At 60.9% G+C, this 83,667-nt stretch carries 83 protein-coding genes, 6 tRNA genes and 1 pseudogene (1 of these 90 running past the window's edge); 20 read left to right on the forward strand and 70 right to left on the reverse strand.

The window, feature by feature from the left end; translation table 11 throughout:
* Positions 1–914, reverse strand: partial view of an electron transfer flavoprotein subunit alpha/FixB family protein gene (locus tag CAF77_RS19655; RefSeq protein ID WP_011335403.1) — the 5' portion only. Its footprint begins 16 nt before the window's first position; 914 of the gene's 930 nt are visible here — the first part of the coding sequence; its start codon is at positions 912–914; its stop codon lies beyond the left edge, outside the window.
* A 2-nt stretch (positions 915–916) separates the two neighbouring features.
* Positions 917–1,666: an electron transfer flavoprotein subunit beta/FixA family protein gene (locus CAF77_RS19660; RefSeq protein ID WP_007950859.1), complete on the reverse strand. Its 750-nt coding sequence runs from the start codon at positions 1,664–1,666 to the stop codon at positions 917–919.
* 525 nt (positions 1,667–2,191) lie between these two features.
* Between CAF77_RS19660 and CAF77_RS19665 the strand changes: the two genes are divergently transcribed.
* The gene (locus tag CAF77_RS19665; protein WP_085655153.1) at positions 2,192–3,856 is read left to right on the forward strand and encodes an electron transfer flavoprotein-ubiquinone oxidoreductase; all 1,665 of its coding nucleotides are present in this window, start codon (positions 2,192–2,194) and stop codon (positions 3,854–3,856) included.
* Positions 3,857–4,049: 193 nt separating this feature from the next.
* Here the strand turns inward: CAF77_RS19665 and CAF77_RS19670 are convergent, their stop codons facing one another.
* Positions 4,050–4,940, reverse strand: coding sequence for an AraC family transcriptional regulator (locus tag CAF77_RS19670; RefSeq protein ID WP_064383443.1), 891 nt, complete (start codon positions 4,938–4,940; stop codon positions 4,050–4,052).
* A 191-nt stretch (positions 4,941–5,131) separates the two neighbouring features.
* On the opposite strand from CAF77_RS19670, the gene CAF77_RS19675 reads away from it, so the two are divergent.
* A complete protein-coding gene (locus tag CAF77_RS19675) occupies positions 5,132–6,184 on the forward strand; it encodes an NAD(P)-dependent alcohol dehydrogenase (RefSeq protein WP_011335405.1) in 1,053 nt (350 codons plus the stop codon).
* Between the two features lie 4 nt (positions 6,185–6,188).
* Here the strand turns inward: CAF77_RS19675 and CAF77_RS19680 are convergent, their stop codons facing one another.
* The 9 genes from CAF77_RS19680 to CAF77_RS19720 form a co-directional block, all read right to left on the reverse strand.
* Entirely contained in the window at positions 6,189–6,992 is an 804-nt protein-coding gene (locus tag CAF77_RS19680; protein WP_085655154.1) for an IclR family transcriptional regulator, read from the reverse strand.
* Between the two features lie 60 nt (positions 6,993–7,052).
* Complete coding sequence (locus tag CAF77_RS19685; RefSeq protein WP_064383447.1) at positions 7,053–8,363, reverse strand: MFS transporter; 1,311 nt, start codon at positions 8,361–8,363, stop codon at positions 7,053–7,055.
* 175 nt (positions 8,364–8,538) lie between these two features.
* Entirely contained in the window at positions 8,539–9,687 is a 1,149-nt protein-coding gene (gene dgoD / locus CAF77_RS19690; RefSeq protein WP_007950849.1) for a galactonate dehydratase, read from the reverse strand.
* A 47-nt stretch (positions 9,688–9,734) separates the two neighbouring features.
* Complete coding sequence (locus CAF77_RS19695) at positions 9,735–10,355, reverse strand: 2-dehydro-3-deoxy-6-phosphogalactonate aldolase (protein ID WP_085655155.1); 621 nt, start codon at positions 10,353–10,355, stop codon at positions 9,735–9,737.
* A 19-nt stretch (positions 10,356–10,374) separates the two neighbouring features.
* Positions 10,375–11,364 carry a 2-dehydro-3-deoxygalactonokinase gene (locus CAF77_RS19700; RefSeq protein WP_085655156.1) on the reverse strand — a complete coding sequence of 330 codons (990 nt, stop codon included), beginning with the start codon at positions 11,362–11,364 and terminating at the stop codon, positions 10,375–10,377.
* Positions 11,365–11,533: 169 nt separating this feature from the next.
* The gene (locus CAF77_RS29100; RefSeq protein ID WP_139831612.1) at positions 11,534–12,028 is read right to left on the reverse strand and encodes a hypothetical protein; all 495 of its coding nucleotides are present in this window, start codon (positions 12,026–12,028) and stop codon (positions 11,534–11,536) included.
* On the reverse strand, positions 12,021–12,761 hold the full coding sequence (locus tag CAF77_RS19705; protein ID WP_085655157.1) for an alpha/beta fold hydrolase: 741 nt from the start codon (positions 12,759–12,761) through the stop codon (positions 12,021–12,023). The genes CAF77_RS29100 and CAF77_RS19705 overlap by 8 nt, the downstream gene beginning before the upstream one ends.
* 77 nt (positions 12,762–12,838) lie before the next feature.
* Positions 12,839–13,285 (reverse strand): hypothetical protein, encoded by a 447-nt coding sequence (locus CAF77_RS19715; RefSeq protein ID WP_256576166.1) that lies wholly within the window; start codon positions 13,283–13,285, stop codon positions 12,839–12,841.
* A 159-nt stretch (positions 13,286–13,444) separates the two neighbouring features.
* On the reverse strand, positions 13,445–13,924 hold the full coding sequence (locus tag CAF77_RS19720) for a GNAT family N-acetyltransferase (RefSeq protein WP_041475599.1): 480 nt from the start codon (positions 13,922–13,924) through the stop codon (positions 13,445–13,447).
* Positions 13,925–14,034: 110 nt separating this feature from the next.
* Here CAF77_RS19720 and CAF77_RS19725 point away from each other — a divergent pair, with 110 nt between their 5' ends.
* The 4 genes from CAF77_RS19725 to CAF77_RS19740 all read left to right on the forward strand — a co-directional run bounded on the left by CAF77_RS19725 (position 14,035) and on the right by CAF77_RS19740 (position 15,906).
* Complete coding sequence (locus CAF77_RS19725) at positions 14,035–14,703, forward strand: HD domain-containing protein (protein ID WP_085655159.1); 669 nt, start codon at positions 14,035–14,037, stop codon at positions 14,701–14,703.
* A gap of 82 nt (positions 14,704–14,785) precedes the next feature.
* Entirely contained in the window at positions 14,786–15,130 is a 345-nt protein-coding gene (locus CAF77_RS19730) for a hypothetical protein (protein ID WP_011335415.1), read from the forward strand.
* 52 nt (positions 15,131–15,182) lie between these two features.
* Positions 15,183–15,437, forward strand: coding sequence for a hypothetical protein (locus CAF77_RS19735; RefSeq protein ID WP_011335416.1), 255 nt, complete (start codon positions 15,183–15,185; stop codon positions 15,435–15,437).
* An 88-nt stretch (positions 15,438–15,525) separates the two neighbouring features.
* Positions 15,526–15,906 (forward strand): Rho termination factor N-terminal domain-containing protein, encoded by a 381-nt coding sequence (locus tag CAF77_RS19740; protein WP_064383457.1) that lies wholly within the window; start codon positions 15,526–15,528, stop codon positions 15,904–15,906.
* A gap of 129 nt (positions 15,907–16,035) precedes the next feature.
* Here the strand turns inward: CAF77_RS19740 and CAF77_RS19745 are convergent, their stop codons facing one another.
* The 27 genes from CAF77_RS19745 to CAF77_RS19875 all read right to left on the reverse strand — a co-directional run bounded on the left by CAF77_RS19745 (position 16,036) and on the right by CAF77_RS19875 (position 40,931).
* Positions 16,036–16,965 carry a PfkB family carbohydrate kinase gene (locus CAF77_RS19745; protein ID WP_085655160.1) on the reverse strand — a complete coding sequence of 310 codons (930 nt, stop codon included), beginning with the start codon at positions 16,963–16,965 and terminating at the stop codon, positions 16,036–16,038.
* Positions 16,958–18,424: a cytosine permease gene (locus CAF77_RS19750; protein ID WP_085655161.1), complete on the reverse strand. Its 1,467-nt coding sequence runs from the start codon at positions 18,422–18,424 to the stop codon at positions 16,958–16,960. Before CAF77_RS19750 ends, CAF77_RS19745 begins: the two co-directional genes overlap by 8 nt.
* Before the next feature lie 422 nt (positions 18,425–18,846).
* Positions 18,847–19,845, reverse strand: a complete 999-nt coding sequence (locus CAF77_RS19755; protein ID WP_085655162.1) for an ADP-ribosylglycohydrolase family protein — start codon at positions 19,843–19,845, stop codon at positions 18,847–18,849.
* Positions 19,842–20,555 (reverse strand): GntR family transcriptional regulator, encoded by a 714-nt coding sequence (locus tag CAF77_RS19760; protein ID WP_064384156.1) that lies wholly within the window; start codon positions 20,553–20,555, stop codon positions 19,842–19,844. The genes CAF77_RS19755 and CAF77_RS19760 overlap by 4 nt, the downstream gene beginning before the upstream one ends.
* Positions 20,556–20,822: 267 nt before the next feature.
* Positions 20,823–21,791, reverse strand: a complete 969-nt coding sequence (gene araH / locus CAF77_RS19765; RefSeq protein ID WP_011335422.1) for an L-arabinose ABC transporter permease AraH — start codon at positions 21,789–21,791, stop codon at positions 20,823–20,825.
* A 12-nt stretch (positions 21,792–21,803) separates the two neighbouring features.
* On the reverse strand, positions 21,804–23,348 hold the full coding sequence (araG, locus tag CAF77_RS19770; RefSeq protein WP_064383464.1) for an L-arabinose ABC transporter ATP-binding protein AraG: 1,545 nt from the start codon (positions 23,346–23,348) through the stop codon (positions 21,804–21,806).
* 56 nt (positions 23,349–23,404) lie between these two features.
* A complete protein-coding gene (locus CAF77_RS19775; RefSeq protein WP_064383467.1) occupies positions 23,405–24,409 on the reverse strand; it encodes a substrate-binding domain-containing protein in 1,005 nt (334 codons plus the stop codon).
* Between the two features lie 144 nt (positions 24,410–24,553).
* Positions 24,554–25,372: an SDR family oxidoreductase gene (locus CAF77_RS19780; protein WP_011335425.1), complete on the reverse strand. Its 819-nt coding sequence runs from the start codon at positions 25,370–25,372 to the stop codon at positions 24,554–24,556.
* Between the two features lie 270 nt (positions 25,373–25,642).
* A complete protein-coding gene (locus CAF77_RS19785; protein WP_064383469.1) occupies positions 25,643–26,518 on the reverse strand; it encodes an SMP-30/gluconolactonase/LRE family protein in 876 nt (291 codons plus the stop codon).
* A gap of 25 nt (positions 26,519–26,543) precedes the next feature.
* Entirely contained in the window at positions 26,544–27,260 is a 717-nt protein-coding gene (locus CAF77_RS19790) for a FadR/GntR family transcriptional regulator (protein WP_064383471.1), read from the reverse strand.
* A gap of 103 nt (positions 27,261–27,363) precedes the next feature.
* A complete protein-coding gene (locus CAF77_RS19795; RefSeq protein WP_064383474.1) occupies positions 27,364–27,924 on the reverse strand; it encodes a DUF1285 domain-containing protein in 561 nt (186 codons plus the stop codon).
* A 15-nt stretch (positions 27,925–27,939) separates the two neighbouring features.
* Positions 27,940–28,545 carry a DUF4823 domain-containing protein gene (locus tag CAF77_RS19800; RefSeq protein WP_007950810.1) on the reverse strand — a complete coding sequence of 202 codons (606 nt, stop codon included), beginning with the start codon at positions 28,543–28,545 and terminating at the stop codon, positions 27,940–27,942.
* A 122-nt stretch (positions 28,546–28,667) separates the two neighbouring features.
* On the reverse strand, positions 28,668–29,636 hold the full coding sequence (locus tag CAF77_RS19805) for a GTP 3',8-cyclase MoaA (RefSeq protein ID WP_064383475.1): 969 nt from the start codon (positions 29,634–29,636) through the stop codon (positions 28,668–28,670).
* 138 nt (positions 29,637–29,774) lie between these two features.
* On the reverse strand, positions 29,775–30,413 hold the full coding sequence (locus tag CAF77_RS19810) for a TetR/AcrR family transcriptional regulator (protein ID WP_007950805.1): 639 nt from the start codon (positions 30,411–30,413) through the stop codon (positions 29,775–29,777).
* Positions 30,414–30,754: 341 nt separating this feature from the next.
* Positions 30,755–31,540 carry a TatD family hydrolase gene (locus CAF77_RS19815; protein ID WP_064383477.1) on the reverse strand — a complete coding sequence of 262 codons (786 nt, stop codon included), beginning with the start codon at positions 31,538–31,540 and terminating at the stop codon, positions 30,755–30,757.
* A 15-nt stretch (positions 31,541–31,555) separates the two neighbouring features.
* Positions 31,556–31,912 carry a PilZ domain-containing protein gene (locus CAF77_RS19820; protein ID WP_007908272.1) on the reverse strand — a complete coding sequence of 119 codons (357 nt, stop codon included), beginning with the start codon at positions 31,910–31,912 and terminating at the stop codon, positions 31,556–31,558.
* A gap of 42 nt (positions 31,913–31,954) precedes the next feature.
* On the reverse strand, positions 31,955–32,938 hold the full coding sequence (locus tag CAF77_RS19825; RefSeq protein ID WP_064383479.1) for a DNA polymerase III subunit delta': 984 nt from the start codon (positions 32,936–32,938) through the stop codon (positions 31,955–31,957).
* Positions 32,931–33,563, reverse strand: a complete 633-nt coding sequence (tmk, locus tag CAF77_RS19830; RefSeq protein ID WP_064383482.1) for a dTMP kinase — start codon at positions 33,561–33,563, stop codon at positions 32,931–32,933. The genes CAF77_RS19825 and tmk overlap by 8 nt, the downstream gene beginning before the upstream one ends.
* 19 nt (positions 33,564–33,582) lie before the next feature.
* On the reverse strand, positions 33,583–34,764 hold the full coding sequence (gene mltG / locus CAF77_RS19835; RefSeq protein ID WP_085655163.1) for an endolytic transglycosylase MltG: 1,182 nt from the start codon (positions 34,762–34,764) through the stop codon (positions 33,583–33,585).
* A gap of 3 nt (positions 34,765–34,767) precedes the next feature.
* A complete protein-coding gene (pabC, locus tag CAF77_RS19840; RefSeq protein ID WP_085655164.1) occupies positions 34,768–35,583 on the reverse strand; it encodes an aminodeoxychorismate lyase in 816 nt (271 codons plus the stop codon).
* Entirely contained in the window at positions 35,583–36,827 is a 1,245-nt protein-coding gene (fabF, locus tag CAF77_RS19845) for a beta-ketoacyl-ACP synthase II (RefSeq protein ID WP_085655165.1), read from the reverse strand. Before fabF ends, pabC begins: the two co-directional genes overlap by 1 nt.
* Positions 36,828–36,935: 108 nt before the next feature.
* Positions 36,936–37,172 (reverse strand): acyl carrier protein, encoded by a 237-nt coding sequence (gene acpP / locus CAF77_RS19850; protein WP_085655166.1) that lies wholly within the window; start codon positions 37,170–37,172, stop codon positions 36,936–36,938.
* 196 nt (positions 37,173–37,368) lie between these two features.
* On the reverse strand, positions 37,369–38,112 hold the full coding sequence (gene fabG / locus CAF77_RS19855; protein ID WP_007950790.1) for a 3-oxoacyl-ACP reductase FabG: 744 nt from the start codon (positions 38,110–38,112) through the stop codon (positions 37,369–37,371).
* A 16-nt stretch (positions 38,113–38,128) separates the two neighbouring features.
* Positions 38,129–39,067: an ACP S-malonyltransferase gene (fabD, locus tag CAF77_RS19860; RefSeq protein WP_007950787.1), complete on the reverse strand. Its 939-nt coding sequence runs from the start codon at positions 39,065–39,067 to the stop codon at positions 38,129–38,131.
* A gap of 125 nt (positions 39,068–39,192) precedes the next feature.
* Positions 39,193–40,203, reverse strand: a complete 1,011-nt coding sequence (plsX, locus tag CAF77_RS19865; RefSeq protein ID WP_074688106.1) for a phosphate acyltransferase PlsX — start codon at positions 40,201–40,203, stop codon at positions 39,193–39,195.
* Positions 40,204–40,207: 4 nt separating this feature from the next.
* Complete coding sequence (gene rpmF, locus CAF77_RS19870) at positions 40,208–40,390, reverse strand: 50S ribosomal protein L32 (RefSeq protein ID WP_003179396.1); 183 nt, start codon at positions 40,388–40,390, stop codon at positions 40,208–40,210.
* A gap of 13 nt (positions 40,391–40,403) precedes the next feature.
* On the reverse strand, positions 40,404–40,931 hold the full coding sequence (locus CAF77_RS19875) for a YceD family protein (RefSeq protein WP_003204262.1): 528 nt from the start codon (positions 40,929–40,931) through the stop codon (positions 40,404–40,406).
* A 106-nt stretch (positions 40,932–41,037) separates the two neighbouring features.
* Between CAF77_RS19875 and CAF77_RS19880 the strand changes: the two genes are divergently transcribed.
* On the forward strand, positions 41,038–41,616 hold the full coding sequence (locus tag CAF77_RS19880; protein ID WP_085655167.1) for a nucleoside triphosphate pyrophosphatase: 579 nt from the start codon (positions 41,038–41,040) through the stop codon (positions 41,614–41,616).
* Positions 41,617–41,662: 46 nt separating this feature from the next.
* On the opposite strand, the gene sppA is transcribed toward CAF77_RS19880, so the two are convergent.
* The 3 genes from sppA to rluC are packed head-to-tail and all read right to left on the reverse strand — an operon-like array spanning position 41,663 to position 44,288.
* On the reverse strand, positions 41,663–42,652 hold the full coding sequence (sppA, locus tag CAF77_RS19885) for a signal peptide peptidase SppA (protein WP_085655168.1): 990 nt from the start codon (positions 42,650–42,652) through the stop codon (positions 41,663–41,665).
* 24 nt (positions 42,653–42,676) lie between these two features.
* On the reverse strand, positions 42,677–43,339 hold the full coding sequence (locus CAF77_RS19890) for an HAD-IA family hydrolase (protein WP_064383488.1): 663 nt from the start codon (positions 43,337–43,339) through the stop codon (positions 42,677–42,679).
* Complete coding sequence (gene rluC / locus CAF77_RS19895) at positions 43,326–44,288, reverse strand: 23S rRNA pseudouridine(955/2504/2580) synthase RluC (RefSeq protein WP_011335441.1); 963 nt, start codon at positions 44,286–44,288, stop codon at positions 43,326–43,328. Before rluC ends, CAF77_RS19890 begins: the two co-directional genes overlap by 14 nt.
* Positions 44,289–44,987: 699 nt before the next feature.
* Between rluC and rne the strand changes: the two genes are divergently transcribed.
* Positions 44,988–48,215 carry a ribonuclease E gene (gene rne / locus CAF77_RS19900; protein WP_085655169.1) on the forward strand — a complete coding sequence of 1,076 codons (3,228 nt, stop codon included), beginning with the start codon at positions 44,988–44,990 and terminating at the stop codon, positions 48,213–48,215.
* Positions 48,216–48,397: 182 nt separating this feature from the next.
* On the opposite strand, the gene CAF77_RS19905 is transcribed toward rne, so the two are convergent.
* From CAF77_RS19905 to CAF77_RS19960, 12 genes are all read right to left on the reverse strand, one after another.
* A complete protein-coding gene (locus CAF77_RS19905; RefSeq protein WP_064383494.1) occupies positions 48,398–48,994 on the reverse strand; it encodes a nucleotidyltransferase family protein in 597 nt (198 codons plus the stop codon).
* Positions 48,991–49,971 carry an XdhC family protein gene (locus CAF77_RS19910; protein ID WP_064383496.1) on the reverse strand — a complete coding sequence of 327 codons (981 nt, stop codon included), beginning with the start codon at positions 49,969–49,971 and terminating at the stop codon, positions 48,991–48,993. The genes CAF77_RS19905 and CAF77_RS19910 overlap by 4 nt, the downstream gene beginning before the upstream one ends.
* Entirely contained in the window at positions 49,971–52,292 is a 2,322-nt protein-coding gene (locus CAF77_RS19915; RefSeq protein ID WP_085655170.1) for a xanthine dehydrogenase family protein molybdopterin-binding subunit, read from the reverse strand. The genes CAF77_RS19910 and CAF77_RS19915 overlap by 1 nt, the downstream gene beginning before the upstream one ends.
* Entirely contained in the window at positions 52,289–52,759 is a 471-nt protein-coding gene (locus CAF77_RS19920) for a (2Fe-2S)-binding protein (protein WP_039770687.1), read from the reverse strand. The genes CAF77_RS19915 and CAF77_RS19920 overlap by 4 nt, the downstream gene beginning before the upstream one ends.
* Positions 52,760–53,006: 247 nt before the next feature.
* Positions 53,007–54,026 carry a UDP-N-acetylmuramate dehydrogenase gene (gene murB / locus CAF77_RS19925; protein ID WP_085655171.1) on the reverse strand — a complete coding sequence of 340 codons (1,020 nt, stop codon included), beginning with the start codon at positions 54,024–54,026 and terminating at the stop codon, positions 53,007–53,009.
* Positions 54,023–54,487: a low molecular weight protein-tyrosine-phosphatase gene (locus CAF77_RS19930; RefSeq protein ID WP_007950772.1), complete on the reverse strand. Its 465-nt coding sequence runs from the start codon at positions 54,485–54,487 to the stop codon at positions 54,023–54,025. Before CAF77_RS19930 ends, murB begins: the two co-directional genes overlap by 4 nt.
* Positions 54,487–55,251: a 3-deoxy-manno-octulosonate cytidylyltransferase gene (gene kdsB / locus CAF77_RS19935; protein ID WP_085655172.1), complete on the reverse strand. Its 765-nt coding sequence runs from the start codon at positions 55,249–55,251 to the stop codon at positions 54,487–54,489. Before kdsB ends, CAF77_RS19930 begins: the two co-directional genes overlap by 1 nt.
* A complete protein-coding gene (locus tag CAF77_RS19940; protein ID WP_003179363.1) occupies positions 55,248–55,433 on the reverse strand; it encodes a Trm112 family protein in 186 nt (61 codons plus the stop codon). The genes kdsB and CAF77_RS19940 overlap by 4 nt, the downstream gene beginning before the upstream one ends.
* A gap of 24 nt (positions 55,434–55,457) precedes the next feature.
* Entirely contained in the window at positions 55,458–56,468 is a 1,011-nt protein-coding gene (lpxK, locus tag CAF77_RS19945; RefSeq protein WP_064383502.1) for a tetraacyldisaccharide 4'-kinase, read from the reverse strand.
* The gene (locus CAF77_RS19950; RefSeq protein ID WP_064383505.1) at positions 56,468–56,896 is read right to left on the reverse strand and encodes a biopolymer transporter ExbD; all 429 of its coding nucleotides are present in this window, start codon (positions 56,894–56,896) and stop codon (positions 56,468–56,470) included. The genes lpxK and CAF77_RS19950 overlap by 1 nt, the downstream gene beginning before the upstream one ends.
* Complete coding sequence (locus tag CAF77_RS19955) at positions 56,893–57,528, reverse strand: MotA/TolQ/ExbB proton channel family protein (protein ID WP_170928977.1); 636 nt, start codon at positions 57,526–57,528, stop codon at positions 56,893–56,895. The genes CAF77_RS19950 and CAF77_RS19955 overlap by 4 nt, the downstream gene beginning before the upstream one ends.
* 78 nt (positions 57,529–57,606) lie before the next feature.
* Entirely contained in the window at positions 57,607–59,850 is a 2,244-nt protein-coding gene (locus CAF77_RS19960; RefSeq protein WP_085655174.1) for a DNA internalization-related competence protein ComEC/Rec2, read from the reverse strand.
* 136 nt (positions 59,851–59,986) lie between these two features.
* On the opposite strand from CAF77_RS19960, the gene CAF77_RS19965 reads away from it, so the two are divergent.
* Positions 59,987–60,505, forward strand: a complete 519-nt coding sequence (locus CAF77_RS19965) for a DUF2062 domain-containing protein (RefSeq protein ID WP_007950764.1) — start codon at positions 59,987–59,989, stop codon at positions 60,503–60,505.
* Positions 60,506–60,559: 54 nt separating this feature from the next.
* Here CAF77_RS19965 and CAF77_RS19970 read toward each other — a convergent pair whose 3' ends face one another.
* From CAF77_RS19970 to CAF77_RS19985, 4 genes are all read right to left on the reverse strand, one after another.
* Positions 60,560–61,339, reverse strand: a complete 780-nt coding sequence (locus CAF77_RS19970; RefSeq protein ID WP_011335453.1) for an ABC transporter permease — start codon at positions 61,337–61,339, stop codon at positions 60,560–60,562.
* Entirely contained in the window at positions 61,336–62,268 is a 933-nt protein-coding gene (locus CAF77_RS19975; RefSeq protein WP_011335454.1) for an ABC transporter ATP-binding protein, read from the reverse strand. The genes CAF77_RS19970 and CAF77_RS19975 overlap by 4 nt, the downstream gene beginning before the upstream one ends.
* 133 nt (positions 62,269–62,401) lie before the next feature.
* On the reverse strand, positions 62,402–63,025 hold the full coding sequence (locus CAF77_RS19980) for a glutathione S-transferase family protein (RefSeq protein WP_085655175.1): 624 nt from the start codon (positions 63,023–63,025) through the stop codon (positions 62,402–62,404).
* Between the two features lie 43 nt (positions 63,026–63,068).
* On the reverse strand, positions 63,069–63,728 hold the full coding sequence (locus CAF77_RS19985; protein ID WP_041475400.1) for a transglutaminase family protein: 660 nt from the start codon (positions 63,726–63,728) through the stop codon (positions 63,069–63,071).
* A 248-nt stretch (positions 63,729–63,976) separates the two neighbouring features.
* Here CAF77_RS19985 and CAF77_RS19990 point away from each other — a divergent pair, with 248 nt between their 5' ends.
* Both CAF77_RS19990 and CAF77_RS19995 read left to right on the forward strand, forming a co-directional pair.
* On the forward strand, positions 63,977–66,424 hold the full coding sequence (locus CAF77_RS19990; RefSeq protein ID WP_085655176.1) for an acyl-CoA dehydrogenase: 2,448 nt from the start codon (positions 63,977–63,979) through the stop codon (positions 66,422–66,424).
* Between the two features lie 74 nt (positions 66,425–66,498).
* Positions 66,499–66,906, forward strand: a complete 408-nt coding sequence (locus CAF77_RS19995; protein WP_007950758.1) for a PA2817 family protein — start codon at positions 66,499–66,501, stop codon at positions 66,904–66,906.
* 56 nt (positions 66,907–66,962) lie between these two features.
* Here the strand turns inward: CAF77_RS19995 and CAF77_RS20000 are convergent, their stop codons facing one another.
* Positions 66,963–67,958 carry a LysR family transcriptional regulator gene (locus tag CAF77_RS20000; RefSeq protein ID WP_011335458.1) on the reverse strand — a complete coding sequence of 332 codons (996 nt, stop codon included), beginning with the start codon at positions 67,956–67,958 and terminating at the stop codon, positions 66,963–66,965.
* Between the two features lie 90 nt (positions 67,959–68,048).
* Here CAF77_RS20000 and CAF77_RS20005 point away from each other — a divergent pair, with 90 nt between their 5' ends.
* From CAF77_RS20005 to CAF77_RS20020, 4 genes are all read left to right on the forward strand, one after another.
* A complete protein-coding gene (locus tag CAF77_RS20005; RefSeq protein WP_085607355.1) occupies positions 68,049–68,675 on the forward strand; it encodes a hypothetical protein in 627 nt (208 codons plus the stop codon).
* 90 nt (positions 68,676–68,765) lie between these two features.
* Positions 68,766–69,536 (forward strand): 2OG-Fe(II) oxygenase, encoded by a 771-nt coding sequence (locus tag CAF77_RS20010; protein ID WP_085655177.1) that lies wholly within the window; start codon positions 68,766–68,768, stop codon positions 69,534–69,536.
* 1 nt (position 69,537) lies between these two features.
* Positions 69,538–70,176, forward strand: coding sequence for a LysE family translocator (locus CAF77_RS20015; protein ID WP_064383517.1), 639 nt, complete (start codon positions 69,538–69,540; stop codon positions 70,174–70,176).
* Between the two features lie 196 nt (positions 70,177–70,372).
* Positions 70,373–72,112 carry a dipeptidase gene (locus CAF77_RS20020; RefSeq protein ID WP_085655178.1) on the forward strand — a complete coding sequence of 580 codons (1,740 nt, stop codon included), beginning with the start codon at positions 70,373–70,375 and terminating at the stop codon, positions 72,110–72,112.
* Between the two features lie 125 nt (positions 72,113–72,237).
* Here CAF77_RS20020 and CAF77_RS20025 read toward each other — a convergent pair.
* From CAF77_RS20025 to CAF77_RS20050, 6 genes are all read right to left on the reverse strand, one after another.
* Positions 72,238–72,313: transfer RNA gene (locus CAF77_RS20025), tRNA-Gly, on the reverse strand.
* A 2-nt stretch (positions 72,314–72,315) separates the two neighbouring features.
* Positions 72,316–72,391, reverse strand: a tRNA-Glu gene (locus tag CAF77_RS20030).
* 58 nt (positions 72,392–72,449) lie between these two features.
* Positions 72,450–72,525 (reverse strand) — tRNA-Gly (locus CAF77_RS20035).
* Between the two features lie 3 nt (positions 72,526–72,528).
* A tRNA-Glu gene (locus CAF77_RS20040) sits at positions 72,529–72,604 on the reverse strand.
* A gap of 104 nt (positions 72,605–72,708) precedes the next feature.
* Positions 72,709–72,784, reverse strand: a tRNA-Gly gene (locus CAF77_RS20045).
* A gap of 2 nt (positions 72,785–72,786) precedes the next feature.
* A tRNA-Glu gene (locus CAF77_RS20050) sits at positions 72,787–72,862 on the reverse strand.
* A 388-nt stretch (positions 72,863–73,250) separates the two neighbouring features.
* On the opposite strand from CAF77_RS20050, the gene CAF77_RS20055 reads away from it, so the two are divergent.
* Positions 73,251–74,009, forward strand: coding sequence for a hypothetical protein (locus tag CAF77_RS20055; RefSeq protein WP_011335462.1), 759 nt, complete (start codon positions 73,251–73,253; stop codon positions 74,007–74,009).
* Positions 74,010–74,638: 629 nt separating this feature from the next.
* Here CAF77_RS20055 and CAF77_RS29760 read toward each other — a convergent pair.
* The 4 genes and pseudogenes from CAF77_RS29760 to CAF77_RS20070 form a co-directional block, all read right to left on the reverse strand.
* Entirely contained in the window at positions 74,639–75,520 is an 882-nt protein-coding gene (locus CAF77_RS29760) for a methyl-accepting chemotaxis protein (protein WP_371857911.1), read from the reverse strand.
* A pseudogene (locus tag CAF77_RS29765) lies at positions 75,500–76,603 on the reverse strand (HAMP domain-containing protein); the annotation flags it as partial. The pseudogene CAF77_RS29765 and the gene CAF77_RS29760, both read right to left, overlap by 21 nt.
* A gap of 108 nt (positions 76,604–76,711) precedes the next feature.
* Positions 76,712–78,112: a PLP-dependent aminotransferase family protein gene (locus CAF77_RS20065; protein ID WP_064383523.1), complete on the reverse strand. Its 1,401-nt coding sequence runs from the start codon at positions 78,110–78,112 to the stop codon at positions 76,712–76,714.
* A gap of 195 nt (positions 78,113–78,307) precedes the next feature.
* A complete protein-coding gene (locus CAF77_RS20070; protein ID WP_064383524.1) occupies positions 78,308–79,069 on the reverse strand; it encodes an SDR family oxidoreductase in 762 nt (253 codons plus the stop codon).
* Positions 79,070–79,297: 228 nt separating this feature from the next.
* Here CAF77_RS20070 and CAF77_RS20075 point away from each other — a divergent pair, with 228 nt between their 5' ends.
* On the forward strand, positions 79,298–80,302 hold the full coding sequence (locus tag CAF77_RS20075) for an NADP-dependent oxidoreductase (RefSeq protein ID WP_085655179.1): 1,005 nt from the start codon (positions 79,298–79,300) through the stop codon (positions 80,300–80,302).
* Positions 80,303–80,354: 52 nt separating this feature from the next.
* Here CAF77_RS20075 and pyrF read toward each other — a convergent pair whose 3' ends face one another.
* On the reverse strand, positions 80,355–81,053 hold the full coding sequence (pyrF, locus tag CAF77_RS20080; protein ID WP_007960372.1) for an orotidine-5'-phosphate decarboxylase: 699 nt from the start codon (positions 81,051–81,053) through the stop codon (positions 80,355–80,357).
* A gap of 283 nt (positions 81,054–81,336) precedes the next feature.
* Between pyrF and CAF77_RS20085 the strand changes: the two genes are divergently transcribed.
* The 3 genes from CAF77_RS20085 to xopAW form a co-directional block, all read left to right on the forward strand.
* Positions 81,337–82,098, forward strand: coding sequence for a response regulator (locus CAF77_RS20085; protein WP_371915542.1), 762 nt, complete (start codon positions 81,337–81,339; stop codon positions 82,096–82,098).
* On the forward strand, positions 82,098–83,147 hold the full coding sequence (locus tag CAF77_RS20090) for a cell wall metabolism sensor histidine kinase WalK (protein WP_085655180.1): 1,050 nt from the start codon (positions 82,098–82,100) through the stop codon (positions 83,145–83,147). Before CAF77_RS20085 ends, CAF77_RS20090 begins: the two co-directional genes overlap by 1 nt.
* Before the next feature lie 110 nt (positions 83,148–83,257).
* On the forward strand, positions 83,258–83,667 hold a 410-nt coding region (gene xopAW / locus CAF77_RS20095), incomplete at its 3' end, for a XopAW family type III secretion system calcium-binding effector (protein WP_139831951.1).

An 83,667-nucleotide genomic window follows, 5' to 3' on the forward strand; every position in this document is an offset into this window, starting at 1 on the left:
AGCTCAGGTACGGCTTCGAACAAGTCCGCCACCAGGCCGTAATCGGCCACCTGGAAGATCGGTGCTTCTTCGTCCTTGTTGATCGCAACGATCACTTTGGAGTCTTTCATACCGGCCAGATGCTGGATTGCGCCGGAGATACCAACGGCGATGTACAGCTGTGGCGCAACGATCTTGCCGGTCTGACCGACCTGCATGTCGTTCGGTACGAAACCTGCGTCGACCGCGGCGCGGGATGCACCAACAGCCGCGCCCAGCTTGTCGGCCAGCGCGTAGAGGTGTTTGAAGTTGTCGCCGTTCTGCATGCCGCGGCCGCCGGAAACGACGATCTTGGCAGCGGTCAGCTCAGGACGATCGGACTTGGCCAGCTCTTCGCTGACGAAGCTGGAAGTGCCTGCGTTGTGAGCAGCGGCAACCGCTTCAACAGCAGCCGAACCGCCTTCAGCGGCAACCGGGTCGAAACCGGTGGCACGCACGGTGATCACTTTGATCGCTGCGGTCGATTGCACGGTAGCGATGGCGTTACCGGCGTAGATCGGACGCTTGAAGGTGTCAGCGCTTTCTACCGAGATGATTTCGGAGATCTGGTCAACGTCCAGCTGAGCGGCAACGCGCGGCAGGATGTTTTTGCCATTGGAAGTGGCGGCAGCCAGGATGTGGCTGTAGCCAGCGCCCAGCTCTGCAACCAGAGGAGCAACGTTTTCCGGCAGCTGATGCGCGTAGGCAGCATTGTCAGCGTTCAGGACTTTGCTCACGCCAGCGATTTTCGCAGCGGCTTCAGCCACGGCGCCAGCGCCCTGGCCGGCAACCAGAACGTGGATGTCGCCGCCGATTTTGGCAGCGGCAGCCACGGTGTTCAGGGTGGCCGGAGCCAGCACCTTGTTGTCGTGTTCGGCGATTACCAAGATAGTCATGATCAGATTACCTTCGCTTCGTTTTTCAGTTTCTCGACCAGTTCAGCCACCGACTTGACCTTGATGCCCGCGCTGCGTGCAGCCGGCGCTTCGACTTTCAGGGTCTTGTTGGTGGAGGCGGTGGAAACGCCCAAAGCGTCCGGAGTCAGCGTCTCGAGAGGCTTCTTCTTGGCTTTCATGATGTTTGGCAGGGACGCGTAGCGCGGCTCGTTCAAACGCAGGTCGGTGGTGACGATCGCTGGCAGTTTCAGGGAAACGGTCTGCGCGCCGCCGTCGATTTCGCGGGTCACGGCAACGCTGTCGCCGGAGACTTCGACTTTCGACGCGAAAGTGCCCTGACCGTAGCCGCTCAGTGCAGCGAGCATCTGGCCGGTCTGGTTGTTGTCGCTGTCGATGGCCTGTTTGCCCAGGATCACCAGCTGAGGCTGTTCCTTGTCGACGACGGCCTTGAGCAGCTTGGCCACGGCCAGGGAAGTCAGGTCTTCAGCGGATTCGACGAGGATGGCGCGATCGGCACCCAGAGCCAGTGCGGTACGCAGCTGTTCCTGAGCGGTGGACGGGCCGATGGAGACGACGACGATTTCAGTCGCAACGCCTTTTTCTTTCAGGCGTACGGCTTCTTCCACTGCGATTTCGCAGAACGGGTTCATCGACATCTTGACGTTGGCGAGGTCTACGCCGGAATTGTCCGCCTTGACGCGAACCTTGACGTTGTAATCCACAACGCGTTTGACAGCTACAAGAACCTTCATGGATTCCTCGTTACTCTCCGGTGAAAAGAAAGTCGCCTAGGCGAACCTGGCGGTTGATGCTCATCGGGCACAAGGGCACCTCTAAAAACGCCGGCTGAACGGGATGACCGTTCGTCAGTCGTGACCGACGAGTCATGCCGCTTCGCGGTGTGTAAACTGCGCGCCGAACCTGCGCTGCGCATCACCGGTTACCGCCTACGCCCTGTCTTTAGAGGTGCTCTTGAAACCACCATTCAGCCTACGGCGAGCGCAAAACCGCCCGTATCTTGACCGGAACGCCCATTCTGGTCAATACGCCAAAATGCCCTGTCATAAGCCGCGCTTCTTTGATTTCTCTGGGCTGGAGCCGATTCAAACAAACGTTTGTATTGGACGCTAGGAGTGGTGTAGATATAATGCGCCGCCTAGAGAGAAAGGTGGTTTGCCCATTATTACCCTTGACGTTAACGTAAAGGCAATAACGGATACGACACCGAACCTCCAAATTAGAAAAAAAACTGTTGAGCCTTGAGTAGGAGATAGCCTGTGGAACGCGAATACATGGAATTCGACGTGGTCATCGTCGGTGCCGGCCCCGCTGGCCTGTCCGCCGCCTGCCGTCTGAAGCAGAAGGCCGCCGAAGCCGGTAAGGAAATCAGCGTCTGCGTGGTCGAAAAAGGCTCCGAAGTCGGCGCACACATCCTGTCCGGTGCCGTATTCGAACCACGGGCCCTGAACGAACTGTTCCCGGACTGGAAAGAACTCGGCGCCCCGCTGAACACGCCAGTCACCCGCGATGACATCTTCGTGCTGAAAAACGCCGAAAGCGCGCAGAAAATTCCTGACTTCTTTGTGCCCAAGACCATGCACAACGAAGGCAACTACATTATCTCCCTCGGCAACCTGTGCCGCTGGCTCGCTCAGCAGGCCGAAAACCTGGGCGTGGAAATCTACCCGGGCTTCGCCGCTCAGGAAGCGCTGATCGATGAAAACGGCGTGGTGCGCGGGATCATCACCGGCGACCTCGGCGTCGACCGCGAAGGTCATCCGAAAGAAGGCCTGTACACCCCGGGCATGGAACTGCGTGGCAAGTACACGCTGTTCGCCGAAGGCTGCCGTGGCCACATCGGCAAGCAACTGATCAAGCGCTATAACCTGGACAGCGATGCCGACGCCCAGCACTACGGCATCGGGCTGAAGGAAATCTGGGAAATCGACCCGGCCAAACACCAGCCAGGCCTGGTGGTCCACACCGCCGGTTGGCCGATGGACATCATGGGCACCGAGAACACCGGCGGCTCCTTCCTCTATCACCTGGAAAACAACCAGGTGGTAGTCGGTCTGATCGTCGATCTGTCCTACAGCAACACCTACCTGTCGCCGTTCGACGAATTCCAGCGCCTCAAGCATCACCCGGTGCTCAAGCAGTACCTGGAAGGCGGCAAGCGCATCAGCTACGGCGCACGTGCGATCTGCAAAGGTGGCCTGAACTCGCTGCCGAAAATGGTGTTCAAGGGCGGCGCGCTGATCGGTTGCGACCTCGGCACCCTGAACTTCGCCAAGATCAAGGGCAGCCACACTGCGATGAAGTCCGGCATGCTCGCCGCTGAATCCGTGGCCGACGCGCTGTTCGCTGAAAAGGACGGCACGGAAGAGCTGACCACCTACATCGACGCCTTCAAGAAGAGCTGGCTCTACGAAGAACTGTTCGCCAGCCGCAACTTCGGCCCGGCGATCCACAAGTTCGGCGCCATCGTCGGCGGCGGTTTCAACTGGCTGGACCAGAACATCTTCGGCGGCAAACTGCCGTTCACCCTGCACGACACCAAGCCGGACTACGCCTGCCTCAAGCTCGCGGCCGACTGCAAGAAGATCGACTACCCGAAACCCGACGGCAAGATCAGCTTCGACAAGCTGAGCTCGGTGTTCATCTCTGGTACCAACCATGAAGAAGAACAGCCGTGCCACCTGAAACTGACCGATCCGACCATCCCGCTGAGCAAGAACCTGCCGCTGTACGACGAGCCGGCACAGCGCTACTGCCCGGCCGGCGTGTATGAAGTGATCACCAAGGAAGACGGCGAGAAGCGCTTCCAGATCAACGCCCAGAACTGCGTGCACTGCAAGACCTGTGACATCAAGGACCCTTCGCAGAACATCACCTGGGTGACGCCGGAAGGCGCCGGCGGCCCGACCTATCCAAATATGTAAACGGAACATATAAGTCGAACCGCTGAACATCAAGGCTCCCTGTATGGGGGCCTTTTTGTTGCCCGCGATTCAGTGCATCACATCAATACCGGTGGGAGCTGGCTTGCCAGCGATGGGGCCGTGTCAGACAACATTGCTGCAGGCTGAAGCACCGCGATCGCTGGCAAGCCAGCTCCCACAGGATTGAGGCAGATCAGGCAGCGCGCTCCTCCCCGGGGCTACGCTCGAAATAGCGTTTGTATTCGCGACTGAACTGCGACGTGCTCTGATACCCCACCCGATGCGCCACCTGCGCCACGCCTAACCCCTCGGCGATCAACAACGTCTGCGCCTTCAACAAACGTAAACGCTTCAGATACTGCACCGGCGACAGCAACGTGCTGCGTTTGAAATGCTCATGAAAGGTCGAAACACTCATGTTCGCGCAACTGGCCAACGTCTCGACGTTCAACGGTTCGGTGTAATGCGCATGCAGATGACTGATCGAAGCCGCCACCCGGGCGAACTGCCCCTGCTGCTCGACCAGCGCCCGCAGCACATCGGCCTGGGGACCGCGCAACGCGACGAACAACAATTCACGCACCCGCGCTGGCCCGAGAATCTGGCATTCCAGCGGATCGTGCAGACAACGCAGCAAGCGTTCGACACAACCACGCATGTCATCGTCGAGCACCACCGACGTCATCGACTCCGGTGTCTGCGCCGGAATATGCCGCCCCGGCGCCAGCCCCATGGCCAGCACCAGTTCACCGAGCAGCACCCGGTCGATCGCCACCGATACGCCGAGCAGCGGTGCGTCCGGCAACGCGTAGGTCTCGCACTCAAAGGGCACCGGCAAGGCCTGAATCAGGTAATGCCCGGCGCCGTATTCCATGGTGCGCGGCCCCAGATACGCCAGTTTGCTGCCCTGGGCGATGATCATCAGGCTCGGCTCATAAATGTGCGGGCCACGGGCGACGTCGCAACTGGCGCGCAACACTTGCACGCCCGGCAGCCCGGTCTGGCTGTAACCATCGCGCAGCGCCAGCGGTTCGATCAGCGAAACCAGGGTGGCGTTGGCATCAAGGTGACGGGTCAATTGCATCGGGTGGCTCTTCAGAAAAAATCACGGAAAAAGGGATAAAAGCATCATCGCAGATCCTTTTGCCAATGCGGCCGTTCAACCCCGCATGCCGGAGGATTAGGCATGACACCCGGAGGAATCGCCATGGCCGGACGACCGGACGGCGCCCAGAATGCGCCGCCTCACCTGTCACTGCTTTTGCGAGGTTTCACATGTACACCGCCATCGGCTACGCCGCTCAAACGGCCACCACTCCCCTCGCCCCGATGAAGTTCGAACGCCGCAGCCCACGGGCCGACGACGTCGCCATCGAAATCCTGTACTGCGGCGTCTGCCACTCCGACATCCACCAGGCGCGCAACGAATGGGGCATCGCCGTTTACCCGTTGATGCCCGGCCACGAGATCGTCGGAAAAGTCACCGCCGTCGGTGCGAATGTCACTAAACACAAGGTCGGCGACCTGGTCGGCGTCGGTTGCATGGTCGACTCCTGCCGCACCTGCGAAGCCTGCCAGTCGAACCTCGAGCAATACTGCCTCGAAGGCCCGACCATGACCTATGCCACACCCGACCGGGTCGATGGCAGCAACACCATGGGCGGTTATTCGGACAGCATTGTGGTCAGCGAACACTTCGTGGTGCGCATTCCCGAGAAGCTGGATCTGGCAGCCGCCGCGCCGATTCTCTGCGCCGGCATCACCACCTACTCGCCGCTCAAGCATTACGGCGTTAAGGCCGGCGACAAGGTCGGGATTCTCGGCATGGGCGGCCTCGGCCACATGGGCATCAAGTTCGCCAAGGCCATGGGCGCCGAAGTGACGCTGTTCACCCGTTCGGCAAGCAAAGCCGAGGAAGGTCGTCGTCAGGGCGCCGATCACGTCATCGTCTCCACCGACGAAGAGCAGATGAAAGCCGCTGCCGGCCGTTTCGACTTCCTGCTGGACACCATTCCGGTGCAGCACGATCTGAACCCGTACCTCGACACCCTGCGCTTCGATGGCGTGCACATTCTGGTGGGCCTGATCGAACCGATCGATCCGCCGGTCCACGCCGCGAAACTGGTGCTGGGTCGTCGCGTATTGGCCGGTTCATTGATCGGTGGCGTTGCCGAAACCCAGGAAGTGCTGGATTTCTGCGCCGAACACAACATCAGCTGCGACATCGAAATGCTCGACATCCGCCAGATCAACGAAGCCTACGCCCGCATGATCGCCGGCGATGTGAAGTACCGCTTCGTGATCGATATGGCGACTCTGAAGCTCTGATTCCTCAGACCTTCAAGCCAAGCTCCGCCGAGAGCCGGGCCGTGACCCCTTTGATCAGGGGAATCAGCTCGGCCATTTTTTCCAGCGGCATGTACGGCACGGTGCTGGCGATGCTGATGGCCGCGACGATGCGCTTGCTCGCGTCGCGGATCGGCGCCGCCACGCAGCGGATCGACGGCTCGTTGTCTTCCAGATCGAACGCATAGCCACCGGCCACGTACTCGGTCATCCGCTGCTCCAGCTGCTCCCACGACTGCTGGGGATGCTGCGGCCAGAACTGACTTTTCCCACCCGCCGGCAGGCTGATGTCGTACAGGCGCTGCCAGTCCTGCGGCGCGTCATCCAGCATCAGCGCCTTGCCGATCCCGGTCCGCGCCAGCGGCATGCGATGGCCGACCCGCGAGCGCATTTCCGGGCCGTTGCGCCCCGGATTCTTCAGCAAATAAAGCACCTCGTCGCCTTCACGAATGCCCAGGTGAACGGTGTCGCCGGTCAGCGCCGACAACTCGTCCAGATACGGCCCGGCCAGGGTCACCAGCGGCAATTCTTCGCGCGCCTGGAAACCGAGTTCGATCAGCTTCGGCCCCAGCAGATAACCGACTTGCGGCACGACGCGCAGGTAGCGCTCGTCCACCAGACAACTGGCCAGACGATGAGTGGTGCTGCGCGTGGTGCCGATCAGGCGGGCAATCTCTTTGAGATCGCGGGCGCCACTGGCGACGGCGTGCACCACACCCAACCCGCGAAGCAGGGTCTGGGTGCCGGTCGGCGCGGCGTCCTTGGCGGTTTTCGGGGCGTCTTCCTGCATATCCAGCCTTTAGCGTTGAGCGAGGGAACGGGCGGCATTATGGTCGCCCGACATAGCCGACTACAACTCGATGCGCTCGACCTTGCCCACCAACAGCACGTAGGACAAAGCACCGATCAATGCCAGAACCGCGATGTAGGTGATCGCCGGGGCGAACGAATCGCCGCTAGCCAGGAAGCCGATGACAATCGGCGTGGCAATCGCCGACAGGTTGCCGATGAAGTTGAATACCCCACCGGTCAAGCCCAGCAACCGCGCCGGCGCCAGTGTCGAGACCAGCGACCAGGTGATCGACGCCAGCCCGTTGCCGAAAAATGCCAGCGCCAGGAAGGCAATCACCAACGGCGTCGATTCGACGAAGTTGGCGCCGATGATCGAGGTGGAAATCAGCAGCCCGCCAATGATCGGCAGCTTGCGCGCAAACCCGACGGTGCAGCCACGGCGAATCAGGAAGTCGGAAAAGAACCCGGAGCACAGCACGCCGATGAACGCGGCGAGAAACGGCAGCGACGCCAGCAGACCGGACTTGATGAAGTCCATGCCGCGATATTTCACCAGGTAGGTCGGAAACCAGGTCAGGAAAAACCACAACGTCGAGTTCAGGCAGAACTGGCCGAGGTAGATCCCCCACAACTTGCGTTTGCTCAGGACAATGCCGAGATCGGTCCAGCTGAATTTCGCCTTCACCTTGGCGGTTTCGGCGGCGATGTCCACCAACCCGCCGCCCTCCCGGATCAGGTCGATTTCGCCTTGGTTGGCGCCTTTGAAATCACGCGGTTCGCGATACACCGCGTACCAGATCGCCGCCCAGACAATGCCCACCGCGCCGGTCACGACAAACACCATGTGCCAGCCAAACTCATGTTGCAGCCACGCCAGCACCGGGGTCAGAAACGCCAGCCCGACAAACTGCCCGGAGGTATAGAAGCCGATGGCCGTGGCCCGCTCACGCTCGGGGAACCAGGTCGTCACCACGCGGCTGTTGATCGGATACGCCGGCGCTTCCAGCGCACCGACCGCCATGCGCAGCACGAACAGCGCGATGAAACTGGCAGCGAACCCGAGCATCACCGTGGCCAGCGACCACAACAGCAGCGCGACGCTGTAAAGGATGCGCGGTGGCACCCGATCCACCAGCCAGCCGCCGGGGATCTGCATGGCGGCGTAGGTCCAGCCGAACGCCGAGAAGATCAGCCCGACGTGCACCGGGTCGATGCCCAGATCCGTCGTCAGTGCCGGGGCGGCAATCGACAGGTTGCTGCGGTCGAGGTAGTTGATGACCACGGTGATGAACAGCAACACCATGATGAAAAATCGCTTGCGGCTGGGCGCGACTAACGTCGCTTGCCCGATAAGGGTTTGCGGTTGCATGGGGAGCGCCTCTTCTTATGTTTATTGAGGTCGGATTTAGCAGGCGAGATCGTTCCCACGCTCCGCGTGGGAATGCAGCCCGGGACGCTCTGCGTCCCAAGAGCGGACGCAGAGCGTCCATTGAGGCATTCCCACGCGGAGCGTGGGAACGATCGCTTAGAAGGGAATCAGCGACTCACCACTCGGCAAAACTGCCATCGGCATGCCGCCAGATCGGGTTGCGCCAGCGGTGGCCGACCGCCGCGCGTTCGATCACGTATTCCTCGTTGATCTCGATTCCCAGGCCCGGGCCGTTGGGGATTTTCACGAAGCCCTTGTCGTAGTCGAACACCCGTGGATCCTTCACATAATCGAGCAGGTCATTGCTCTCGTTGTAATGGATGCCCAGGCTCTGCTCCTGGATAAACGCGTTGTAACAAGCGGCGTCCAGTTGCAGACACGCCGCCAGTGCAATCGGCCCCAGCGGGCAATGCAGTGCCAGCGCCACGTCGTAGGCTTCGGCCATGTTGGCGATCTTGCGGGTCTCGGTGATGCCGCCGGCGTGGGAGGCATCCGGCTGGATGATGTCGACGTAGCCTTCGCTCAACACCCGTTTAAAGTCCCAGCGCGAAAACAGCCGCTCGCCGAGGGCAATCGGCGTGCTGGTCAGCGGTGCCAGTTCTTTCAGCGCTTCGTAGTTTTCGCTGAGCACCGGCTCTTCGATGAACATCAATTTGTAAGGATCGAGCTCCTTCATCAGCACCTTGGCCATCGGCTTGTGCACCCGGCCATGGAAGTCGACGCCGATGCCGACGTTCGGCCCCACCGCATCGCGCACGGCGGCAACGTTGGCCAGTGCCAGATCGACTTTTTCGAAGGTGTCGAGAAATTGCAGCTCCTCGGTGCCGTTCATTTTCACCGCCGTAAAACCCCGGCCCACCGCCTCTTTAGCGGCTCGCGCGGTGTCCGCCGGACGGTCACCGCCGATCCACGAATACACGCGGATCTTGTCCCGCACCTGACCGCCGAGCAGATCGCTGACCGACACACCGAGGGCCTTGCCCTTGATGTCCCACAGCGCCTGATCGATACCGGCCAGTGCGCTCATGTGGATCGCGCCGCCTCGATAGAAGCCACCGCGATACAGCACGGTCCAGATGTCTTCGATATTGCGTGGGTCTTTGCCGATCAGGTAATCGGACAATTCCTCGACCGCTGCAGCAACCGTGTGGGCGCGACCCTCGACCACGGGCTCGCCCCAACCGGTCACGCCCTCGTCGGTTTCGACCTTGAGGAAGCACCAGCGCGGCGGGACGATGAAGGTGGTGAGTTTGGTGATTTTCATCTGCTTGTCTCTCTTGTTAGATGCAGCGCACGCAGCGCTGAAAAGTCTTAGCGAAGGGCTTTCCAGGCCGCCACGTAGGCCTTGGCATTGGCCGCCACTTGCTCAGTCGTCATGCCCGGTTTGAACAGCCCGGAACCGAGGCCGAAACCTTTGACGCCAGCGTCGATGAACGCCTGCATGTTGTCCGGCGTGATGCCACCGACCGGCGCCAGAACCGTCCCGGCCGGCAACACCGCCAGCCAGGCTTTCACCACCGCAGGGCCCATCTGTTCGGCCGGGAACAGCTTGAGAATGTCCGCGCCCTCCTCAAGCGCCGCGAAGGCTTCGGTCGGCGTCGCCACACCCGGCGACAGGTACAGCCCCGCCGCTTTCGCCGCCCGCAGCACCTTGGCATCGCTGTGGGGCATGACGATGACCTGGCCGCCGGCCTCCTTCACCAATTCCACTTGTTCCGGGGTCAGCACCGTGCCGGCACCGATCAGGCAATCGGCGGGCAGGGTCTTACGCAGGATGCGAATGCTTTCGTACGGCGAGGGGGAATTGAGCGGTACTTCGATGACGCGAAATCCGGCCGCATACAGGACTTCTCCGACAGCGGCGGCTTCCTGCGGATGCAGGCCGCGCAGGATCGCGATCAGTCCGTTTTGCGCCAGTGCTTGCTTGAGCATGTCAGGCCTCCAGTCAGGGTTAACGGGATGAGGAATCAATCAGTCCGGCGGCGAGCGCCAATTGCCACAGTCCTCGCTCGGTGGCTTGCTCGGCCAGCGTCACCCGGGCGAAACCGCAGGCATCGAGAGCACGGCTGTAGCGGGCGCACAACTGCGCATTGCCGATGAGGATGATCGAAGGAAGTTCTGCGCTATTGCGCCGACGCCGTTGCACGTTGGCCAGCGCCGTCAGCTCGTGGCCGATCAGCAGGCCGGACAGATAGTCAGGCTGTGCGGTGGCGCTGAGTTCGCCGGTCAGGCCCAGGCTGCGGGCGCTGAACAGGGTCGACAGCACGCCGATTTCGCCTTCTGCCGACAACGCCACCTGCACGCCGCGATCAAATGCCTCGGCGTCGAACGTCGCGCTGTGCTGTTGGGTACGGCCGAGAATGCTGTGTTCGCTGAGCACGGCGAACACTTCGCCGGTCATGAAGGTGTCGAAGCGGGTGATGCAGCCGTCGGCCACTTCCACCCATTTCGAATGACTGCCGGGCAGGCCGATCAGCAGATCATTGCCCGCCTCGACCGGCAGATTCTGCAGGACGCCGAGGACTTGGGTTTCTTCGCCGCGCATCACGTTCGGCAGCGTTGAACGCTGAATCACACCCGGCACGATGTGCACATCGACACCGCGAAGGCTGCGAACGGTTTGCAGGGATTTTCCGAGATCGGCGACGTTAGCCGGCGTATCGCGGTAAGACGCCTCGCGCCAGCCCTGGGCGCTGCCGACCATGCCACAGGCAATCACCCGCAATTCGGGTTGTGCGTCGAGCCAGTCGCCGCACGCCTCGTCGAACGCCAGTTCAAAACCGTCGGCGCATTCACGACCGTTGATGACCCGCGGCGTCTTCGGCAACTGCATGATCCCGAACGACAGCGACCGCTGCGCCAGCACCTGCCCGCCCGCCGCGATTTTGTAAGCACGTAGTGAGGTCGTCCCCCAATCGAGCGCGATCAATTGCGCCAGCATCGCTTCACCTGTTTTGTTATTGGCAGTGAGTGAGCTGGACTATAGACCTCTCAGGCGAGAAATCTCAATATGTAATTTTGCATCCCATATTTTGGGATTTGCCTTTCTTAAAAGCCCGGACAGCGAATTGAGCAACGAGCACCGCCTGTCCGGACGGATCGCATCCCGTTTAAAACTTATCGATCTCTCTTAACAGATCTGCCGTTGGAACTTTCATGTCCTCCGACAAATATATTTTATAGGAGTAGGAATTAATTCTGACCTTACAGACAATAGACTCTCGGCCCACTAATAAAGACCTCAATGCCTCACCTTCAATGATTTTTTCACTGGTATCGTTTTTTCTTTTGAAAAATAAAACATCCGCCCTGAAAACCGGCCCGGCACTTGAAATTTCAGGCTCGACAAAACCCTCTCCATATCTACCCGCAGAGTGAGGTGCCGAAAAATCAAAATCGTCCTCAAAAGAACACAGCAGCGTCTGGCTTATTTTTGATTTGAAAAGATTGACAACATCAACATCAGACGAAAAACGCACCTGATAAATATTCCTATCCAAATAACGTTCAACACCAACGTATTGTAAATGAGCAGTGGGCTTACCATGATTCATCGCACAGGAAGTGCAAAGCAAGAAAGCCATACATAAAATTATATTACGCACATTTCCGTCCTTTGAAATGAGTAACAACAACCTGCATCAAAGCGTCTCTGGCCGAGATGCCACTTTGCAGGACTGATGTGTAGATAACCCAGGCATCGGCGTGATTCACATTCACTCGCCCGTTCATATTGGGCCCACTTTTCATATCCCATTGCTCTCCAAAATCGGCTACGAGATCGGAAAAATTCCAGTCTTTGGCATCGGCTCTGACGTTAACCCAATATTCCGCCTTCGGCTTCGGCTCCTGACGGTAGATGTTAGAAACCCCCCACACGATTTTTCCTTCGCCAACCGGATCGAGTGTAACCAGACACGGAATTCGATACCCCTTATCAGTCAATACAGCTGACAGGTGCGCACCATTCCATCCGCCCAAGCTATGCCCAATGACATATACAGGCGTGGTCACATCAGCAATCTTCTTCAGCACATTCTTTTTCAGATCATCTTCACTAATAAAATAGTTATAACCAATATGGTGGATATCATAATTATCAGAACAAATACCCTCAGCCTCCATATCCCTGACGAACACCTTCATGACGTCAGCAACGTTATTATTGGGGCCTGTGCTGTAATAACTTTCTTTATCACCCGCACCACCCACAAAAAACAGAACAATCTTTTTGGGAGTGATCGTGGCCTGCTTGACTGTTCCGTCCGTTTTGCAGGTCAGGTCGTGGGTCACGACCAGTCTTTTACAGCCTTTCAGAGCAGGATTTTCAGTAGTCATATCTGCCTACTCCACGAACAGCTTGATCGACTCAGGCAAATGCGAACTCACGGTATGGGTAAACCCCGCGTCATTGGTTACGCCGTGCTCCACGCTCCCATCAGCGCGTTGAATCGCGTAAGGGTGATTTGGCATGGGGTTGGTGACGCGTAGCGCTCGGCCGTCCAGCGGCCAGTTTCCGAGTAGACGTACCAGCCCATCGGCGACAGCACGCCTTGGTGGAACATCGATTGCCCGGCCGGCGCGACAAATCCGCAGCACACGTGCAGGCTCAGCCAGCCTTGATGAACATCGATGAATCCGTTCGGATCAAACGTTCGCAGCGGTATCACCCGGTAGTCATCGTAGCCCGCGCTACGCGCCATCAGCTCGGCATCGAGCCGCGAGACAAACGCACGGATAGCTTTGCAGCCCATGCGGTTGACGGTGCAGAGGATGTCTACCGGTTGGTGGTTCGGGTTGTCGCTGGAGCCGAGGGTTTTGACCAGACCGTAGAGGCGGATCGACGCCCGAAGTCCGCTCATCGCCGGTCACTCGTTGACGCAGCGAAGGCTCCACGGGCATGGAGAAAGAGTGCCAGAGGCATTGCAGGTGTCGTCCGTGAGCGCGCAAAAATGGCGCACAGGATGCCGGACTAGAGCGGTTTGGACAATCGAATCAACAGTCAGATTGCCACTATTTGTTCAGCCCTCGGCAAACTCGCGCAACACCTTGCCATCCATGCGATACCTCACCCACTCTTCCTGCGGCTGGGCGCCGAGGGATTTATAGAATTCGATGGCCGGGGTGTTCCAGTCCAGCACGCTCCATTCGAAGCGGCCGCAGTCGTTGGCGCAGGCGATTTTTGCGAGGTGGCGCAGCAGGGTTTTTCCGGCGCCGCCGCCCCGTTGTTCCGGGGTGATGTAGAGGTCTTCGAGGTACAGGCAGTTGCTGCCCAGCCAGGTTGAATAGCTGAAGAAGAACACCGCAAAACCGATCGGCAAGCCGTCGCGCAGGCAAATCAGGCCATGTGCCGTGGCGCCTTCGCTGAACAGGCTGCGTTCAATGTCCGCGACGCTGGCGATGACTTCGTGACGGGCCTTTTCGAAGTCTGCAAGTTCAGTGATGAACGCGAGGATTTGCGGTGCATCGCTGGGGGTCGCCGGGCGGATTTCGATCGTCATGGACGGGCCTTGTCGGAAAAAGGAAAACGCCATACTAAGGCGCCGCGCGGCGCTCGTCACATGGCAATCCACGGATTAGGCTAGCGCGGCCGACGATCACAAGGACTCCCATGAACAATCTCGCTTTCTCGCCTCTCACGGAACTCGCCGCCCAACTGCTGCCCCACGCGCTGGAACCGTCGGAGGACGGCGCCCACGATCTGTCGCACCTGCAACGGGTCTGGCACAACGCGCGCACCTTGCAGATCGAAGAAGGTGGCGACCTTGAAGTACTGCTCGCGGCCGTGCTGCTGCACGATTGCGTGGCGGTGGAAAAGAACTCGCCACTGCGCTCACAGGCATCGCGTCTGGCAGCGGAAAAAGCTTCAAAGGTGCTGACAAAACTGAACTGGCCCGAGGCCAAAATAGACGCCGTCACCCACGCCATCGAAGCCCACAGCTTTTCCGCCAACATCACCCCGCTAACCCTCGAAGCGCGGCTGATGCAGGACGCCGACCGTCTCGATTCCCTGGGCATGCTCGGCGTCGCCCGCACCTTCTACACCGCCGGACGGATGGGCAGCGCGCTGTATGACCCGCACGATCCCGAAGCCCGGGACAGGGACTACGACGACAAGCGATTCTGCCTCGATCATTTCCAGACCAAACTGCTGCACCTCGCCGACGGGTTCCAGACCACTGCAGGCCAACGTCTGGCACAGCTCCGCCATCAACGCCTGAAAGGCTTCATGGAGCAGTTCAAGGACGAGATCGGCCTCGAAAGCGCTCAGCCCGTCTGAACCGTTCGTCGCTCATCAGGCACCAATCTTTCACGAGGGCAGACCAACGTGAGGTAAGGATTTCAATCACTGGAGACCCCCTATGATCCCGTCAAGGTTGACTGCGCTCGTATTCGCAACCCTCCTCAGTCCTGCGGTATTCGCCGCCTCGACCACCGCCGCCGGCACCGGGCCGACCGATCCGGTCACCCAGCCCAGAGCACCCGCCATCAACAGTGCCCCCGGTATGAATACCGACGGTTCGGGTGTACCGCTGATCAATCAGCCGCCCGCCACAGGAACCGATCCTCGTACCCAGGGCAGCGATCCTGGTCGTCAGGGCGGCATGAACACCCCCGACGCTCCGGCCGCCCCCGACAACGCCGGTCCCGGCGTCGGCTCGAAAACCACCACGGGTGGTTCGGGCTCTGAAGGCGCAGGACAGTGATCCATGCTTCATCCACGCAACGTGTCTTATCCACTTCCCTGAAGAGGTAACCATGAACGTCGATAAAAACCTGGAAAAAGAAGTCCTCACCCGCCTGCTGCATGCCCACCCAAGCGGCCTCGGTAAAGAGGTGCTGGACAATTATCGCGGCGAGAAAGTCGTGGCCAGTGCCCTCGCCGCCCTGCAGGAGCGTGGACTGATTCACCACGGACACATCACTTGCAATGAAGCGGGAGAGCATTCGCTGAATCTGCCGATCAAGCTCAGCGCTGCGGGTGTGGAAGCGGCGCGTAAGCTCGATACCTGACGCTTCCGGTCACTGGCGCAAGCAGTGTTCGAATGCATTGCCTGCGCCGGTTCATACCGAGATTCATCCAACCACCAGGAGACTCGCCATGCCTCGTGGAAGCAAAGCCAAATACACTGAAGAACAGAAGCGCAAAGCCGAACACATCGAAGACAGCTATCAGAACAAAGGGATGTCCAAGGACGAAGCTGAAGCCCGCGCCTGGGCGACAGTGAACAAACAGTCCGGCGGCGGCGAGAAGGCCGGAGGTTCCGGGCGCCGGAAACCGGCCAGCGCCAAAGCTTCAGATCGCAAGGAGTCGGCGCGGCGCGCGACAGTAAGCCGTGAGGGACATTCGCGCGATAGCAAGGCTTCACGCGAAGTGCAGACGGTCGATAGCCTGCGCAAGGAGGCCCGGGAGCGGAAAATCCCCGGGCGTTCGTCGATGCGAAAAGATGAGTTGATTGCGGCGTTGCGCAGAGCCGGCTAGGTCCAGACTGGATGTAACGGCTGAAGGCCTTATCGCTGGCAAGCCAGCTCCCACGGAAATCAAAGGGCTGGCAAAAACTGCGCCCCTACTGAAACCTGTGGGAGCTGGCTTGCCAGCGATTGCGATCATTCAGTCAGTGCATTTTTTGCTGATCAGCACATCAACCTCGGCAGTGCCAGGAGCGGTCGCCGGGCCCCAGCGGGTGACCGCCAACGCAGCCGCAGCGTTGGCGCGCCTTGCGGCTTCGTGAGCGGCCAGTCCTTGTGCCAGCCCGGCGACGAATACGCCGGCATGCGCATCGCCCGCGCCGTTGCTGTCCACTGCCTGCACCTTGAAACCCGGCACATGCTGACGCTCGCCGCACTGATGAATCCAGCAACCCTGCGGACCGTCACGCACGACCATCAGCACCTCCTGTGGCAGGTGCACGGCCAGGCGGTCCAGCGCGGTTTCGATATCCGCCGTGCCAGTGAAACGCAGCGCCTCGACGCTGTTGCTGGTCCACACATCGATGCGTGGCAGCAATGCCTGCATCATCGGTGAGTCCGGCGATTCCACCAGCGGGCCCGGATCGAACACCACGTTGATCGTTTTCGGCAGCGCCAGCGTCCAGTCCAGCAATGCCTGGGCCTTGCCGCTGTGCAGCAGGCTGTAGCCGCTGACGTAGACGTAGTCCCCCGCCTCGGCGGTGACGCTGTTCAGCTCCGCCTCCGTCACTTCACCTTCAGCGCCGATGTAGGAAATGAAACTGCGCTCGGCGGACGCATCGGTCAGCGCCACGCAGATGCCGGTGTCACGCTCTGCAGGCTGGTCGATGCCGATGCGGATGCCTTCGGCGTTCATCGCCTGCCGCGCCAGATCGCCGAACCGACCGTTGCCGTGGCGGCCGAGATAGACCACCGGCAAGCCATTGCGCGCGGCGGCAGCCATCACATTGAAGCCGCCGCCGGCTTCGAAACTGGCGGACTGCGCCAGCACGTCACCGCCAATTTGCGGCAGCGCATCCACGGCCATGACCAGGTCAATGATGACCTGGCCGGTGTGCAACATCTTAGGCATGAGCATTCTCGGATTGCGCAGCGCGGCGATCTCTCGCCCCGCCGAGTACGAAGTAAATGCCGCCGGCGACCACGAACGTCACGATCCAGCCGAGGCCGTTGTGGCCCAGCCAGGAGTCGGACAGGAAGCCCTTGAACCAGACATTTTCAGCCGTGGTGCCGATGGTGGTGAAACTGAAGCCCAGCACGATCGCAATCGCCCACGCGCCGAACGCGCGCCACTCGATGCCGCCGCTGTACCAGTAGGCGCTGCTCGGGCTGACGTCGAGCAGATCTTTGGGGCTGTAGTAGTGACGGTGAATCAGGTCGATCACAAAGATCCCGACCCACGCCGTGATCGGCACCGCCAGCAGGGAAATGAAGGTAATGAACGGGCCGTAAAAACTGTCGGCGATCAGCATGAAGTAGATCGAACCGGCGAAGATCGCCACGATGTCGACCACCACCGCGTACACGCGCTTGACCCTCAAGCCGAGGGTCAGCGTGGTCAAACCGGCGGAGTACACCGACAGGTTGTTCGACAGCAGCAGGCCACCGAATGCGGTGATCAAGTACGGCACGGCCATCCAGGTCGGCAGCATGTCGCGGATCGCCACGATCGGATCAGTCGCCGACGCCAGGTCATTGTTGCCCACCGACAGCAAGCCGCCGAGGGTGATCAGCAGCACCAGCGGAATCCCCGCGCCGAACGCCGCCGAGGCGACCAGGCGCACGGCTTTGACGCTGCGATGCTGATAGCGCGACATGTCGGCGCCGGCGTTGGCCCAGCCGATCCCGGTGCCGGCCGCCATGGTGCCGATACCGATGATCATCGCGCTCATCGGCGCCGGCGTGGCGTTGAACACCGCGCTCCAGTCGATGGTCGCGCAGAGGAAGCCGCCGACCAGAATGTTCAGTGCGCCGAACACATAGGTCGCCCACTTCTGGATCACCAGCAAGGTGGCGTGGCCGAGGCCGGACACCGACAGGGTCAGCAGCACGAAAATCGCGATGAAAATCAGGGTCAGCACTGGCGCGCTTTTGGCTTCCACCGGCGAACCGAACAGAATCGAACACAACGACAGCAGCACGAACGCGGCGGTGGTGGTGTTGACGGTTTCCCAGCCCAGGCGCGACATCAGCGACACCAGCGTCGGGCCGATATTGCCGCGTACACCGAAGATTGCCCGCGACAAAGTCAGGCTTGGCGCACGACCGCGACGGCCGGCAATCGAGATGATCCCCACCACCGCGAACGAACCAGCAGCGCCGAGGATCGCGACGATGATCGCCTGCCAGATCGCCAGGCCGCGAAACGCAACCAGCGTGGCGCCCAGCGGCAGGCCGAGGATGGAAATGTTGGCCGCGAACCAGACCCAGAACAGTTGCAGCGGATGACCGTTGCACTCACCTTCCGGCACCGGTTCGATGCCCCGGGTTTCCAGTTGCCCGGCGCTTTGCCCGGCGGTCGATGAACTCATGAAAAATGCTCCTGTTTGCCTTTATTGTGGTTGTGGCAATGACGCAGAACGACAAGACATCCCGCCCCTTCCTGGGCCTGTCTGCGCGATCCATTGCGGGTGAATATTCCGGATTTGTGGTGCGCCCATCGCTGGCAAGCCAGCTCCCACAGGTTGGAAGTGAACCTTGAGGTTTGCACCGTCCCTGTGGAAGCTCCCTCAGGTTCAAAGCGAACCTTGAGGTTTGCACGGTCCCTGTGGAAGCTCCCTCAGGTTCAAAGCGAACCTTGAGGTTTGCACGGTCCCTGTGGAAGCTCCCTCAGGTTTAAAGCGAACCTTGAGGTTTGCACGGTCCCTGTGGAAGCTCCCTCAGGTTTAAAGCGAACCTTGAGGTTTGCACGGTCCCTGTGGGAGCTGGCTTGCCAGCGATGGCGTCAGTTCAATCAGCGCAAGGCCAAAAGCCCTGTCACCAACGGTTCCAGCTCCAGACCATTGACGGCCTTCACCGTCTCGATCATCGGCGCCGGCCAGCTCTGCAGGCCCAGGCAGGCCCCGAGCATGGCGCCGAGAATCGCGGCGATGGTGTCGGTGTCGCCACCCAGGCTCGCGGCCATACACAGCGCATCGAACGGCGTCATTTCACCGACCGCGACCTGCTGCGCGAGGGCGAACGACACTACGACCGATTCCTGCGACGCCACCGAGGTGCCGATCACGTCGTAAAGCAGATCCGCGAGCAACACCGGGTCGCTTTCGACACTGATGCTGCGCGCCCAACTGATCCGTGAAGCGATGCGCCCACCGGCCACCCAGTGCCCGTGTGTTTCCGCTTGCTGGGCGATCTGCTGGCCGAGGTTCAGCGCCTCGCCCAGATCCAGACCATTGATCCCGGCCGAGACCACCGCCGCCACCGCCGCCGCGCTGGAAATCCCCAGCGTGGTGTTGTGAGTGACCTGACACGCCTGCACCACCGCCGCGATAAAGCGCTCGGGGTCGGCGACATCCGCCGCGATGCCCACCGGGGTGATGCGCATCGCAGCGCCGTTGGTGGTGCCGTAGCGCCCGGCCTCCTCCGGCGAATGGCCGGCGAGGATCATTTCAATCGCACGCTTGGTCGACGGGCCGAGCAAGTCCTGCGAGCCCTTGGCCTGCATCTCGGCTTCCCATTCGATCAGCCGTTGCGCGAGCACCGCCGGTTCGATCCAACCCTTGCCTTCAACCAGCAACTCGCCGACCAGAATCGCCTGTTCGGTGTCATCGGTGATCGAGCCCTTGGGCATGTTCGCGGCAATCGGCTGCAAGGGGCCGGCGTCTTGCAGATCGGTGATCTGGCCGAAGCGCTGCTTGATGGTTTCGCGGTTCAGGGATTGGGTCGGCATGCCCAGCGCGTCGCCCAGGGCCAGGCCGTAAAACGCGCCCAAGGCACGGTCGAGGGCGGTCATTTCGATTCTCCAAATTGCAGGTGCAGACGAAAATGCACCGGGTCGAGCAGGCTTTCGACCTGCTCCATAAAGCGGTTTTGCCGGTCGTAGGTGGTGCGCAATGCCTTGAGGAACACCGTGCCCTCCGGACGGCCGAGCAGTTCGGCATCCACGGCGTTGAGCGGTTCGGCACCGATCCACTGATCGCCGCGCTCGCCGATGTAGCCGTAAGCGGCCAGGGTGATGGTCAGGGAGTTATCGATCAAGCCCACTCGCGGCAGGCTTTCCAGGCCTCCGCTGGCGGGCATCAGAGAGCGTTCAAGGGACACCGCCGTGCCATCGTTGGAACGGCGGCGACGTTCGAGAAGAATGAATTGATCGGAGCCGAAACGCGGCAATAGATCCTCGCGGGTCACGGCTTCCAGGCGCAGCACATCGGTATTGATCAGCGCCCCGCTGTCGGCCAGGGCCTGGGCCCAGCCGCTGCGCTGGTCGAGCGCCACGCCGTCAAACGTGACGATGGAACCGACCCCGCTTTGCGTAGCGATGTAATTGCGCCGCTTCAGTTCAGCCAGGGCTTCGCGCAACGTGCCTCGGCTGACGTTGAATTCCTGAGCCAACTGATGCTCGCCGGGCAACAGAAAGCCGTCCTCCATGAGGCCGCTTTCGATGCGTCGGACGAGCTCGTCGACCACCCGTTGTTTCTTGTCAAATCGTACCTGTCTAATCATGTACAAAGTGATAACCGAAACGGGTTGAGACGGGCAAGGGAAATTTTGGGTTGGTGACAGAAGGCGAGGAAAATCAAAAGCACCCTCACCCTAACCCTCTCCCGGAGGGAGAGGGGACTGACCGAGCTGTATTACGCTCTACATCAACCTGAAAAACCCAGTCGATTATGGATTCAGCAAAACACTTTCAGGTCGATGTATCTCTGAAGCATCCCCCAATTAGTCCCCTCTCCCTCCGGGAGGGTTAGGATGAGGGAGCTCTTGATCTTAGCGTTGCTTGAGACGGTCGATAACCACAGCCAACAGCAGAATCGACCCACGAATCACATACTGATAAAACGTGTCGATATTCTTCAGGTTCATCGCATTCTCGATAATCGCCAGAATCAAGACCCCGGCAATCACATGCCGGATCATCCCGATCCCGCCACTCAGCGACACCCCGCCCAGCACGCAGGCCGAAATCACCGTCAGCTCAAAACCCTGGCCAATCATCGGCTGACCCGAAGTCATCCGCGACGCCAGAATCACCCCCGCCAGTGCCCCAATCACCCCATGCACCGCGAAGATGATGATCTTCGTGCGATCGACATTCACCCCCGCCAGCAACGCCGCCTCCTGGTTTCCGCCGATGGCCATGGTGTTGCGCCCGTAGGTCGTGTAGTTCAGCAGCCAACCGAAAAACAGGAAGCAGACGATAGTGATCAGGATCGGCACCGGCACACCGAACAACTGACCGTTGCCGAACACGAAGAACGATTCCTGCGATACGCCCACCGCTTTGCCGTTGGCAAAGATGTAAGCCAGGCCACGGACGATCTGCATGGTCGCCAGCGTCGTGATCAACGCGTTGACCCGCAACTTGGCGATCACGATGCCGTTGATCAAACCGACGATCAGGCCCATCACCAGCGCAGCGCTGACACCAAGAAACACGCTGTTGGTGTCGCGCATCACCACCGCCGCCACCACCCCGGCGCAGGCGATTACCGAGCCTACCGACAAGTCGAAATGCCCCGACGCCAGGCAATACAACATGGTGCACGCGGCGATCCCGGTAGTGGAGATCGCCAGACCCAGGCCACGCATGTTCAGCGGCGAAAGGAAGTTGTCGATCAGCAGGGTGCAGGCGACAAAAATGCCCACCGCCGCCAGCAGCATCACCCAGTCGTCGAGGAAGCGCCGCATATCCAGAGGTTTGCGCTCGGTCGGCAGGGTTTCGTTTTGGGTTGTCATCATAGTCACCTCTCAGTTCGCCACGCCGTCAGCGCGGTGGCGCGGCAAAGCCAGTTGCAGCAGGTTGGATTCGTTAGCCTGGTCGCGGCTGACTTCGCCACGCAAGGCGCCCTCGCACAGCACCAGAATGCGGTCGGAAATGCCCATCACTTCCATCAGATCGCTGGACACCACGATCACCGAAATACCGTCGGCCGCCAGGTTATGGATGATCTGGTAGATCTCGGCCTTGGCGCCGATGTCGATGCCCCGGGTCGGTTCGTCGAGCAGCAGGACTTTCATCGGCATCGACAGCCAGCGGCCGAGAATGGCTTTCTGCTGATTGCCGCCGGACAGGAACTTGATCTGTTGCCCGGCGTGGGGCGTTTTCACTTTCAGGGCCTTGATCTGTTTCTCGGCGTTGCCCTTTTCCCAGATCCCGCGCAGCAGGCAACCGAGCCCGGAATGCGCACCGCGCGCACTGATGTTGATGTTCTCGGCGACACTGGCAAGCGGAATGATGCCTTCCTTCTTGCGATCCTCCGGGCACAGCAGAATCCCGGCGGCAATCGCATCGCGGGGCGAACGCAGCTTCAGTTCATGGCCGCGCAATTCCAGGCGTCCGGCGGTGTTGCGCTCCAGACCGCTGAGCAGCCGGAACAGCTCCGTGCGCCCTGCCCCGACCAGCCCGAACAGGCCCAGAATTTCGCCCTTGTGCGCATCGAAACTGATCGGCTCGCGCAGGCCCGGGCCGAGCAAGCCATCGACTCTCAGCGCCACGGCACCGCGCGGGCGACCGCGATAATCGTAAATGTCCTGAATGTCGCGCCCGACCATGCAGGTCACCAGTTGATCGTGGGTCAACTGGCTCATGTCGTCGAAGGTGCGCACGTAGCGACCGTCCTTGAACACCGTCACCGCGTCGCAGATGCGGAACACTTCTTCCATGCGATGGGAGACGTAGAGCACGACTTTGCCCTCGTCGCGCAGTCGGCCGATGATCGCCATCAAGCGGTCGATTTCCCGCGCCGAGAGGCTGCTGGTCGGTTCGTCAAAGGCAATCACATGCGCGCCACGGGACAACGCCTTGGCGATTTCCACCAGTTGCCGCTGGCCGAGGGACAAGCGTCCGACCTTGGTCTGCGGGTCGATTTCATCGGCCAGGCCTTTAAGGCAAGCCAAGGCTTGCTGGCGCAGCGCACCACGATTGATCAAGCCGAAACTGGCCGGCAGATGACCGAGAAACAGGTTCTCGGCCACAGTCATTTCCGGCACCAGATGCAGCTCCTGGTGAATCACCGCCACGCCGCTGCCGATGCTGTCGGCAGTGGACTTGAACGCCATCATCCGCTCGCCGATCTGCAGCTCGCCGCTGCTCGGGATGTAGGCACCGCCGAGGATCTTCAGCAGGGTCGATTTGCCGGCGCCGTTCTCGCCCATCAAGGCGTGAACCTGTCCGGGGTGAGCGACGAAACTGATGCCGTCCAGCGCCTTCACGCCCGGGAAGGTCTTGCCGATCCCGTTGAAACGCAGGCTGCCGCTGGCGCTGTGTTCTTGTGTCTGTACTTGCGCGTGCATTTAAGCCACCTCATCACACCGTTCAAGCGGCCCGGCTGGCCGGGCCGCCGCTGCCGTCAGTTCCACAGGCCGATCTTCTCCAGCTCCTGCTTGAAGTTGTCGCGGGTGATCAGGGTGACGTCGTCCATTGCGGTGTACTTCGGCGGTTCCTTGCCGGTGGTGACCCACTCGTACATCATCTCGGCGGTCTTGTAGCCTTCAATGTGCGGGCTCGGCAGCATCGAACCGTAGAAGCCGCTGTTGGGCTTTTTCAGCTCGCCGATGGCGTCGGTGCCGTTGATGCCGATGCCGATCACGTTGGCCGCGGCAAAACCGGCGGCTTCAGTGGCGCGCACGCCGCCCAGCACAGTGTTGTCGTTCATGCCGCCGATGATCAGGTTCTTCGCCGCACTCGGCAGCTTGACCAGCGCCGAGTTGGTGGCGTCCATGCTGCCCGGTACGTCGAGGGTTTTCAGAGCGGCGGTCAGAATGTGCTCTTTCGGCATGCCGGCATCTTCGAGGGCCTTCATCGAGCCGTCGGTGCGCTTCTTGCCGGTGTCGAGTTCGTTGTAGGTGTTGACCACCGCGTAGGTGTCTTTCCAGTCCCAGTTACGCTTTTTCGCCTCGGCGGCCATAGCGGCGCCCTGCTTCTGGCCGACTTCGAACGCGGCCATGCCGAGGTACGGCACGTCTTCCATGAACTTGCCATTGGCGTCGACGAAGCGGTCGTCGACGGCAATCACTTTCAGGTCATTGAGTTTGGCCTTGGCCATGATCGCCGGGCCGAGCGACACGTCCGGCGGGCAGATGACGAAGCCCTTGGCGCCGTTGGCCGCAAGGCTGTCGATAGCGGATAGGGTTTTCTCGCCGTCCGGCACGGCGATCTTGATCAGCTCGAAGCCTTTGTCCTTGGCAGCTTTCTCGGCGAAGGCCCATTCAGTCTGGAACCACGGCTCTTCGGCCTGCTTGACCAGAAACCCGATCTTCACCGGATCGGCGGCCAGCAGGGCACTGCTCAGGCTGAACGCAGTGACCGCCAGCGCGGTACTGCACAGGGTACGAATCCCGAAACGACGTTTCATAAGCAGACTCCTTGTTATTTTTCTTGAGCGTTATTTGAAAAACGTTAAAGCGGTCGAAGCGTTTCCTGCTAATCATGACGACAATAGTCATATCGTATGATGATTGGATTTCAGGCGTACCTTTCCACCTGAAACCCGCTTTTGTCAGTCGTGGTACATGACCGAGCGACCACCATCGATAGTGATGCACGAGGCGTTGATGAACGGCGCTTCATCACTGGCCAGGAATACAGCAGTCATTGCCACTTCGATCGGTTGGCCGATGCGTTTCGGTGGGTGCAGATCGAAGGCGCGCTGACGTTCGGCGTGCGGGTCGGCGAAGCCGTTCCAGTAATCGACGTTGAGCTGAGTTTCGATGTAGCCCGGGGCGATGGCGTTGACGCGAATGCCTTTCGGCGCGTACTCGATGCCCAGCGCGCGGGTCAGCCCGAGCAGGCCATGCTTGGCCACCGGGTACGGGAAGCAGCCGGGAATGATGTTCGTCGAATGGGTCGAGGCGATGTTGATGATGCTGCCGATACCCTGTTCGATCATCTGCGGCAGCACGGCCTTGCAGCCATACCAGGCGCCGTCGAGGTCGATGGCGAAGCAGCGTTTCCAGTCTTCTTCGGTCATTTCCAGCGGATCGCGGAACACGTTGACACCGGCGCAGTTGACCAGCACATCGATGCGACCGTGCAGCTCGATGGCCAGTTTGGCCATGGCGTGCAGATCCTGCTGACGCGAGACGTCGGCCTTGATCGCCTGCACATCGGCGCCCTGCTCGCGCCAGTGGGCGGCGACTTTCTCGACCTTTTCGGCCTGGATATCGCTGATCACCAGTTTGGCCTGTTGCGAGGCGAAGGTCGCGACGATTGCTTCGCCGATGCCTTGGGCAGCGCCGGTCAGCAGCACGACCTTGTTTTTCAGGCGCTCGCCTTTCGGTGGCTCGGGCACCGGTGGCAGGGACAGAGGTTCAGCCATGAATCAGGACTCCTGTTCGAAAGCATAAAAAAACCGGGCATCTGACGATGTCCGGTCTGGAAGGCTTGTGGAACAAAACAGGCGCGCGCACGCCGCAGTACCGAAACGGCCCGAAGCGCTGACTCCGCTGTGGAGTGCGATGAAAATTCGCTGCATCACTTCACCTGTTTTGTTCTTTTTAAGTGTGAGTGCGTGTTACTGCTGGAGCCGACTATAAACCCGACCGCCAAATAATCTCAATATATAATTTTGCATCCCATATTTTGGGATTTAACCAGCGAATCGCGTACAGAGCTTTCCGGCGACGTCCACTCGCAAAGACAGAAGGGCGCCGTCCAGCGGGTGATTCAGCGGACTTTTAGCGCTGGTGATGTACAGGGTTTTCAGGTCGGCACCGCCGAACACGCAACTGGTCGGGCGGCTGATCGGCAGCTCGATCCTGCGGTCGATCTGGCCATCCGGTGTAAGGCGCAGCAGGCAGCTGCCGTCCCAGCGGGCGTTCCACACGTAGCCTTCGGCGTCCATCGCCGAACCGTCCGGGCCACCGTGCTGATCGGCGCTGTACCAAGGCTGGGCAGTGTCGAGGTTGCCGTCGGTGTGAATGAAATAGCGGTACAAGGTGCTGTCGAGGCTGTCGCCGAACAGCAGCGTGGTGCCGTCGTCGCTCCAGAGCAGCGTGTTGGGAATGCCCAGCCCCCGTAACAAGGGTGTGACCCTTTTATCCGGATCAATCCGGAACAGCCCGCCGGAACGACGGATAATCGGCAGATCCTCGCCCCGCTCGCCAATGTTGTTTTGCATGGTGCCGAGCCACAAACGGCCTTGGCCATCACAACGTGCTTCGTTGGCGCGATTGCCCGGTTGCGGATCGGCGACGCAGAACAGCGTCAGTCGCGGCTCGAGTCCGGGGGAATCGAGATCGAGCCGGTAGACGCCGCTGCTCAGGGTCACAAGTGCGTCGCCGCTGGCGCAGGGAATGAACGCCGAGACGTGCTCCGGCATCTGCCAGATCTGCACGTTCTGCCCGATCAGCCGCAGCGCCTGCCTGCCGGCAATGTCGACCCAGTACAGTGCCTGGGTCGGTGCGTCCCAGAACGGGCTCTCGCCCAGTTGCGCCCGATGCTCTGTCACCGCAGTCCACGTCATGCAACCTCCTGTCTTGTTGTTTTTGTCAGCTGGCTTTCTTGTCGGCCATCACCTGCGGGTAGAACCGCTTGATGGCCAGGTCGGCATTGTCGATCAGGGTCATGCAGGCCCACACCCCGCGCGCGGCATCCCGTGCGGCGATGGCGTCGGCCATGTCTTTGTGAATAGGCAAGGTGCGGCGCAATTCGTCGGGGTCGGCTGCGGACACTTCGAAGGACACGGCAAGCAGCGCGCCGAGGGCCGGCACCATTTGCTCGATGAATTGATTGTGGCTGGCGGCGAGAATGCATTCGTGGAAGAACTGGTCGGCGCGGTTGTAATCGATGCCGCTGTCGACCGCCCGTTCCAGCGCGTTGTAGGCCTGCCGCACGGCTTGCACCTGTTCGACGGTCGCCCGCTCGCAGGCCCAGCGCACCGCCATCGGTTCGATGGTGCGGCGCAGGTCGAGCAGGTCATCGACGAAGTTTTCCGGCAGGCCGCTGCGCGACAGCCAGCCCACGACTTGCGGATCGAACAGGTTCCAGCGCTTGATCGGCAGCACTCGCGTACCGACTTTCGGCCCGACTTCGAGCATGCCTTTGGCGACCAGAGTCTTGATGGCTTCGCGGATCACGGTGCGACTGACCCCGAGCTGCTCGCCCAGATCGGCCTCGACCTTGATTGCCTGCCCCGGTTTCACCTGGCCGGCAGCAATCCAGGCGCCCAGCCAGTCAACCGTTGATGCGTGAAAACTGCTCGACATGGACACCCCGAAGCCGTTCGCTGTGGGTGCCTACGCTAATCATCATACGATTGAGAGTCAACGACAAAAAACCGCAGCCTGCTTTCACAGACTGCGGTTTGTCTTAAGGTTCGAGGCCGATGCGGAAGAACTCGCCGCCACTCCAGACGCCCAGCCAACGCTGCCCATCGATTTCATGGCTGACTGCCAGCTCCACCAATTGGTAGAACACGTTGCGGTGGATCAGCGCTTCGAGGTTGGTGCGCACATGCACGTAAGGGGCAGGTTCTTGCGTTGTCGGATCGATCTCGACGCGGATCGGATGTTCCGCGCCGGCCTCGGTGATTTCATCGACATTGGTGGTAAAGCGCAGCACTTGCGCCTCACCCTCGCCTTCCACCTCGACGGCAATCGCCACAAATGGCGCGTCATCGACCTTGATTCCGACTTTCTCCACTGGAGTAATCAGAAAGTAATCATCGCCGTCGCGGCGGATGATGGTGGAGAACAGCTTGACCATCGGCTTGCGCCCGATCGGCGTGCCCAGGTAGTACCAGGTGCCGTCGCGGGCGATGCGCATGTCGATATCGCCGCAGAAATCCGGGTTCCACAAGTGCACCGGCGGCAAGCCTTTGGTTTTGGGGATTTGCCCCAGCAGGTCATTGGCTTTTTGCGGGCCACTCATGGCGTACTCCTTGAATTACTGGTCCCCGACGCCCAGCAGGCTGCGCGCGTACTGCGCAAGCGGTGGGCCGATCAGGTCTTCGGGCTTGTTGTCGTGGAACGTCAGTAAACCGCCACGACTCTTGATCCGTGCAGTATCAATCAAATACTGGGTGCTGGTCTCGATCAACATGATCTGAATCACGCCGCCGTCGATACCGAGGCGATCCACGGCTTCCTGATCCAGCCACTCATCGGAGTTGCCGATGCGGTCGTCAGCCTTGGCGAAACGGGTGTACAGCAGGTAGTGGGCGCCGGCGTCGCGGGCTTCGCCCATTGCCTGGTCGAGGCCTTCCGGCGCGCGGGCGCGGCGGACCATCGGGAAGTATTCGACGAAGCCTTTGAAGGCCTCTTCGGCGACGACGTTGGGACGCGGGTAAGAACCACCCGGCGGCGCGAACGAGCCTTGTGCGATGTAGATAAACGAATCCGGCTGAATGCGGAAATTGTTTACGCGACGGCTGTCGCTGTGATCCAGCAGCCCAGCGTCGCTCATCTGGTAGCGAGTCCCTTCGGCCATGTCACTGACAGTCATACAGCCGCCCAGCGCCAAAACGGCCAGCAGCAAAACCAGGCTACGCATCCTAATCCTCCAGAAGCCGGTGACGGAAAACCGGCGAATGGCCGTAGGATGCAGCTTTTGCGCCAGTCCTTGGAAATGTGCAGGTATCCGCTTTGAAATAAGACTTTGTGGCTAAACCGGGCTCAGCCGCCGATGATCTTCATGACGGTCGCGCCGCCGGAGAACGCGACTTCCTGCTTGTCGCCCAGCGCCTTGACCAGCAGCCGTTGCAACGCCGGCAGCGCCTCGTGACGTGGTTTGTCGAGCAGGTCACCGACGTAGTGGCGGTTGCTCGACGACAGGCAGCCATGCAGCCATCCGGTGGACGACAGGCGCAGGCGCGAGCAGGTTCGGCAGAACGGCACACTTTCGTTGGCGATCACGCCGAAGTTGCCCAGACCGGGAATCGCATAGCGAACCGCCGTGGCGTCCACTGGCGCGTCGGTTTGCGCGTACTCGTAATGTTCACCGATCAGGCTCAGCAGCTGTTGCAGGCTGACGAACTGTTGCAGGAAGGCGTTGGAATCGGTGGCCAGGTGGCCCATGCGCATCAGCTCGATGAAGCGCAGCTCAAAGCCGCGCTCGAGGCAGTAATCGAGCAGCGGCATCACTTGGTCGAGGTTTTGCCCGCGCAACGGCACCATGTTGACCTTGATCTTCATCCCCGCCGCTGCCGCCTGATCCATGCCATCCAGCACGGTGGCCAGATCGCCGCCACGGGCAATGCTGCGGAACGCGCCGGCGTCCAGGGTATCGAGGGAAACGTTGAGGCGTCGCAGGCCGGCATCGACCAGCAGCGGAAGTTTTTTCGCCAGAAGTTGACCGTTGGTGGTCAGGCTGATGTCTTCCAGGCCCATCCTGCCGACGGCGCTCATGAACGATTCGAGTTTGGGGCTGACCAGCGGCTCGCCACCAGTGATGCGCAGGCGCTCGATGCCGGCGGCTTCGATCAGATAAGCCACGCCACGTGCCATGGCCTCGGCCGACAGTTCATCCTGCGCAGCCACCAACCGCTTGCCGTTGGGCACGCAGTAGGTACAGGCGTAATTGCAGGCTGAAGTCAGACTGATCCGCAAATTGCGAAAACGCCTGCCTTGACGGTCAACGATCATGAAGCACTCCGGCGATGGAAAATCGAGCGGCTAAAACTTGACTCACAATTCAAGTTTTAGCAAGCCCTATGCCTGAGTATATTCCTGCGGTACTGCGCCATGTAGCGAAAAACACGGCGCATAAGGCAACTGAATGATTCAGCTGCTTGGCGTTTCAGGATCGCGCTTGCGCTTGTTGCCCATGCGCACGCCGATGTCCATCAGGAACTGGAAGAAACCTTCCTGATCCTCCAGCACGTTGCTCCAGAACGGCGAGTGATACAGCGCCACCGCGCCATGCACCAGCGCCCAGGATGCGCAGTAGTGGAAGTATGGCGGCACGTCTTCGAGCTTGCCTTCGCTGATGCGGCCCTTGATGAGCAGCGTCAGGCGTTCGAAGTTCGAGGCACGGATCTTGTGCAGCTCCTCGACCATCTCAGGCACCTGATTACCCTTGACCACCTTCTCTTCCAGGCGATCGAACAGGCGATAGCGCTGCGGGTCGCGCATGCGGAATTCAAAGTAGGCACGGGACAGCGCTTCCTTGTCCTTGTCGACATCGGCCGAATGCAACAGCTCGTTCAAGTCGCGCTCGTAATCGAGCATCAGGCGCAGATAGATTTCGGCCTTGGACTTGAAGTGCTTGTAGATCGTGCCTTTGCCGATACCCACGGCATCAGCAATCATCTCGACGGTGACACTGTCTTCACCTTGTTCGAGGAACAGCTTGAGCGCGGTATCGAGAATTTCTTGCTCGCGGCGACGAAACTCACGGACCTTACGAGGTTCTTTGTGCATAAGAAAAGGTCTGTAGGGGTCAAAATTCGAAGCCGCGTATTATGCCTAACTTGCGCAAAAATGCACGGATCATCCGACCATATCTGTGTTTCTTGTTCATTTCACGAACGTTTCGGGGGGAATGAGAACATAACCGAAGCGAACGTATTCCAAATTTGTTTAAAAACCCCGGCCGGCCAACTGGACTCGGCGCCAGACTGATCAATACTTGAACTGTCGGGCGACATCTCCCCCAAGTGTCGCGCCGGTAAAGGTACCAAGGGACCGCGTGCCTTTGTTTTACTCCTAATGGTCTTAACCCGGATTCACCCCCCAGAACCCGGGTTTTTTTTGCCTGCGATTCAGGCTTTTACATTCGCCAGCGGGAACAGTCGCTTGAAGTTCTCGGTGGTCTGCTCGGCAAAGCGCTCGTAGTTCTCGCCGCGCAGCATCGCCAGAAACTCTGCCACTTCCCGCACGTATTGCGGCAGGTTCGGTTTGCCGCGATACGGGATCGGCGCCAGGTAAGGCGAATCGGTTTCCACCAGCAGGCGATCGGCCGGAACCTTGCTCGCCACATCGCGCAGCGCATCGGCATTGCGGAAGGTGACAATGCCCGACAGGGAAATGTAATAACCCATGTCCAGCGCTGCCTTGGCCATGTCCCAGTCTTCGGTGAAGCAATGCAGCACGCCGGCCTGGGGCAACGCGGCTTCGCGCAACAGCTCGAGCGTGTCGGCACGGGCGCCACGGGTGTGGATGATCACCGGTTTGCCGGTCTGCTGCGCGGCTTGCAGGTGCAGACGGAACGATTCCTGCTGCAGCTCTGCCGCTTCCGGCTCGTAGTGGTAGTCCAGACCGGTTTCGCCGATCGCCACCACTTTCGGGTGATTGAGCTCGTGCAGCAGCCAGTCCAGCGCCGGCGCCGCGCCCGGCTGCACATCCAGCGGATGCACGCCGACCGAACAATCGACGTCGTCGTAACGCTCGGCCAGGGCTTTGACATCGGCCGCGTTGTCGGCGCTGACGCCGATGCACAGGAAGTGCCCGACTCCGCGCTGACGGGCCGCATCCAGCGCGGCATCCAGGGAACCGTCGTGAACGGCGAGGTCGAGGCGATCAAGGTGACAATGGGAATCTACGAGCATAAAAAGGACTGCAACTTACATCGTATGAGTGGGACGGTCGGATTTCAGCGCTCCGGCCAGATGAGTTTCGATGCGACTGCGCGCGGTGTTGTCGCCATCATTGAATTGCACGCCGACTCCGGCTGCGCGATTGCCCTGGGCGCCTTTGGGGGTGATCCAGGCCACTTTGCCGGCCACCGGAATCTTCTCTGCCTCGTCCATCAGATTCAGCAGCATGAACACCTCGTCGCCCAACCTGTAGCTCTTGTTGGTCGGGATGAACAGGCCGCCGTTCTTGATGAACGGCATGTAGGCGGCGTAAAGGACCGACTTGTCCTTGATGGTCAGGGACAAAATGCCGTTGCGCGGCCCCGGACTGACAGGTTCATTCATGTTGACCTCCACTGCTGATCTTCAGAGTCTAGGTACACATTCTTATCTTTGACCAGGCAAGCTCGCCCATTGCACCAGCAATGCTTCCAGCAGTAACGCCGGATTGAGGTTGGCCTTGCTCAGGACTTTCTGGCGCTGGGCGAGAATCCAGTCCTGAATATCGAGCACTTTAGCCTGGGCACTTTTCTGCGCCAGATACTGCACGACCTTGCGCATGTCGGTCAGGCCGAGGCCTGCTTCATCCTGAGTCAATTGGTAGCGCAGGATCAGGCTCGACCAGTCGCAGAACCAGTCGAACAGACGCAGCATCGGAATGCTTTTCCACTCCTCGGCCAGTTGCGTCGGCGATTGCTGCTGCTTGAGCAGCTTCTTCACGCCTTCCACCACCTGCGCGCGCTGCTCGCGCACGCCCTGCCCCTGCAACGTGACAGCGGCCAACGGCGAGCCGGCGGCCAGGGTCAACAGTTCGACACGTTCGTCTTCGGAACATTCCGGCAGTGCCTGAGCCAGCCATTGCAGGCTCATGGATTCGCTAGGCAGCGGACAGGCCTGCTGCACGCAGCGGCTCTTGATGGTCGGCAACAACCGGCTCGGCTGGTGGCTGACCAGCAACAGCACGGTATCGCCGGACGGCTCTTCCAGGCTCTTGAGCAAAGCGTTGGCGGCGTTGATGTTCATCGACTCCACCGGCTCGATCAGCACCACCTTGCGACCGCCCAGTTGCGCGGTCTGCACCACGAAACTGACCAGATCGCGCACCTGGTCGACCTTGATCGCCTTGTCCGCTTCTTCGGGCTCGAGGATGTAATTGTCCGGGTGGCTGCCGGCCTTGAGCAGCAAGCAGGATTTGCACTCGCCGCAGGCTTCAGGCGTTGGACGCTGGCACAGCAGGCTGGCCATCAGCCGCTCGGCCAGCGCGCGCTTGCCGATCCCGGCCGGCCCGTGCAGCAGATACGCGTGAGCGTGCTGAGCGCGACCGGCCAGTTGCTGCCAGAGGCTGTCCTGCCACGGATAGGCCTCAGCCACGGCTCAGCTCCAGCAAGTTCGGAATCAGGGTATCCAGCGATTGTTGAACCTTGGCCAACGGCTGACCGGCGTCGATCCGCACGTAACGCGCCGGATCAGCTTCGGCTCGCTTGAGGAATGCACTGCGCACGGCCTCGAAAAACGCCCGCCCTTCCAGCTCGAAACGATCCAGACGACCCCGAGCGCTGGCGCGAGCCAGGCCGATTTCCACCGGCAGATCGAAAATCAGCGTCAGGTCGGGACGCAGGTCGCCCTGCACGAAAGTCTCCAGCGCCGCGATGCGCTCCAGCGACAAGCCGCGACCACCGCCCTGATAGGCATAAGTCGAATCGGTGAAACGGTCACACAGCACCACCGCACCACGGGCCAGCGCCGGGCGAATGACTTCAGCCAGATGCTGGGCACGGGCGGCGAACACCAGCAGCAGCTCGGTGTCCGGGTTCATCACTTCGTCGACCGGGGCCAGCAACACCTCACGAATGCGCTCGGCCAGCGGCGTACCGCCGGGCTCGCGGGTCAGCACCACTTCGATACCGGCGGCGCGCAGGCGCTCGGCGAGGTATTCGCGGTTGGTGCTTTTGCCGGCGCCTTCCGGGCCTTCCAGGGTAATAAACAAGCCAGTCACAGGCAGTCCTTAATCAAAGTCATTGCGTGTTTTGGGGACCGGAGGCTTCCGGTTCCTGCGTCGGCGCAGGCGCTTGAGCAGGCGGCTGCGGCGACGATTCCGGTGCGGTATCGGGTGAGGCGGCAGGAATCGCCTCCCCGGCTGCCGGAGCGGCCTCGGGCGCGTTCGTCGGCGCCGGGCTCGAGCGATAATCCGCGCGGCGCTTGAGCTGGTACTCGCGCACCGCGTTGTTGTGCGCGTCCAGATCATCGGAGAACACGTGGCTGCCATCGCCCCGGGCAACGAAGTAGAGGCTGGTGCCATCCACCGGATTGAGTGCGGCGTGAATGGCTTCACGTCCGACCATGGCGATCGGCGTCGGCGGCAGCCCCGGAATCATGTACGTGTTGTAAGGCGTGGCTTCCTTGAGATGGGCGCGGGTCAGTTTGCCGGTGTAGCGGTCGCCCAGGCCGTAGATCACCGTCGGATCGGTCTGCAACTGCATGCCCAGCGCCATACGCCGCACGAAGACGCCGGCAATCTGCCCACGCTCCTGAGGCACGCCGGTTTCCTTTTCTACCAACGACGCCATGATCAGGGCCTGATAGGGCTCGGTGTAAGGCACGTCGGCGGAGCGTTTTTCCCACTCCTTGGCCAGCACTTCGTCGAGGCGGTCGAAGGCCTTTTTCAGCAGTTCGGTATCGGTCACACCGCGCACGAAGCGGTAGGTGTCAGGGAAGAAGCGGCCTTCAGGGAACAGGCCCTTGTGACCGATTCTGGCCATGACCTCGCTGTCACTCAGACCATTGAGGGTCTGCTCGATCTTTTCATCCTTGGCCAGCGCTGCGCGCACTTGATGGAAATTCCAGCCCTCGACCAGGGTCAGGCTGTACTGAACCACATCGCCGCGCTTCCAGAGGTCAATCAGGCCGTTGACGGTCATGCCCGGCTGCATGCGGTATTCACCACTGTGAATCGGCGTACCGGCCAGATTGAAACGCCAATAGACCCGCAGCCAGAACGCGTCCTTGATGACGCCATCGGCTTCAAGTCCAAGAAAAGTACGGGTCGGGGTGGATCCCTTGGGCACATCCAGCAGTTCTTCCTGCGTGATGTTCAGGGGCTGCTCCAGTGCCGAATGAATCTTCCAGGCGCTGGCGCCCAACAGCAGCCCTGCCAGAACCAGTCCGGTTTCCAGCAGCAGCAAAAGTTTACGTCTCACGAATCAGGCATCCAGTAGCGCGCGGGCAATGGTTTGCAGTTTACGGGTGAGCGGGCCAACCGGCCAGCTCAGAGCAGCACAGGCGCGTACCGGCCAGACGCCATACACGCTGTTGCAGACAAAGACTTCATCAGCCCATTGCAGCTGTTCGAGGGGGATGTCGGTGATTTGCACGGGGATGCCCAGGGACTCGGCCTGAAACAATATTTCTGCGCGCATCACGCCGGCCACGCCGCAGCGTTTCAGGTCCGCCGTGATCAGCGCACCGTCACGCACCAGGAACAGATTGCTGAACACACCTTCGATTACCCGACCGGCCCGGTCGAGCATCAATCCTTCGGCATGCTCACTGTCCTGCCATTCGGCGCGGGCAATGACCTGCTCCAGTCGATTGAGGTGTTTGAGCCCGGCAAGCAACGGCTGAATCGACAAACGCGTGCTGCACGGGAAAAGGCGAATGCCCTGCTCGGCGTGGGCAGCCGGGTAAGCGGCGGGAGGATTGCCTTGCAGAATGCGCCGACCCTGCGCCGAAGGATCCGGCGCATAACCGCGCAATCCGTCGCCACGGGTGAGGATGAGTTTGAGCACGCCCTCGCCCATCGCGGCAGCATAGGATTGCAGCTCATGGCGAATCAGCTCGACGTCCGTCGCAATGGCCAGACGCATACAGCCGTCGGCCAGACGCGTCAGATGCCGATCCAGCAGCAACGGCTGGCCACCTCGCACGGCGATGGTTTCGAACAGACCGTCGCCGTAAGCCAGGCCGCGATCTTTCAGCGACAGAGCGTCAGCCGGCAGACCGTCGACCCAGCAGTCCATCAGCCGGCGAACCGACGGAACGCCAACGTACCGTTGGTGCCGCCAAATCCGAACGAGTTGGACAGCACGACATCGATGTCCATGTTGCGCGCGGTATGCGGCACGAAATCGAGGTCGCAGCCTTCGTCCGGCTCATCAAGGTTGATGGTCGGCGGCGCCACCTGGCTGTTGATCGCCAGCACGCTGAAGATCGCCTCGACCGCGCCTGCGGCACCGAGCAGGTGACCGGTCATGGACTTGGTGGAGCTGACTGCCAGCTTGTAAGCGTGATTACCGAACACCGACTTGATCGCGTTGGCTTCGGCGAGGTCGCCGGCCGGGGTCGACGTGCCGTGGGCGTTGATGTATTGCACTTGATCGACGTTGATCTTCGCATCGCGCAGCGCGTTGGTGATGCAGCGTGCAGCACCGGCGCCGTCAGCGGGTGGCGAAGTCATGTGGAAGGCGTCGCCACTGGTGCCGAAGCCGATCAGCTCGGCGTAGATGGTCGCGCCACGGGCCTTGGCGTGCTCGAGCTCTTCAAGCACCAGGGCGCCGGCGCCGTCGGACAGCACGAAGCCGTCACGGCCCTTGTCCCAAGGGCGGCTGGCGCGAGTCGGCTCGTCGTTGCGGGTCGACAGCGCACGGGAAGCGCCGAAGCCGCCCATGCCCAGACCGCACGCGGCCATCTCGGCACCGCCGGCAATCATCACGTCGGCTTCGTCGTACATGATGTTGCGCGCCGCCATGCCGATGCAGTGCGTACCGGTGGTACACGCTGTGGCGATGGCGTAGTTAGGACCCTGTGCACCCAGATGGATGGACAGGAAACCGGAAATCATATTGATGATCGAGCCAGGCACAAAGAACGGAGAAATCCGGCGCGGGCCGGTCTCGTGCAGGGTGCGGCTGGTTTCTTCGATGTTGGTCAGACCGCCGATACCCGAACCCATGGCTACGCCGATGCGTTCACGGTTGGCATCGGTGACTTCCAGACCGGCATTGCGTACGGCTTGAAAGCCGGCCGCCAGACCATACTGAATGAACAGGTCGAGCTTGCGCGCTTCCTTGACCGACAGGTATTCCTCGACATTGAAGCCCTTTACCGAGCCGCCAAAGCGGGTGGAATAGGCAGAAAGGTCGGTGTGTTCGATCAGACCAATGCCACTGCGGCCAGCCAGAATGCCCTGCCAACTGCTCGGCACATCCGTGCCCAGTGGCGACAACATACCCATACCGGTGACTACGACGCGTCTACGCGACACAGCACTCTCCTTTTTCATATGACGACTTTGCATCAGGCCTAAAGAAAAAACCGCACGCCATGATGGCAGTGCGGTTTTTCCATGACAGCAAGCAACGATTACAAACTATTACGCCTGGTGGCTAGTAACGTATTTGATTGCAGCTTCTACAGTAGTGATCTTCTCAGCTTCTTCGTCAGGGATTTCGGTCTCGAATTCCTCTTCCAGAGCCATCACCAGCTCAACGGTGTCAAGGGAGTCGGCACCCAGGTCTTCTACGAAGGAAGCAGTGTTTACCACTTCTTCTTCTTTAACACCCAGTTGCTCGGCAACGATTTTCTTGACGCGCTCTTCGATGGTGCTCATACCTTGTTTTCACTCCTAATGGACAAATTCAGGCAGCTGGCCGGTGGGTAAGTGTATAGAAAGACTTTTCAGCTTTTCAACTGAAAGCTTCACTCCTCAAACCCTGCGGCCCTCTGCCTATAAATAGATTGCAGCTTTATAACGGATTTTAGACAGCTCGTATGACATTTTTTTGAAGCAATCCGTCACATTTGAATTACATGTACATCCCGCCGTTAACCGGGATTGTAGCCCCGGTCACGTATGCCGCACCGTCGGACGCAAGAAAAGCGACCACAGACGCGATCTCTTGAGCTTGTCCCAGACGGCCCAGCGGAATCTGCGTCTGCAAGGCTTCACGCTGTGCTTCAGGCAGCTCGCGAGTCATATCGGTGTCGATGAACCCTGGGGTTACCGAGTTGACCGTAATCGAACGCGAACCGACTTCACGCGCCATGGCACGGCTGAAACCTTCCAGACCGGCCTTGGCGGCTGCATAGTTTACTTGGCCAGCGTTGCCCATGGCACCCACCACCGAGCCAATACTGATAATTCGGCCCCAACGCGCCTTGGTCATGCCGCGCAGAACGCCCTTGGACAGGCGATACAGACTGTTCAGGTTGGTATCGATCACGTCGTACCACTCGTCGTCTTTCATGCGCATCATCAGATTATCGCGGGTGATGCCGGCATTGTTGACCAGAATCGCTACCGGAGCACCGAATTGCTCCTGAATGCTTGCCAGCACCTTCGTAACCGATTCGTCGCTGGTGACGTTCAATTCGAAACCTGCGCCCTGAATGCCGTTTTCCTTCAGGGTCGCAGCAATGCGCTCGGCGCCCGAAGCGGAAGTCGCGGTGCCAACAACGATGGCGCCCTGACGACCCAGTTCCAGTGCGATAGCCTGGCCGATGCCACGGCTCGCGCCGGTGACCAGTGCAACTTTACCTTGCAGACTCATGCAAGCTTCTCCTGATTCAGACAGCCGCTGCACGGGCAGCAGCGAAAGCGTCTGGGGTATTGAGGTTGGAAGTCGAAACGCCTTCGGCGCAACGTTTGTTCAGACCAGCCAGCACTTTGCCAGGACCGCACTCGACCAGGTTGGTCGCGCCTTTGGCGGCCAGGGTCTGTACGGACTCTACCCAGCGAACCGGCTTGTAGAGTTGCTCCAGCAGATCACGCTTGAGGGTTTCCAGATCCGCCGGCACCTGGGCGCTGACGTTCTGTACCACAGGGATCTGCGGCGCCTGCCAGTCGATGGCAGCAATGGACTCGGCGAAGCGCTCGGCGGCCGGACGCATCAGCTCGCAGTGCGACGGCACGCTGACCGGCAGCGGCATGGCACGCTTGGCGCCACGAGCCTTGCAGCCTTCAATGGCGCGCTCAACGGCCGCCTTGGCACCGGCGATCACCACTTGGCCCGGGGAGTTGAAGTTCACCGCACTGACCACTTCACCCTGCGCGGCTTCAGCACAAGCTGCCAGCACGTCAGCATCTTCCAGACCGAGGATGGCAGCCATGCCGCCCTGCCCGGCCGGAACGGCTTCCTGCATCAACTGGCCACGGCGCTCGACGAGTTTTACCGCGTCAGCCAGGCTCAGGCTGCCCGCAGCGACCAGCGCGCTGTATTCACCCAGGCTGTGGCCGGCAACAAAGGCCGGACGCGCGCCGCCTTCCGCCAGCCACAAACGCCACAGGGCGATCGAAGCGGTCAGAATGGCCGGTTGGGTTTTGTCGGTTTGATTGAGCAGCTCTTCCGGGCCCTGCTGGGTCAGCGCCCAAAGGTCATAGCCCAGAGCATCGGATGCTTCTTTGAAAGTTTCGAGGATCAGTGGATGTTGCGCGCCCAGCTCGGCCAGCATGCCGAGGGACTGCGAACCCTGTCCTGGAAAGACGAATGCGAGGGAAGCAGACATGTAACAAGCCCCTAATGATCTTGTCGTCGGAAAAATGGCATCCCGCTAGAGGGACGCAAGAAACTGACAGTTGGATGGCCCTTTGAACCGGGCGGTCACATTTAAGCATTGTCCGACGAAAACGCCTAAGACAACAAATCCTCCAGACGGCCGTGCAGGCGCTCGGGAAGATTCTCCTGTATCTCGATCAGCGCTCGCTGAATGGCACTCTGAAACCCCTGAACCCCGGCCGAACCGTGACTTTTCACGACAATGCCCTGCAAGCCGAGGAAGCTTGCGCCGTTATGTCGCGCCGGCGCCAGATCTGCCTGCAGACGCTTCATCAATGGCAGCGCCAGTGCACCGACAGCGCGGGAGGCGAGGTTTTTCTTGAACAGGGCCTCGATGCGGGCAGCGATCATGGTCGCCAGGCCTTCGCTGGACTTGAGCAGGATATTGCCGACGAAACCGTCGCAAACCACCACATCGGCCTCACCGCGATACAAGCCATCGCCTTCGATAAAGCCGATGTAATTAATGCCCCGCGCAGCCTGCAATAACGTCGCAGCCAGCTTGACCTGCTGATTACCCTTGATGTCTTCAGTGCCGATATTCAGCAGCGCAACGCGCGGACGGGCAATGCCCAGCGTCTGAGCCGCCACGGATCCCATCACAGCAAACTGCAACAGATGCTCGGCACTGCAATCGACGTTGGCGCCCAGATCCAGCAACTGGCAATAGCCTTTCTGAGTAGGAATCGCAGCGACCATGGCCGGACGATCAATCCCCGGCAGGGTCTTGAGCACAAATCGCGACAGAGCCATCAAGGCACCGGTGTTGCCGGCACTGACACAAGCCTGGACCTTTCCATCACGCAGCAACTCAAGGGCAACACGCATCGACGAGTCCGGCTTGCCACGCAGGGCCTGGGCAGGTTTTTCGTCCATGGTGATGACTTCGGACGCCGGAACAATCGTCAGACGTGCGCGATCGGCAGCCGACTGGCCGGTGATCAATTCTTCAAGAAGGGAGGGTTGACCGACGAGGGTCAGGTGCAGCGAGGGTGTAGCAGAAAGGCAAGCGAGGCTGGCCTGAACAATGCTGCGGGGACCGAAGTCCCCGCCCATTGCGTCAATCGCGATGACTTGAGCGGACAAGTGATTACTCGTCAGCGCCCTTGTCGATCACTTTACGGCCACGGTATACGCCTTCTGGCGATACGTGGTGACGCAGGTGAACTTCACCAGTGGTTTTTTCTACAGACAGGGTGCTAGCCTCAAGAGCGTCGTGCGAACGGCGCATGTCACGGGCAGAGCGGGATTTTTTGTTCTGCTGAACAGCCATAATTGATTAACTCCTAAACGTTTGGGTCACGCTTTAACTGCGCCAATACACTGAACGGGTTGGACCGCGTTACCTCGTCCTCGCTCGGTTCGGGCTCATCTGCTCCCGCCGGCTGCTGGCATTCTTCCGGATGATGAGCAGGCACAATGGGCAAGGCGAGCAGAAGCTCCTCCTCGATCAGTGACTGCAGATCCAATGGATCTTCGCCCAGTTCCAGCACGTCATAACCTTTCGGCAACGACTGGGTATTCGCACCCTCCTTCACTACAGCGTAACTGCATTCGCTGTGGATCGGCAGGGTGACCAGCTCAAGACAACGCTGGCAAACCATTTTGACTTCGGTGTCGATAAAGCTGTGGATCACCACAGATTTACGTTCATCTCGTTCAAAAACGAATTTGGCCTGCACCGTACCGACATCGTCGGAAAGCGGGTCGCAGAGTCTCTTCAAATCGGCCAGCAGCAGTTCACCTTGAAGGGTGGTGCCACGGTCAGCCAATTTGCGCGGGTCAACGTGAGGTGGAATCGGGTCATTCAACATAGGCGCAGCATTATAGGGATGCACCCACCCATGTCAAAGGAAATTGTGCCCTGTCCGTCACTTGCGCGGCTCCGCTAGAATCTGTCGCCTGCCTCTGGAGATGCGAATGCTGCCTTTATTACTCGCTTCAAGCTCGACCTATCGTCGGGAATTGCTCAGCCGCCTGCGCCTGCCGTTCGTCTGCAGCTCGCCGGATATCGATGAAAGCCATCGCCCGAATGAGTCGGCAATCGAGCTGGTCAAGCGCCTCGCCGAACAAAAGGCCCGAGCCCTGGCCGACAGCCACCCCGCTCATCTGATCATCGGTTCCGATCAGGTTGCGGTACTCGGCGAGCGCATCATCGGCAAGCCACACACCTTCGAAAACGCCCGCGAACAACTGATGGCCGCCAGCGGCTCCAGCGTAACCTTCCTCACTGGACTGGCCCTGCTCAACAGCCAGACCGGCCACTGCCAGGTCGACTGCGTGCCCTTCACCGTGCACATGCGCGTACTGGATCAGGCCCGCGTCGAACGCTACCTGCACGCCGAGCAGCCCTACGACTGCGCCGGCAGCTTCAAGGCCGAAGGACTGGGCGTGAGCCTGTTTCAATCAACCGAAGGCCCGGACGCCACCAGCCTGATCGGCTTGCCGCTGATTCGTCTGATCGACATGCTGCTGGCGGAAGGCGTACAGATTCCCTGACCCACAAAAAACCGGCCCTCAGGCCGGTTTTTCTTGCAGCATTCGATCAGCGTAACGACGGGCCGTTGAAACCCATCCACATTGCCAGTTTTTCGGCAACGCTTGCTCCAAGCTTTTTCGAGAAACGGTCGAACGGCGATTCCTGAACGGTGAAGTCCACCAGCTCTTTTTCGCCAATCACATCACGCGCCACCGAACTCGCATTGCCCAAGCCATCGATCAAGCCCAGCGGTAACGCTTGCTCACCCGACCAGACCAGCCCGGAGAACAGCTCCGGATGCTCCTTGTCCTTCAGTCGATCGCCACGCCCCTGCTTGACGCTGTTGATGAACTGCTTGTGCGTGGTATCCAGGACACTTTGCCAGAACGCCGTCTCTTCCGGCTTCTGCGGCTGGAACGGATCGAGGAAAGCCTTGTGCTCGCCGGAAGTGTAAGTGCGGCGCTCGACACCAAGCTTCTCCATGGTGCCGACAAAGCCGTAACCGGCTGCCGTCACACCAATGGAACCCACCAGACTGGCCTTGTCGGCATAGATCTGATCCGCTGCACTGGCAATGTAATAGGCACCGGAAGCGCCCAGATCGGAAATCACCGCGTACAGCTTGGTGTCGGGATGCAGACCGCGCAGGCGCTTGATCTCGTCATACACATAGCCCGACTGCACCGGACTGCCGCCCGGACTATTGATGCGCAGGATTACGCCCTTGACCTTCTTGTCGTCGAACGCCGCGCGCAGACTACCTACGATATTGTCGGCACTGGCAGGTTCTTTATCAGCGATCATGCCGGTAACGTCGATCAATGCGGTGTAGTTGCCACTGCGGGTGGCGCTTTTTTCCATATCCATCAACGGCGTAAACAGAATCAACGCAACAAACAGATAAATAAAGGTCAACAGCTTGAAGAAGATGCCCCAGCGGCGCGAACGACGCTGTTCCTGCACGCCGGCCAGCAGAGTCTTTTCCAGCAGCTTCCAGCTTTTCGCATCACCGTCGTCGGCAGTTGCCTTGTCCGGTGCTTTCCATTCGTCGGTCATGCCATCCACCCCAGCAAAAACGTATTAAGCCTGCTGCCCCAGCCAGGCGTGCAATTCGGAAAAATGGTCGATCGACAGTCGCGGCGCGAACTGTTGCAGCGATTCGATCGATTGCGCGCCATAGCTGACCGCCACCGAATCCATCCCCGCATTGCGCGCCATCAACAGATCGAAGGACGAGTCACCGACCATCAGCGCCTGCTCGGCACGCACACCGCAGTGAGCGAGGATCTGCTCCAGCATCAGAGGGTGCGGCTTGCTTGCAGTTTCATCGGCAGCACGGGTGATATCGAAATAATCTTCCCAGCCATTGGCCTTGAGCACCCGATCCAGCCCGCGACGATTCTTGCCGGTCGCGACAGCCAAGTGATAGCCCTGCTCGCGAAAGGACGCCATCGACTCGACTACGCCTTCGAACAACGGCGAAGGTACGGCTTCTGCAGCGATGTAGTGATCGGCGTAATACTCGCGGAACAAGGTCATTTCGGCATCACTGATTTCGGGATACAGCGTGCGGATCGCCTCGGGCAAGCCCAGACCGATAATGCCTTTGACGGCAAAATCATCACGCAACTCGAAACCTGAACGCCCGGACGCCGAGTGCATCGCCTCGACAATCCGATGAATGGAATCGGCCAGCGTGCCGTCCCAATCAAAAATCAGCAGCTTGTAATCAGATGGGCGCACTCAATCGCTCCACAGTCTTGGCCCACATTTCATCGACCGGCGCCTGCAACTTGAGCTCACCGCCGTCGGGCAGCGGCACGGTCAGCATGTAGGCGTGCAGGAACAGGCGCTTGCCGCCCAGATCACGGATTTCCTTACTGAAATTGTCATCGCCGTATTTGGTGTCACCGGCAATGCAGTGTCCGGCGTGCAACGTGTGGACGCGGATCTGGTGCGTGCGACCGGTAATCGGCTTGGCCTCGATCAAAGTGGCAAAATCGCCAAAGCGACGCAGGACCTTGAACACGGTCACAGACTCCTTGCCCTCCTCCTCGTCGACCTCGACCATACGCTCACCGGAGCGCAGATTGCTCTTGCCGAGCGCCGCACGGACTTGCTTGATCGAGGTCGCCCAATTGCCGCGAACCAGGGCCATGTAGCGCTTGTCGACACCGTCACCGCGCAACGCGGCATGCAAGTGACGCAGCATGCTGCGCTTCTTGGCGATCATCAGCAGACCGGAGGTATCACGATCGAGGCGGTGGACCAGCTCGAGCTCCTTGGCATCGGGGCGCAACTGACGAAAGGCTTCGATAACACCGTAATTCAGGCCGCTGCCACCGTGAACCGCAATCCCGGCGGGCTTGTTGATCACAATCAGAGCCTTGTCTTCGTAGACAATCGAGGCCTCCAGACGCTGCAACAGGCCTTGGGCCAAAGGCACCGGTTCGTCACGCTCAGGCACGCGAACCGGCGGCACGCGCACGATATCGCCAGCCTGCAGCTTGTATTCGGGCTTGATCCGACCCTTGTTCACTCGCACTTCGCCTTTGCGCAAAATGCGGTAAATCAAAGTCTTGGGCACGCCTTTGAGCCGGGCGAGGAGGAAATTGTCGATTCGTTGGCCGGCATATTCCGGCGAGACCTCAAGCAGTTGAACGCCTGGAGTCGAGGGGGCAGTAGTCGTCATGGCGCGGATAATAACAATTTTTTATGGAATTGAAGCACTTAATCATTGCTGCTATAGTCGCGAACGCCGCCAAAAGCGGCCTGGACAGCGGAACCACGGTCAAAAACCGGCCCTGACCAACGCAATTCACCAGGACGCGAGGCCGTCCTACGGGGCTTTTGCTACGTAACGGTGGAGTTTGCAGCTGTAACAAGCGCAGGTGACATGAGGCCTGAATCACGCCGCAAAGCAGAGTTTTCACTCGCCACGCGAGCCATATTCACGGCCAGTTCACAAAGTGCAGTCAGCCGCGGATGACCCCGAGCGAAGGCTCCGGAAACACCGCCTGAATTAGCCATGATGCGTGACCTCCCCTTTCGGAGCTCACGGTAAATGCCAACCCGCTGCGGATTCTGCGCGCGGCAGCACCCGAATTATCAGGGATACGTGTAGGGTGGAGATGCACAACCGCTGGACTGTGTAACAACAGGCTTTATCAAGACGCTTCATCTCGTCCACAGCCACCGGTTGATTCCTCCTCCTGACTGAGTGCTTAAGTAGCCACAGCAAGCAGGACGCGTACGTCGCGATAACGGCCCAATTGGCCGGACATCGCTGGACACGGGAATGGCCAACCACTCCCGACGCACCTGACACCGACCGTGAGAAGTCGTGTGTGCCGAACGCCGTTTCCGGCAGCCCGGAAACCGACGGTACTACATGAAAAGAATGCTGATTAACGCAACTCAACCCGAAGAGTTGCGTGTTGCACTGGTAGATGGCCAGCGCCTCTACGACCTGGACATCGAATCCGGTGCACGCGAGCAGAAAAAGGCCAACATCTATAAAGGCCGCATCACTCGCATCGAACCAAGCCTTGAGGCTGCCTTTGTCGATTTCGGCTCCGAGCGCCACGGCTTCCTGCCCCTCAAAGAAATCTCCCGCGAATACTTCAAGAAAGCCCCTGAAGGCCGCGTCAATATCAAGGACGTCCTGAGCGAAGGCCAGGAAGTCATCGTTCAGGTCGAAAAAGAAGAACGTGGCAACAAGGGCGCAGCCCTGACCACCTTCATCAGCCTGGCCGGTCGTTACCTCGTACTGATGCCGAACAACCCGCGTGCCGGCGGCATCTCCCGTCGCATCGAAGGCGAAGAACGCAACGAACTGCGTGAAGCGCTGAACGGTCTGGTTGCTCCAGCCGACATGGGCCTGATCGTGCGCACTGCAGGCCTTGGCCGCAGCAGCGAAGAAATGCAGTGGGACCTCGATTACCTGCTGCAACTGTGGACAGCCATCAAAGAAGCTTCGCTGGATCGTTCCGCGCCATTCCTGATCTACCAGGAAAGCAACGTGATCATCCGCGCCATCCGCGATTACCTGCGCCAGGACATCGGCGAAGTGCTGATCGACAGCGTTGAAGCCCAGGACGAAGCCCTGACCTTCATCCGTCAGGTGATGCCGCAGTACGCCAGCAAGATCAAGCTGTATGAAGACAGCGTTCCGCTGTTCAACCGTTTCCAGATCGAAAGCCAGATCGAGACCGCTTTCCAGCGCGTCGTCGAACTGCCGTCCGGCGGCTCCATCGTCATCGATCCGACCGAAGCCCTGGTGTCCATCGACATCAACTCGGCGCGCGCCACCAAAGGCAGCGACATCGAAGAAACCGCCCTGCAGACCAACCTTGAAGCCGCCGAAGAAATCGCCCGTCAGTTGCGCCTGCGCGACATCGGCGGCCTGATCGTCATCGACTTCATCGACATGACCCCTGCCAAGAACCAGCGTGCCGTGGAAGAGAAAGTCCGCGAATGCCTGGAAGCCGACCGCGCCCGCGTGCAGATCGGTCGCATCTCGCGCTTCGGCCTGCTGGAAATGTCCCGTCAGCGCCTGCGTCCTTCGCTGGGCGAAAGCAGCGGCATTGTCTGCCCGCGTTGCAGCGGCACCGGCATCATCCGTGACGTCGAATCGCTGTCCCTGGCGATCCTGCGCCTGATCGAAGAAGAAGCCCTGAAAGACCGCACCGCCGAAGTTCGCGCTCAAGTGCCGATCCCGGTGGCCGCGTTCCTGCTCAACGAAAAACGCAACTCGATCACCAAGATCGAACTGCGCACCCGCGCCCGCATTGTCATCCTGCCGAACGATCACCTCGAAACCCCGCATTTCGAAGTTCAGCGTCTGCGTGATGACAGCCCGGAAGCCGCGACCAACCAGTCCAGCTACGAAATCGCTGCCGCCGCTGCCGATGTCGAAGACGTTCAGCCAGCCGCCGCGACCCGCACCCTGGTTCGCCAGGAAGCCGCGGTCAAGACCGCTCCGGCTCGCGCCAACGCTCCGGTTCCGACCGAAGTCGCCGCACCGGCCGCGGCACCTGCTCCGGTTGCCGCGCCAGAGCCAAGCCTGTTCAAAGGCCTGGTGAAGTCGCTGGTCAGCCTGTTCGCCACCAAGGAAGAGCCAGTTGCTCCGGTGGTGGTTGAAAAACCTGCCACCGAGCGTCCGGCCCGCAACGAAGAGCGTCGCAACGGTCGTCAGCAGAGCCGTAACCGTAACGGTCGCCGCGATGAAGAACGCAAACCGCGCGAAGAACGTGCACCGCGTGAAGAGCGCGCCCCACGCGAGCCGCGTGAAGAGCGTCAACCGCGCGAGCCACGTGAAGTCCGCGAGCCACGCGAATCCCGTGACGAAGCGCCGGTAGCCCGCGAAGAACGCGCACCACGCGCCCCTCGTGAAGAACGTGCACCACGTGCTCCGCGTGAAGATCGCAAGCCGCGTGGCGAGCGTGAAGAACGCGTACGTGAACTGCGCGAGCCGCTGGATGCCGCTCCGGCCGTTGCTGCTGCCGCCACCGCTGAAGAGCGTCCGGCCCGTCAGCCGCGTGAAGAACGTGCACCACGTCCTCCGCGCGAAGAGCGTCAACCGCGTGCCGAACAGGCCGCTGCCGCTGTCGCCGAAGAAGAAACCCACACCAACGAAGAGCAACTGCCGGAAGACGGTTCGGAGAACGCCGAAGGCGATCGTCCACGCCGCCGCTCCCGTGGTCAGCGTCGTCGCAGCAACCGTCGCGAGCGTCAGCGTGATGCCAACGGCAACGTGATCGAAGGTTCGGAAGAGTCCGCAGAGAACACTGAAGCCGCACAACCGAGCACAGCCGATCTGGCCGCCGGCCTGGCCGTCACCGCAGCGGTTGCCAGCACCGTGATCAGCGCTCCAGCCGAAGCTCAGGCTCACGAGCAAGCTGAACGCGCCACTGCTGCCACGCTGGAAAGTGCTCCAGTTGAAGCGCCGGTTGTTGAAGCGACCACGCCAGTCCAAGCGAAGGCTGCTCCGGAAGTCGAAGTGGCTCCGGTTCGCGAAGCTCAGCCTCAGGTTGAAGTCGCTGCCGAACCTGCCGCGACCTTCGAAGCTCCCGTGATTGCTGAAGAGTCGGCTGTCGAAACCGTAACCGAAACCGTACGTGAAGTTCGCGAAGAACAAACCGCGTTCAACTGGGTAGCCGAGCCGGCTGTCGCTGAAACACCAGCGCCTGCTGTTGAAGCGCCTGTTGTTGAAGAAGCCAAGGCTGCCGAGCCAGTGGTGGTTGCCGAACCGGCACCGGTCGTTGAAGCCCCTGTGGTTGAAGCGCCAGTTGTCGCCGAAGCACCTGCCCCGGTAGTTGAAGCGGCTCCAGTCGTCGCCCCGGTCAGCGCCCTGACCCCAAGCGGCCGCGCACCGAACGATCCGCGTGAAGTGCGTCGTCGCAAGCGTGAAGAAGAGCGTCTGCAGAAGGAAGCCGAGCTGGCTGCCGCCGCCGCTGCTGCTCCAACTGCCGAAGTGGTCGAGGCTGCTCCTGCCCCGGTCGCTGAGGAAGTTGCCGTTGAAGCTGTGATTGCCGAGGCACCACGCTCCGTTCAGGAAGCGGTCGAGCAACACGAAGAGGCCCAGGAAAAAGAACACGAGCCTAAACCCCTCGTCTGATTCCAAAAGCCACTAAAAAGCCCCGCCTGGTAATCCAGGCGGGGCTTTTTTATGCCTCAAAATTCACACAACTCAATTGTGGGTGCGAGCTTGCTCGCGATAGCGGTCTGTCTATACCTGTTCCACTACCTGACACTCCGCCATCGCGGGCAAGCCCGCTCCCACAGGAATCTGTGCGTACTTCAAACTTGAGGGAAAACCAGCGCTTGTGGCACATCGATATCCCACAGAACGCCGGGATCATCTACCACCACTTCCACCACACGCCCCTGCTTGAACAATGGCCTGGCGCCCCGGTCACCGGACAAAGCCATCAGCCCCGCTCCGAACGAACGACCAAACCCGACCGGATGCCCATAATCACCGTTCAACGTCGGTACGCTGACCGCATCCTCGGCAATCGCCGCCACAACCCGCTCAATGCTCGACGGCAGGATGAACGGCATGTCGCCCAGCACAATCAGCCAGCCATCGGCATCCGGGCAAGCCGCCACACCCGCCGCGATGCTGTCGCCCATTCCGGTGGACTCGATCGAGACAATGTCACACCCATAAGCCTGCGCCATACGCATCGCCTGCGGCCGCGCCTCAGTCGTCACCAGCACTCGCTTGTCGAGACTCGCCGGCAGATTCACCAGCACCTGCTCGACCACCGAACGCACCGCGCCATCGCGCCCGGTGCAATCGGCCAGCAGCTTGTCCTTGTCAACGCCTGCCACCTCGCGAAAGCGCCTGCCCTCGCCCGCCGCCAGCACAATCACTCCGATGGATCGGCTCATACGCTCTCCACTGTTTTCTTCTGCTTGAGCTCGACACCATTCTTGATCGCGACGATTTCCGCCAACAGCGACAAGGCGATTTCCGCCGGGGAATGGCTGCCAATATGCAAACCGATCGGCCCGTGCAAACGGGCGATGGCCGCTTCCGACAAGCCTAGCTCAGCCAGGTTTTCCCGACGCTTGCGGCTGTTGACCCGTGAGCCGAGTGCGCCGACGTAGAACGCCTTGGAGTCGAGCGCCGTGAGCAGCGCCATGTCGTCCAGCCGTGGATCGTGAGTCAGCGCGACAATCGCCGTGCGTTCATCGGTCTGGATGTTCAGCACCGCTTCATCCGGCATACCGGGCACAAACCGCCCATGCTGCTCTTCCCAGCCATAGACGAATTCGGTGCGCGGATCACAGATCAGCACTTCGAAATCCAGCAGCCGCGCCATCTCGGCCACATACCGTGACAACTGTCCGGCGCCGATCAACAGCAGGCGCCAGCGTGGGCCATAGATGGCGCGCAGGGTCTGGCCGTCGAAGCTCAAGGTGTCAGTCTTGCCGGCCGGTCGCAGCACCACCTCGCCAGTGCCGATGTTCAGCTCGCGAGCGACGATTTCGTGGGCTTCGCAGCGATCCAGCAACTCGGCGACCCACGCCGGATCGCCGACTCGCTCCTCGGTCAGGCGCAGAGTGCCGCCGCACGGCAGGCCGAAACGCGCCGCCTCTTCCTGCGTCACGCCGTAGGTGATCAACTGCACCGGCGGCCCGTCGGCGGGAATCCGTCCGTCGTGCAGCCGGGCGATCAGATCGTCCTCGACGCAACCGCCGGACACCGAGCCGATCACCACGCCATCTTCGCGCAACGCGAGCATTGCGCCGGGCGCCCGGGGCGCGGTGCCCCAGGTCTGCACGACACTGAACAACATCACTCGCTGCCCGGCGCGACGCCATTCGAGCACACTGCGCAGGACATTCAGATCGGCGCTGTCCATCACGCTTGCGCCTTCTGCCAGCCCTGCAACTGGTAACGCACCGGCAGGTTACGGATGCGCTGACCGGTGGCGGCGAAGATCGCGTTGCACAGCGCCGGAGCGATCGGAGGCACGCCGGGCTCACCGACACCACCCAGCGGCACTTCACCCGGCGGGGTCACCAGATGCACCGCGACTTCCTTCGGCGCCAGCGACATGCGTGCCACTTCATACATATGGAAGTTGTCCTGTTGCACCTTGCCGTCCTTGAAGCTGATTTCGCCCCACACGGCATTACCCAGGCCCATCACACAGGCGCCCTCGAACTGCGAACGGATCCGCTCCGGGTTGATCTGCGGGCCGCAATCCACGGCGATATCGGCCTTGTACACGATCAATGTGCCGTCGTCCTTGACCTCGACTTCGATCACCGCCGCCACGTAGGTGACGAAGCTGTAATGCACCGCCAATCCGAGACCACGGCCTTTAGGCAGTTGACGCCCCCAACCCGCCGCCTTGGCCGCGGTTTCGAGCACGGTGCGCATGCGCCCGGTGTCGATCGGATAACGCTCGGGAGATTCGCCGTAGTTCCATTCTTCACTGAGCGTACGCGGGTCGATCTGCCGATCCGGGCCGAGCAACTTGATCTGATACTTGAGCGGATCTTCCTTGGCCTTGTGCGCCAGTTCGTCGACAAAGCTCTGAATCGCAAAACCATGGGGAATGTTCGACACCGAGCGATACCAGCCCACCCGCGTGTGCACCGTGGCCTCAGGGTTTTCCAGGCGCACGTTGGGAATCGCGTAGGCCATGTTGGTGAAGCCCATGCCCAGCTCGAACGCGGCTTCGTGGTTCATGCCCGGCGCAAACAGCGCGGTGATGCTCGGCGCCACCGTGCGGTGCAACCAGGCAGACGGCAAGCCGTCCTTGCCGACGCCGGCCTTGAGGTATTCGGCGGATACGGTGTGGAAATACGAGTTGTGGATGTCGTCTTCCCGGGTCCATTGCACGCGCACTGCCTTGCCAGGGAATTCCTTGGCGAGCACGGCCGCTTCAACGACGAAGTCCGGTTTGGACTTGCGGCCGAAACCACCGCCCAACAGCGTGACATTGAAGGTGACGTTATCGAACGGCAGCCCCAGGCGTTCGGCGATCCGCTCGCGGGTGACCTGCGGCGCCTGGCTCGGTGCCCAGGCCTCGCAGGTGCCATCCTTGTAACGGGCGATGGCGACCATCGGCTCCATCGGCGCCTGTGCCAGATGCGGCAAGTAATAAGAGGCTTCCAGCGTGCTGGCGGCACCGGCGATGGCTTTGTCGATGTCGCCGGTGTTGCGCACCACTTTGCCCGGTTTCAGCGAAGCAGCTTCGATCTCCTTGCGATAGGCGACCGAGTCATAAGTGGCGTTCGGGCCATCGTCCCACTCGATCTTCAGCGCTTCGCGGCCCTTCAACGCCGCCCAGGTGTTGCTGGCCACCACGGCCACGCCACCCAACGGCTGGAATTCCGAAGGCAATGGCCGGGGTTCGATCTGGATGACTTTGAGGACGCCCGGCACTTTCAGCGCGGCGCTGTCGTCCACCGACTTGACCTTGCCACCGTACACCGCCGGACGCGCAATCACCGCAAACAACATGCCGTCGAAATGCACGTCGGCGCCGTAAACCGCGCGACCATTGACGATGTCGGCACCGTCGATGGCCTTGGTGCCTTCCTTGCCGATGTAACGGAATTCCGACGACTGCTTGAGCCGCAGGCTGTCACGGGGCGGCACCGTCAGCGCACTGGCCGCAGCGGCCAGCTCACCGTAACCCAGCTCGCGCCCGGAAGGTGTGTGAATGACTTTATGCAGTTGCGCGCGACATTCGCCGACCGGCACCTTCCACTGGGCGGCGGCCGCTTGTTCCAGCATGGTCCGGGCGGCGGCGCCGCAACGGCGCATCGGTTCGTACCAGTGACGCATGCTGCGCGAGCCGTCAGTGTCCTGGTTGCCGAAGCGCACTTCATCACCCGGCGCCTGCTGAACCTTGACGTGCGCCCAGTCGGCTTCCAGCTCATCGGCAACCACCATGGTCAGGCTGGTGCGCACGCCCTGGCCCATTTCCGAACGGTTACAGACCACGGTCACCGTACCGTCGGCGGCAATGCTGACGTAGACCTTCGGATCGTCGATCCAGCCGTTCGGCATGCCGTCGGCGCCAAACTTCTTGGGCTTGTCTTCGGCCAGCGCATCCTGCCAGCCCCAGCTCGCCGCCAGCACCAACGCCCCGGTGGCACCGACGCCCTTGAGGAAGCCCCGACGACTCAGGTTGCTCAGGGCGAAATCGTTCGGTAGACGGCTCATGCCTTGGCCTCCTTCAGATGAGTGGATGCCTGACGGATCGCGGTCTTGATCCGGTTGTAGGTGCCGCAGCGGCAGATGTTGCCGACCATCGCCTCTTCGATCTGCTCGTCGCTCGGGTTCGGGTTGGTCTTGAGCAACGCGGTGGCGGACATGATCTGCCCGCCCTGGCAGTAACCACATTGGGCCACGGCGGTGTCGAGCCAGGCTTGCTGAACGATCTGACCGACCGGGTCGGCATGCAGGTTGTCGATGGTGGTCACGTTCTGCCCGACCACCGAACCGATCGGGGTGATGCAACTGCGCGCCGGCGCGCCGTCGATATGAATGGTGCATGCACCGCACAGGCCCATGCCGCAGCCGAACTTGGTGCCGTTGTAGCCAGCGACGTCACGGATCGCCCACAACAGTGGCATGTCCTCGGTGACATCGAGTGGATGATCTTGACCATTGAGTTTCAGGGTAATCATGGGCACGCCCGCATATTCTTGGAGGTTATGGGGTCGAGCCATCTGCCACCGCAGGGACGGTAGTGGTTCGCGCAGATCGGCTCAGGCTAATCAGGCTCTCTTGTGCCGACGGGAACGTCTGCACCGGGCCTTTGGTGGAGCAAATGGTTGGTATCGTTAGCTGGCTACGTTAACCCGCGATTAACAAAAAAGCCCTGCACTTTTTTAAATAGTGCAGGGCTTTGGGTCCAGACTTGAAAGCGTAGCCTCAATAGCGATTGGGCTCCATTTCCAGCTCGACATTGAAACGTTCTGCAATGTCTTTCTGGATGCGCTGGGCCAGATCGAGCAATTGCAGCCCGGTCGCCGCGCCGTAGTTGACCAGCACCAGCGCCTGCAATTTATGCACGCCGGCATCGGCCTCGCGGAAACCTTTCCAGCCCGCTCGCTCGATCAACCAGCCCGCCGCCAGTTTCATCTGCCCGTCCGGTTGCGCGTAGGCCACCAGATCCGGGTGTTGCGCCTTGATCTGTGCGACCACGGCCGCCGACACCAGCGGGTTCTTGAAGAAGCTGCCGGCATTGCCGAGTACCGCCGGGTCCGGCAGTTTTTCACTGCGGATGCTGCAAATGGCGCGGCTGACATCCGTCGGCGTCGGCTGCTCGATGCCCTGCTCGGTCAGACGCTGACGCACCGGGCCGTATTCCAGGTGCAGATGCGCGACTCGATTCAATGCGAAACGCACTCGCAGGATCAACCAACGACCCGGCTGCTGTTTGAACACGCTGTCGCGGTAGGCGAACCGGCATTCCTCCAAGCTGAAGTCACGTAGCTCGCCGGTCTGGCGATCCAGCGCCGTCAGGCCGGCGAACACATCCTTGATCTCGACACCGTAGGCACCGATGTTCTGCATCGGCGCGGCGCCGACAGTGCCGGGGATCAGGCTGAGATTCTCCAGCCCGGAAAAACCCTGCGCCAGCGTGTGCTGCACAAACGGATGCCAAGGCTCGCCAGCTTCAGCTTCGATCAACACGCGGTTGCCGTCGTCGCTGATGACGCGGATGCCTCGACTGGCCATGCGCAGCACCAGCGCCGGGATGTCCGCCGTGAGCAACAGGTTGCTGCCGCCGCCAATCACCAGCAACGGCACGTCGTGAGCAGCCGCGTAAGCCAGGGCTTCGCGCACATCGGCGTCACTGTGGGCTTCGGCAAACAGCTGCGCGCGAACGTCGACGCCGAAGGTGTTGAAGGGTTTCAGGGAAACCTGCGGCTGTATCTGCAAACTCATAACCGCCCCTTCACTTCGATCAACAGCTGATCGCAGGCACGCTCGATCAGATCCAGCACCTGCTCGAAACCCTGATCGCCGTCGTAATACGGATCCGGCACCTCGTCGACCACGCCTGCATAGCGGCGCAGAAACAGGTCCAGCTCGGCCTTGCCGGTGGACGGCTGCAAGGCCTTGAGGTTGCGCAGGTTGCTGTTGTCCATGGCAAGGATCAGGTCGTAACTGGCGAAATCGGCGCGGCTGACCTGCTGCGCGCGCTGCGCCGACAGGTCATAACCACGCAACTTGGCCGCAGCCTGACTGCGCTTGTCCGGCGGATTGCCGACGTGCCAGTCACCGGTGCCGGCGGAGGCCACTTCGACCTGATCCGCCAGCCCTGCTTCGCGCAACTTGTGGCGCAACACGCCTTCGGCTGTGGGCGAACGGCAGATATTGCCCAGGCACACGAACAGAACGCGCATCAGGCCTCCAGCAGGCGACGGACGCGCTCGAGGTCTTCGGCGGTGTCGACCCCGGTCGGCGGCGCGATCAACGCGTCACCCACATGAATCCGCACGCCGTGCCACAGCGCACGCAGCTGTTCGAGGGATTCGGTGTTTTCCAGCCAGCACGGGCCCCAGCTCACAAAGTCCTGAAGGAAACCGGCGCGGTAGGCATAAATGCCGATGTGACGACGGTATGGCACGCCTTCCGGCAGCACGTCGCGGCTCTCGGCGAAGGCATCGCGGGCCCAAGGCAGGGTCGCGCGACTGAAGGTCAGCGCCAGACCGTTGAGGTCGCTGACAACCTTGACCACGTTCGGGTTGAACAGGGTTTCCACGTCTTCGATCGGCTCGGCCAGAGTGGCCATGCGCGCTTCGGTGTGGGCCGCAAGATTCGCGGCGACCTGATCGATCACGCTCGGCGGGATCAACGGTTCGTCACCCTGCACGTTGACCACGATGGCATCCGGCTCCAGACCCAGCTTCGCAGCCACTTCGGCCAGACGATCAGTGCCGGAGTTGTGATCTTCACGGGTCAGCACCACTTCGGCGCCAAAGGCCTTGCAGGCCTCGACGATGCGCGCATCGTCGGTCGCCACAACCACACGGCTGGCGCTGCTTTTGCTGGCCTGTTCCCAGACGTGCTGGATCATCGGCTTGCCGGCGATGTCCAGCAGCGGTTTGCCCGGCAGACGGGTCGAGGCATAACGTGACGGGATGACAACGGTGAAGGCGGTGGTCATTTATCCAGACGCTCGTCGGTGGTCAGGGTGCGGGCTTCGCTTTCCAGCATCACCGGGATGCCGTCGCGGATCGGGTACGCCAGACCGGCGCCCTTGCTGATCAGTTCGGTCTTGTCGGCGCTGAGCTTGAGCGGGCCTTTGCAGACCGGGCAGGCGAGGATGTCGAGCAATTTGGTGTCCATGAACATTCCCTGGATAAAAACGGATTAAGGCAAAAGACGATCCGGCAACAGGCGCATCAACTGTGTGTCGAACCAGGCCACAAAGGCCGGCGACGGCACGGCATCGACCGCCAGGTACCACCAGTCGACGGCGGCGAAGGCACGGCACTTCACCGCGTCCTTCTCAGTCATCACCACCGGCAATGACGGCGTGAAACTCAAGGCCTGCACGCTGTATTCGGCGTGGTCGGCGAAGGCGTGGGGCACAGGCCGCCAGTCTAGCGCTTCGAGGGTATTGAAGAAACGTTGCGGGTTGCCGATCCCGGCGACCGCGTGCACGGCCTGACCGGGCGGAAAATGATCGAGCGGCTTGCGTTCACCGCTGTGCAGATTGACCAGCGTCGAAGGTTGCAGACGGAAAGCAAAACCGCCGTCGCGATCCTCAAGGGCGCCGTTGAACAGCACACCGTCAACGCTTTGCAGGCGCTCGGCCGGTTCGCGCAGGGGGCCGGCGGGCAGACAGCGCCGGTTGCCAAGCCCTCGGGCGGCGTCGATCAGCACCAGTTCCAGATCCCGCGCGAGGCGGTAATGCTGCATGCCGTCATCGGACAGGATCAGGTCCAGCGGCTCGCTGTCCAGCAAGGCCCTGACAGCGGCGCTGCGATCGGGATCGATCATCAACGGTACGCCGGTGCGCTGCACGATCAGCAAAGGTTCGTCGCCGGCGATGTCGGCAGTCTGATCGGCCTGGACTCGCCATGGCAGTTGCGCCGGTTTGGCGCCGTAACCACGACTGACCACACCGACCCGCAGCCCGTGGCGTCGGCAGTGCTCGATCAGCCACAGGATCATCGGGGTCTTGCCGGTGCCGCCGACAGTGATATTGCCAACCACGACCACCGGCACCGGCGACTGGTAGATCTCACCTTGGCCATCGAGAAAACGCTGACGCTTGCCGGCCACGACGCGGCGGTACAGCCACTCCAGCGGCCGCAACAGCGTCAGGGCCGGGTGCCCCTGATACCAAGCGGCGAGCAGACGATCGGACATGGCCATCAGGATTTGGGCGCCGCCTCGACCGTGGTCATGCGCAGATGGCTGAAACCGAGCTTGCCGGCCGCGTCCATGGCGGTGATCACGGATTGATGCTGAGCCTTGCCGTCAGCACTGATCGACAACGGCATGTTGGTGTCGCCGTTGGATTCTTTCTGCATGGCTTCCATCAGGGTGGCCAGATCGTTTTTCGGCAGAATCCTGTTGTTCACCGAGAACACGCCTTCGGCGCTGATGGCCACGTCCAGTTGCTTGACCTGCTGATCCTCGGCCGGCGAGCCGCTGACCGCTTCCGGCAGATCGACGCGCAACTGGGTTTCGCGGGTGAAGGTCGTAGTCACGACGAAAAACAGCAACAGGATGAACACCACGTCGATCAGCGACGCGAGGTTGATGTCGATCGTTTCCCGGGGCTTGCGACGGAATTTCACGCTTTGCCCCCGGCCAGATCGACGTCACGGTCGCCCTGCACCACTTCCACCAGTTTGATCGCTTCCTGTTCCATGCCCACCACCAGTTCATCGATGCGGCGTTGCAGGAAACGGTGGAAGAACACTGCCGGAATACCGACCATCAGGCCCGCAGCAGTGGTGATCAGCGCCTTGGAAATACCGCCGGCCAGCACCGCTGCATTGGTGCTCATGCCGGAACCGGTGAAGGCGCTGAAAATGTCGATCATGCCCAGCACCGTACCCAGCAGACCCAACAGCGGCGACATGGCGGCAATGGTGCCCAGCGCGCTGACGTAGCGTTCGAGCTCGTGAATGACCCGGGCGGCGGCCTCTTCGATGCACTCTTTCATGATCTCGCGACCATGCTTGGAGTTGGCCAGACCCGCGGCGAGGATTTCCCCCAGCGGCGAGTTGGCGCGCAATTCCTTGAGTTTTTCCTTGTTGAGCTGCTTGTCCTTGATCCAGACCCAGACCTGACCCAGCAAATGCTCAGGGGTGACGCGACTGGCGCGCAGGGTCCACAGGCGCTCGGCGACGATCGCCATGGCGGCGATGGAACTCAGAATGATCGGCAACATCATCCAGCCGCCGGATTTGACCAATTCCCACACAGTGACAGCCCCCTCGAAAAAGTGCGCCACTTTACCATACCGGTTCGCGATAAAGACTCGTCGCCCCGACGACCGTGCTCAACGGTACTCCGCCCCCGGCAACGGCGGGGCGCGCCAGAAGCGGCGTTGTTGACGCATCGACCGGGCCGACTGAAACCGCCCCAGTTGCAGATGAATGGCACCCTGCTCGGCGCTGTCATGGATATGTATGCCCTGTTTGCGATAGCGGGCGATGACCGTCGGGTGCGGGTGGCCGAACGAATTGCCCTGCCCCCGGGAAATCAGCACGGCATGAGGCTGCAAAACCTTGAGCAAGGCCATCGATGAGGAACTGCGGCTGCCATGGTGCGGGGCTTGCAGCCACTGAGTGGGAACTGCCAGCACGCTGTTGAGCAGGTCCCGTTCAGCGACGCTGTCGATGTCGCCGGTCAGCAGCAACCGTTCGCCATTGGCTTCGATCTGCAACACGCAGGAACGCTGGTTGCTGTCATGGGCGTCAGCCCATTGCCATAGATGAAAGGCCACGCCGTCCCACTGCCATTGCCGCCCGGTTTCACAGGCCTCGGCGTTGAGCGCTTCGGGCAGACCCGGCGGGTCGCCGCTGATGACGAAGCTGACCGGCAGGCCTTTCGCCACGGCCAGTGCTCCCCCCGCGTGATCGGCATCGGCATGGCTGAGCAGCATCAGGTCGAGGTGGTTTACGCCCAGTTTGTGCAAGGCCGGCAGCACCACCCGCTCGCCTGCATCAAAGTCACCGAAGCGCGGGCCGCTGTCGTACAGCAAAGTGTGATGCCGGGTACGGACCACTATCGCCAGGCCCTGGCCGACGTCCAGTTGCCAGACATCGGCCACGCCTTCGGCCAGTCGTTCCCGGGGCGCAAATGCCAGCACCAGCAGCAACGGCCAGCCCAAGGGACGCAGGGGAACGCCTCGGGGCAGCAATAACAGCAGTGCACCGATGCAGCCCAGCGCCAGACCCCATCCCGGCATCGACGCCGCAACCCACGCCGGCCACCGTCCGGCAATCAGGGCAAGTGATCGGAACAACCCGTCGATCAGTCCGCCCGCCAGCCACAGCAGCCCTTCCCCGACATAAGGGATCGGCAGCAGCAATGTGCCCAGCAACGCCGGCGGCAACACCGCAAAACTGACCCACGGCACCGCCAGCAGATTGGCCAGTGGCCCGCTGAGACTGATCGGCAGACTCAGCGCCAGCAGCACCGGGCACAAGCCGATCGCGATCAACCACTGCGCGCGCGTCCAGGTTTGCCACCAGCGCCACGGCCCCAGACGGCCGCCGAAGGTGAAGATCAGCACGGCGACCGCGATAAAGGATAGCCACAACCCCGGACGCAAGCTGGCCAGCGGGTCCATCAACAACACGCCGTTGAAGGCCAGCAGCAACGGCCACCAGGCACCGAGATGGCGAAATCGCAATCGCCACAGCAGCACCAGCGCAACCATCACGCAGGCCCGTCGCACCGGCACATCGAACCCGGCCAGCAGGCCGTAACCCAGCGCCGCCGCGAATGCCAGACCGCACGCCCAGGGCAGCCAGGGCCAACGCAGCGGCCAAATCCCGACCCGTGCCATCCCGGCGACCAACACATACAGCAACGCCGCCAACAGCCCGATGTGCTGACCGGAAATCACCAGCAGGTGCACGGTGCCGGTGTCCTGCAAGATCTGCCAGTCCTCGCGACTGAGCCCAGAACCATCGCCGAGCACCAGCGCAGCCAAGGCTCCGTTGCGTCCCTGGGCATCCACTGCAAGCAGGCGCTGCCGGATGCTGTCACGCCAGGCCCACTGCGCCGGCGCCAGACGCTGGCCATCTTTCACCGTCCCGGTGGCGCCGATGCGCTGCGCCAGCAGCCAGGCTTCGTAATCGAACGCATCCGGATTGAGCAGGCCGCCGGGACGCTTGAGCTTGACCGCCAGTCGCCAGCGTTCGCCACTTTTGACCTCAGGCCCGGCGTACCAGGCCAGACGCATCAGCGACGGCAGTTTCTCGTGACGCGAACGCGCATCGGCCAGTTCGAAGCGCACGACACCTTCGGCATTCTGCGGCAAGCCGACGACCCGCCCCTCCACCCAGCGCGTTTCGCCATCCAGCCGGGAAGGTAGTCGATCATCCATCGCCAGCTGCGCGCTGAAGCTCGCCCATGTAAATCCAAGCAGTAAAAACGCCAGTGGATAGCTGCGAAACGGCAGCAGCATCAGCGCCACCCACGGCAACACCAGCAATAACCCGACCGGCGGCAAGGCCGGTAAAAAAACCGGGGCCAGCAGACCGACCGCCAGCGCCATCATCCCTGTGCGCATAAGCCCGTCCTTGAGAGTCCCACCTTCAGGCATAGCGGTTGCCGGGCACGGGCGTCGTTATCAATTGTCACAAAGTCTGAATAGGCGGTTCATGGAATCCAGACATACTTGCCGCCTTAACCGACCGAGAAGCCTTATGCCCCGGCGCTTATTCAAACGTTACATGCCCGACCCGACGAGCATCAGGGAACACAAATCCTTACGCTTTCTCGGCACGTTGCTGCATGACCCGAACCTCTGGCACCTCAACCGACATTCGGTGGCCCGCGCCATGGCCGTTGGCCTGTTCGCCGCGTTCCTGCCGATTCCCGCACAAATGCTGGTGGCCGCCGTCCTCGCGATCATGGTGCGCGGCAACATGCCGATTGCCGTCAGTCTGGTCTGGCTGACCAATCCGATCACCATGCCGGCGGTGTTCTTCTGCACTTATCAGGCCGGGGCCTGGCTGATGGATGTGCCCGCCCGCACGCTCCCCGACGAATTGACCTGGGAATGGATCAGCGGCGAGCTTTCGACCCTGTGGCAACCGTTCTTGCTGGGTTCGGTGGTGGTCGGGCTGGCACTGGGCGCCCTCGCCTACTGTCTGGTGATGATGTACTGGCGCTGGTGGGTGGCCCGGCAATGGGCGCGGCGCAAGAAAAGACGTCAGGCGTGAATGCAAAACGGCCTCCACTTTGGGAGGCCGTTTTTCATTGCAGCATTGAAGAAATCAGGTGCGCATTCCGCGCCCGCTCACCAGCAGCCGCGCACAACCGAAATACAGCACCACGGTTGCCACCAGCATGAAGGTGATCGCAATACCGATACGGATATCCGACACACCAAGGATGCCGTAACGGAAGGCGTTGACCATGTGCAGCACCGGGTTGGCCAGCGACACGGTCTGCCAGAACGGCGGCAGCAAGGTGATCGAATAGAACACGCCACCGAGGTAGGTCAGCGGGGTCAGCACGAAGGTCGGGATGATCGAGATGTCATCGAAGTTGCGCGCAAATACCGCGTTGATGAAGCCGAGCAGCGAGAAGATCGTCGCCGTCAGCACCACCACCAGCACCGTCACACCGAGATGGTGTACCTGCAAATGGGTGAAGAACAACGACAGAATCGTCACGATCACACCCACCATCAGGCCTCGCAAGACGCCACCGATCGTGTAACCGATCAGGATCGTGTGCGGCGACACCGGCGACACCATCAGTTCTTCGATGGAGCGCTGGAACTTGCTGCCGAAGAAGCTCGACACCACGTTGCCGTAGGAGTTGGTGATCACCGACATCATGATCAGACCCGGCACGATGTACTCCATGTAGGTGAAGCCACCCATGTCACCGATCTGCCGGCCGATCAGGTTACCGAAGATCACGAAATACAGAACCATGGTGATCGCCGGCGGCAGCAGGGTCTGCGGCCAGATCCGGGTGAAGCGTCTGACTTCGCGGTAAACGATGGTGTTAAGGGCAACGAGGTTGGGGCGCAGCTCGGAACTCATACCGCCACCTTCGACAGATTTTTCTCCACCAGGGACACGAACAGCTCCTCGAGGCGATTGGTTTTATTGCGCAGGCTCAGCACTTCGATGTTCTGCAGGGCCAGTTGGCCGAACAGCGCGGTGATGCCCACGGACTTGTCGACCTGGACTTCCAGGGTATGGCCATCCAGCAGACGCGCCGGGTAGCCCGCCAGTTGCGGCGCGGCGCTCAGGTCGTTCTTCAGGTCCAGCAGGAAGGTCTCCACATGCAACTGGCCGAGCAGCTGACGCATGCTGGTGTTCTCGACGATGGTGCCGTGGTCGATGATGCCGATGTTGCGGCACAGCTGCTCAGCCTCCTCCAGGTAGTGGGTGGTGAGGATGATGGTGATGCCTTTCTGGTTCAGTTCGGTGAGGAACGTCCACATCGAGCGACGCAGTTCGATGTCGACGCCGGCAGTCGGCTCGTCGAGGATCAGCAGACGCGGTTCATGCACCAGTGCCCGCGCGATCATCAAGCGACGCTTCATGCCGCCGGACAGCGAACGCGACGGCACATCGCGCTTGTCCCACAGGCCGAGCTGAGTCAGGTATTGCTCGGCGCGCTCCTTGGCGATCCTTGCCGGAATGCCGTAGTAGCCGGCCTGGGTCACGACGATGTCGAAAGTCTTTTCGAACTGGTTGAAGTTGAACTCCTGGGGCACCACGCCGATGGAGCGCTTGAGCGCCGCCGGGTTCTTGTCCAGGTCGTGGCCGAAGATGTTCACGGTGCCGCTGGTCTTGTTGACCAGGGTCGAGAGAATGCCGATGGTCGTGGATTTGCCGGCGCCGTTGGGGCCGAGCAATGCGAAGAAGTCACCTTCGGCGACGTCCAGATCGATACCACTCAAGGCCTGGAACCCGTTGCCGTAGGTTTTGGTTAGCTGCCGGATGGACAGAGCGGAACTCATATCGGATTTACGCACCCAGTAAGGAAAAAAGGACTGATAAAAAGCCGGCGGCGAGGAAGACAACCGCAGCGCTCGAGCGCAATGGTGCTTGCCGTCGCCGCACAAGTACAGTCAAGTGTGTCGATAGTAGGTATTAAGTCAACGCGGTCATGACGGCTTTCTGATACGCCGGACGCTGCTTCAACCGCGCGTACCAGGCTTCGAGATTGGGCTGTGGCGCGCGTTCGATCGGCATCTCGAACCAGGCATAAATGAAACTGCCGAGCGGGATATCGCCCATGCCGATTTCACTCCCGGACAGATACGGCTGGTGCTTCAGCGCCTGATCGGCCATCGCCAGCAAGCTGTCGCACTCCTTGATCGCCGCATGGATTGCCGGCCAGTCCTGCTTGTCTGCCGGGGTACGCAAAACGCCCCAGAACACCGTGCGAAACGGTCCGGCAAAACTGGAAGTCGTCCAGTCCATCCACTTGTCGGCGGTGGCGCGGGTCTGCGGATCCGCCGGGTACCACGAGCTATCGGCCGCATGTTTTGCCAGCAGGTAACGCACGATGGCATTCGATTCCCACAACACGAAACCGTCGTCCTGAATCACCGGCACCCGCCCGTTCGGGTTCATCGCCCGATACTCCGGCGTGTCGACCACACCAAACGCGCCACCGGCATCGATGGCCTCGTAGGCCAGCCCGAGCTCTTCGGCCGCCCACAACGGTTTTCTGACATTCGACGAATTCTTGCGACCCCAGATCTTCAGCATGTCCGCCTCTTTTCCAGTAAATGGACAGGCAGCATACGCCGGATCAGAAGCGGCCGACATCACCACGCATGTCACTGGACAGGGGCGTCTGCTGATCGTTGAACAGGTGCGGATAACATTTCTGCAGATGTTCGAAGAAAAAAGATTCCGGTACATCAGCGAACTGGCCGTGATCGACGAGGTACTCCATCAGCAGCGCGCCATCGCTGTTGTACGGGTGGAAAACGCTGTCGTTCATGCCGTCGAATTCCAGCGGTGCAACGTTGAACATTTCGCAGAGCTTCTGGTTGAACGCGGGGGTGGCTTTGACCCAGCGATCATTGAGAAACAGCTCGGTATAACCATGCATGGCGAACACTTCGCTTCTCAGCAGTTCAAGCAGACGCGGCGTCGACAGATGATTTTTCACATCCGCCAGGCCGATGCGCGCGGGGATCCCGCAATGGCGCGCGCAACCGGCGAGCAACGTGGCCTTGGGCACGCAATAACTCTCACCCGCCGCCAGCGCGTAGCTGCCGCGCAAGGTCTGCGGGTCGCGGCTGAAGGTGTACATGTTGTAACGCACCGCCTCGCGCACTGCGTAATAAAGACTGATCGCCTGCGCGAGCGGATCGCGACTGGCACCACGGTGCTGCTCGGCGAACTCCACCACCGAGGGGTGGTCACTATCGATGAAGCGGCCGGGGCTCAGATACTCGTGCATGACGACATTCTCCTGGTTGAGCCCCGAGTCTAGCGAGAGGTTCAGCACAGAGATAACGACGTTTCGGCCAAACATGCACGCAAAGACGCGGAAGCTGCGAACGATTTCCCACGCGTGTTGCCCACCGAACCTACAAAAGACATCCGGGGTTTCCCACGATTTCAATCACCTTGCTCTGACCGCCCCGTTTTGCAGATGCCGTCTAAGCTCTGGAGGGTCGGTTCGCCCTGGTTCACGGAGGATTAAATATGCTGTTGTTGTGGATACTGGTTCTGATCGTCGGCGTGGCGTATCTGGCCCACCGGCGCATCGCCCCGCTGCCGGCACTGGGTATCGTCGCCGCTTACCTGTTGGCGATGGGGATTTTCAGCCAAGCGCCAGGCTGGTTGCTGCTGATTTTCTGGGTCGTGCTGGCCCTGGTCGCCGCCCCGCTGCTGTTGCCTGACCTGCGCCGCAAACACTTTACCGCGCCGCTGTTCAGCTGGTTCCAGAAAACCCTGCCCCCGATGTCGCAGACCGAACGCGACGCGATCGACGCCGGCACGGTGTGGTGGGACGGCGAACTGTTCAGCGGCCGTCCGGACTGGGACAAACTGCTGTCTTATCCAAAAGTGCAACTGACTGACGAGGAACAAGCGTTCATCGACGGCCCGACCGAAGAGCTCTGCGCGATGGTCACCGACTGGCAGATCGGCCAGTCGATGGATCTGCCGGCCGAAGCCTGGACCCACATCAAGGAACACGGTTTCTTCGCCCTGATCATTCCCAAGGAGTTCGGTGGCAAGGGTTTCTCCGCCTACGCCCACTCCCAGGTGGCGATGAAACTGGCGACCCGCAGTGGCGACCTCGCTTCCACCGTGATGGTGCCCAACTCCCTCGGCCCGGCCGAACTGTTGCTGCATTACGGCACCGACGAACAACGCAATCATTACCTGCCACGGCTGGCCCGGGGCGACGACATTCCGTGCTTTGCGCTGACCGGCCCGCTCGCTGGTTCCGACGCCGGCGCCATGCCCGACACCGGGATCATCTGCAAGGGTGAATGGGAAGGCCAGGAAACCCTCGGCCTGCGCCTGAACTGGGAAAAACGCTACATCACCCTCGGCCCGGTCGCGACCCTGCTTGGCCTCGCCTTCAAGGCCTATGACCCGGATCACCTGCTCGGTGACAAGGAAGACCTGGGCATCAGCCTGGCGCTGATCCCGACCGACACCCCCGGCGTGGAAATCGGCCGCCGCCACTTGCCGCTGGGCGCGGCGTTCATGAACGGCCCGAACTCCGGCAAGGACGTGTTCATCCCGCTGGACTACCTCATCGGCGGCCAGGACATGCTCGGCAAAGGCTGGATGATGCTGATGAACTGCCTGTCGGTCGGGCGTTCGATCTCGCTGCCGGCAGTGGGCACTGGCGCGGCCAAGTTCACCAGCCTGGTGACCGGGCAGTACGCGCAGATCCGCGAGCAGTTCAACGTGCCGCTGTCTGCCTTCGAAGGCATTCAGGAAGCCATGGCGCGGATCGGCGGCAACGCCTGGATGATGGACGCCGCACGGATGCTGACTGCCAATGCAGTGGATCTGGGCGAGAAGCCGTCGGTACTGTCGGCGATCCTCAAGTATCACCTCACCGAACGCGGTCGCGAGTGCATCAGCCACGCCATGGATGTGCACGGTGGCAAGGCGATCATCATGGGCCCGAACAACTACCTGGGTCGCAGCTGGAACGGCGCACCGATCTTCATCACGGTGGAGGGCGCGAACATTCTCTCGCGCAACCTGATGATCTTCGGCCAGGGCGCGATCCGCTGCCATCCGTTCGTGCTCAAGGAAATGGCCCTCGCCGGGCGTGAAGACAAGGATCAGGCACTCAAGGAGTTCGATGGCCTGCTGCTCAAGCACATCGGATTTGCCGTGAGCAACGCCGCCAGCACGCTGGTGCTGAACCTCGGTTTCGGCCATTTCGAACATGCGCCGGGAGACAAGCTCAGCCAGGGTTATTTCCGTGCCCTCAACCGTCAGGCTGCCGCGTTTGCCATGCTCGCCGACCTGAGCATGATGCTGCTGGGCGGCGAACTGAAGCGGCGCGAGCGTCTGTCGGCCCGATTGGGCGATGTGCTGAGCAACCTGTATCTGGCGTCGGCGGCGCTCAAGCGTTATCACGATCTCGACTCCCCGGCGTACATGGAACCGCTGTTCCGATGGGCGATGGAAGAAAGCCTCGGCCAGTCGGAAAAAGCGCTGGACGAACTGCTGACCAACTTCCCGAACCGAGTCTTCGGCTGCTTGTTGCGCGTGATCGTGTTCCCGTTCGGCCGCCGTCACAAAGGGCCTTCGGACAAACTCGGTGCCGAAGTGGCTGCGGTCATCGGCCGGGCCAAGGGCGATCCAGCGCTGGAAGAACTGCTTGCCGGCTGCTATCGCCCGCAATCGGCCGACGATGCGGTCGGTGCGCTGCAACATGCCTGTGATCAGTTGAGTGCAGCACAACCGCTGCACAAGAAACTGCACTCGTCGCTCAAGAGCGGTCAGGTCAAACCGGTTGCCGGCGAGCACGCCATCGATGCGGCACTGGAGGCCGGGGTGTTGCAGGCTGTGGAAGCCCAGACCCTGCGCGATGCCGAAGCGGCGCGGCGCAAGGTGATCGATGTCGATGATTTCGACAAGGAGCAACTGAAACCGGCGGAAGGCAAAATCCGCTGATCCCTTCAATCAGTGAAAAACGGGCGCAGGGGCTTTATACTCCCGCGCCCGTTTTGCTCTTGAGGACTTATCTCGTGTCCAACGTCGTTGCCGATCATCTGGTTTTGCTCGACCATCTGCGCAGTATCCTGGTCGCCGTAGGTGAGGCCGATCAGGTTCCCGAAGAAAGCCATGCCCTGTTCCTGGAGCGTTTCGACGAACTGCTGGCGTCACTGCCGATCGAGCCGATCGAAAGCCAATACCTGGGCCAGGACATCCTGACTCAAGTGATTACCCGTTACCCGCAAATTGCCCACCTGATCCCGCGGGATCTGCTGTGGTTCTTCGCCGGCGACTGCCTGCATTACCTGTCCGACGAAGAAATCGACATGTATCAGGCGCTGGAAGAACGCCGCTACGAAGCCGAACAGAACGACGAGCCGTTCGACTGGAACCAGGAAAAACAGCTGCTGGCGATGTCCGCCCAGGACAGCAAGCACTGATTTTCGCCCGATAAAAAAGGCCCGCACGGTGATCCATGCGGGCCTTTTTTTTCGGGTCAGAGCAACCCTTCACTCTCGGGCAACTCGTACTCGGCCAACGGTTTTGCACCGCCAGACTTTCCCGGTTTGCTCAGGGTCGGCTCTTTCTCCAGGCACTCCACCAGATAATCAATGAACACCCGCAGCTTCGGCGGCAGATAGCGCGTCGGCGAGTGCAGCAACCACAATCCGCCGTGGTACGAGGCCAGGAATGTCCATTCCGGCAGCACCTGCACGATCAGCCCCTGCTCCAGCGCATAACGCGCGGTGAAATACGGCAGGCTGCCAATGCCGATGTGCTGCAACACTGCGCCCAGACGGACGCCGGTGTGATTGGCGGCATACCGGCCGCGCACGCCGACGGTAACGGCTTTCGTGCCTTTCTTGAATTTCCAGCGCGCATCACTCGGGGTTTCGCCCAGGTAAATGCAACTGTGGTTGAGCAAGTCGTGGGGATGAGTCGGCGTCCCGTGCTCAGCCAGATACTGCGGCGTCGCGCAGAGCAAATGGTCGATGGTCAGCAGTTGTCGTCCCACCAGTCCGGCCGGTGGCCGATCCGTGATGCGAATGGCCAGGTCGACATGGTCGTCGATCAGATCGACCTGACGGTCTTCCAGCAACAACTCCACATCGACCTTCGGGTAGCGCCGCAGAAACTCCGGCATGTGCGGATGAATCACGAAGCGCCCCACCGCTTTCGGCACGCTGACCCGAACCAGCCCCTCGGCTTCGTGGGTGAACTGGCCGCTGATCTCCATCACCGACTTCGCCGCGCTGACCATTTCCTGACAGCGTTTGAACACCTCTTCCCCGCCATCGCTCAAGCGCAGTTTGCGCGTGGTGCGTTGCAGCAGCCGCGTGGCCAGCGCCTTCTCCAGCCGGGAAATGCTGCGGCTGACTGCCGACGGCGATGAGCCCAATTGGCGAGCGGCTTCGGAGAAGCTGCCGGTCTCGACGACCTTGACGAAAATCGCCATTTCACCGAGCAGCGGCAGTGGAAGATTTATGCTCACAGCGCAACAGTCCTTTGATGTTTGAACGGATTATCACGTTATTGCACGATTCATATAATTAAAAAAGAAACTTTAATAAGGGCATGGAATATGACGCTTCGCCTCTTTTTCCATAGTGATGACCTCAAGGCCAATGTGGAAGTCCTCGACTGCACGCCCCACGAGAACGAATTCGCCGTTGTGTTGCGCGCCACGCTTTTTCATCCCCAGGGCGGTGGCCAACCCTGTGATACCGGCTGGATTGGCGACAGCCAGGTGCTGCGGGTCGTCCAGGAACCGGACCGGATCATTCATTTCGTCGATCAACCGGTGCCGCTGGGCATGACCCAGATTCGCGTCGACGAAGAACGCCGCCGCTTCAACACCCGCATGCACTCTGCCGGGCATTTGATCGGCCACTTTGTCCAGGCCATGGGCTGGATGCCGATCAAGGCCCACCACTGGCCGGACGAGGGCCGGGTGCAGTTCAAACCCGGGGATTCGGCCCAGGAAGTCGATGCTCAAATCGTTCAATACGGCATCGGGCAGTGGATCGAACACGATCTGCCACGCCTGACGTCCCTGCGCGAAGGCGCGCGGGAAATCGGTTTCGGTGAACTGCCAGCCTATGGCTGCGGTGGCACCCATGTACGCAGCCTGAAGGATCTGGGCACAGTCACGATCGCGTCCCTTTCGCAGAAGAAAGGCACGCTGTCCGTCCACTACAGCGTGGATTGAGGATTTCGGACGCTGCCAGATGCAGCGTCCGACGCCGGGGGAACCGCATTCGCCGGTTCCGTTGACTATTCGATAGATGGACCTGACACCATGATGCTTGACGTCGAGCGTCTCGATGAGACGTGCATAAAAAAACTGGCCAACGAAGAAGTCCTCGCCATCCGCGTCAAGGGCTTTCTGCCCCAGGCGCAGGCGATCCGGATTGGCGACAAGATCCTCGCGCCTGGCTTCGAGGGCTACATCAACGCGCCCAGCATCGGTCGCATCGGCATGGCGTTCTACGAGGCGGAAAACCAGCCGCTGCTGATCGAAGACTACTTCGAGCGCGCCACCCGCAACATCGCCGAACTGCGTAACCGCTGCGCGCCCTACTCGTCGCCGGTCGACACCCTGCGCTGCATGCTCGACGAATCCTGGCCGGCAGGCGCCCACCTGGAAAACCTCTACGGTCGCAAGATGTACGTCGGGTTGTCCCGGGTGGTGAAACCGGGCGTGTGCTTCCTGGCCCACCACGACATCTTCGCCAAGGACGCGCCGGAGAGTTTTCAGGCCCGTAGTCTGGAGGCGCAATTCGCCTGCAACGTCTACCTCAACATGCCGACCGAAGGCGGCGCGTTGCAGATGTGGGAAGACGACATCTCGCCGGACCGCTTCGACGAGATGCGCGGCGACAGCTACGGCATCGACCCGGCGCTGCTCGGCCCGCCGGCCCTCGAAGTACGCCCGGAACCGGGGGATTTCATCATGTTCAATTCGCGTCGCATGCACTCAGTCACGCCAGGCGTGGCCGATCCGCGCTTGAGCCTTTCGTTTTTTGTCGGCTATCGCGGCAATGCTTCACCCCTGACTTTCTGGAGCTGAAATGACATCGAATTACCTGGGCGAGTTTCTGGCGCTGGCCACCATCCACTTTCTGGCCGTGGTCGCTCCCGGACCGGACTTCGCCGTGACCATACGCCAGAGTGTGCGCTTCGGCCGCTTGGTCGGCATCTGCACGGCACTGGGCATCGGCGCGGGAATTTCCGTGCACGTGCTGTACACCCTGCTGGGCGTCGGCGCCCTGATGCACACCACGCCCTGGCTGCTGACTGTCGCCAAAGTGGTCGGCGGCGCTTACATTCTTTATCTGGGCGTCAGCCTGATCCGCAGCAAACCCAAGACGGCACTGGAGGGCGAAAAGACCAGCGACGAACCACTGGTCGAGCAATCGCTGTTCAAGGCGTTCTCCACCGGCTTCCTGACCAACGCCACCAACCCCAAGGCCACGCTGTTTTTCCTGGCGATATTCACCACGATCATCAGCGCCAGCACACCGCTGCAAATTCAGGCGCTGTACGGGTTGTGGATGTGCGGGGTGAATGCGTTGTGGTTCGTGATCGTCGCGCTGTTCTTTTCAAGCAGCAAAGTGCGCGTGCTGTTCATGCGCATGGGCCACTGGTTCGAGCGCAGCATGGGGGTGATTCTGATCCTGTTTGCCGGGCGCCTGGTGTTGTCGATGTAAGCAGGTTGATCGGAGAAGCCCGATCCAGACAGACCGGACGGGCTTTTTTCGATTCTGCGCCGCTTTTGCATTTCTGTGCGACGCATCCCACTTCGGGGGCTCCCCTATCACTTGCGGGTGGTGTTAGTTTGCGAAACCGTCTGACGCATCGATCAGACACTTCCTACTCACTGCCTGCAAAGGAATGCCCATAGCAATGGACTTTTCACTCAAGCAACTGGCCGCGTCGACGCTGATCCTGGCCAGCCTTTCGTCCGTGACACTGCCAGCCCACGCGAACCTTACCGAGCAGCAGAGCGCGACCATCCTAAAGACATTCAATGAGGCAAAGGTCAGTGACTTCAGAGCGTTTCTCGGTGATCTGGCCAAGAACGACCTGAGCAAGGCCGACGATCTGCGTCCAGCCATCAGCGCTTTCCTCGACAACAAGACGCTGATCGCCGAACAGCAGAACGAAATCCATCGCCTGCTCGGCCTCTACACCCGCGTGAAGTACGGCAAAGCTGCGCTGGAAACCCTGCGTGAACTGGTGGAAATCCCGACCTTCCGCAAGGACGGTGTCGATCAGCACAACAATCCCGAATTCATCAAGATCGCCGGCAAGATCAAGGAGCTGGCCGAGTCTTTCGGCTTGAAGTATCGCAACATCGACAACCGCGTTTACGAAATCTCCCTCGACGGCAGCGGCAAGGACGTAGTCGGCATTCATGCTCACGCCGACGTGGTGCCGGTAACGCCGGAAAACTGGGTGCTGAAGGACGGCACCAAACTTGATCCGTTCAAGGTCACGCTGATCGGCGACCGCATGTACGGCCGCGGCACCGAGGACGATAAAAACGGCATCGTCGTGACGCTGTATGCCATGAAAGTGATCAAGGAAGAGAAGCTGCCACTGGCGCGCAATTTCAAACTGCTGGTAGACACCACCGAAGAAACCACCGGCGACGCGATTCCTTACTACTTCGAACGCAACCCGACGCCCGAGTACAACCTGGCACTGGATGGCGGCTATCCCGTAGTGATTGCGGAAAAAGGCTACGGCACCGTCATGGCCAAGTTCGCCAAGCGCAACGCCGAGGGCAAAGGCGCAGAACTCATCTCGATGACCGGTGGCCTGGCGACCAACCAGATCCCTTCGGTTTCGGTCGTCACGCTGGTGACCGACAAACCCGCCGACCTGGCGGCCAGCCTGCAAAAGGCCGGCACCGAATACGCCAAGCGCAATGGCGGCGATTTTGAAGTGAACGCCAAGGTCGATGGCAAAGACGTCAAACTCAGCGTCACCGGTGTTTCCGCGCACTCGTCCGAGCCAGAATCCGGCGTCAACCCGGTCGCCCGCATGCTCGACTTCATCCATAGCGTGGACGGCAAGATCGCCTTCAAGCACAACCACATCACCGACGCTGCGCACTACGCCGCCGACAACTGGGGCCTGGATTACAAGGGTGGCAAGCTGGGCGTCGGATTCGCCGATAGCTTCATGGGGCCGCTGACCACCTCCCTGACCTACGTCGGCATGGACGACAAAACCTTCAAACTCGCAGTCAACCTGCGCGTGCCGAAGGGCAAGTCGCCGGAAGTGCTCAAAACCGAAATCGCCGACAAACTCGCGGCCTGGAGCAAAAAGACCCATGTCGCGGTGAACTTCGACTATTCGATCGCCGAGCCGATGTACCGCAACCCGGAAGGCGAATGGGTCAAGGCGCTGCTGGCCGTGGCCACCGAAAACCTGGGCATGAAACACGAATTCGGTACCTCGGCCGGCGCCACCTCGGTGCATGAACTGCCGAACGGCGTGCAATTCGGTCTGGCGCGACCGGAGGTCAAGTACACCGGCCACACCGATGGCGAGTTCAAGACCGTTGACCAGTTCTTGCTGGACCTGCAGATCGTCACCGAAATGATGGGACGCATCGGGCAATTGCCGAAGCTCTGATCGCGTATCGGGCCCGCCAGATTGGCGGGCCCACAAAAAAAGGACCGCGAGGTCCTTTTCTATTGCCTGACAAAAAACGCACAAACAAAAACGCCGCTCATTACTGAGCGGCGTTTTTGTGAATTTGGAGCGGGAAACGAGACTCGAACTCGCGACCCCGACCTTGGCAAGGTCGTGCTCTACCAACTGAGCTATTCCCGCAATGGCGTCCCCTAGGGGACTCGAACCCCTGTTACCGCCGTGAAAGGGCGGTGTCCTAGGCCACTAGACGAAGGGGACAGGCTACAACTTTCACTAATAAAAACGCCGCTCTTTGCAAAGCGGCGCTTTTTGAATTTGGAGCGGGAAACGAGACTCGAACTCGCGACCCCGACCTTGGCAAGGTCGTGCTCTACCAACTGAGCTATTCCCGCAAATGGCGTCCCCTAGGGGACTCGAACCCCTGTTACCGCCGTGAAAGGGCGGTGTCCTAGGCCACTAGACGAAGGGGACACGCTACCCGGAACACATGGTGTGTGTTTCGGTGTCCAGATCCGCCTCCGAAGATTGGGTTCTGGTTTCACTCAGCACCGCCCGAAAGCGTTGCTGTTTAAAATTGGAGCGGGAAACGAGACTCGAACTCGCGACCCCGACCTTGGCAAGGTCGTGCTCTACCAACTGAGCTATTCCCGCATTGGCGTCCCCTAGGGGACTCGAACCCCTGTTACCGCCGTGAAAGGGCGGTGTCCTAGGCCACTAGACGAAGGGGACACACTACAACATTCACTTCCTGCCGCGTTTCGCTGTGTGCTTTACGCTGCAAGTGGCGCGCATTCTATGGATGGATTGAAAGGTCGTCAACCCCCAGATATAAATTTATTTAAATCAATGACTTCGACCTGCTTTGCGCGCCATTTCCGGCTTTTGCGTCGCCCGACGATTGACGCCTATATTCCGACACTCGCCAAGGCGTTATAGTCCACGGCACAGGTGATGGCAATCTGCACCCCAAGGGCCGGCATTTATATAAGCGGTTCCTTGGCCGATACAGATACAGCTTCGCCGATCCAAACCCGTCGAGCGGCGCTAGGCTCCTGTATGCCAAGCCACTACACTCGCACGCGAACCCTATAAAGAGGTCTTACCGGTGACACCACTCATGATCACCCTGCTAGTCATAGCCGGGATCGCAATCTTGATCGCCATTGGCTACATGAACCATGTGGTGGAAAACACCAAACTGGAGAAGGCCCGCACCAAGGTCGAACTCAACGACCGCCTGCGCCGTTGTGGCGAACTGACCGAAACCTTCCCCGGCCAGTTCATGACCCCGGCCCTCAAGCTGCTGCTGACCCGCCTTGAGCTGAACGTCTGCCAGCGCCTGCTGAACCTGGAAAAGACCAGCGCCACCACCAAGGCCCGCATCACCGAACTGAGCGCCCTCGTGGCCCAGGGCGAATCGATCCCGGTCAACAACCCGCCGGCCCCGATCCAGACCGAAGCCAAGGCCAAAGACGTGCGCTTCCTCCTCGAAGCCCTCCACGGCCAGATCACCCGCGCCGCGCAGGACGGCTTCCTGCCACCGAACGAAGCCAAACACTGGATCCGCGAAGTCCGCCACATCCTCGTGCTGCTGCACATCGAGTTCTTCAACAACCTCGGCCAACACGCCCTCCAGCAAAACCAGCCAGGCCAGGCCCGCCTCGCCTTCGAACGCGGCGTGCAATATCTGCGCAAACAGCAAGACCCGCAAATCTACGCCGAACAACTCCAATACCTGGAAAAACTCCTGGCCCGCGCCAATGCCCAGGTCATGGACAAAATCGCCCCGGTCGAAGGCGAAGAAAACCAGCTGACCGCCGGCCTTAAAGATGTCGAGGCTGACGCGGACTGGAAGAAAAAAGTGATTTACGACTGAGTACAGTCAAAGAGAGAAGCCACCGGAAGGTGGCTTTTTTATTGCCCGCGAGAAAGATCAAAATCAAAAGCGCCCTCACCCCAGCCCTCCCGAAACGTCGGACCGCCCGTAGGGAGAGGGAGCCGACCGAGTTGATTGGGAGAGCCGACGTGAAAGACCGAGTCGCACTCGGGTTTTGAAACGCATGCAACCCAACTCACACTGCAGCACCGTCTGCTGCTTCTTCAGCTTCTTCAGCTTCTGCGTTGGCGTTGGCTTCCCACCACTCAAAACGATGAGCGTTAGCTCGAGTACCGCTTTTGACGTACCGGCCCCATCGGAAGGCTGAGTGGAGGGATTTATCCGGGGGTGGGAGCGCAGCGACCGTGCGGCGCAGCCGCATGCATCGAGAGGAGGTGCAGCGAAGCAAACCGTAGGCGATGCCCCCGGATGAATCCCGGAACGAAGGAACCTCGAGCCTCAGCGAGAGGCCGAACGCAGGGGCCCAGCGTTTTGGTTCCTTTGGGGCGTTTGCCAAAGGGACTCGCCGTAAGGGCGAAACCGCCAGCCGCAACACCCAAAGAAACGGATATTCACCCAAAACACCCCAAAACCTGGTCGGCCCAAAGGCCGCCAAGGTCAAATCCAAATCAAAGCCGAAAGTGCCCCACCATCCCCCTGAGCTCACTCCCCAACTGCGCCAGCTCAACACTCGAAGCCGCATTCCCGCGCATGGCAATCGAAGACTGATCCGCACTCGCCCGAATACTCGTCACACTGCGATTGATCTCCTCGGCCACCGAACTCTGCTCCTCGGCCGCCGCCGCAATCTGCTGGTTCATCTGCTGAATCAACGAAACCGCCGCCGCAATGCTCCCCAACGCACTTTCGGTCTGCAACGCATCGCTCACCGCCAGTTTCACCAGTTCGCCACTGCTCTGAATCTGCTGCACCGACGAATGCGCCGCCGAGCGCAAGGCGCTGACCAGCCGCTCGATTTCCTCGGTCGACTGCTGCGTGCGCCGGGCCAGCGCCCGCACTTCATCGGCGACCACCGCAAAGCCCCTGCCCTGCTCGCCCGCTCGCGCCGCTTCGATCGCGGCGTTGAGCGCCAGCAGATTGGTCTGCTCGGCAACACTCTTGATCACTTCCAGCACCGTGCCGATGTTCTGGATTTCCGCGCTCAGACTTTCGATGCTCGAACTGGCCGAGGTCGCCGAGTCCGCCAGTTGCTCGATCCGCGCCATGCTCTGACGCACCACCTGCTGACCGCTTTCGACCTTGCCATCAGCGGTCTGCGCTGCGAGCGCCGCTTCTTCGGCGTTGCGCGCCACATCATGAACGGTGGCGGTCATCTGGTTCATCGCCGTCGCCACCTGTTCGGTTTCCTCTTTCTGGCTGCTGACCTCAAGGTTGGTCTGCTCGGTCACCGCCGACAGCGATTGCGCCGAACTCGCCAACTGCTCGATCCCCGCCTGCAACCCGCTGACAATCGTGCTCAGGCCCGCGCCCATCTGCTGCATGGCCAGCATCAGTTGGCCGATTTCGTCGCGACGGGAGACCTCGATCGTTGCGCTCAGATCACCGGCAGCAATTTGTTGCGCCACATGAATCACGCTGCGCAACGGTGCGACGATCAACCGGGTGATCACCCACGCCGCAATCAGCCCGACCAGCAACGCCAGCGCCGATGAACCAATGATCAGCACCGAATTCTTTTTCAGTTCGCCCTGCATCGCGGCGTCTTGCGCGACATAGGCCTGTTGGACCCGCGCCACGACTTCGTCGGCCCGTTGGTGCAGCTGTTGATAAACGGTCTTTTCCTGGGCCAGCAATCCGGTGTACTCGGCCAGCTTGTCGCTGAAACCGGCAATGTGCCCCGACACTTCATTGAGCACCGTCAGGTAACCCTCATCCTTGACCGTGGATTTGAGCTGCTCGGCCTGGGCCTGAGCCTGGGCAGCCTGCTCGATATTGCCCTGACCGGCACTGTCGTCACCCTTGCGGCTCTGATCCAGGCGTACTCGCGCTTCGTTCATCGCCTGCAACATCAAGCGTGAGACCTGACTGACCTGACCGGCCTGCTCGATGAATTGCGCCCCGTCCTTGCCCTCGCTGTCTTTCAGGGTGTACGCGCCGTCATCGGCAAGTCCTGCCTGCAACACATCGAGATTGTTGGCAACGCTGGACACCGACCAACTGGCCATTTCCAGCGCCAGGTCCTTGGCCTGGGACAACGAGACGAATTCATCGAACGCCTTGCGATAAGCACCCAATGACTGTTGGACGTCATTCATGACCGACTCATTGCCCGGCGACAAAATCTTGAGTTGGTCGGCCATGGCGATCAGACCGTCGACGCCTTCGTGCAAGGCATCGACGGTTTTCGGGTTGCCGTGCAGGGCGTAGTCCTGCTCCAGCAGGCGCACCTTGAGCAAGCCACTGTTGAGCGATGACATCTGCTTGAGGCCATCGAAGCGCTGACTGATGGTTTGCAGGGACCAGACGCCAATGGCGGCCACCAGCGCCGTCAGCAGCAACACCAGCACAAACCCGATACCCAGTTTTTTTGCCATACCGAGGTTGGCAAAACGTCCTTGCACGGCCGAAATCATTGCGCGTAGTCCCCTGCCATAGTCTGTTGTCGAAGATTCGCAATGGCCTCGAACCAGCACAAGTCTCTGGCGTCGGAATAATGGCAAAAAGCTACGCTCGCGTCGTTTTCAGAACGTTCGAGGTCGATCCATGGCTGTATCGCGGAAAAACTGCCGTGCCCGTGGATCACAGGCGTAAGCCACGTTGATCCGCTGCCAGTCGCAGGCTTCGCCACTGGGGCTGAACGACGTTGCGCAGGCCAACCGCACACCGCATCGCAGAGCATGCCTGCGCAAGCGCGCCTCATCGGCCACTGGCGAACGTGCCCAGATGAACAGACCGCCGGTGGGCTTGCCGAACACCTCCCAGTCAGCATCTTCCAGCGCCTGAAGGGCAGCCGCACGATCGGTGGAAAGCCGCTGACGCTGACGCTGTACCAGTTTTCGATAGGCACCACTGGCCAGCAATCCGGCCAGAACCGCCTCGCAGAACCTCGAGGTGCCCATGCAACTGATCATCTTGACCCGCGCCATACGCTCGATCAGCTCGCCATCGGCCACCACGAAACCCACACGCAGCGAGCTGCTCAAGGTCTTGGAAAAGCTGCCGACGTAAATCACCCGCCTCTCGTCATCCAGCGCTGCCAGTCGAGTACCGCTACCGTTGTGCAAGTCGGCGTAGACATCATCTTCGATCAGCCTCAGAGCGTAGATCCTGCTCAACTCCAGGATTCGTCGGGCGACCGCCGGCAACAGGCAACTGCCCGTGGGATTGTGGTGGTGACTGTTGATGAACAGCGCCGACGGCCGAAACTGCTGCAGCAACGTCTCGAGCGCTTCGACATCCGGCCCGCCCGCCGTGCGACGAACCTCCAGCATGCGCACGCCGTGCAGGCGCAGGAGATCGAACAGGGGCGCATAACCGGGGGTCTCGACCACGACGCAATCACCGGCCTTGAACAACGTCCGCACGATCAGGTCCAGTCCGTGGCTGGCGCCAGCGGTGGTCATCACCTGTTCTTCGGCGGCCTTGATATTAAGCAACCCCAGGCGTTTGACGATCTGTTCGCGCAACGCCGGCAGGCCCAGGGGCGTGCTGTAGTTGAACAGACTGGCCATGTCGGCGCGCGTCACCTCGCGGATCGCATAGCCAAGATCATCAGGCTCGCGCCAACTCTCCGGCAGGACGCCACTGCCCAGCGTCAAACCGCCGCGCCATCGGGTGGCTGGATCGCCCCCACTGCACTGCCCCTCACTGGCGGAGCCATCGATCGCCTTGCAACACTCCGGCAGCGAAGCCGCCACAATGAAACCCGAGCCCTGGCGCGAGGCCAGAACGCCCTGCGTCACCAGCCGCTCGCAGGCCTCCATGACGCACGACTGGCTGAGCAGATTGCACCGGGCTATGTGTCGCACGGAGGGCAGGCGCGTCGTCGGCGGCACCTGCCCTTGCATGATCCAGTCGATCAACCCGTCAACAATCTGCTGTACGACCGGCACCATTGCCTGTCGGTCAATTCTCAATTCCATGAGCACGCAAACTCCTGTCCGTTTTTGCTGGCGGCAGTAAATCACAGCCACGTCCTTGAGACTGTGCGACAAAACCGCCAAAAACCTCCTTTCTCAATATTTGAAACACATTGTTTAGCGAATTCACGGAGCCACCCCCGAGACGATAAAAGCCCGCCGATGGGCGGGCTCGTTCATGCATCAGCCAATGGCCTCTCAGAAGGCGGTCACGCCACCATCCACGGCCAGCGAATGGCCGGTGGTAAACGCCGCGCCATCACTGCACAGGTACAGCACGGCGCTGGCAATTTCCTCGACCTTGCCGATACGACCGACCGGGTGCATCGCGTTGGCAAATTCGCCTTTCTTCGGATCCGCTTCATAGGCGCGACGGAACATGTCGGTGTCGATCACTGCCGGGCATACGGCGTTGACGCGGACTTTCTTCTTGGCGTATTCGATGGCGGCGGACTTGGTCAGGCCGATCACCGCGTGCTTGGAAGCCGCATAGATGCTCATCTTCGGCGCAGCGCCCAATCCAGCCACCGACGCGGTGTTGACGATCGCCCCGCCGCCCTGAGCCAGCAGCAACGGCAGCTGGTACTTCATGCACAGCCAGACGCCCTTGACGTTGACGCCCATGATCGCGTCGAACTCGTCCATCGAGCCTTCGGCCAGTTTGCCCTTCTCGATCTCGATCCCGGCGTTGTTGAAGGCATAGTCGAGACGGCCGTAGGTATTGATTACCTCGTCCATCAGATTCTTCACTTCGCTTTCGACGGTCACGTTGCAGCGCACGAAGGTCGCTTCGCCGCCGGCTGTACGAATCAGCGCCACGGTGCCCTCGCCCCCGGCCGCATCCAGATCGGCCACCACCACTTTCAGACCTTCGGCGGCGAACGCCTGGGCCGTCGCGCGGCCGATGCCGTTGGCCGCGCCGGTGACGACGGCTACCTGACCGGAAAACGTCATGCTCATTGTTATGTCCTCGAATGCGGGGGGATTGATGAAGGCAGCATAGCCAGAGGGGCCTGAGTGACGTCAGCACTATCAAAAGGCCGGTTAGGCTTGCATGAATCGCAGTGATGAAACCCATGGATCGACTATCACCGTACTGGATCGGCCTGCATTCGCCCCGTGAGCCAACCTTGCGGCATCGCTCATGAAGGTCTATCAACAAGGCTTCATTCAACTCGAGTGCCAGTCATGACCAACCAGACCAATCGCCAGTTCCTGCTCGCCAAACGCCCGGTGGGCGCCGCCACCCGCGAGACCTTCACCTATCAGGAAGTCCCGGTCGGCGAGCCGGCGGCAGGGCAGATTCTGGTCAAGAACGAATACCTGTCCCTCGACCCGGCCATGCGCGGCTGGATGAACGAAGGCAAGTCCTACATTCCGCCGGTGGGTCTGGGCGAAGTCATGCGCGCGTTGGGCGTGGGTAAAGTCGTCGCCTCGAACAACCCGGAGTTCGCGGTCGGGGACTACGTCAATGGTGCGCTGGGCGTGCAGGATTATTTCCTCGGTGAGCCCAGAGGTTTCTACAAAGTCGATCCGAAACTGGCGCCGCTGCCGGTTTACCTGTCCGCACTGGGCATGACCGGCATGACCGCTTATTTTGCCCTGCTCGACGTCGGCGCACCGAAAGCTGGCGACACCGTGGTGCTGTCCGGCGCTGCGGGCGCGGTGGGCAGCATTGCCGGGCAGATTGCCAAGATCAAGGGTTGCCGGGTAGTCGGGATCGCCGGCGGCGCGGACAAGTGCAAGTTCCTGGTCGATGAACTGGGCTTCGACGGCGCCATCGACTACAAGAGCGAAGACGTGTTGGCCGGCCTTAAACGCGAATGCCCGAAAGGTGTGGACGTGTATTTCGACAACGTCGGCGGCGATATCCTCGACGCCGTGCTCAGCCGTATCAACCTGAAAGCACGCGTGGTGATCTGCGGCGCGATCAGCCAGTACAACAACAAGGAAGCGGTCAAAGGCCCGGCCAACTACCTGTCGCTGCTGGTCAACCGCGCGCGGATGGAAGGCTTCGTGGTGATGGATTACGCCGCGCAGTACGCCAGCGCCGCCCAGGAAATGGCCGGCTGGATGGCCAAAGGTCAGCTCAAGAGCAAGGAAGACATCGTCGAAGGCCTGGAAACCTTCCCGGAAACCCTGGGCAAACTGTTCAGCGGCGAGAACTTCGGCAAACTGGTGCTGAAGGTCTGAAAACGAGGAAGGGAGCCATCGGGCTCCCTTCTTTGATGCTTCAGCTGTTCGCTCAGGCCAGTTCGGCAACCACCGAGGCCAGGGCCTTGGCCGGATCCGCCGCCTGGCTGATCGGACGGCCGATCACCAGATAGTCGGAACCGGCATCCAGCGCCTGACGCGGGGTCAGGATGCGACGCTGGTCGTCCTGGGCACTGCCGGCCGGACGAATCCCCGGGGTCACCAGTTGCAGCGATGGATGCGCGGTTTTCAGCGCAGTGGCTTCCAGCGCCGAGCACACCAGACCGTCCATCCCGGCCTTCTCGGCCAGTGCCGCCAGACGCAGCACTTGCTCCTGCGGCTCGATGTCCAGACCGATACCCGCCAGATCCTCACGCTCCATGCTGGTCAGCACGGTCACGCCGATCAGCAACGGTTGCGGGCCGCTGCGCTTGTCCAGCTCTTCACGACAGGCCGCCATCATGCGCAGGCCGCCGGAGCAGTGAACGTTGACCATCCATACGCCCATCTCGGCCGCGGCCTTGACCGCCATCGCCGTGGTGTTGGGAATGTCATGGAATTTCAGGTCGAGGAATACTTCAAAACCCTTGTCACGCAGGGTGCCGACGATTTCCGCGGCGCAGCTGGTGAACAGTTCCTTGCCCACTTTGACCCGGCACAGTTTCGGGTCCAACTGGTCGGCCAGCTTCAGTGCGGCGTCACGGGTAGGGAAATCCAGGGCGACGATGATAGGAGTCTGGCAGGCGGACATGGATGGGCTCTCAGGCAAGTCGAAATCGGCGCGCATTGTAGCGGAACCGGCGACGGCGCGGCACCCGATGATCGGTAAATCGTCGCGCCAACCGTGATCAGCATAGCCTTGCAGGGTATTGTGTCGAACCCGATACACAACCGACACGCCGGCAACATGCGCCCGCGCTAGCCTCGCCAGCCGCAACAAGTCCTTACAGCAGCCCTTCCCGCCTCACGGCCGGACGCCTATGCTGAAACCACAACCTCGCAGCCTATCTTTGTGGTTGGCGGCCTACTGGCAGATGAACAGCCTCATGCACAACTCCCAAGTCTCCGTGAACGACGAGCAGAAAGACGACAAGCGCTGGAGCATCCGCGCGCTGATCGTCGACGATGACGTGCCGATCCGCGAACTGATGATCGACTACCTGGCCCGCTTCAACATTCACGCCAGCGGCGTCACCGACGGCGCGGCGATGCGCCAGGCGATGCAGGCCGAGCATTTCGACGTGGTGGTGCTCGACCTGATGCTGCCCGGCGAAGATGGCCTGTCGCTGTGCCGCTGGCTGCGCGCCGAATCGGACATCCCGATCCTGATGCTCACCGCCCGCTGCGAACCCACCGACCGGATCATCGGCCTGGAACTGGGCGCCGATGACTACATGGCCAAACCGTTCGAACCTCGGGAGCTGGTGGCGCGGATCCAGACGATTCTGCGTCGGGTGCGCGACGACCGCACCGAACAGCGTGCGAATATTCGCTTCGACAACTGGCGCCTGAACAGCGTCCTGCGCCAGCTCATCGCTGACGATGGCCTGGTGGTGCCGCTGTCCAACGCCGAATTCCGCCTGCTCTGGGTGTTCATCGAACGTCCGCGCCGGGTGCTCAGCCGCGAACAGTTGCTGGACGCCGCCCGTGGCCGCTCGATCGAAGCCTTCGACCGCAGCATCGACCTGCTGGTCTCGCGCCTGCGGCAAAAACTCGGCGACGACCCGAAAGCCCCGCAGTTGATCAAAACCGTTCGCGGTGAAGGCTACCTGTTCGACGCGCGAGACATCGGCTGATGCGGGCGCGCTTCGACACGCTGTTCGGCCGCCTGTTCGGCGTGCTGTTGGTGGCGATCGTCCTGGCGCACTTGCTGGCTTTCGCCTGGTTCCGCCTCTACGGCCCGCCTCCCCCACCTCCGCCGCCAGAGTTCTCGCAAAACCTCGACGGCAAACAGCCGCCGCAGGATCCACGTTACCCGCCCCGTCCGCCGCGCCCCTGGTTCGGCGGGCCGATCGTGCCGCTGACTTTCCAGTTCATCTCGCTGATCATTGCCGCGTGGTACGGCGCCAAGCTGCTGACCCGGCCGATCCAGCGCCTGAGCGACGCCGCCGAGCGCCTGAGCGAAGACCTCGACAGCCCGCCACTGGACGAAACCGGCCCCCGGGAAGCACGGCAGGCTGCGTACACCTTCAACCTGATGCAGCAGCGCATCCGCGAACAGGTGCAGCAACGCGCGCGGATGCTCGGCGCCGTCTCCCACGACCTGCGCACCCCGCTGTCGCGGCTGAAACTGCGCCTGGAAAACATCAACGACGACAAGCTGCAGGGCCAGATGCGCCAGGATCTGGACGACATGATCGGCATGCTCGACGCCACACTCACCTACCTGCACGAACAACGCACCAGCGAAGCGTTGCAGTTGATGGACGTGCAAGCGCTGGTCGAATCGCTGTGCGAAAACGCCCAGGATCAAGGCGCCGACGTGCAGGTCAGCGGCCACTGCGCCCCGTTGCAGGTACAGCCGATGGCCCTGCGCTCGTGCATCAACAACCTGATGGACAACGCCCTGCGCTACGCCGGCCAAGCGCACATCGAACTGCAAGACCAGCGCGAACAACTGCTGATCCGCGTCATCGACCATGGCCCGGGCATTGCGGCGGACAAGCGTGAAGCGGTATTCGAGCCGTTCTTCCGCCTCGAAGGCTCACGCAATCGCAACTCCGGCGGCGTCGGCCTGGGCATGACCATCGCCCGGGAAGCGGCACAGCGCCAGGGCGGCCAACTGACCCTGACAGAAACACCCGGCGGCGGCCTGACCGCCGTGATCCAACTGCCTCGCCACTGATCCCGACTGTGTACCGACCGGTACAAACCCCACATACCCACGACACCTTGCGACTGGAGGCTGCATAAGCCGGTACACCCACCGGTTTTCCAGTCCAAGGAGTGAGCCCGATGATCGGTAGCGTCAGCAACTACACGAGCTATACCAGCACCAGCAGCACCTCCACCCAAAAAGCCCGCAGCCAGCAACTGCAAAAGGAACTGTTCGCCAAGCTCGACAGCAACGGCGACGGCGCGGTGGATCAGGACGAACTGGGCAGTGCCCTGTCACAAAAGTCCAACGACGGCCTGCTGGTCAGCCTGAGCAAACAATTCGGCGATCTGGACAGCGACGCCAGCGGCGGCCTCAGCGCTGAAGAAATGACCGCCATGGCCCCTCCGCCGCCACCGCCCCACGACCAAGCGCCGAACACCGAGTTGGTAGCTGTGCTGATCAGCGCCATGGACAGCGACGTCGACGGGGCCATCAGCGGCGACGAACTGAGCACCGGCTTGACCAGCGCCGGCAGTACTGCCTACAG

The sequence above is a fragment of the Pseudomonas sp. R15(2017) genome (genome assembly GCF_002112685.1).
In the GTDB taxonomy this organism is placed as follows: Bacteria; Pseudomonadota; Gammaproteobacteria; order Pseudomonadales; family Pseudomonadaceae; genus Aquipseudomonas; species Aquipseudomonas glycinae.

Bases quoted from the DNA above. Each gene is read 5' to 3' on its own strand.
- CAF77_RS19660 (WP_007950859.1), bottom strand. From the start codon at position 1,666: ATGAAGGTTCTTGTAGCTGTCAAACGCGTTGTGGATTACAACGTCAAG.
- CAF77_RS19670 (WP_064383443.1), bottom strand. From the start codon at position 4,940: ATGCAATTGACCCGTCACCTTGATGCCAACGCCACCCTGGTTTCGCTG.
- CAF77_RS19675 (WP_011335405.1), top strand. From the start codon at position 5,132: ATGTACACCGCCATCGGCTACGCCGCTCAAACGGCCACCACTCCCCTC.
- CAF77_RS19680 (WP_085655154.1), bottom strand. From the start codon at position 6,992: ATGCAGGAAGACGCCCCGAAAACCGCCAAGGACGCCGCGCCGACCGGC.
- CAF77_RS19685 (WP_064383447.1), bottom strand. From the start codon at position 8,363: ATGCAACCGCAAACCCTTATCGGGCAAGCGACGTTAGTCGCGCCCAGC.
- dgoD (WP_007950849.1), bottom strand. From the start codon at position 9,687: ATGAAAATCACCAAACTCACCACCTTCATCGTCCCGCCGCGCTGGTGC.
- CAF77_RS19695 (WP_085655155.1), bottom strand. From the start codon at position 10,355: ATGCTCAAGCAAGCACTGGCGCAAAACGGACTGATCGCGATCCTGCGC.
- CAF77_RS19700 (WP_085655156.1), bottom strand. From the start codon at position 11,364: ATGCTGGCGCAATTGATCGCGCTCGATTGGGGGACGACCTCACTACGT.
- CAF77_RS19705 (WP_085655157.1), bottom strand. From the start codon at position 12,761: ATGACTACTGAAAATCCTGCTCTGAAAGGCTGTAAAAGACTGGTCGTG.
- CAF77_RS19715 (WP_256576166.1), bottom strand. From the start codon at position 13,285: ATGAGCGGACTTCGGGCGTCGATCCGCCTCTACGGTCTGGTCAAAACC.
- CAF77_RS19720 (WP_041475599.1), bottom strand. From the start codon at position 13,924: ATGACGATCGAAATCCGCCCGGCGACCCCCAGCGATGCACCGCAAATC.
- CAF77_RS19725 (WP_085655159.1), top strand. From the start codon at position 14,035: ATGAACAATCTCGCTTTCTCGCCTCTCACGGAACTCGCCGCCCAACTG.
- CAF77_RS19730 (WP_011335415.1), top strand. From the start codon at position 14,786: ATGATCCCGTCAAGGTTGACTGCGCTCGTATTCGCAACCCTCCTCAGT.
- CAF77_RS19735 (WP_011335416.1), top strand. From the start codon at position 15,183: ATGAACGTCGATAAAAACCTGGAAAAAGAAGTCCTCACCCGCCTGCTG.
- CAF77_RS19740 (WP_064383457.1), top strand. From the start codon at position 15,526: ATGCCTCGTGGAAGCAAAGCCAAATACACTGAAGAACAGAAGCGCAAA.
- CAF77_RS19745 (WP_085655160.1), bottom strand. From the start codon at position 16,965: ATGCCTAAGATGTTGCACACCGGCCAGGTCATCATTGACCTGGTCATG.
- CAF77_RS19750 (WP_085655161.1), bottom strand. From the start codon at position 18,424: ATGAGTTCATCGACCGCCGGGCAAAGCGCCGGGCAACTGGAAACCCGG.
- CAF77_RS19755 (WP_085655162.1), bottom strand. From the start codon at position 19,845: ATGACCGCCCTCGACCGTGCCTTGGGCGCGTTTTACGGCCTGGCCCTG.
- CAF77_RS19760 (WP_064384156.1), bottom strand. From the start codon at position 20,555: ATGATTAGACAGGTACGATTTGACAAGAAACAACGGGTGGTCGACGAG.
- araH (WP_011335422.1), bottom strand. From the start codon at position 21,791: ATGACAACCCAAAACGAAACCCTGCCGACCGAGCGCAAACCTCTGGAT.
- araG (WP_064383464.1), bottom strand. From the start codon at position 23,348: ATGCACGCGCAAGTACAGACACAAGAACACAGCGCCAGCGGCAGCCTG.
- CAF77_RS19775 (WP_064383467.1), bottom strand. From the start codon at position 24,409: ATGAAACGTCGTTTCGGGATTCGTACCCTGTGCAGTACCGCGCTGGCG.
- CAF77_RS19780 (WP_011335425.1), bottom strand. From the start codon at position 25,372: ATGGCTGAACCTCTGTCCCTGCCACCGGTGCCCGAGCCACCGAAAGGC.
- CAF77_RS19785 (WP_064383469.1), bottom strand. From the start codon at position 26,518: ATGACGTGGACTGCGGTGACAGAGCATCGGGCGCAACTGGGCGAGAGC.
- CAF77_RS19790 (WP_064383471.1), bottom strand. From the start codon at position 27,260: ATGTCGAGCAGTTTTCACGCATCAACGGTTGACTGGCTGGGCGCCTGG.
- CAF77_RS19795 (WP_064383474.1), bottom strand. From the start codon at position 27,924: ATGAGTGGCCCGCAAAAAGCCAATGACCTGCTGGGGCAAATCCCCAAA.
- CAF77_RS19800 (WP_007950810.1), bottom strand. From the start codon at position 28,545: ATGCGTAGCCTGGTTTTGCTGCTGGCCGTTTTGGCGCTGGGCGGCTGT.
- CAF77_RS19805 (WP_064383475.1), bottom strand. From the start codon at position 29,636: ATGATCGTTGACCGTCAAGGCAGGCGTTTTCGCAATTTGCGGATCAGT.
- CAF77_RS19810 (WP_007950805.1), bottom strand. From the start codon at position 30,413: ATGCACAAAGAACCTCGTAAGGTCCGTGAGTTTCGTCGCCGCGAGCAA.
- CAF77_RS19815 (WP_064383477.1), bottom strand. From the start codon at position 31,540: ATGCTCGTAGATTCCCATTGTCACCTTGATCGCCTCGACCTCGCCGTT.
- CAF77_RS19820 (WP_007908272.1), bottom strand. From the start codon at position 31,912: ATGAATGAACCTGTCAGTCCGGGGCCGCGCAACGGCATTTTGTCCCTG.
- pabC (WP_085655164.1), bottom strand. From the start codon at position 35,583: ATGGACTGCTGGGTCGACGGTCTGCCGGCTGACGCTCTGTCGCTGAAA.
- acpP (WP_085655166.1), bottom strand. From the start codon at position 37,172: ATGAGCACCATCGAAGAGCGCGTCAAGAAAATCGTTGCCGAGCAACTG.
- fabG (WP_007950790.1), bottom strand. From the start codon at position 38,112: ATGAGTCTGCAAGGTAAAGTTGCACTGGTCACCGGCGCGAGCCGTGGC.
- fabD (WP_007950787.1), bottom strand. From the start codon at position 39,067: ATGTCTGCTTCCCTCGCATTCGTCTTTCCAGGACAGGGTTCGCAGTCC.
- rpmF (WP_003179396.1), bottom strand. From the start codon at position 40,390: ATGGCTGTTCAGCAGAACAAAAAATCCCGCTCTGCCCGTGACATGCGC.
- CAF77_RS19875 (WP_003204262.1), bottom strand. From the start codon at position 40,931: ATGTTGAATGACCCGATTCCACCTCACGTTGACCCGCGCAAATTGGCT.
- CAF77_RS19880 (WP_085655167.1), top strand. From the start codon at position 41,038: ATGCTGCCTTTATTACTCGCTTCAAGCTCGACCTATCGTCGGGAATTG.
- sppA (WP_085655168.1), bottom strand. From the start codon at position 42,652: ATGACCGACGAATGGAAAGCACCGGACAAGGCAACTGCCGACGACGGT.
- rluC (WP_011335441.1), bottom strand. From the start codon at position 44,288: ATGACGACTACTGCCCCCTCGACTCCAGGCGTTCAACTGCTTGAGGTC.
- rne (WP_085655169.1), top strand. From the start codon at position 44,988: ATGAAAAGAATGCTGATTAACGCAACTCAACCCGAAGAGTTGCGTGTT.
- CAF77_RS19905 (WP_064383494.1), bottom strand. From the start codon at position 48,994: ATGAGCCGATCCATCGGAGTGATTGTGCTGGCGGCGGGCGAGGGCAGG.
- CAF77_RS19910 (WP_064383496.1), bottom strand. From the start codon at position 49,971: ATGGACAGCGCCGATCTGAATGTCCTGCGCAGTGTGCTCGAATGGCGT.
- CAF77_RS19915 (WP_085655170.1), bottom strand. From the start codon at position 52,292: ATGAGCCGTCTACCGAACGATTTCGCCCTGAGCAACCTGAGTCGTCGG.
- CAF77_RS19920 (WP_039770687.1), bottom strand. From the start codon at position 52,759: ATGATTACCCTGAAACTCAATGGTCAAGATCATCCACTCGATGTCACC.
- murB (WP_085655171.1), bottom strand. From the start codon at position 54,026: ATGAGTTTGCAGATACAGCCGCAGGTTTCCCTGAAACCCTTCAACACC.
- CAF77_RS19930 (WP_007950772.1), bottom strand. From the start codon at position 54,487: ATGCGCGTTCTGTTCGTGTGCCTGGGCAATATCTGCCGTTCGCCCACA.
- kdsB (WP_085655172.1), bottom strand. From the start codon at position 55,251: ATGACCACCGCCTTCACCGTTGTCATCCCGTCACGTTATGCCTCGACC.
- CAF77_RS19940 (WP_003179363.1), bottom strand. From the start codon at position 55,433: ATGGACACCAAATTGCTCGACATCCTCGCCTGCCCGGTCTGCAAAGGC.
- lpxK (WP_064383502.1), bottom strand. From the start codon at position 56,468: ATGGCCATGTCCGATCGTCTGCTCGCCGCTTGGTATCAGGGGCACCCG.
- CAF77_RS19960 (WP_085655174.1), bottom strand. From the start codon at position 59,850: ATGCGCACAGGGATGATGGCGCTGGCGGTCGGTCTGCTGGCCCCGGTT.
- CAF77_RS19965 (WP_007950764.1), top strand. From the start codon at position 59,987: ATGCCCCGGCGCTTATTCAAACGTTACATGCCCGACCCGACGAGCATC.
- CAF77_RS19970 (WP_011335453.1), bottom strand. From the start codon at position 61,339: ATGAGTTCCGAGCTGCGCCCCAACCTCGTTGCCCTTAACACCATCGTT.
- CAF77_RS19975 (WP_011335454.1), bottom strand. From the start codon at position 62,268: ATGAGTTCCGCTCTGTCCATCCGGCAGCTAACCAAAACCTACGGCAAC.
- CAF77_RS19980 (WP_085655175.1), bottom strand. From the start codon at position 63,025: ATGCTGAAGATCTGGGGTCGCAAGAATTCGTCGAATGTCAGAAAACCG.
- CAF77_RS19985 (WP_041475400.1), bottom strand. From the start codon at position 63,728: ATGCACGAGTATCTGAGCCCCGGCCGCTTCATCGATAGTGACCACCCC.
- CAF77_RS19990 (WP_085655176.1), top strand. From the start codon at position 63,977: ATGCTGTTGTTGTGGATACTGGTTCTGATCGTCGGCGTGGCGTATCTG.
- CAF77_RS20005 (WP_085607355.1), top strand. From the start codon at position 68,049: ATGACGCTTCGCCTCTTTTTCCATAGTGATGACCTCAAGGCCAATGTG.
- CAF77_RS20010 (WP_085655177.1), top strand. From the start codon at position 68,766: ATGATGCTTGACGTCGAGCGTCTCGATGAGACGTGCATAAAAAAACTG.
- CAF77_RS20015 (WP_064383517.1), top strand. From the start codon at position 69,538: ATGACATCGAATTACCTGGGCGAGTTTCTGGCGCTGGCCACCATCCAC.
- CAF77_RS20020 (WP_085655178.1), top strand. From the start codon at position 70,373: ATGGACTTTTCACTCAAGCAACTGGCCGCGTCGACGCTGATCCTGGCC.
- CAF77_RS20055 (WP_011335462.1), top strand. From the start codon at position 73,251: ATGATCACCCTGCTAGTCATAGCCGGGATCGCAATCTTGATCGCCATT.
- CAF77_RS29760 (WP_371857911.1), bottom strand. From the start codon at position 75,520: ATGCTGGCCATGCAGCAGATGGGCGCGGGCCTGAGCACGATTGTCAGC.
- CAF77_RS20065 (WP_064383523.1), bottom strand. From the start codon at position 78,112: ATGGAATTGAGAATTGACCGACAGGCAATGGTGCCGGTCGTACAGCAG.
- CAF77_RS20070 (WP_064383524.1), bottom strand. From the start codon at position 79,069: ATGAGCATGACGTTTTCCGGTCAGGTAGCCGTCGTCACCGGCGCGGCC.
- CAF77_RS20075 (WP_085655179.1), top strand. From the start codon at position 79,298: ATGACCAACCAGACCAATCGCCAGTTCCTGCTCGCCAAACGCCCGGTG.
- pyrF (WP_007960372.1), bottom strand. From the start codon at position 81,053: ATGTCCGCCTGCCAGACTCCTATCATCGTCGCCCTGGATTTCCCTACC.
- CAF77_RS20085 (WP_371915542.1), top strand. From the start codon at position 81,337: ATGAACAGCCTCATGCACAACTCCCAAGTCTCCGTGAACGACGAGCAG.
- CAF77_RS20090 (WP_085655180.1), top strand. From the start codon at position 82,098: ATGCGGGCGCGCTTCGACACGCTGTTCGGCCGCCTGTTCGGCGTGCTG.